Origin of the sequence: Paenibacillus nuruki, from assembly GCF_001721045.1 — a bacterium.
Classification (GTDB): Bacteria; Bacillota; Bacilli; order Paenibacillales; family Paenibacillaceae; genus Saccharibacillus; species Saccharibacillus nuruki.
This window is the reverse complement of record NZ_MDER01000032.1, coordinates 173,014-255,356: the sequence shown is the minus strand read 5'-3', so window position 1 is coordinate 255,356 and position 82,343 is coordinate 173,014. Positions and strand designations below refer to the sequence as shown.

Annotated in this window: 82 protein-coding genes and 1 other RNA gene; 24 read left to right on the top strand and 59 right to left on the bottom strand. The window is 39.6% G+C overall.

Features of this window, described 5'->3' with window-relative positions; all coding sequences use genetic code 11:
* Window positions 1–48 precede the first annotated feature (48 nt).
* The 11 genes from PTI45_RS08325 to PTI45_RS08275 all read right to left on the bottom strand — a co-directional run bounded on the left by PTI45_RS08325 (window position 49) and on the right by PTI45_RS08275 (window position 6,940).
* Window positions 49–1,338: a DNA polymerase IV gene (locus tag PTI45_RS08325; RefSeq protein ID WP_069327094.1), complete on the bottom strand. Its 1,290-nt coding sequence runs from the start codon at window positions 1,336–1,338 to the stop codon at window positions 49–51.
* 202 nt (window positions 1,339–1,540) lie between these two features.
* Window positions 1,541–1,975, bottom strand: a complete 435-nt coding sequence (locus tag PTI45_RS08320) for an immunity 26/phosphotriesterase HocA family protein (RefSeq protein ID WP_069327093.1) — start codon at window positions 1,973–1,975, stop codon at window positions 1,541–1,543.
* 59 nt (window positions 1,976–2,034) lie between these two features.
* A complete protein-coding gene (locus PTI45_RS08315) occupies window positions 2,035–2,481 on the bottom strand; it encodes a DUF6386 family protein (protein ID WP_069327092.1) in 447 nt (148 codons plus the stop codon).
* A gap of 166 nt (window positions 2,482–2,647) precedes the next feature.
* Window positions 2,648–3,025 carry a hypothetical protein gene (locus PTI45_RS08310; protein ID WP_069327091.1) on the bottom strand — a complete coding sequence of 126 codons (378 nt, stop codon included), beginning with the start codon at window positions 3,023–3,025 and terminating at the stop codon, window positions 2,648–2,650.
* A 42-nt stretch (window positions 3,026–3,067) separates the two neighbouring features.
* Window positions 3,068–3,442, bottom strand: a complete 375-nt coding sequence (locus PTI45_RS08305) for a hypothetical protein (protein WP_069327090.1) — start codon at window positions 3,440–3,442, stop codon at window positions 3,068–3,070.
* Between the two features lie 13 nt (window positions 3,443–3,455).
* Complete coding sequence (locus PTI45_RS08300) at window positions 3,456–4,076, bottom strand: SMI1/KNR4 family protein (RefSeq protein WP_069327089.1); 621 nt, start codon at window positions 4,074–4,076, stop codon at window positions 3,456–3,458.
* Window positions 4,069–4,791: a metallophosphoesterase family protein gene (locus tag PTI45_RS08295; RefSeq protein WP_069327088.1), complete on the bottom strand. Its 723-nt coding sequence runs from the start codon at window positions 4,789–4,791 to the stop codon at window positions 4,069–4,071. Before PTI45_RS08295 ends, PTI45_RS08300 begins: the two co-directional genes overlap by 8 nt.
* Before the next feature lie 28 nt (window positions 4,792–4,819).
* Window positions 4,820–5,293 (bottom strand): hypothetical protein, encoded by a 474-nt coding sequence (locus PTI45_RS08290; protein ID WP_069327087.1) that lies wholly within the window; start codon window positions 5,291–5,293, stop codon window positions 4,820–4,822.
* A 12-nt stretch (window positions 5,294–5,305) separates the two neighbouring features.
* Window positions 5,306–5,848, bottom strand: a complete 543-nt coding sequence (locus tag PTI45_RS08285) for a hypothetical protein (protein WP_069327086.1) — start codon at window positions 5,846–5,848, stop codon at window positions 5,306–5,308.
* Window positions 5,845–6,300 (bottom strand): tetratricopeptide repeat protein, encoded by a 456-nt coding sequence (locus PTI45_RS08280; RefSeq protein ID WP_069327085.1) that lies wholly within the window; start codon window positions 6,298–6,300, stop codon window positions 5,845–5,847. The genes PTI45_RS08285 and PTI45_RS08280 overlap by 4 nt, the downstream gene beginning before the upstream one ends.
* 79 nt (window positions 6,301–6,379) lie before the next feature.
* A complete protein-coding gene (locus PTI45_RS08275) occupies window positions 6,380–6,940 on the bottom strand; it encodes an Imm50 family immunity protein (protein ID WP_069327084.1) in 561 nt (186 codons plus the stop codon).
* Window positions 6,941–7,126: 186 nt separating this feature from the next.
* Between PTI45_RS08275 and cimA the strand changes: the two genes are divergently transcribed.
* Together cimA and PTI45_RS08265 are read left to right on the top strand one after the other, a co-directional pair.
* Window positions 7,127–8,746, top strand: coding sequence for a citramalate synthase (gene cimA, locus PTI45_RS08270; protein WP_069327083.1), 1,620 nt, complete (start codon window positions 7,127–7,129; stop codon window positions 8,744–8,746).
* A gap of 248 nt (window positions 8,747–8,994) precedes the next feature.
* Window positions 8,995–9,570 (top strand): M67 family metallopeptidase, encoded by a 576-nt coding sequence (locus PTI45_RS08265; protein ID WP_069327082.1) that lies wholly within the window; start codon window positions 8,995–8,997, stop codon window positions 9,568–9,570.
* A 27-nt stretch (window positions 9,571–9,597) separates the two neighbouring features.
* Here the strand turns inward: PTI45_RS08265 and PTI45_RS08260 are convergent, their stop codons facing one another.
* The 3 genes from PTI45_RS08260 to PTI45_RS08250 are packed head-to-tail and all read right to left on the bottom strand — an operon-like array spanning window position 9,598 to window position 12,837.
* A complete protein-coding gene (locus PTI45_RS08260) occupies window positions 9,598–10,335 on the bottom strand; it encodes an exonuclease domain-containing protein (RefSeq protein WP_069327081.1) in 738 nt (245 codons plus the stop codon).
* Complete coding sequence (locus tag PTI45_RS08255; protein WP_069327080.1) at window positions 10,332–11,414, bottom strand: DUF294 nucleotidyltransferase-like domain-containing protein; 1,083 nt, start codon at window positions 11,412–11,414, stop codon at window positions 10,332–10,334. Before PTI45_RS08255 ends, PTI45_RS08260 begins: the two co-directional genes overlap by 4 nt.
* Window positions 11,415–11,454: 40 nt before the next feature.
* Window positions 11,455–12,837, bottom strand: coding sequence for an ammonium transporter (locus PTI45_RS08250; protein WP_069327079.1), 1,383 nt, complete (start codon window positions 12,835–12,837; stop codon window positions 11,455–11,457).
* Between the two features lie 479 nt (window positions 12,838–13,316).
* Between PTI45_RS08250 and PTI45_RS08245 the strand changes: the two genes are divergently transcribed.
* Entirely contained in the window at window positions 13,317–13,751 is a 435-nt protein-coding gene (locus PTI45_RS08245; protein ID WP_069327107.1) for a MerR family transcriptional regulator, read from the top strand.
* Between the two features lie 27 nt (window positions 13,752–13,778).
* Window positions 13,779–14,462: a zinc metallopeptidase gene (locus PTI45_RS08240; RefSeq protein ID WP_069327078.1), complete on the top strand. Its 684-nt coding sequence runs from the start codon at window positions 13,779–13,781 to the stop codon at window positions 14,460–14,462.
* 152 nt (window positions 14,463–14,614) lie between these two features.
* On the opposite strand, the gene PTI45_RS08235 is transcribed toward PTI45_RS08240, so the two are convergent.
* Window positions 14,615–15,298, bottom strand: coding sequence for a rhomboid family intramembrane serine protease (locus tag PTI45_RS08235; RefSeq protein WP_069327077.1), 684 nt, complete (start codon window positions 15,296–15,298; stop codon window positions 14,615–14,617).
* 121 nt (window positions 15,299–15,419) lie between these two features.
* Between PTI45_RS08235 and tpx the strand changes: the two genes are divergently transcribed.
* Window positions 15,420–15,938 carry a thiol peroxidase gene (gene tpx, locus PTI45_RS08230; RefSeq protein WP_069327076.1) on the top strand — a complete coding sequence of 173 codons (519 nt, stop codon included), beginning with the start codon at window positions 15,420–15,422 and terminating at the stop codon, window positions 15,936–15,938.
* 160 nt (window positions 15,939–16,098) lie between these two features.
* Here tpx and PTI45_RS08225 read toward each other — a convergent pair whose 3' ends face one another.
* From PTI45_RS08225 to cshA, 4 genes are all read right to left on the bottom strand, one after another.
* Window positions 16,099–16,494, bottom strand: a complete 396-nt coding sequence (locus tag PTI45_RS08225) for a DUF1499 domain-containing protein (protein ID WP_069327075.1) — start codon at window positions 16,492–16,494, stop codon at window positions 16,099–16,101.
* Between the two features lie 204 nt (window positions 16,495–16,698).
* Window positions 16,699–16,888: non-coding RNA, 6S RNA (gene ssrS / locus PTI45_RS08220), on the bottom strand.
* 122 nt (window positions 16,889–17,010) lie between these two features.
* A complete protein-coding gene (locus PTI45_RS08215; protein WP_083243412.1) occupies window positions 17,011–17,877 on the bottom strand; it encodes a YesL family protein in 867 nt (288 codons plus the stop codon).
* A 209-nt stretch (window positions 17,878–18,086) separates the two neighbouring features.
* Entirely contained in the window at window positions 18,087–19,673 is a 1,587-nt protein-coding gene (cshA, locus tag PTI45_RS08210) for a degradosome RNA helicase CshA (protein WP_069327074.1), read from the bottom strand.
* Window positions 19,674–20,065: 392 nt separating this feature from the next.
* On the opposite strand from cshA, the gene PTI45_RS08205 reads away from it, so the two are divergent.
* The 4 genes from PTI45_RS08205 (at window position 20,066) to PTI45_RS08190 (ending at window position 24,341) form a co-directional block, all read left to right on the top strand.
* Entirely contained in the window at window positions 20,066–20,887 is an 822-nt protein-coding gene (locus PTI45_RS08205) for a YitT family protein (protein WP_069327073.1), read from the top strand.
* A gap of 258 nt (window positions 20,888–21,145) precedes the next feature.
* Window positions 21,146–21,334 carry a hypothetical protein gene (locus tag PTI45_RS08200; RefSeq protein WP_175425148.1) on the top strand — a complete coding sequence of 63 codons (189 nt, stop codon included), beginning with the start codon at window positions 21,146–21,148 and terminating at the stop codon, window positions 21,332–21,334.
* A gap of 255 nt (window positions 21,335–21,589) precedes the next feature.
* Window positions 21,590–22,762 (top strand): putative glycoside hydrolase, encoded by a 1,173-nt coding sequence (locus PTI45_RS08195; protein WP_069327071.1) that lies wholly within the window; start codon window positions 21,590–21,592, stop codon window positions 22,760–22,762.
* A 211-nt stretch (window positions 22,763–22,973) separates the two neighbouring features.
* Window positions 22,974–24,341: an MATE family efflux transporter gene (locus PTI45_RS08190; protein ID WP_069327070.1), complete on the top strand. Its 1,368-nt coding sequence runs from the start codon at window positions 22,974–22,976 to the stop codon at window positions 24,339–24,341.
* 56 nt (window positions 24,342–24,397) lie between these two features.
* Here PTI45_RS08190 and PTI45_RS08185 read toward each other — a convergent pair whose 3' ends face one another.
* The 4 genes from PTI45_RS08185 to PTI45_RS08170 all read right to left on the bottom strand — a co-directional run bounded on the left by PTI45_RS08185 (window position 24,398) and on the right by PTI45_RS08170 (window position 28,253).
* Window positions 24,398–25,279 carry a DUF72 domain-containing protein gene (locus tag PTI45_RS08185; protein WP_069327069.1) on the bottom strand — a complete coding sequence of 294 codons (882 nt, stop codon included), beginning with the start codon at window positions 25,277–25,279 and terminating at the stop codon, window positions 24,398–24,400.
* Between the two features lie 28 nt (window positions 25,280–25,307).
* Window positions 25,308–25,904, bottom strand: coding sequence for a TetR/AcrR family transcriptional regulator (locus PTI45_RS08180; RefSeq protein WP_069327068.1), 597 nt, complete (start codon window positions 25,902–25,904; stop codon window positions 25,308–25,310).
* Between the two features lie 279 nt (window positions 25,905–26,183).
* Window positions 26,184–27,155: a 6-phosphofructokinase gene (pfkA, locus tag PTI45_RS08175; RefSeq protein WP_069327067.1), complete on the bottom strand. Its 972-nt coding sequence runs from the start codon at window positions 27,153–27,155 to the stop codon at window positions 26,184–26,186.
* Between the two features lie 27 nt (window positions 27,156–27,182).
* Entirely contained in the window at window positions 27,183–28,253 is a 1,071-nt protein-coding gene (locus PTI45_RS08170; protein WP_425415572.1) for a tetraprenyl-beta-curcumene synthase family protein, read from the bottom strand.
* Between the two features lie 405 nt (window positions 28,254–28,658).
* On the opposite strand from PTI45_RS08170, the gene PTI45_RS08165 reads away from it, so the two are divergent.
* Window positions 28,659–29,972 (top strand): multi antimicrobial extrusion protein MatE, encoded by a 1,314-nt coding sequence (locus PTI45_RS08165; RefSeq protein WP_069327065.1) that lies wholly within the window; start codon window positions 28,659–28,661, stop codon window positions 29,970–29,972.
* A gap of 256 nt (window positions 29,973–30,228) precedes the next feature.
* On the opposite strand, the gene PTI45_RS08160 is transcribed toward PTI45_RS08165, so the two are convergent.
* Window positions 30,229–30,426: a cold shock domain-containing protein gene (locus tag PTI45_RS08160; RefSeq protein WP_069327064.1), complete on the bottom strand. Its 198-nt coding sequence runs from the start codon at window positions 30,424–30,426 to the stop codon at window positions 30,229–30,231.
* Between the two features lie 153 nt (window positions 30,427–30,579).
* On the opposite strand from PTI45_RS08160, the gene PTI45_RS08155 reads away from it, so the two are divergent.
* From PTI45_RS08155 to PTI45_RS08135, 5 genes are all read left to right on the top strand, one after another.
* Complete coding sequence (locus PTI45_RS08155) at window positions 30,580–30,810, top strand: hypothetical protein (protein ID WP_069327063.1); 231 nt, start codon at window positions 30,580–30,582, stop codon at window positions 30,808–30,810.
* A 9-nt stretch (window positions 30,811–30,819) separates the two neighbouring features.
* On the top strand, window positions 30,820–31,008 hold the full coding sequence (locus tag PTI45_RS08150; RefSeq protein WP_069327062.1) for a hypothetical protein: 189 nt from the start codon (window positions 30,820–30,822) through the stop codon (window positions 31,006–31,008).
* A 62-nt stretch (window positions 31,009–31,070) separates the two neighbouring features.
* Window positions 31,071–32,861, top strand: a complete 1,791-nt coding sequence (gene pepF / locus PTI45_RS08145) for an oligoendopeptidase F (RefSeq protein ID WP_069327061.1) — start codon at window positions 31,071–31,073, stop codon at window positions 32,859–32,861.
* A 152-nt stretch (window positions 32,862–33,013) separates the two neighbouring features.
* Window positions 33,014–33,364: a LapA family protein gene (locus PTI45_RS08140; protein ID WP_175425146.1), complete on the top strand. Its 351-nt coding sequence runs from the start codon at window positions 33,014–33,016 to the stop codon at window positions 33,362–33,364.
* A gap of 174 nt (window positions 33,365–33,538) precedes the next feature.
* A complete protein-coding gene (locus PTI45_RS08135; RefSeq protein WP_069327060.1) occupies window positions 33,539–34,579 on the top strand; it encodes a M42 family metallopeptidase in 1,041 nt (346 codons plus the stop codon).
* Window positions 34,580–34,706: 127 nt separating this feature from the next.
* Here PTI45_RS08135 and PTI45_RS08130 read toward each other — a convergent pair whose 3' ends face one another.
* The 8 genes from PTI45_RS08130 to hemE form a co-directional block, all read right to left on the bottom strand.
* Complete coding sequence (locus PTI45_RS08130) at window positions 34,707–36,653, bottom strand: ABC-F family ATP-binding cassette domain-containing protein (protein WP_069327059.1); 1,947 nt, start codon at window positions 36,651–36,653, stop codon at window positions 34,707–34,709.
* Window positions 36,650–37,273, bottom strand: coding sequence for a TetR/AcrR family transcriptional regulator (locus PTI45_RS08125; RefSeq protein WP_069327058.1), 624 nt, complete (start codon window positions 37,271–37,273; stop codon window positions 36,650–36,652). The genes PTI45_RS08130 and PTI45_RS08125 overlap by 4 nt, the downstream gene beginning before the upstream one ends.
* A gap of 12 nt (window positions 37,274–37,285) precedes the next feature.
* Window positions 37,286–38,122, bottom strand: a complete 837-nt coding sequence (locus tag PTI45_RS08120; protein WP_069327057.1) for a DUF92 domain-containing protein — start codon at window positions 38,120–38,122, stop codon at window positions 37,286–37,288.
* Entirely contained in the window at window positions 38,122–38,748 is a 627-nt protein-coding gene (locus tag PTI45_RS08115) for a fumarylacetoacetate hydrolase family protein (RefSeq protein ID WP_139129229.1), read from the bottom strand. The genes PTI45_RS08120 and PTI45_RS08115 overlap by 1 nt, the downstream gene beginning before the upstream one ends.
* Window positions 38,749–38,782: 34 nt before the next feature.
* On the bottom strand, window positions 38,783–40,246 hold the full coding sequence (locus PTI45_RS08110) for a CapA family protein (RefSeq protein WP_069327055.1): 1,464 nt from the start codon (window positions 40,244–40,246) through the stop codon (window positions 38,783–38,785).
* Window positions 40,247–40,503: 257 nt separating this feature from the next.
* Entirely contained in the window at window positions 40,504–41,940 is a 1,437-nt protein-coding gene (gene hemG / locus PTI45_RS08105) for a protoporphyrinogen oxidase (protein WP_069327054.1), read from the bottom strand.
* Window positions 41,940–42,887, bottom strand: a complete 948-nt coding sequence (gene hemH / locus PTI45_RS08100) for a ferrochelatase (protein WP_069327053.1) — start codon at window positions 42,885–42,887, stop codon at window positions 41,940–41,942. Before hemH ends, hemG begins: the two co-directional genes overlap by 1 nt.
* A 53-nt stretch (window positions 42,888–42,940) precedes the next feature.
* The gene (gene hemE / locus PTI45_RS08095) at window positions 42,941–43,999 is read right to left on the bottom strand and encodes a uroporphyrinogen decarboxylase (protein WP_069327052.1); all 1,059 of its coding nucleotides are present in this window, start codon (window positions 43,997–43,999) and stop codon (window positions 42,941–42,943) included.
* Between the two features lie 440 nt (window positions 44,000–44,439).
* Here hemE and PTI45_RS08090 point away from each other — a divergent pair, with 440 nt between their 5' ends.
* Complete coding sequence (locus PTI45_RS08090) at window positions 44,440–45,696, top strand: MFS transporter (protein WP_069327105.1); 1,257 nt, start codon at window positions 44,440–44,442, stop codon at window positions 45,694–45,696.
* 119 nt (window positions 45,697–45,815) lie between these two features.
* Here PTI45_RS08090 and PTI45_RS08085 read toward each other — a convergent pair whose 3' ends face one another.
* Entirely contained in the window at window positions 45,816–46,460 is a 645-nt protein-coding gene (locus PTI45_RS08085; RefSeq protein ID WP_069327051.1) for an O-methyltransferase, read from the bottom strand.
* Between the two features lie 315 nt (window positions 46,461–46,775).
* On the opposite strand from PTI45_RS08085, the gene PTI45_RS08080 reads away from it, so the two are divergent.
* Both PTI45_RS08080 and PTI45_RS08075 read left to right on the top strand, forming a co-directional pair.
* Window positions 46,776–47,936 carry a THUMP domain-containing class I SAM-dependent RNA methyltransferase gene (locus tag PTI45_RS08080; protein ID WP_069327050.1) on the top strand — a complete coding sequence of 387 codons (1,161 nt, stop codon included), beginning with the start codon at window positions 46,776–46,778 and terminating at the stop codon, window positions 47,934–47,936.
* Between the two features lie 53 nt (window positions 47,937–47,989).
* The gene (locus PTI45_RS08075) at window positions 47,990–50,005 is read left to right on the top strand and encodes an LTA synthase family protein (protein WP_069327049.1); all 2,016 of its coding nucleotides are present in this window, start codon (window positions 47,990–47,992) and stop codon (window positions 50,003–50,005) included.
* 201 nt (window positions 50,006–50,206) lie between these two features.
* Here PTI45_RS08075 and PTI45_RS08070 read toward each other — a convergent pair whose 3' ends face one another.
* From PTI45_RS08070 to PTI45_RS08045, 6 genes are all read right to left on the bottom strand, one after another.
* Window positions 50,207–50,458: a YuzB family protein gene (locus tag PTI45_RS08070; protein ID WP_069327048.1), complete on the bottom strand. Its 252-nt coding sequence runs from the start codon at window positions 50,456–50,458 to the stop codon at window positions 50,207–50,209.
* A gap of 24 nt (window positions 50,459–50,482) precedes the next feature.
* A complete protein-coding gene (locus PTI45_RS08065; protein WP_069327047.1) occupies window positions 50,483–50,785 on the bottom strand; it encodes a heme biosynthesis protein HemY in 303 nt (100 codons plus the stop codon).
* A gap of 307 nt (window positions 50,786–51,092) precedes the next feature.
* Complete coding sequence (locus tag PTI45_RS08060) at window positions 51,093–51,353, bottom strand: hypothetical protein (RefSeq protein ID WP_069327046.1); 261 nt, start codon at window positions 51,351–51,353, stop codon at window positions 51,093–51,095.
* Between the two features lie 222 nt (window positions 51,354–51,575).
* Window positions 51,576–52,214: a class D sortase gene (locus PTI45_RS08055; RefSeq protein ID WP_069327045.1), complete on the bottom strand. Its 639-nt coding sequence runs from the start codon at window positions 52,212–52,214 to the stop codon at window positions 51,576–51,578.
* Between the two features lie 6 nt (window positions 52,215–52,220).
* On the bottom strand, window positions 52,221–54,212 hold the full coding sequence (locus PTI45_RS08050; protein WP_069327044.1) for a hypothetical protein: 1,992 nt from the start codon (window positions 54,210–54,212) through the stop codon (window positions 52,221–52,223).
* A 30-nt stretch (window positions 54,213–54,242) separates the two neighbouring features.
* Window positions 54,243–55,619 (bottom strand): hypothetical protein, encoded by a 1,377-nt coding sequence (locus PTI45_RS08045; RefSeq protein WP_069327043.1) that lies wholly within the window; start codon window positions 55,617–55,619, stop codon window positions 54,243–54,245.
* 290 nt (window positions 55,620–55,909) lie between these two features.
* Here PTI45_RS08045 and PTI45_RS08040 point away from each other — a divergent pair, with 290 nt between their 5' ends.
* The 4 genes from PTI45_RS08040 (at window position 55,910) to mtnK (ending at window position 60,895) form a co-directional block, all read left to right on the top strand.
* Window positions 55,910–57,001, top strand: coding sequence for a sugar ABC transporter substrate-binding protein (locus PTI45_RS08040; RefSeq protein WP_069327042.1), 1,092 nt, complete (start codon window positions 55,910–55,912; stop codon window positions 56,999–57,001).
* 108 nt (window positions 57,002–57,109) lie between these two features.
* On the top strand, window positions 57,110–58,639 hold the full coding sequence (locus PTI45_RS08035; protein WP_069327041.1) for a sugar ABC transporter ATP-binding protein: 1,530 nt from the start codon (window positions 57,110–57,112) through the stop codon (window positions 58,637–58,639).
* The gene (locus PTI45_RS08030; protein ID WP_069327040.1) at window positions 58,636–59,622 is read left to right on the top strand and encodes an ABC transporter permease; all 987 of its coding nucleotides are present in this window, start codon (window positions 58,636–58,638) and stop codon (window positions 59,620–59,622) included. Before PTI45_RS08035 ends, PTI45_RS08030 begins: the two co-directional genes overlap by 4 nt.
* 64 nt (window positions 59,623–59,686) lie before the next feature.
* Window positions 59,687–60,895: an S-methyl-5-thioribose kinase gene (gene mtnK, locus PTI45_RS08025; protein WP_083243411.1), complete on the top strand. Its 1,209-nt coding sequence runs from the start codon at window positions 59,687–59,689 to the stop codon at window positions 60,893–60,895.
* Between the two features lie 135 nt (window positions 60,896–61,030).
* Here mtnK and racE read toward each other — a convergent pair whose 3' ends face one another.
* The 6 genes from racE to PTI45_RS07995 all read right to left on the bottom strand — a co-directional run bounded on the left by racE (window position 61,031) and on the right by PTI45_RS07995 (window position 64,755).
* Entirely contained in the window at window positions 61,031–61,840 is an 810-nt protein-coding gene (gene racE / locus PTI45_RS08020) for a glutamate racemase (RefSeq protein WP_069327039.1), read from the bottom strand.
* Between the two features lie 81 nt (window positions 61,841–61,921).
* Window positions 61,922–62,236 carry a YtxH domain-containing protein gene (locus tag PTI45_RS08015; protein WP_069327038.1) on the bottom strand — a complete coding sequence of 105 codons (315 nt, stop codon included), beginning with the start codon at window positions 62,234–62,236 and terminating at the stop codon, window positions 61,922–61,924.
* A gap of 126 nt (window positions 62,237–62,362) precedes the next feature.
* Entirely contained in the window at window positions 62,363–63,004 is a 642-nt protein-coding gene (locus tag PTI45_RS08010) for a helix-turn-helix transcriptional regulator (protein ID WP_069327037.1), read from the bottom strand.
* A 168-nt stretch (window positions 63,005–63,172) separates the two neighbouring features.
* Window positions 63,173–63,646 (bottom strand): DUF86 domain-containing protein, encoded by a 474-nt coding sequence (locus PTI45_RS08005; RefSeq protein ID WP_069327036.1) that lies wholly within the window; start codon window positions 63,644–63,646, stop codon window positions 63,173–63,175.
* 15 nt (window positions 63,647–63,661) lie between these two features.
* Window positions 63,662–63,949: a Dabb family protein gene (locus PTI45_RS08000; protein ID WP_069327035.1), complete on the bottom strand. Its 288-nt coding sequence runs from the start codon at window positions 63,947–63,949 to the stop codon at window positions 63,662–63,664.
* Window positions 63,950–64,101: 152 nt separating this feature from the next.
* On the bottom strand, window positions 64,102–64,755 hold the full coding sequence (locus tag PTI45_RS07995; RefSeq protein WP_069327034.1) for a 50S ribosomal protein L25: 654 nt from the start codon (window positions 64,753–64,755) through the stop codon (window positions 64,102–64,104).
* A 670-nt stretch (window positions 64,756–65,425) separates the two neighbouring features.
* On the opposite strand from PTI45_RS07995, the gene PTI45_RS07990 reads away from it, so the two are divergent.
* Entirely contained in the window at window positions 65,426–66,028 is a 603-nt protein-coding gene (locus tag PTI45_RS07990; RefSeq protein WP_069327033.1) for a transcriptional regulator, read from the top strand.
* A 104-nt stretch (window positions 66,029–66,132) separates the two neighbouring features.
* On the opposite strand, the gene PTI45_RS07985 is transcribed toward PTI45_RS07990, so the two are convergent.
* The 10 genes from PTI45_RS07985 to PTI45_RS07940 form a co-directional block, all read right to left on the bottom strand.
* Complete coding sequence (locus PTI45_RS07985) at window positions 66,133–66,738, bottom strand: SMI1/KNR4 family protein (RefSeq protein ID WP_069327032.1); 606 nt, start codon at window positions 66,736–66,738, stop codon at window positions 66,133–66,135.
* A gap of 70 nt (window positions 66,739–66,808) precedes the next feature.
* Window positions 66,809–67,891: a GntR family transcriptional regulator gene (locus tag PTI45_RS07980; protein WP_069327031.1), complete on the bottom strand. Its 1,083-nt coding sequence runs from the start codon at window positions 67,889–67,891 to the stop codon at window positions 66,809–66,811.
* A 60-nt stretch (window positions 67,892–67,951) separates the two neighbouring features.
* Complete coding sequence (locus PTI45_RS07975) at window positions 67,952–69,115, bottom strand: sn-glycerol-1-phosphate dehydrogenase (protein WP_069327030.1); 1,164 nt, start codon at window positions 69,113–69,115, stop codon at window positions 67,952–67,954.
* Between the two features lie 227 nt (window positions 69,116–69,342).
* Entirely contained in the window at window positions 69,343–70,269 is a 927-nt protein-coding gene (locus PTI45_RS07970; protein WP_069327029.1) for a prenyltransferase, read from the bottom strand.
* 213 nt (window positions 70,270–70,482) lie between these two features.
* Window positions 70,483–70,941, bottom strand: coding sequence for a PTS sugar transporter subunit IIA (locus tag PTI45_RS07965; protein ID WP_069327028.1), 459 nt, complete (start codon window positions 70,939–70,941; stop codon window positions 70,483–70,485).
* Window positions 70,942–71,062: 121 nt separating this feature from the next.
* Entirely contained in the window at window positions 71,063–72,445 is a 1,383-nt protein-coding gene (locus PTI45_RS07960; RefSeq protein WP_069327027.1) for a PTS fructose transporter subunit IIC, read from the bottom strand.
* A 166-nt stretch (window positions 72,446–72,611) separates the two neighbouring features.
* Complete coding sequence (locus tag PTI45_RS07955) at window positions 72,612–73,376, bottom strand: DeoR/GlpR family DNA-binding transcription regulator (protein WP_069327026.1); 765 nt, start codon at window positions 73,374–73,376, stop codon at window positions 72,612–72,614.
* A 416-nt stretch (window positions 73,377–73,792) separates the two neighbouring features.
* Window positions 73,793–75,730, bottom strand: coding sequence for a PTS fructose transporter subunit IIABC (locus PTI45_RS07950; protein ID WP_069327025.1), 1,938 nt, complete (start codon window positions 75,728–75,730; stop codon window positions 73,793–73,795).
* 37 nt (window positions 75,731–75,767) lie between these two features.
* Window positions 75,768–76,679, bottom strand: a complete 912-nt coding sequence (gene pfkB / locus PTI45_RS07945; protein ID WP_069327024.1) for a 1-phosphofructokinase — start codon at window positions 76,677–76,679, stop codon at window positions 75,768–75,770.
* Between the two features lie 2 nt (window positions 76,680–76,681).
* Window positions 76,682–77,428 carry a DeoR/GlpR family DNA-binding transcription regulator gene (locus PTI45_RS07940; protein WP_069327023.1) on the bottom strand — a complete coding sequence of 249 codons (747 nt, stop codon included), beginning with the start codon at window positions 77,426–77,428 and terminating at the stop codon, window positions 76,682–76,684.
* A gap of 174 nt (window positions 77,429–77,602) precedes the next feature.
* On the opposite strand from PTI45_RS07940, the gene PTI45_RS07935 reads away from it, so the two are divergent.
* Window positions 77,603–77,821 carry a hypothetical protein gene (locus PTI45_RS07935; protein ID WP_139129227.1) on the top strand — a complete coding sequence of 73 codons (219 nt, stop codon included), beginning with the start codon at window positions 77,603–77,605 and terminating at the stop codon, window positions 77,819–77,821.
* Window positions 77,822–77,934: 113 nt separating this feature from the next.
* Here PTI45_RS07935 and PTI45_RS07930 read toward each other — a convergent pair whose 3' ends face one another.
* The 4 genes from PTI45_RS07930 to PTI45_RS07915 are packed head-to-tail and all read right to left on the bottom strand — an operon-like array spanning window position 77,935 to window position 82,276.
* Window positions 77,935–78,891, bottom strand: coding sequence for a DUF1861 family protein (locus tag PTI45_RS07930; protein WP_175425144.1), 957 nt, complete (start codon window positions 78,889–78,891; stop codon window positions 77,935–77,937).
* 20 nt (window positions 78,892–78,911) lie between these two features.
* Window positions 78,912–79,991 carry a mannose-1-phosphate guanylyltransferase gene (locus PTI45_RS07925; RefSeq protein ID WP_069327021.1) on the bottom strand — a complete coding sequence of 360 codons (1,080 nt, stop codon included), beginning with the start codon at window positions 79,989–79,991 and terminating at the stop codon, window positions 78,912–78,914.
* Window positions 79,984–81,093, bottom strand: a complete 1,110-nt coding sequence (locus PTI45_RS07920) for a prenyltransferase/squalene oxidase repeat-containing protein (protein ID WP_069327020.1) — start codon at window positions 81,091–81,093, stop codon at window positions 79,984–79,986. Before PTI45_RS07920 ends, PTI45_RS07925 begins: the two co-directional genes overlap by 8 nt.
* Window position 81,094: 1 nt before the next feature.
* On the bottom strand, window positions 81,095–82,276 hold the full coding sequence (locus PTI45_RS07915) for a glycosyltransferase family 4 protein (protein ID WP_083243410.1): 1,182 nt from the start codon (window positions 82,274–82,276) through the stop codon (window positions 81,095–81,097).
* Between the last annotated feature and the right edge of the window lie 67 nt (window positions 82,277–82,343).

Genomic DNA, 82,343 nt, shown 5'->3' with positions numbered 1-82,343 from the left:
TCCCTAAAATTTAAACTATATTTTTTTATTTTAATGTCTATTTATCATCTATTCTTCCATACCTGGTAAGATAACTCCATCTTTTTGTAGCGAAGTTCCTCTGATTTTGTGATTGCGAATCAATACCGAAGGATCATTACCTAACATGCCTGCTGTCAAAATTGCACTTTCACCAAATTTGTCACGTAATTTATCCATTACTTCATTTAACTGTTCTTTGACCGGTTGACGACTATAATCGAACAAATCCATTTGTAGAGCAGCTTCTTCTTTCGGTTGCAAATTCTGAAGAGATACACCCAGCAATCGTACAGGCGCACGATCTCCCCAATGGCGATCATACAATGCGCAAGCTTCACGATAGACTTCATCAGCGGTTTCTGTAGGAACAGCCAGCGATTTGGAGCGGGTGATCGTTTTCATATCTGGCGTACGAATCGTAATCTGAATCGTCTGTGCTATTAATTTCTGACGACGTAATCGGCGACACACCTGATCACTTAGATTGAGCATTACTCTTCTGATATCATCACGTGCTTGAATATCTGCGGGTAATGTTGTGGTATGCCCTATCGACTTACTGACTTCACGATCAATCTCAACAGGCGAATGGTCAATACCGTTAGCCGCTTGTTTGAGCCAGCTTCCCATTACACCAAATCTAGCTGTTAAGCGAGCTTCATCTGCCGCCGCCAGTTGTCCAATCGTGCGAATACCCATATCTACCAATTTGGCAGATGTTTTACCACCTACACCAAATAATTGTCCACATGGCTTATCCCATAACAACTTGGGCATATCTCGTATACGCAAAATCGAAATCCCTTTAGGCTTTTTCATATCAGAAGCCATTTTTGCCAGTAATTTATTAGGAGCAATCCCTATCGAACACGGCAAATGCAATTCGTCCCAGATCCGTTGTTGTAGCTGTTCAGCAATCTGTGGAGGTGTACCGAATTGACTTGAACCGGTGATATCTAGATAACATTCATCAATGGAGGTTGCTTGCAACATTGGCGTGTAACTATAGGCAATATTCATAAATGCCATCGAGTATTGTTTATACAGATAAAAATCAGGCGAAATTAAGATCAGATTCGGGCATTTTTGCAAGGCTTCTCTAACTAACATACCTGTTTTGACGCCACGATTTCTAGCTTCATACGATGAAGTTACCACTATTCCTTTACGAAGTTCAACACTACCCGCAACAGCAGTTGGTTTTCCTTGATATTTGTCAGGTTCTTCCGCCGTATGAACAGAACAGTAAAAAGCATTCATATCCACATGCAGAATGACCCTTCCTTTGGCAGGGTAGTAATTGGCATGATGCCTCAAGCTGATCATCCTCCTTGCCTGTGTAGAGTGCACCCTGTTCCCTTTGCTCGATGATCCGAATCATTTACAATAAATATCGTATGGTTTTATTATATCGTAACTGTATCATTTAGCCTATCCTATCCATCTAAAAATAAGTACAAACGTTCGATATTTTATTATGTATGTATTGGAGCTGAATAGAGATGAATCAATTTCAACCTTATGGATACTGAGCTAGATACTTTTGCACTAATTCATATCCAGCTACAGCAAGTGGAGGATAATCTTGTAATTCACTGATTTCAAGTATTCTGATGTAGTCGTCATTGTGATATAGATGGTTAGAAACGGAGAAATATTGCAACGACGCTTGTTCAGCCGATAATGGAGCATAATCGATGATTTGCCATGTTCCTTGTGCGAGTAATTTAGAGGCGGTAACGATCATGGAGAAAGATCCTCGATAACTTGTAAATAAAAGATACTGTTGTTCCCCGTGATAGACTTCATCTTCTTGAATAGAAAGCACACCAAATGAAAATACCTTTTTAAATCGGTCATGCAGAGCACTAATCACCTGACAAATCGCAAATCGATGATCATGCATTGGAATCACAAAAATATCACCTGCTTTATACTTTACCTTTTTAAGCATCTCCTAACTCCTTTTTGCGTTTATCAATACGTCCTCTAATGAGCTCATTTCCTTATTACTTATCCTATACGAATCAAATCTTTGAACTCGTTCGTAGCTTGCTGATGCTCAGTCCGTAACAGAGCAAATTCAATCTGTTGTTCATTTCGTGCTATTTTCAAATGATAGACACCGGGTTCAACCGTTATATACTGTCCACTGTCTCCATCTTCAGGTTCTAGCTCGCCACCTGTTACATTTTCTGCTGCTCCTGCATACAATTGACCCGAAGGAACATTGATCCACAATTGTACCGATGTTTGTTGTATATCTTCTACCTGTTGCATCGTGTATAAGCCATCTGCGCCTACATTGAGAAAAGCAACATTTCCTAAATTCACTTCTAGTAATTCATCTTCAGGAATAGACCACCAATCGGATGTATCTTCTAACCGATGTTTAAGGGCTTGAAGATCGTAAATACACAATGTAGCTGTGTCTGTCATGACTTGTATTGTATTCAACATGGGAAAGCTCCTTCAGTATAGGTTTGATGATCATTTACAATTCAATCCAATGTTCTTCTGTAGAAATGATCTCTTTGATCGCCTCAATCATTCGCTGTACAGGTGCGTCATGACGATGAAATAAACAATAGATATATACATCATTCCCAACCCAAAGCAATTCACCTCATACATTTCCGAAAATAATGATCTCATCTGCCCATTCCAACTGTATCTCTAACCATGTAACCAGTGAGCGAATAAAGGCTTTGAGCTCACGATCTTTGGTCTGATAAGCTTTCATTTCGGCTAATATATTTGCCCAGAGCGCTTTGGCGATCGGATTAAATCCTGTTGTATCAAAGTATCCATATCGATCATTGGTCACCGGATCAACAATCGGATAATGCTTTTTCAGATAAGGCATCAAATAATCAAAATCACCCGCATAAATAAAAACAGAATCGGCTTCAATCTGATTCCACTTTTCACCATAACGCGCAGGCAATAATTCATATCCTAGTAGTCCATCAGCTTTACTATGCTTATAGGTAATAGCTTTCATTGGTACACCCTCATTTCTTATGAAATGACATCTGTTTGCAATTTACTTTTCACCAGAATATGGGAACGGATACATGTACGACTTCATCCATTGTTGCGTTTGCTCGTGAGTGGACGACTTCACATACGGTTGCTCTTGCTCTAGACGCTTCAGCTTTTCCTCAACAAATGTTTCATTCATCAGAGACGATTGATTATAAAACGAAGCCGAACTTTCAGCCATATCACTTGCTTTCATGATTTTATAAAGTAGACTATTCAGCGAATCACTGCCTGCATACAATAGTGAATCTGTTTCTTCACAAGCAAATTTCAGATACAACATTGCTTTTTGAAAAGCAATAATCTCCGCTTGATTGACCTCTATCGTTCGCAACGGTCCATCCCGCTCATCGTCTTGCTCTATAAATGGATTCATTTGCACCCACCTCCTACCTGCTTGGATTCAATAACGATTGATCTAACCAGAGTTCATACCAATCCAAAAAATGTAAGCGATTGGGATTATCAAAATAATGATCTGGATATATTCCTCCATCATTAAATCGATCATCTACCCATATTTCTCCGTAACTGTTCCCTCGTACAATCAAATTAATCGATACACCGCAACCATAATTACTAATTCTCAGCATTCCATCTGCCCATTTGGCATCATACATAGCTTCTTCATCAATCTCATCTTCTGCCTCTTCCTCAGCAAGCAATAGATTCCACGATTCAGCAAACCGAAAATCAGCTGAAATATTCACCAGTCCGAATGCTTCATTTTTATCATCTAAAGATTCATAAATGCCATCTGCTAACCGTTCTAATCCGTAATAAGGCCCTGCTCCACCATCACCGATCTGTAATAAAAACGCTCGATAATCCGCAGGTAATACGATTTGATGTTGTTGTTCAAACGCAGTGATTTCAGCTTCAGTTTGGACAGTATTTAGTCGATACTGATGATGAAAAGCACCAAATACTTGAAATGTACTATCTTCTATCCGCAATTGCTCCAACTTATCATGGATTCGTATGAGTTGAGTCTGAATATGCTCACTCATTATGTATAATCTCCTTTCGATCTGAAATAACAAAAAGATCGTTGTAAAGTAACCGCTGACGATCCGGTAACTGTACATCTTGATGGAAATGACCAAAATACCATTGTTGATAATCCAATCGATTCTGAATATGCTGAAAATAATCATGCATCGGATCAGCAACCACTTCTGTTGCATAATGTTGTTTTATCCACTCTAAGCTTTGATAAGTACACGTATGAGTGATCACAATATCCACTTTCCAATGATGTTTTTCAAGATTAGCCAGACCTAATTGATATTCATCTTTACTAGGCATTTCACGAGCCCACCATGACTTTCCTTCACTCCGAAATGCTTGGTCATGTGAAGCAGCCCCTCCAAATGTAAAAAAGGTTAATCCTTCTATCTCATACACTTGTCCGCGCATCAGATGTAATACACTATTATTGATGCGATGCACCAATCCGCCGTGCCATGATTCTATCGGGTATTGTTCTAGCAGATCAAAGTTTTCGTGATTTCCATCTATAAATAATGTTGTAAATGATTTGGTCTGATCTAGCCATTTCAACCAGTATTGATCTTCTTTGTCTCCGTTCCAGATCAATCCAAAGTCACCTGCTATGATCACTACATCTTGCTTATTCAACTTCTTTTGCTCGGGAAAATTCCATCTGTTAAATCGTGTATTCACACTATGTGTACCATGAATATCGCCTGTGATATAGATCATCGTAGCAAGCTCCTTTCACCGATATAGACTAGCTATGGATCGTACATTGATCCAATTGTACCCATAAGTTCTGCTCATCATAGCCACTAACAATACCGGTTACCGTTAATCCTACTCCGATCGGTTGTCCATTCATCTGTTCAGGCAATGTTGTTGTATCGGCAATTGCATACACATGCTCATTCAATTGAATAAGACAACCTTGCGGATAGAACATACGTAATATGCCTGTTACCGAATCACCGGGCAAGTACTGTTGTTTGTAATAATCCCATTGCTTTCGATAGGATGAGATTGCAGATTCCCATATTATTTCAAATTCAATTAGACCAATCTGTTCATCCGGTTCAAAATCAACTTCTTTCTCAGCGAGCATAAAATCAGGCGCAATCGATACTTTGGATTGACCTTCTGCTATCACAATCTGGCGATAAGCTACCCGTTGATCATCCAATTCAAAATAGTATATTTCATCTTCAAATAACGATTTGATATACTGCACAATCGACCCTCCTTATTCCAAGTACTCCATACAGTCCTGTAGGGTATTTTGCATATCTTGATCTGTCGTATGACGTGAAATATTTTCAAATATAGGTAAAGCTTGCTTCAGAAGTAGATAACTGTAGACATAATAATTGAAAAAGATTTCTGAATCATATCCGCGAGGTTCTTCATTGTCCCATTCTAATTCATCATCTTGATCATCGTTATCCCAAAGATACGTTTCTTCTAATAAAAGAGGCATTGCATCCAGTGTCTGCTCTGTATCTTCCAACTGTTCGTGTTCAGAAAGAGCTTCAATTACTCCTGCATACAAATCAATCTCTGCTGCGCTGACTTCATCTGGTGATTGAAGAGATAATTCTTTTAACAAAAAGAATAGTAACCATGGTGTGACCTGCCATAATGTCGATTGATGTTCTACGATATTGGATAGACCACTGTAATTCCTTTTGGCGATCATTTGAGGAACTTCTGTCGCTCTCCCGTAAGGCGTAGTGATCCGATTCCATGGAATATCTTGAATAGTTAATTGATCTAAAGAAACTGTCATTGGGTCTCCTCCTTTTCCGTTTGTTTTATCTGTGTATAGAATTGCAGATATTTGCGATCGAATCCTTGAAAAGCACGTGTACCACCAAATTGATAGGCTTGTTCAAACCATGTATATGCTTCGGACGTATCCCCTGTCTCATAACAGGTTATACCGACATTTATTCGGGCTGAAGTATGTCTAGGATTATCTTTTACTGCTTCTAGAGCAAGCAGTGCCCATTTATGAGCCTGTTGATAATCCTGACGATCCATATAGACACTTACTTTACATGAAGCAATCCATTCTGTAAGATCCCAGTGCGCTATAGGCTCTGGAAGCAGCTCCCAAGCCTCTGTATATTTATCTAACGCTTGATCCCATTTATGATCTTCGTGAGAACGATTTCCTTGTTCTACAATAGCTACAATGTGATCGGATAACGGTTGATTATAATCTTCCAAATTAGGCATATCTATCCCCCTTTATCCCTTACAGATATATTTCTTCAAAGGTCGTCCTCTTAAGTCTGAGGTAACCTTTCCATAGAGCTTACGATTTCAACTCTGCTTTGATACCTCCACAGAAGAAACTACCTGACATGCCTCTTGCTGCTTCAATATCAACGACCATCAATGTTTCATCATAACGGAAATCCATCTCAGCGATTTCATTCTTCTCCATATCCGGTGCTGAAAATTCAATCTCAGTCGCTTCCAAAAAAGTAAGCTTGATCGTATGATCTGCAAAAGGTTCTGCCAATTGAACATCTAACTCCACTTTGTCTTTACCAATAGTATGATCAGTTATTACCCCATGTTCGAAGTCAGGAAAATGCCCTAATTTGGCAATAATCTCTTTACTCCCTACAATCGATACTGTCGGTGAAAATGCCAGTTGGATCACAACTTGATCGCCCCACTCTAGCGGTTCGTCTGTTGAAATATATAGCTGAATCGCATCTGCTGTTAATTCACGCACACTTGCGACTACATAATCACCCGCAGATACCATGACCACATCGTGTGGATCAAACGGTAAAGGTTGTTCTGACGTATAATAAAGGGTGAATACCTTGTTATTTTGTTCAACTTTTTGAATATGTAATTGCATGATGTACTGCCTCCTAGTAAACTAAATAAAATCAAAATTATCGTATCCCTTACATAAGTGAGGTGATATAATAATAAATTATACTAAAAAACAATGCTTTATTGACACCCCACTTCACAAATGATTAACGAAACACTAAAAAAAGCTATTCATTTTTTTGCACAAATGAAGGAGGAACTCCCCATTATGTCAAAGTCCATATCGATTTTCGACACTACGCTTCGTGACGGTACTCAAGGTGAAGGTATCAGTTTGTCCGCAGATGACAAGCTCAAAATCGCCAAAAAACTTGATGAGCTTGGTGTTCATTATATTGAAGGCGGTATTCCCGGAAGCAATGGCAAAGACATTGAGTTTTTCAAACGAGTACAGACACTTGGATTACATGCCAAAATCACAGCCTTTGGTAGTACACGTCGTAAGGGGAGTATTGCCCATCAGGATGATAATCTCAAACGCATGATCGAATCCGGTGCACAAGCCGCTACATTAGTGGGTAAGTCTTGGGATTTTCATGTGCATACAGCACTTCAGACTACACTTGAAGAAAATCTAGCGATGATTGCAGATTCAATCTCCTATTTGAAGCAACAAGGAATGGAACTCATTTTTGATGCTGAACACTTTTTCGATGGGTACAAAAACAATCCTGAATATGCAGTAGAAGTATTACGTACAGCACGCCAAGCAGGTGCAGATTGGTTAACCATGTGCGATACCAATGGTGGTACACTTCCACATGAAATTTATGAAATCGTATCCAGATTAAATCTTGAACTTGACGGCGCTCCTCTAGGAATTCATACACATAACGATTGCGAACTAGCTGTAGCTAATACATTAAGCGCTGTGCAAGCCGGAGCAAGACAGATTCAAGGTACAATGAATGGATATGGTGAGCGTTGTGGTAATGCTAACCTTTGTTCTATCCTACCCACACTACAATTGAAAATGGATTATACCTGTATCAGTAACGAACAGATGGCTCAATTAACGAATACAGCAAGGTATGTTAGCGAAATTGCGAATGTGCATATGCCTATTAATCAGCCTTATGTTGGAAATGCTGCTTTTGCCCATAAAGGAGGTATTCACGTTTCTGCTATTTTGCGTGATTCTAGAACTTATGAGCATATCGAACCTGAGAAAATCGGTAACAAACAGCGTATTCTTGTCTCTGAATTAGCAGGACAAAGCAATATCCTTTCTAAAGCGAAAGAAATGGATCTGATCCTTGACCCTGAAAATGAAAATACCAAACAGATTATTGGTAAAATCAAAGATTTGGAGCATCAAGGATATCAATTCGAAGGTGCAGATGCTTCGCTTGAATTGTTGCTACGTGAAGCCAATGGTGAAATTAAAGAATTATTCGTTTTTGAATCGTTCAAAATGTTGGTCGAGAAAAATGCAGGTTCTGCTGTTGTATCTGAAGCTTTTGTTAAACTCAAAATCGGTGGAGACAGTATCTACACTGCCGCTGAAGGTAATGGTCCGGTGAATGCACTGGATAATGCACTTCGTAAAGCTTTGGTTGAACATTATCCGAATTTACGTGAAATGCATCTATCGGATTATAAAGTTCGTGTATTAGATGAAGCAGACGCAACCGCTTCTAAAGTCCGTGTATTGATCGAATCACAGAATCTAAGCAATACTTGGAGTACGGTCGGCGTATCTGCTAACGTTATTGAAGCCAGTTGGGAAGCATTGGTAGACAGTATCCGTTATGCTCTTATTGGACAAGCTTTGCCTGATCAGAATCTATCTAACGGCCCTTCTATTCATGGGATCGTGAACCATTAATAAGAGATTGTAAGATGTTTACGATAACTTCGCACTGTAATGCTTCATAGCGTTAGAGAGCGTGATCCACTTCTGTATCTATTAGTTATATGATGAATATCAAAAATAAGGTTCTGGATCGTATATCTTTTGGATATAGGTCGCAGAGCCTTATTTTATGAAACGTTCTATAAATACATATTTATTATAATAAAAAAAGTGACTCTCCTGATTGCATGGAGAGTCCAATAAAGAGAGGGGTAAATACAATGGCAGACCTGCTGCGCACAGATAGGGAGACTGACATCTCCATTCGTCCAACAGCCCTACAGCTACTGACCGACCATATGAGCAGTTCCCTATCCTCAGAAGTCTGCGGGGTATTGCTCGGTAGAAAAGCAGCGGGAGGTATGCGCATCGAATCCTATCGGAAGCTACGCAACGTTGCACCTGACCCGCTGCACCACTTCCTGTTTGACCCTATCGAATGGGTTCAATGTTGTTATCAAGAGACTGACTTGATCGGCATTTTTCATTCCCATCCATTGTCTGCTCCTATACCTTCTTCCACAGATCTTATTCAATTACAGCAATTTGGTGCTTTGACCCCTATTTATCTAATTGGATCATCATCTACTGCTTTATCTGATCAGCCACAATGGATAGATCGTTCATGGCTTATGATCTCAGATCAAGATCATGTACACAAAGACCATTTGTATACCTACAATACGCAATCTTTGGCTATAGCAGGTTATCAAGTGATCACGGATAATTTAGCAGATTCAACTGCCTCAGATACACCTTTGTATACATTGCAATCTTGCGCATTGAGACTGGTTTAAATCATATTAATTTCTTTGAAATCAATCTTAGAAATTACTCAAATAAGCATACAAATCTTCGAGTGTATCCACCTGTTTATGACGCATTAGACGAAGGTACTCTCCCCATAACGAAGCTGTCATTTTGGCATCTTCTAGTGCATGATGGCGAAGTGTAATCGGAATACGTGCTTCTTCCAATAATTCATCTAATCCGTAACTACCAAGTGAAGGTTTAAGCCATTTGCCGATCATCATTGTATCCAGTATCCGATGTGTTAATTGGATTTTGGATGTTTTCCATAAAGCGGCATTGAGAAATGCTTTATCATGCCCTGTACCATGAGCAATCAATACCGATCTACCGACAAAAGCCATAAAGTCATGCAACCCGTCGATTAGCGAAGGTGCACCTTCAATCATTTCCTGGGTAATACCTGTCAGCTCTGTAATATTTTCAGGAACATTGGCTTTGGCATTTACTAACGTATAAAATTGTTCATCTGTCACTTTATCGCCAATCATTTTGACCGCTCCGAAAGATAATATCTCATCTCCATGTTGAGCATGAAATCCCGTCGTCTCCAGATCGAAAACGACGGTCTCTAACTTGCTCAGTGGCATATACAATACTTCAGGGCGACGCTGTTCACGAGAAAGAGATCTTATAAAAGCCATTTGCTGTGCAGAAGGAGCACCGAATACGGAAGCAATAGCAGATGGAACACCACCACTACGCAGACTGCGCCAAAAACCATTGTTCGCTGTTTTCACTGGCTCTTTCATAAGCGTCTCCTTTCTAAAAAGCGTAATTGCCGTTGAAGTACACGATGTGCTTTTTTCACTGTTCCCAGACTATCTCGAAGCTCATGGAAAAGAGGTCTTTGTTTCCAATCTTTTTGCGGCATAAATCCAGTACCGATATACAATCCATCCACTTGCTGTACAGGTGTAGAATTACGCATACGCAGTGCTGTTAAAAAAGCTTCTTGCATCATTTCCAGTAGCGATAACGTGGTTGCTTCTAATTGAATAAGCCGTTCTAATCGCTTTAATGTAGAAGATTCATAGATCCCATGTTGTAATGCCAGATAACGTGATGCATTAACAAGCGGAATATAAATACCATACTTTACATCGAAATCACCTGCATGCTCGCCAAATCGTTCAGCCACGACCTGACCCAATACATTGAGTGTTGCTTTGTGACGAACGGTATTTCGCAAAACTGCCGCTGGTAATTGAGGTGTTTCTTTGATCCCTCCATATAACGTATCTAACCATTCATTTGAAAGTTCAGTATCCCCTGCCATATGCCTCATATCGGAAGCGATAATCCAATTACGAACAGGCTCCCAACTGAGATCACTACGCCATGTATTCAATTGAGTACGCCAATCGGTTAGCGTTTTACGCCACATCGGCTCAGAGCACATCACTTTTCCCTGACATTTCTCATAACCTATCGCTTCTAATATATCTGCAAGTGTACTGCCAAATTGTTTGAAATAATCTTCTTTGCCCTCATGAGGTTCATCACTTATGATCAATCCATTGTCTTGATCGCTCCAAAGTGTAGATTCTAATCTCCCTGCGCTACCGAAAACAATAAAAGAATATGCAACAGGAGGCGGACCGTAGCCCGCCTCACTTAATTGTTTTTCACAAATGGCTACTGCCTGTTGCATTACATGATCGTGCATTTCATTGACCTTCTTTACCCACTGACGCGTGTCGCTATCCGGCAAAGCTTGATACAATTCGGTCTGCATCGATATGCGCTTTTCTTTCAATAATTGCGGAGTATCAGCATCGGCAAGATCACGCAAGGGAAGATCAAAAGAATATTCATTCATCAGCTTCATCCCCTACTGCTCTTTCTTCATGATGTTGGAGAAAAGAGCGTTATTTGCGCGCATCTTCACCTAATGCTCTCATTTGCTCAGGATAACCATAAGAACCATGTTCACTAATATCTAGACCCATCATTTCTTCTTCTTCAGTAACACGAATACCATTGATCGATTTCATGATCCATAAGATAAGAAGAGAGATCACGAGAACAAAGATAAATGTACCGATCATCCCTAGCAACTGAACACCCAATTGATGGAATCCACCGCCATAGAACAATCCTGGAGAACCAACGCCTGTTTTTTCTACTAATTCCGGTGTAGCGAAGAATCCTGTAGAGACTGCTCCCCACATACCTGCAATACCATGAACAGAGAACGCATAGATCGGATCATCGATTCCTGCTTTTTCAAACCATTGTGATGTAAAGAAGGTTACAATACCTGCTACCAGACCGATTACGATAGCCGCCCATACATCGACAAAAGCACAAGAACCGGTAATCGCTACAAGTGCAGCAAGCACACCATTTAACATACTTGGGATATCTGCTTTACCAAAAACAACCCATGAGATCAATAGAGCGGCTACACCACCTGCTGCGGCTGCAAGGTTAGTTGTCAGCGCCACATAAGTGAAGAATCCATCATTTAATGTAGATAGCGCACTACCCGGGTTAAAGCCCATCCAGCCGAACCAGAGAATAAATACACCGACTACAGAATAAATCTGGTTATGACCTGGAATAATATTAGGCTTACCATCTTTATTGTATTTACCAAGACGAGGTTTGAGCATTAATGTAGCGGCTAGACCTGCTGTTGCACCTGTCAAATGGACAACGGTAGAACCTGCATAATCCTGCATCTCCATAGCGCCTAACCATCCGCCACCCCATACCCAGTGAGCAATGATCGGGTAAATAATAACCGTAAACAAAATACCGAAGATAATATACACACTTAACTTCGCACGTTCAGCAAATCCGCCAAAAGCAATAGATAAGGAGACTGCTGCGAAAGCAAGGTGGAAAAGGAACATCATTGAGATTGGAATACCAAGCCCAGATAGTGCATCAAACGACCCCATCATTCCTTCGCCACTTAAGAAAAATCCTTCATACCCGAAAAATCCATTACCATTACCAAATCCAAGACCAAAACCAAAAGCCCAGAAAGCAATGAGTGCAATACCCAGTGTAAGAATTGTTTTACCTGCAACGTGACCCGCATTTTTCATACGTACTGAACCCGCTTCTAACAGTGCAAAACCAGCTTGCATGAATAACACCAGTGCGAACGCCAGGAACACGAAGAACGTGTTAAGTCCTGTTGATACCTCAGCTGTTGTAACCTCAGCTGCTGCAAAAGCACTTAATGGAAAAGCAAGAAGGGTTGATGCCGCTAACCCCATAACGGCCCATTTTTTTCTCATATAACCCACTCTCCTTATGTAATATTACTTCACATGTCGTGAAATCCTTAATGTCATTATAATCAGAATAATGAAAGAATGACAAGAGTTAATTTTCAATTTTTGAAAATATTTTGTTTCTTACATCTACTCTTACTTTAATTCTTTACCGTTTAACATCGTCAAAGTGCAGTGAATTCAAGCTTTTGAGCGATTTTGATCCTAATTTTTATACGTATTTTTATATTTATAATAATGACTACTTTGTATACTATTTATATAGTATTCAGATCATTTTCATCTAAATTTAAGGGATCGTGATTATACTAGATTTAAGTCTTCCTTCATATACTGTGACAGAATATGTAAAAGCAAGCATAACGTTACACTGTATGGTTTGACTGCAACGTTTGTATTCCTGTAATATAAACAAACAGGATGCAAACTCAAGGGATCCTGTTTTGATCATGACTATAAATGGGGGTGGATACCTTGGGGATATGAAACTTTATCGGATCGGCGAATTAGCCAAAACAGCCGGCATTAGTGAACGTACAGTTGATTACTACACTAAGCTCGGATTGATACAACCAGAAAGTCGTTCCTTAAAAAACTATAGGCTCTATAGTTTTGAAACCTTAATACGATTGGAACGTATAACAAAGTTAAAGCAGGACAAATACACTCTTGATGAAATTAGAGATAAACTGCACGCCTGGGATCGGGTTTCAGACGAAGAACAGGTTACGCAACGACTCACCGAGTTGGAACAACACATGCTTCAATTGCAACGCGAAGTACGTGAACTCGAACCTTTACTTTCACAAATGAAGCCTAATCAAGCCAAACGTGCATTTGTTAATCTGATTCCTCAAAGTGCCGCCTGTATCGAGGCGTTAAAATTCCTGCTAGGTCAAAGTTCAGGCATGATGTAATTTGTCTATACTATGGAGGAATGAGAAATGAGTATTAATGCTTTCTTTTGGATCTTAATTATTCTTGCGTTTGGATTAACCATCTGGGCACAATTTAGAGTTAAAGGTACATTTAAGAAATATTCTGAAGTTCCTAATGCACGAGGTCTTACCGGTTATGAAGCAGCACGTCATATGTTAGATAGTAATGGTCTTCAAGATGTTCCTATCGAACCTGTACGTGGAACGCTAAGCGACCATTATGATCCTGTTCATCGGGTAGTACGTCTTTCTGAAGATGTATATTACCAAAACAGTATTTCGGCTGTATCTGTAGCTTGTCACGAAATTGGTCATGCGATTCAACACAAAACGCATTATCCGATGCTTGCACTTCGTCACCGTATCTTCCCGGTTGTTAACTTCACATCCGGTGTAGCTCCTTTTCTAATTCTTGCAGGTGCTATTTTTGGTTCATTTAATCTTTTGGGACTGGGTATTATTTTCTTCTCGGCTGCTGTTGTATTCCAATTGGTAACTTTACCTGTTGAGTTTAACGCAAGTAATCGTGCAAGAGATATTATGGTTGCTGAAGGTTATGTAACGAACGAAGAAGAACGTAGTGTAGGTAAAGTATTGAATGCTGCTGCTCTTACGTATGTAGCGGCTGCGCTATTGTCTGTACTTGAATTGTTACGTCTTGTCTTTATGTTTGCAGGTAACCGTGACTAAGAACGTTATCATCAGATGACTGTCTAATCATTAAATTCAATAGATTCCAAACAAAAACCACTTTCGATGTATAGAAAGTGGTTTTTGTTGGTTTACACTCTATCTTTATTTTATCTAACCGACTAAAGATTGGTGGTATAGATCGAACAAGATCATTCCATTTTGTTTTGATTTTCTTTTTCTGACAGTGCTTTGGCATAAGCTTCTGCCAAACGTCTCCATCGTCCACGTAATCCAGTCAATCGCAACATCAATCCGTAAATAAAGAATCCAGCGATTAAACCGCCTACATGTGCCCAGATGCCAATACCCGGAACAACGAAGGTGAAAATAAGACCCAGCCCTAAAATCGTGTACATCGTCTTACGAGAAGCCTCATCCATAATTTGACGCTGGAACAACGCTATATATAAAAATGCTCCATAGATACCATAGATGGCTCCAGATGCCCCAACTGCAACTACACCAGTAACGGATTGTTGATACAGTTCCCAACTGATTACATTTCCGATAATACCACTCGCCATATACAGAACTACATAACGCCAGCTTCCAATTAAACGTTCAAGCGGTGGAGCAAATACAATAAGTCCAAAGCTATTCGATAACAAATGGCTAAATCCATTATGCAGAAAGATAGCTGTAATTACTCTCCACCATTCGCTATATGCTGGATGATTTGTAACAGCTCCATAATCAGCTAATGTCTGCAAATTGGTCGAACCGCCATTAAAGCTTAAAAAGATAAACACTGCAACATTAATCAATAATATCAAAGAAGTGACTGGATAATACCGTAAAAAACTTTTCCAATTCTCATAACGGACAAATAACATAGGATCTTCCTTTACTGAATATAGTAGTGAACTGCATTTTTGATTTATTACCCTCACTCTATTATAATGAATTTTGGTTAAGATTGCGAAATGATAGCAAGATATAAGGAGGCAATATGATATGGTACAAGAACGTACAGGCGTAGCTACTTTTAAAGGAAACCCTATTACTCTTATTGGCCCTGAACTTAAAGTAGGCGATCAAGCTCCTGCATTTAATCTGAGTAAAAATCTACTTGAACAAGCAACACTTAGTGATTACGCAGGTAAAGTAAAATTGATTAGTGTGGTTCCTTCTCTGGATACAGGTGTATGTGATGCACAGACACGTCGTTTTAATGAAGCCGCTTCTGAACTAGGCGATGACGTAATCGTTCTGACGATCAGTGCAGACCTTCCTTTTGCTCAAGCAAGATGGTGTGGTGCAGCTGGTGTAGATCGTGTCGTTACTCTATCTGATTATCGTGATAACTCGTTTGGCAAGGCTTATGGTGTATTGATTAAAGAATTTGTAATTGATATGCGTTCGATTTTTGTCATTGATCAAAACGATGTTATTCAATATGTTGAATACTTGCCAGAAATGGCTGAACATCCAGACTATGACAAAGCAGTTGCAGCCGTCAAACAATTGCTATAATCTAGCTTCAATAAGTATTGCGCAGTAAGAATCTAATCCTTAGTATTACGGTAGACTATCGTTAACGTTCCAAAAAAAGAAGCTTCCTACTCACGGTATGTGAATAGGAAGCTTCTTTGAAGTCGTATACCAAATACGTATGTATGAAGCATGGGCTTCATTAGGTACTGGTTGTTTTGTATTGTGCTAGCTTTTTATCCAAAGAACCAAAAAGATTCAGGATATTACGATAATTTGCTCCTAGATCACCTAATGATCCACGAGAAGCAGAATAAATATCGATGGCACTACGCACAGGACTTACCGATACAATCGATACGGTAATATCCATTGTCCGTCCAAAACCTGTTTTTTTCTCCAGTATAATTTCGCCTACACTTGGAACTTCATGCAGTACTTTATAACCCGGAATTTTTTTGAGGGTTGAAGAAACTTCTTCCCATGCTCTTTCACGGGACAGATTGTAATATCTTGTTTTCATTTGAGGATCTTTGGCACGATCGCCTGTTCCTTCTTGGCTACGTATAATCCCCACCAATGTTCTCTTTAACGACAAGATTTTTCCTCCTTTACATGTGAAGCCTACCTTATTCTAAGTGTATCATTAGTACCTGAATAATAAAACTAATATTATGTAAGCGCACACGAAAAACGCCCTATTCTATCAATTCTTTTACAGAACTGTAGCTAGAGCGCTCTCGTATTCAATAATTCGGTCATTCACACTACACCAACCTCTTGCTTACTGATGAATCTACTAAAAAGTCCCGCATATGCCGTCTGATTACATTGCCTTCGAACCTGCGTAGCAGGTGGGTGATCGCAAAACTGTTTTTGAAGTCCCCGCATCCAATGGATAGGGCTGGTCAGCTACAGTTCAATTTGAATCTCCCAAGACATTGTTATTGGTTCAAAACAACAGATAATCAAAACGTACATTGCAGGATGTAAATTCATTATAAACCTCGTGTAGCGAATTGTAAACCTTTACACCATTTTTTTCCTGATATCTATTTTTGAACGATAATAAGGAATAAAATATGAGTTTTAACGACTATTTGTTCGGGCTATGTTAACGTTCTTTATTTTTAGTCAAGCTTTTTTTAACATTATCGTTCATTGAAGTCGGTTGCTTTTCAACATTAATTTGTTTGGCTTGCTCAACAGGAGACTGATCCCCAATCACTAATTGTTCATCTGCTTTTAATTCTTTTTCTTCATCTGCTAGTGCTTGTTTCTCAGACTGTTCTTGCATTTTGAGGAACATGCCATAGAAGTTAAAGAATGCAAACCACGCAATACCTGAAGCTAAAAAGAAAACAAATAGCACAGGATATTTGGTACCGATAAACAATAAAGCTACTGTACCGAGCAATGTCGAGAACAGACGAAATGGTCTAACGATTGATAAAAGGATCGCATTTTTAACAATATCTTTTAATTTCATATGATAGTGAGCAATCATAGCGAAGAAATTAAACAAAGATACGAATAATACCAGTAAGAAAATCAACATCACGATTCCAAGTAATTGTAGATTCGGGAATTGAGTCATATAAACGGTATAGTCTACATACATAATAACAAATAATAATGTATAGAAGAATCCACCTAACATACTCTGTTTATAATTTTCTTTGTATCCTCTAAAATAGGTTTTGAATACCGATACATCGCCTTCGCCCATCACCCATTTACGAACCACTGTAAAAAGAGCAGCTGTCGCCGGAAACAATGTGAACGGTGCCATAATTCCCATTCCCCAATTGGCTTGAAGAATATCATTCGCTGTAAACCCGGATTGACCAAAAATAAATCGCATTACTAGGAAAAATAAAAATGGTGAAGAACAAATGACCCATAATAGGTTACTACCTGCTAAGCGCATAATCCACTCGGATAGCCTGTATATTCCACCCATTACCCCTCTAAATTCCAAATCAACTTCCCCCTCACGTCTGCATCAGCATTTCATCATATCGCTGTTTTCTCTGAAACCTACACATATTAAATATACCTAACTCTTCATTATAATACCAGTGTCGATTGATTATGTATGGTATTTCGCTAATTCGCCTTGGTTAAAAATAAAAAAAGAGAGCCAGGTTTTATACCTGACTCTCCTATTTATACAAAGATGTTATTTACTTATGCGTTGAAAGAATCGTCGCGTTTTGGTGCTGGACGACGGTTTTCGCTGCTAGTTGTACGTGGTTTGTTACGATCACGTCCAGCATCTTTGTTACCTTTATATCCGCCACCGCTAGAGCTTCCGCCGCTGCTGTATCCACCGCGTCCACCACTGCTGCTACTGTTACCTTTGTATCCACCAGTGCTACTTCCACCACGGTTGTAGCTACCACTTGGCTTACGTCCACCTGAACGAACATCTGGTTTACGACGTTTTGCACGAATTGGATCTTCTGGAGTCAAATCAACCTGTGCATCTTTTTTCTCGCCAGTTAACAATTTGATTGCTGCTGAAAGCAAGTTCACAGAATCATATTGTTCTAACAATTGAATAGCAATACCTTTATATTCGTTCAAAGGTGTTGTATCGTCTTGTACTAGCTCAAGCAAGCGCTCAGCTGTAATGCGTTGTTTACCTTCAATCGCTTCTGCCAAAGATGGAAGAGGTTTACGTGCGATTTTTTGGTTTGTTACACGCTCGATAAAGTGTAAATGATCCATTTCACGTGGCGTTACGAAAGAGTAAGCTGCGCCTTCTTTACCAGCACGTCCTGTACGACCGATACGGTGAACATAACTTTCTGGATCTTGCGGCAAGTCAAAGTTTACAACATGAGTTACGCCAGATACATCAAGTCCACGTGCTGCTACGTCTGTAGCTACTAGAACGTCGATACTACCGTCACGGAATTTACGCATTACACTATCACGTTGATTCTGAGACAAGTCACCATGCAAACCGTCAGCTGTATAGCCACGTTTTTGCAAAGCTTCTGCCAATTCATCAACACGACGTTTAGTACGTCCGAATACGATTGCTAGTTCAGGAGATTCCATATCTAATAGACGAGACAATGCATCAAATTTTTGACGCTCGTTTACTTCGATATAAGATTGGTCAATCAAAGGTGCGCTAACATGTTTTGGAATTACAGAAACATGTTCAGGGTTTTTCAAGAATTGTTGCGCTAAACGTTTGATGTTAGCAGGCATAGTTGCTGAGAACAACATGGTTTGACGCTCTTCTGGAACTTGTTTCAAAATAGATTGGATATCTTCCATGAAACCCATATCAAGCATTTCATCTGCTTCATCCAATACTACAGTTTGTACATCATCAAGTTTGATTGTTTTACGGTTGATATGGTCAAGCAAGCGACCAGGTGTACCGATGATAATTTGAGGTTTCTTTTTCAAAGCGCGAATTTGGCGAACGATATCTTGTCCACCATAAATTGGCAATGAACGGATACCTTTAAAGCGAGCTAGTTTCTCAATTTCTTCTGCTACTTGGATCGCCAACTCACGTGTTGGTGCCATGATCAAAGCTACAATTTTATCTTCCGAACGTTCGATCTTGTTAATAAGGGGTATGCCGAATGCTGCTGTTTTACCTGTACCTGTTTGAGCTTGTCCGATCATGTCACTGCCGCTCATAGCAATTGGAATAGCTTGTGCTTGGATAGGTGTTGATTCTTCAAAACCTAGCTCCATTACCGCTTGTAGTACTTTTTCATCTAATCCGAAATCTGCAAATTTAGTCAAAATATTCGTGCTCCTTCTATATTGTGGACAATCCACCAACTTGTTTGTATTCTTAAGTAGCAAATGAGTAGTATATACCTGCATCGCAGGAGGCCTTGTGGACCGCCACTTATTCTTTTTTTGTTATGAACTATTGAATAATTCAGTAGTTAGTATAAACTATACCTTTGTTCAATAGTTTCTATGATGAAATAAATCAGTCTTGCGTTTATAGAATAGTCAACATAATTCAGCAAAACATCCCTACTCAAGAATATCTAAATCATTATATCACAAAATACACAATGATTACTAGCTGAATCATAATATAATTACTTTTGTGAAAGATACTTCTTATAAATTAACAGGTATACTTTCCATAACTTACTAACTTACAACCCGAGGTGATTTTTGTGTCAAAAAAAATCGGTGCCCTATTTGTTGTTTTTCTGGGCTCCTTATTCACAGCTGCTGCATTTAACCTGTTCCTGATTCCCCATCAATTATTAAGTGGTGGTGTATCAGGACTTGCTATGTTAACCGGTTATTTTACACCGCTTAATATTAGCCTGCTTTACTTTGTATACAATATACCTCTGTTGATTGCAGGTTGGTTTTTGCTTGGTAAACGATACATTTTGCTCAGTATTGTCTCTGTCGCAGCAACCACATGGATGATGACTATTATTCCCGTTGAAGCAGCAGCACCTGATTTACTCCTTTCTGCTGTATTTGGTGGTGTACTTATAGGAATAGGTGTAGGTATTTCTTTCCGTGTCGGCGGTTCTTCGGGTGGATTCGATATTCTTGGTTCCATTATTACGCGCTATCGTGATTTCCCGGTCGGTAATGTGATTGTTGGATTAAATGGATTGGTTGTACTCGCTATGGGTTACTGGTCGAATAATTGGAATATCGCACTTGCTTCTATGGTCTCTATTTATATTGCAGGTAAGGTACTAGATCTTATTCATGTTAGTCATGTCAAAGTAACTTTATTTATCGTATCTAATCATACTGATCTATTGTTAGAAAAGTTAATGCCTCTTCAGCGTGGGGTAACGATGATCAAAGCAGAAGGTGCATTCTCACATACGCCTAAAGATATGTTAATGACGGTAACTACACGTTATGAACTCGCAGAATTACGTAGAATTATTAAAGAAACCGATCCTGCTGCTTTTGTAAATATGGTCGAAACGGTCGGAGTTATGGGTTCTTTCCGTAAAGGTTAATAGACGACAAAAAATATTGTTTTGATGTTTTATTAAAAAAATGTAAACTATTTTGGTTTTGCTATACACTGAAAGTCGCTTTTTGTCGTAATATATAGTAGACTAAAAACACGCCACCTCTACCTTTTTATTAGTTGCAGTTTGTGTTCAGTCCCTAACATTTGATACACAGCCATGCTTTTCCTAAAGTTCTCATTAGAATGATTTCGTTCATTAAGCGTAATGATTCCAGAATAGGAAAGGGTGATTATTGTGGAAATGGAAACGGTCAAATTGTCACAAATCGTCATGAAATGGTTTCCTGATATGATGCCTTCCCTAAAACAGCAAGAATTGAACGCTGTTATTGTTTTACGTGATGGGTTGCGTATCTTGGAGCCAGAGGATGCTATGGAAATTATTCAACACAGTATTTGCGAAAATCAAAGCCAGCAATTCATGCAATAAGATTAACTTATAACGATATTAGAAATGTCGCTTCTACCTTCTTCTATAGAGGGTTGGAAGTGGCATTTTTATGTTTTATACTAAAAAAGATTAATACTTGTTTAGCTATGCTTTGACATGGTTAAATATGTAAGATGGATATTTTTAGATACTAACGGTAACAATTATGTTCTTTACAGTTTATTGACATCCGTTATACTTAAAAAGTAAATCCACATGACGTCACGATTATACATACAGAGAAGGAGCTAACACATGGAAATCTTATGGGCAATTATGCTGCTCGCATCTACAACGCTTAGTGGTGGTCAAAGTGATCAAGGTACAACAAAGACAACTACTCTTCAATCCGCTTTGAATCAAGCGGCTATTCACAGTCAAATGAGTAAAACAGAGGTGGATGCTGATAATCCTCCTGCCAAAATTGATCCGCAAGTCAATGCACCTAAAGTAAAAGGCGTATACGTTACAGCTTACAGTGCTGGTGGTTCACGTATGACTACCCTGCTTGATCTTTTGGACAAAACAGCATTAAATGCTATGGTTATTGATCTTAAAGACGATGCTGGATACATAACGTATAAGACGAAAAATGCAAAGTTGAAAGAAATGGGTAGCCCGCAAAAATTTATTGCTGATCCAGAAGCGATGATGAAACGTTTGAAAAAGCATGATGTTTATCCGATTGCACGTATCGTTGTGTTCAAAGACTCTATCCTTGCTAAAAAGCATCCTGAACTTTCTTTTGTAAAAAGCAATGGACAAGTATGGAGCAATGCTAAAGGCGATAACTTTGTAAATCCATATAATAAAGACGTATGGGATTACAATATTGAATTGGCTAAAGAAGCAGCAGCGATGGGATTCAAAGAAATCCAGTTTGATTATGTTCGTTTCCCTGAAGGCTTCGAAAATCATGAAGCTGAATTGAAATTTACCAAAACTAAACAATCTCGTGTTGATGTGATTGCTGAATTTGTACAATATGCTCGTAAAGAGCTTGCTCCACTAGGTGTACGCGTTTCTGTTGATATTTTCGGTTATGCAGCTTCTGTTCCTGCGGCTGAAGGTATCGGACAAGATTTCACGAAAATTTCAGAAAATGTAGATGTTATCAGTCCAATGGTCTATCCAAGTCATTACTCTACAGGTTGGTTCGGTGTTAAAGATCCCGATAAAAACCCATATGCAACCATTAAAGGTTCGATGGAAGATACATTGAAAAAGTTAAAACCACTTGGTGATCAAACGCCGATTATTCGTCCGTGGATTCAAGACTTTACAGCAAGCTGGTTAGGTAGCGGCCACTATACATCGTATGGTGCTAAAGAAGTTAACGACCAGATTCGTGCGATGCATGAAAAAGGTATCGATGAATACTTGCTATGGAATGCAGGTAACCGTTATACAGCCAACGCTGATTATTAATCATCATTTTATGTTGGGAATGCTATACCATTTAAAGTGCAGAACCCGGATCATTTTCCGGGTTCTTTTTTTGACTATTCAAAATAATCGTTATCCTGTACAATCAACTTTTGATACTTATAATTTCGATGCCTATGATGCCTATATAGTAACTATTTGATTGTATTGATGAATACATATATTACTTTATTCTATTAAATGAGGTTAGACTATGATCCCTACAGTTACACTTTTGCAAAAGTTCAGTCAGTTTCTAAAAATATTGTTTCCAATTCTGGTCACACAGATTGCTTTATCATTGATGACTTTTTTTGATACTAATATGTCGGGACATGCCAGTGCCGAAGATCTAGCTGGTGTAGCTATTGGTTCTAGCTTATGGGTTCCAATTCAAGCAGGTCTTAGTGGTATTCTAGTGGCTGTTACACCTATTGTGTCTCAGCTGATCGGTTCCAATCAACGCAAGCAGATTAGCTTTAATGTCGTTCAAGCCTTGTTATTATCTGTAGTCGTCTCGATCGTGATTCTCATTGTAGGCGGTCTATTATTGAACCCCATTTTGGATCTAATGAGTCTAGAACCTTATGTACGTGAAGTCGCTCATGGATTTATTGTATGTTTATCTACAGGCATCGTGCCGTTGTTCGCTTATACCGTGTTGCGTAGTTATATTGATGCACTAGGACAGACACGATTTTCGATGATGATTACATTATGTGCGCTACCGATCAATGTAGTGATTAACTATTTACTTATTTTCGGTAAATTCGGATTTCCTAAATTGGGCGGAATTGGTGCAGGTGTAGCCTCTGCGATCACCTACTGGTGTGTGTTTTTAATAGCCGTATTGGTTATTCATCTCGCTGAACCTTTCCGTCAAGATCAGATGTTTAAAAAATGGCACTCCCCTTCTTTGCAAAAATGGGGCGAAATCTTGAAATTAGGTATTCCGATGGGATTTGCTATCTTTTTTGAAGTTGCTATTTTCGCAGGTGTAACATTATTTATGAGCAACTACGATACAATGACGATTGCAGCTCATCAGGCGGCTCAGAACTTTGCAGCAACCCTGTATATGATTCCGCTAAGTATTTGTACAGCTTTGACGATTCTGGTCGGTTATGAAGTCGGTGCAAAGCGCCTCAAGGATGCAAGGCAATATACTAAGCTTGGTCTGGGATTAGCTCTTGCATTATCATTATGTACGGCTGTGATTTTACTTGCTTTTCGCCAATCGGTTTCTGCACTGTACTCGTCTGATCCGGTATTGATCGACCTGATTGCTCACTTTATGATCTATGCTGCTTTTTACCAAATATCAGATGCGATTGCTACTCCTGTACAAGGAGCTTTACGAGGATATAAAGATGTTAACCCGGCTTTCTTTTTAACCTTTATCTCATATTGGATTATTGGATTACCTGTAGGGTATATTGTTGCGAACTATACCGATTTTGGTGCTTTCGGGTATTGGATAGGATTGAGTATCGGGCTTGCAGTAGGGGCAATTACGTTGCTTTCTCGTTTATTGTGGGTACAACGACAAGCGATCCGTGATACGAACTTTGCTTCTAAATAAAATGGTTTATCAACAAAAGCGGCATTCTCCTATCTTAGGAAAATGCCGCTTTTTATTTATTCTTGTCCACTCCAGTCGAAAAGATCAATCTGTTCCATATCGACTTTCTTTTCTTCTGGAATCGTCGGTACCTCTTGTCCTAACATCGCCATCAATTGCCGAGCATTATCTGCTGCATCTCCGCCTGAATTATTATTGAAAATCACACAGACTTCTTCGGATTGCTGTTCCAATCGCTGTAGACGTTGTGCCCATTCTTGTAATTCTGCTTCATTGTAGCGGTACAGATAACGTACTTCTCGCCAGTTCGGTTGTCCTGATGAATTCCAGCCTGATTCATTACGGCCATGCATACGAACCACTGTTAACTGACGATCGGTCACTTCTTCAACAATTGGAACAGAGCCGATTCCAGCTTGCGGTTCATCGCAAATACTATGAATCCAGTTCTCTTTACGCATAAATTGGATCGTTTTATCTCGCATTTCAGGCGTGTACCAACTTTGATGGCGAAATTCGAGTGCACACGGGTAATCTCCCATAAGTTCACGAATATGCCGAAGAGTCTTTACATTTTCTCGATTACAATCGAACCAGGGTGGAAATTGAAATAGAGCAGCCATCAATTTACCTGCTTGATCCATTGTACTGATCGATAAGCGAAAAGCTTCAAACATCTCTGCTTCACTATCAAAAGGAATTTTACCCCGTGAATGCCCTGTCATACCTTGAAAAGCTTTGACAAGAAAACGAAAAGAACCAGGTGTCTCTTCAGTCCACTTTTCCATATTCCGCCGGGATTGGATCGCATAAAAGGAACTATCTACCTCTACGGTGCGGAATAATGAGCTATAAGTGGGTAATTTGTTCTTATTTGCTTCTTTGGTAAGATAGAGAGAATCATGATCTCCCCAACCCGTCAAACCGACAGTAATCATATGAAAATGAACCTCCTAGCGCTATCATCTACACTTTGCTTTGTTTCATACCAATTCCGGATACATATAAATTTACAATATCAAGCGCTAATTGTTCTGGTGCAACTTTGCCAGGAAGAAGTTGTGTAAATACAATCCGTTCGATTGTACCTACCAAACATTCTGAGACCATATTCATCCGAAATTCAGACTTAAATTGTCCAGAACGTTGTTCACCCGATAACATCTGCTCAACCCATTGAACCAATTCTTGCTTCATATTTTGCGATTGTGGTGCCAAATGAAATCCAATTCGTGTCAAATACGGGTTCGCATAAAAATAGTCAAACATTGAGGTCAACGTATGACATAATTGGTGCAGTACCCCATCAGTTGAATGTATTTCAGGAAGACGACTTTCATTGATGACTGTAGTGAGTCTAGCATGGAAAAGCTTAACTAGCTCTTCAAACACAGCATCTTTACTTTCAAAGTACAAATAAAATGCGGGTTGTGAAAGCTTGGCTTCTGCAACAATAGCACTGACTTTCGTTTCATGAAAACCATGTACAGCAAATTGTTTAGCAGCAGCGTGTAGCAAACGTAAACGGCTCTCCTTTCCTTTTGCTCCTTTTTCTCTCGTCAATGTATGGTAGCCCCCTTCTAGTTGGTCTCTCCAGTTCCTACGGAGTTAAGATATAAATGACTTACTCCCTTATAGTACAATAATTTACCCGTTACTTCTAATCTTTAATTCAAAAATTTTACCATTTCTTCTCATATTTTTTACAAAAGTGATATCTAAAAGTAATTTTTGGTAAAATAAAAAGCGTGCAAATATTAGCAATCCGAAGATTACGTAAGATTTAGCCCGCTTTTTAAAGTTGATGATTAAAACATTTATCCGTTTTAGGACTGGCTTAAATTATTGAGATAAGCGAAGTGCTAACTCGTATGTTTCATGGTCAAACTCTTTTTTGCTATTTACAACTTTATCAATATCCGTCAATACGATTTCGCCTTTGATCACGCCACAAGCTTTGTCGGATTCACCTTCAATTAACTTACGTACTGCAAAATCACCCAAACGACTTGCTAGATTACGGTCACGAGGCGTTGGTGTTCCACCGCGCTGAATATGTCCAAGTACAGTTACACGAGGTTCCAAGTTAGGATAGTGGATATGCAGTTGTTCTGCGATATCTTCGCCACGACCTGCACCTTCAGCTACGATAACAATACTATGACGTTTACCACAAGCAAAGTTGTGATGCATACGATCTGCAACTTCTTTAAGATCATACGATACTTCAGGAACAAGAATAGTCTCTGCACCAGAAGCTAGACCAGAATGAAGAGCAATATCGCCGCAATGACGACCCATAACTTCTACAATAGATACACGTTCATGAGAAGACATGGTATCACGCAATTTGTTAACCGCATCTACAACAATACCTACTGCTGTATCAAAACCAATCGTTGTATCTGTATACGAAATATCGTTATCGATTGTACCTGGCAATGCCATCGTTTTAATACCTAATTTACTTAATTTGTTCGCACCTTGGTAAGATCCATCTCCACCGATAACGACTAATCCATCAATACCGTGTTTGCGAAGAATATCAGCACCTTTTTGTTGACCTTCAAGTGTCATGAATTCTTTACAACGTGCTGATTGAAGAACCGTTCCCCCACGTTGGATAATATCGCCTACACTACGTAGATCCATCGGGAAAATATCTTCGTTTAACAAACCTTGATATCCACGTTGAACTCCACATACTTCAAGACCAAAATAAAGAGCACTACGCACAACGGCACGAACCGCTGCGTTCATTCCTTGGGAGTCTCCTCCACTGGTTAGTACTGCAATTTTTTTTACTGCTGACATTTCAAATTGCCCCCTTGTTCATTATGTTTACAGATACTTGCGAATCACTTGACTATTAATGATAAAAAAGGCTCGCATAGGAGGACCTTTTCGCAATAGCCGTTTAGAGATAGCACGCACTTCTCGTTGTGTCTTGACCTTGGGGTCTGTTAAGTATAGTGCGACTAGACCTTCAACAATCATAAGATGGAATGAAGCACCCGGAAGTTGTTGTACATCTGCGCGCGCCCAATCAACGATCTTCTCAATACGATCAATGACCTTAATAGACGGATCATAATAATCGCAAAAATTAAGATCGCCTGAATGCTGATCTTCTTCCTGATCAATCACATAGTCCAGCATAATATGAAGACAACATACATTTGGAAAATAAGCAGCATGCGCTTGCTTAGCTGCCGCATCATTCATACCCGGTAGACCACTTGCTGCCAAAAACATCATAAATATGCCCAAAGTAGAGCCTGTTGCTGCAGCAAATTCATGCCAGTATAACTGAGGTGTACGATGCTTATGCTCAGACCACCATTCCATCAATGTGGGTTGTCGTAGTTCAGGAGCGATATGTTTGTATGTCTGTAAACCGCAATATAATTCAACCAGATCACGCAAATAAGGATATACAATATCATAATCTGGAAGTTCACTAATATATCCCTGGCAAGCTTTTACCAGTGTAGACATATAACCAACTTCACTTTCACTATTAAATTCATAATAGTTTTTGGGTTCTACGCCTGGAACAATCGCATCAAGCAAAGCCTGATGGAGTAAACGGAAATCTTCAACATTTGTACATTGAGGACGATCAGATAGATTATCTGCATAATCACAAATCGTCTGAAACGCTACAATTAAAGGTAGCAAGTTATGAAATTGAGCCATATTCGCTACGGCATATACTGATCCACCATCACAGTGAAATTGCTTGTTACCTAGACTATCAAGTGCTTGATATCGTAGTTCAGCATCAGGTATCAAATTCGCCTGTTCACGCCAGCGAGCAAACTCTTTACGGACTTCCGGTATTCCGTGTTTGTATACGCGTCTCATCAAAGAAACAGCATTACGCGGAAACGGATAACGGACTTTCATCATATCATTCAATGGGCTTCCTCCACATAGTTGTCTGTTGAACCTATCAGTATTATCATACATTATATTCAGAGTGCTCACAACGTACAATTGAATTTATCACACCGCGCCACATATGGGTTTTCTTTCTTTTTTTCTTCATTTTAAGGGCATATATTTCTTATTTTCTCTGTGGTCTTTGAATAGAATACAAAAAGGATATTCAATGTTGGAAATCGGATTAAAAACACCACTTTTTGTTTTGACTTTCCACACCCTGCTCTATACCTATAATCATCAGTAATAAACTTGTACAAATAAATACAATTTTTAAAAAATGTAACTTTTTGTTGGTTAGATCACGCTCTCTTATAGATCATTATGATATACTAACGATAATTTTTATAGAACAAAGGGAGACGATTACATATGTCCACACCAGAACCGCTCTCATGGAGGCGGTTGTTTTCATTTTTTATCCCTCTTGGGATTTCAGCCTCGTTAGTCACTATTTCACATGTCATTATTAATCGTACGCTGGCATTTGCTGTTGATGCTGAAGTGGTGATTGCTAGCTATGCGTTAGCGATGAGTCTAGTGACGATTACAGAAAGACCGTCTACCTTATTGCGGCAGACCTGTTCTGCGCTTGTGCGAGATCGACTTTCGTTCAAAGCTTTGCTCAAAGTAACATGGATTTTTCTAGCCTTTGTACTAGCCATTGGCATACTGATTGTCTATACGCCTATAGGAAAATGGATACTCAGTACTTTATTCGGAATCAAAGATTCGATGGTTCCATTAGTGATTAATGTGTATGCAATCTTAATGTTTGTGAGTATCTTTTCAGTGATTCGCAATATTTATCAAGGCATTATTATTACCAATAATCGTACCAAATGGTTAACGATTGGCATGGTATTCCGTTTAGCAGGTATGTACTCGTTATCTCTTTACTTTATTTATTATCATCAGATTACAAGTGGTATGATCGGAGCCATCTTATTTCTGACAGGTATGATTATCGAAGCAGCTGTCAGCTATAGCGAAGGACGAAATATCGCTAAAAAGATGCCTGAAAAACTTGCCGATCATCCGGTAGAAACACGTGCAGATGTATTCAAATTTTACAAACCACTCCTTTTTTCATCTTTTGTTGCGATGTTGATTGGCCCTGCTATCAATGTTGTTCTTGGTAAAACAGAAGGTATTGCTTTAGCGATTTCTTCCTTTGCAATTGCCAGCAGTCTGTTACAATTAATGCTTAGCTTTTTTACGTATATTCATCAGATTGTATTGAATTTCTATCATATCGATCCCAAAAAAGTACGCCGCTTTGGATTGTTAACTGGATTTATTCCTGTCACTTTGCTAGCTATTATTGCTTATACGCCTATGAGTTATTGGGTGCTAGGACATATTATGAACGTGAACGGTGAATTATTAACACAAAGTCTGTATACTTTACGAGCTTTTGTGTTGTACGCGTTAGTTATGCCATGGTTAGATTATTCGAATGGACTGATTCTTTTGCGTGGACAAACCAAAGCTATGTTTCGTTCACAGATGGCCAATGCTATATGTACATTTATCGTGCTGATAATCCTACTTTTTATCTTCCCTGCATGGAATGGTGTAATCGGGGCACTTGCTCAGTCGATCGGACTTGCTGCTGAGTTAGCTATCATTACACTGGTTATTCGTCGTACAGGACGACGTTCTGGACTTCAAGTGAATAATTAAGATTGCCAGATATTCGTAAATAATAATCAGATATCCTTATTAACATAATTGATGTGTTGTACAAAACCCTGTACTGCTCTAGGAATGCCTAGAATAGGTACAGGGTTTTTATTTAGAGTATAGATTACATATAGACATATAAAAAAAGCGCAAGTCTCTTGAAATGAATCAAGAGAACTTACGCTTTTACTAACATATGGATGAACATTCAAACGAATATTCAATATATAAGTGATCTGCTAAGCAGATATCGGTCTTATAATTTAATTACGTTAGCTGCTTGAGGACCACGGTTACCTTCAGTAATGTCGAATTCTACCGCTTGACCTTCATCTAACGATTTGAAACCATCACTTTGAATAGCTGAGAAATGTACGAATACGTCTTCTCCACCTTCAACCTCAATAAATCCGAAACCTTTTTCTGCATTAAACCATTTAACTGTACCTTTCATTCAAAAAACCTCCTAGAATATCGCCATATATGACGCATAACCATAGTATAACGCACCTGTTCTTAAATAGCAAATAAAACAACGGATATGATTTGCAATTAATGAAGGCAAAGGGTATGATTTTAGCAAACGGACAGGGAGTAGAATACTAAAATGATAAAAAAACACACAATTTATAAAAAAGACAATTGGAATATGATGACTATTGAAGTTCAAGGACGCAAAATTGTTTTGAGAGAGATCTCTGACGAATGGGGCGAAGAAACGCATGATTTCTTGAGCCGTCCTGCTTTGATGCAATGGGCAAGCGATCGTTTTCCTAAAGAACGCTTTGAAACAGAAGCGGAATGGGAAGAAATTATGAATGCTTTTCGGGAGGTATAACCCTTTCCAATGAATTATACAGCGATTGTCATATTTATTATTCTTGCTTTTTTGCAAGGGTTTGTACTGATTGCTTATAAGGAAACCATTCCAGCGCCTTTAAAGCGCTGGCTTGCTATTTTTGCTATTGTCATGTTATTGGTTGCGTTCTTCTTAATGATCTACGGATTTTTGGTTGCCGTTAACCCTAACACATAATATAGCTTGATGTAGATCTATTAACTATCTATCATATCATCGCTCAAGAGGAGGATTTATTTATGCAGCAAGTACTTAAACGGTCAGAAGTGTCACAGGAAAATTGCTGGAATTTATCCGATCTGTTCGCAGATCAACAAGCTTGGGATCAAGCCTATGACAAAGTAAAACAAGAATTACCTGAAGCGATTCAATTACAAGGTAAACTCAACACTCCTGAAGCGGTCAAATCGGCTTTTGAGCTCGAAGATCGTATCGGTCTACAAGTCGAACAATTATATGCGTATGCTCATATGCATCAGGATGAAGACACTACCAATCCTACATATCAGGCATTGTCGCAAAAAGTTAAAAAATTAGGCGTAGAACTTGGTCAAGCCCTTTCCTTTATCACACCTGAAATCTTGGGTCTGTCTGATGAGAAGTTGGATGAATTGCTTGCTTCTCCTGTTCTTGCTCCTTATCACTTTACATTACAAGAAATGAAGCGTGAGAAAGCACATGTGTTGACACAAGCAGAAGAAGCTTTGCTCGCACAAGTGGGTAATCTTTCTCAAGCACCACAGACTATTTTCGGAATGTTGAATAACGCAGATATGAAATTCCCTAACATTATAGATGAGAATGGTAATGAAGTGGAACTTACACATGGTCGTTATATTCAATTTTTGGAAAATCCGAATCGTGAACTACGTGAGCGTGCATTCAAAGCAATCTATAGCGCATATGCTCGTCAAAAAAATACAATTGCTGCTACATTAACAGCTAATATTAATAAAAATATTTTCTATGCTAATGTACGTAAATATCCATCTGTGTTGGAAAAAGCTCTTTATGGAGATAATATTCCTAAAGAAGTATATACCAACTTGATCGATACGATTCATGAGGGTCTTCCTCTACTGCATCGTTATATTGCATTACGTAAGAAATTGCTTGGTGTGGATGAATTGCATATGTATGATCTATTTGCGCCACTCGTTGATGAATTCAAAATGGATATCACGTATGAAGAAGCCAAAGCTACTGTCGCAGAAGGTCTCAAACCACTCGGTGAAGATTATCAACAAGCGCTTCAAGCAGGCTATAATGAAGGCTGGATCGATGTGTATGAGAATGAAGGTAAACGTACAGGGGCTTATAGCTGGGGTGCTTATGGTGTCCATCCTTACGTTCTACTGAATCACAAAGACAATCTGAATAGTATGTTTACACTGGCTCATGAAATGGGTCATGCATTGCATAGTTATTATTCAGACAATGCTCTTCCTTATCGTGATGCACAGTATACTATTTTCCTTGCAGAAGTCGCTTCGACGACTAATGAAGCGTTATTGATGGACTACCTTTTGAAAAAATCGACAGATCCTAAAGAAAAAATGTATCTGTTAACGTATTATGCAGATCAATTCCGCACAACTGTTTTCCGTCAGACGATGTTTGCTGAATTTGAAATGATTACCCATGCTCGCGCAGAAGCTGGTGAGTCCTTAACTCCACAAGAACTATCCAAAATCTACTATGACCTCAATGTGAAATATCATGGTGAAGGTATGCATGTCGATCAGGATATTGAAATGGAATGGGCACGTATCCCGCATTTCTACAATAGCTTCTATGTGTACAAATATGCGACAGGCTTCTCTGCGGCAACAAGCTTCTCCAAACAAATTTTGGAAGAAGGTCAATCTGCTGTAGATCGTTATACCGGTTTCTTACAAAGCGGTGGTAGTGATTATTCTATTAACATCCTTGCCAAAGCGGGTGTTGATATGTCTACTCCTGCTCCTATTCGCGAAGCTATGAGTGTATTTGAAGCATTGATTACAGAAATGGAAGAGTTAGCAAAATAAGAATTTGAAGCTGGTGAACTACAACTAGACTTTGCATTCCCTTCAAAATTCACCTAATACTTGTAAAGACATGTTTACAATAGGGTTGATTGCGTTTTATAGATTAGATAAGGATGTATTCGGCCTTATGCTAAATTGAGGGGGTTATTATTTTGAAAATGCAATGGATGCTTATTTTAGGTTTGATCTTTGCGCTAATTACAGCTGTATTTGCGGTAATCAATGTCAATCCTGTGCAGGTAAATCTTTATTTTAATGTAGTACAAGTACCTTTAATTCTTTTAATTATTGGATGCGCTTTGTTAGGTGGTCTAATTGTAGGATTTTACGGTATCTATCGTCAGTACCGCTTACAGCGTGAGATCAAACTACTGAAAGCTGAGTTAGCTCAAGCTCCAGTTGCTGGAACTCCATTAACTACATCATCTGTAGATAATGATCCACTCAAGCCGATGTATACTGATAATGATACGACTGCAACTTCTTTTTCAAACCGTAAGTAATAAGAGCTGAAAAGCTAAACAGATTACTTACTGATCAAGATGAACTCAACCACTTATCGATTGTTGTCTGATTTCAGTCAACAGGTAAGTGGTTTTTTCATGTGAACTATGCTTAAAATATAAATTTACGAATGATTTTTATACCAATTTTTCTCACTAAGGAGACGTTTTATAATGGCAATCACGATCAATCAAGAATATACTATTTCGCTGCTCAAAGAATTATTATCTACGGCAAGCCCGACTGGATTTACACATGATATTATTACACGTATTGCAGAAGAAGCTGGCAAATTCGGCGTTACGACCGAGTATAATCAAAAAGGCGGTCTGATCTTAACATTAGACGGCCAAGATGCTTCCAAAACGATTGCTCTCAGTGCACATGTAGATACACTTGGTGCAATGGTACGTGCAATTAAATCGCAAGGAACAATCCGTTTTACAATTCTAGGTGGATTCAGTATGAATAGTATTGAAAATGAATACTGCACGATTCATACACGCAGTGGCAAAACGTATACAGGTACTATCCTGTCTGTTCAACCTTCTGTGCATGTATATGATGAAGCACGTGGGCTTAAGCGTGAAGAAGAAAATATGGAAGTTCGAATTGATGAGTTGGTATCGTCCAAAGAAGATGTACAGCAACTAGGCATACAAGTTGGTGATTATATTTCATTTGATGCTCGTCCTGTCGTTACACCAAGTGGGTATATCAAATCTCGTCATTTGGATGATAAAGCAAGTGTAGCCGCATTGTTTGCATTATTAGAGTCACAACACACTCATCAATGGACACCACAGTATCGCACTCAATTCCTAATTTCCAATTATGAAGAAGTGGGTCATGGTACAGCTTATATTCCTGAAGGTATTCATGAAATGATCGCTGTGGATATGGGTTGTATCGGAGACGATCTTAGCTGCAAAGAAACCGATGTATCAATCTGTGCCAAAGATTCTTCTGGTCCTTATGATTATGCAATGACAGGCAAATTGATTGAATTGGCTCAAGCGGAGCAGATCGCTTATGCTGTAGATGTATATCCTCATTATGGTTCAGATGCTTCTGCTGCTCTTCGTGCAGGCAACAATATTCGTGCAGCTCTCATCGGGCCTGGTGTACATGCTTCGCATTCTATGGAACGTACTCATACAGATGCTGTGATTAATACCGCCAAATTATTAGGCGCTTATATTACGACTAAATAAAATAATACACAAAAAAACCTTCTTTCTCGTCAGAAATGATAAGAAAGAAGGTTTTTGTTTTATAGAATGCTTATTGATATCACACTGAGATGCTTATACCCTAACAGTCTTTGGAGATCGAATGGGATTAATTCTGACTTTGCTGTATTTTTTCAGCCAATTCGGTTAGATACGTCCAGCGTTCCATCAGATGTTCTAAATGCTTTTCAGTTGCTGTCTGCTCAGCCATCAATTCTTGTAGTCTTACAGAGTCGCTGAATGCTTTCTCCATATCACTAGCAAGATCGACTAGCTTCTGCTCTGTATCTGCAATATTTTTATCAATTTGCTCATATTCTAATTGCTCTTTATATGAGAATTTGACTTTATTGCGCCAAGCATTTTTGTCTGGAGCAGGTGCTTTTTCTTTTACAGGTGCAGGTTCTACTGCTTTGGGTGCAACAACAGGTGCATTAGCTGCTTTAGCAATTTTGGCAAGATCGGCAATGCGCTCTTCATAATCACTATAATTTCCTGCATGAATACTAACCTGACCTTCACCTTCAAAAGCAAAGATACGATCACACGTACGATCCAAGAAGTAGCGATCATGCGAAACAGCGAATACAACGCCAGGGAATTCATCTAAATATTGTTCCAAAACGGTTAATGTTGTAATATCCAAATCATTGGTAGGCTCATCCAGTAACAATACGTTAGGTGCGCCCATCAGTACACGTAGTAAATACAATCTACGCTTTTCCCCACCGGATAATTTAGAGATCGGTGTCCATTGTGATGCAGGTGTAAATAAGAATCGTTCTAGCATTTGCGAAGCAGAGATTTTACTACCATCTGCTGTTTCTACGACTTCTGCCACATCTTTGATATATTCAATCACACGCATTGATTCATCCATTTCTTGATGCTCCTGCGTGAAATAGCCAAATTTAACGGTCTGTCCTGTAACCACATTACCTTCGCTTGCAACCAGACGACCAGATACCAGATTCAGCAATGTCGATTTACCACGTCCATTGGGACCTACAATTCCGATCCGATCTCCAGGAACAGCATGATACGTCAGATCGTGAATCAGCTCTTTACCACCAAGCGTTAATGACACATGGTCTAACTCTACAATTTGTTTCCCTAGACGAGAAGAAATCGCAGACATGTCCATCGCTTCATCGCGACGACCTGGTCCATCATTTTTCAACTGCTCAAAACGGTTAATACGTGCTTGTTGCTTGGTTGTACGAGCTTTGGCTCCACGTCTGATCCATGCTAATTCACGACGCAATAGATTTTGACGCTTATCTTCAGATGCTGCTTCTCGTTCTTCACGGTCTGCTTTGAGTTCAAGAAAACGTGAATAGTTTGCTTCATAACGATATAGACTACCATGATCCAGTTCGATCATCACATTAGCTACACGATCCAAGAAATAACGATCATGCGTAATCATTAACAATGCACCACGACGCTTTTGCAAAAATTGTTCTAACCAAGTAATCGAATCATGATCAATATGGTTCGTAGGCTCATCCAAAATTAACAAATCAGACGGTTGAATTAGTGCAGACGCAAGAGCTACCCGTTTACGTTGACCACCGGATAGTGTACCCATCAAAGCATCATAATGATGAATGCCTAATTTGGACAAAATATTTTTGGCTTCACTTTCGAGTGACCATGCATCTAAGCGTTCCAATTCTTGATTCAAATGAATCAGTTGTTCTAATACAGCTTCATCTTCAGGATGAGTCTCTAATTGTTCCAGTACATTCATATATGCACCAACAATTTGAAGTTCTTCCCCTCCGCCATCAAATACTTGACGCAATACTGTGGCTTCCGGATCATACGGTGGATTCTGTGCCAAATAACGAATACGTAATCCATTATTGATAGTCACACGTCCACTTTCTGTACTTTCCATTCCTGCAATGACTTTAAGAAACGTTGATTTCCCTGTACCATTGACACCAACGATACCGATTTTGTCTTGATCTTCCATCCCAAATGAAGCATTTTCAAATAGTACTTTTTCGCCGTAACTTTTGGAGATTGACTCCACTGTCATAATATTCATTGTGACTCACCTTCTTGGGACTGATCCCGGTCTATTTGATCCTGAGTATTCAGCGAATGATGACAACCTTCTAGAAATAGACGTGCAACAAAGTCTGTCCGTTCATGAAGTTGTTCCATCGGAAACTCAGGGTTGAATAAAATATCCATACGTATCCGGTCTAACATACCAATATACGATTCTGCACACCATACGGGTTGAGCGACTCCACCTTCTGTGAGTACTTTCTCTACCGCTTGCATATATCGCAACATAAACTGCTTCATATACGCCATAAGTTCAGGGTCGTTATTGGGTGTCCGGAAAAATAACTTGGTGCGATGCTTACGTTCAAAATAATACATCGAATGATGCTTGGCAATCACAAGCAATCGTTCTGCCATCGTACTACAATTTTGCAAATTAGTATCTAAACCGTCAAGAAAATGTTCACAGTCTCGACGAGTAACAGCCATAAATAGTTCTTCTTTGCTTTTAAAATATAAATAAACCGTTCCTTTGGCTATTCCTGCCTGGTGTGCGATATCTGAAATCTTGGTCTCATAAAATCCATTGGAACCAAAAAGATCGTAAGCAGCATCCAAAATTAATTCTAACTTTTCACCTGTGGTGCTGCTCATTAGCGCACTCTCCTATACCCATAAAAATAACAATGCTACAACTCCACCAATAATAGAGCTAAGCCCATTCACGAGATCATTACTCATCCATGGCCATCCACGCAAATAAGACGTTAGGCGATTACAGTGTACTTTGGTTTCCACAGCTTTACCGCAGACTTCACATTGATACATCACCTGTACCGTTGCTCCTAAAAAAGAATCAGCAAAACAACCAGCTAATCCGCCCACCAATCCAACGAGTGGCAATAGACCAATAGTAAGTATACCATCTTTAGCTACATTGTTGCTTGATTCTATAGATACACCTGACCATAATGAAAATGCCCATGCTGCAATACCAATCAATAATGCACCGATCGCCGCAGCTAATGTACCACGAACAGATACTCCTCCAGAAGCACCTGCTTCTAATACACGACCATTCAATACAGAACGCGGAGGCTTGCGACTAAGGCTTCCCCACTCTGTTGCCCATGTATCTGCGGTAACTGTTGCCATCACGCCTACAAAAGCGTATATCCATGCTGGATGAGGTATTAGAGCATGTCCGAGGCACAGAATCATACCCAGCCCACCATTAGCAAATACTTGCCCTGCATCTCGGCGTGATGTTTTGGCATAATCCTGCTCCAATTTGCGCTTGCGTTCGCCTTTCATTTTGGAGAGTAAGCTGCCACTGATAAAAAATAAGATCAACAATCCAAACCAGAGTAGATTGCCTGCTCCATAATAAATGGTACCCATAATAGCCGCTGCATATGCGCCTGAACCGGATAACCACTGCTTTTTATAAGCAAGTCCAGCAATCAATCCAGCACAGACCGCACCTATGATCCAATCTAACATTATTCTGCGATCCGGCACTTACCTACAGAAGCGCCCGCATACATTAATTCGAAAGTATCACCAATCGCTACAGGTCCAACACCTTCAGGTGTACCTGTGAAAATAATATCACCTGCTGCAAGCCCATAATTTTCTCCAATATGAGCAATAATCGTTTCGAGTGAAAATATCATATTACGTGTATAGCCTAGCTGAACTTGCTGATCATTTTTGAGCAAAGCAAAAGGTTGTTCTGCCCATGTTGTAGCATCTGGAAATGGAACAAAAGATGTCAACGGTGCAGAGTTTTTGAACCCTTTAGCTGCTGTCCATGGGTGCCCTTTTTTCTTCAAAACACTTTGTACATCACGTAATGTAAAATCGATCCCAAGTGCTAATCCATCGACCATTTCTTCCACAGAAAGATCAGGTGCATAATCGCGTCCAATTCGAATCACTAACTCTGCTTCATAATGAATCTCACCTTTGTCTGTAGGTAAAACCAATTCTGCATGTTCTAACGGTACAGCCGCATGAGAAGGTTTCATAAAAATCATAGGTTGAGTCGGTACTTCATTTCCTAATTCTTCCGCATGAAGACGATAGTTACGACCTACACAATATACGTTTTGAATAGCAGTCATTATACATTCTCCTCTGTTATAAATAATCTAGGATCTATTAATTGGCTGGATTTGCGATAGCATTTCCTTTGATATCAAATTGAATATGATTAGATAATGTCTGTAATCGTTGGAGTACTGCTTGAGCTTTATCTGATGGCATCGGTACCGGCTGACCTAACTCCGCAGTGTACGGAATAACCTGCATACTGCAATCTCCATTAACTGTACATTTTGCTTCAAACACACCGGTGTCCCATGTTTTTGCAACCAGTGAACGAGTGAAAATAAAATTACCTGTACTATAAGCGATCCATTTACCTTTGTACTGCTCTAATCCTTGCAATACATGAGGATGACCACCAATCACCAGATCGGCACCGGCATCGACAAATGTATGTGCAAGATCACTCTGATGATCAGCTAGTGTATCTGAACGTTCTACACCCCAGTGAGCGACAACGACAACAAGATCGGCTTTACTTTTGGCTTCACGAATTGCCGCCTCAGCAGCGGTTGAATCGTATGTGGTCGCTACTCCTGCCTGATCTTTCCCAGCATTCCAACTTGTTTCTGGAATAACTCGACTGAATCCCAAGAGAGCGATTTTGATTCCTTTACGGTCAAAATACACAGGTTGATAAGCACGAGCACTATTTTTACCAGCCCCTACATAGGCGATTCCGCTTTGATCCAGTTGAGCAATCGTATCGGTAAGCCCTGTGATGCCTTGATCCAAAATATGATTATTCGCTAAATTCACCGCATCGATACCTGCGTCTGCCATATGAGGGAGTGCTTGAGGCGATGATTTAAACGCATACGTTTTATCTGCTGCGGTTGTATTGGAATCTGTTACAGGCGTTTCCAAATTAACAACGGTCAGATCGTCCGAAGTAAATGAATCTTTTACATATTGATAAGGATAATCATATCCTGCTTTGGCTAACTTTTCACCGACTTTTCCTGAGAACATCACATCTCCACCAAAATGAAGCGTTACGGTCTGACCGGATGGTTCTGTACGGGTAGCAGGTTGAAGTTCTTTATTAGATGACTCGGAAGAATCTGAAGAAGACTTGGGAGGTTCTACTTTGTCAGTAGACGACTCTGGTGTTGTCTCTTCTGGTGCTTGATCTGTTGATGTTGAGTCTTTGGATGGTATATCTATTGCTTCTGAATCGGTTGCTGTCTGATCTAGATGTTCTGTATCGGCTTCTGTTGTAGCACGAGACGGATCTGCTGCTTCTTCATCTGGCTGATTAGAATGATCATTGTCATCCACTACAGGGTCATTCCCATACGAATCTGGCGCTGTTGCCTGATCTAATGGATATTCTGTCGGATACGTAGAGGCTTGCTGTACTTCTTGTGGCTTCACATGCAACCAATAATAACCGCCAAGTGCAACAATAGATAGAACCAGCACAGTGTTAAATACGATCCAGTTACGGAGCCGCTTTTGACGCTGCTTTTTTTCTTGCTGACGCTGACGGGATTGTTGAGACCTTGTCGTATACATAAAGAACTCCTTTAATGCTTGCAATATTTTACTATACCTGAGGGCGATATCTTATGACATCATTGCTTAATCCTACTTTTACGCTTTGTCTATTATAACAGGTTCTAGTTGTTCGGCAAAAGTGATGCTAGGATGCAAAAAACCTTCTGCGGTGTAAAGTCTCTTTGGACATCTCCATAACATTGCATCATGTATGCGACTTAGGAGTGTAATCAGAGTACTTTACATTACAGAAGGCTATTCTTATTTATATCGTTTTAAGATGAATGACTATTAGAGAACGAAGTAACACGTTCTGCTTCTCTCATCGCCATTTCTTTGGCTGTTCGAATACAGTCAGGTAGTCCGACTCCATCATATCCTGCTCCAAGTGCTAATACTCCTGGATATTGCGCTGCTAATTGAGCACGTAACATAGAAATATTATCCATATGTCCTACAGGATACTGTGGCATCGAATGATGAAGACGTGTAATCTCTGTAAATAAAGGCTCTGCATCGATACCCATTAATTCACGCATATCATGCAATACTTTAGCTTTGATCTGCTCATCGGATTCATCCACCACTTGTTCATCGCCAGAACGTCCGACATAGAAACGCATTAACACGCGATCATCTGGACTGGTATGAAGCCATTTGGTTGAAGTCCATGTACAAGCTGTAATCGTGCGACCTTCTTTACGAGGCACAAGGAATCCAGAACCATCGTACTCCGTCTGAATATCTTTGCGATCAAAAGCCATAACGACATTCGCTACCGATACATAATTGATTAGATCTAATGCTTTTGTATCTACCAAAGGTTTCAATAGTTTTGAAGCGGCAAATGTCTGTACAGTGACAATTACATGATCTGCAACTACCTGTTGTCCATCATTTAACAATACGATATACATACCATCTGCTTGAGGCTGAATAGACTCTACACCTGTGTTCAAACGCATATCTGCTGTAGACAATGATTCACCCAGACGGTTAATCAGACTTTGCAATCCATTGCGGAACGTTAGAAATGCACTTTTTTTGGTGCCTGTGTGCGTTTCTACAGGTTTGCTTCCTGTATTCATTCCTTTGATCAGACTGCCATATTCACGTTCCACTACACCAAACTGTGGAAATGTCGCTTGCAAGCTCAACTTACGTGTATCGCCTGCATAGATTCCTGCAAGCAATGGCTCGGTTACATTTTCCAATACTTCTTTGCCCAGACGGCGTTCGATAAAATCACCTAACGACTCATCTTTGCCGTCCATTTTGGCAGGTAAAAGAAAATCATCCAATGCACGAATTTTGCCATCCATTGATAACAGATCACTTTCCATAAAGGATCTCAGTTCAGTAGGAATCCCAAGCACCAGACCGGAAGGCATCGGATGCAATTGACCATCATGAAGGATATACGTTTTTTTTGCTTCTGGATTGGTAGTGACTAATTCATCTTCCATCCCCAGCTCGCTTGCCAGATCGACCATCGCTGTTTTGCGAGCGAGAAATGAATCCGGGCCACGTTCAATTACAAATCCATCACGATGTAATGTGTTCACTTTACCACCGATATGATCGTCTTGATCTACAATCGTAATCTGTGCTGTAATCTCTGCTTCTTGTAAAAACTTGCGCATGTAGTAAGCCGCACTGAGTCCAGTCATCCCTGCGCCTATGACAACGACACGGCGAGTAGATTGGCTCATTATGCATGCACCTCTTTATATTTACGAATGACTTCGTCTGCGAGTACTTCCATATACAATGGATCCGTATTTAGTGAATCGATACGCATAAGACGCATATCAATCTCAGTTGCTAATTCTTGTGCTTCAATATCCAGATCATACAATACTTCTAAATGATCGGATACGAATCCAATCGGTGCTACCAATACATATTTCACTTGCTCTTTCGCTAGTTCTTGCATCGTATCTAACACATCAGGACCCAACCAAGGCTCAGCTGTACGTCCAGCACTTTGCCATGTGAACTGCCATGAAGGAACATTGGCACGTTCTGCAATCGCTTTGGATGTCTCCATCAATTGATCACGATATGGATCTCCCATTGTTAAAATACGTTCAGGTAGACTATGAGCACTAAACAATACACGAACTTGCTCACGTGTAGCACCTGTTTCTTCGAATAGCTCTAATTTAGCATTTACACGATTGGATAACGTTTCGATCAATTTAGGATGCAAATGATAGCTTTCGATAAATGAAATCGGTAAGTTGTGCTTTTCTGCTGTTTCTTTCGCACGTTTGATATAACTAGCTACGCTCATTGTAGAATAATGAGGAGCAAGTACGATACCGACAGCTTCTGTAATCCCATCAGCCGCCATTTTTTCCACACCGTCTTCGATAAATGGAAAAGCATGTTTTAACCCTTGGTAACAAACAAATTCCAAATCGCTATCTTTCGTATGCTCATTCAGCATATTTTGCATACCGAGAACTTGATTATCTGTATTTTCACGTAAAGGAAAAACACCGCCAACGATTGCTTCATAACGATCTTTTAATTCTTTTAATTGTTCAGCTCCAGGTGGATTTCCGCGGCGAATATGGGTGTAATACGCTTCTACATCGTCCAAGCTTGCTGGCGTACCATAAGACATAACCAAAACACCAATTTTTTTACTCATTATTTATTCGCTCCTTCAATTCATATCGTTATTCTAAATTACTACTATATCTATTACTTTGAAGTGATGCGTTGACGAAGCACTTCTGCTGAATACTCATGAACATAATCTGTTAATTCTTTGAGCTTATCAATCGAAGCTTCCGGGAATAGACCATGACCCAAGTTGAAAATGTAGCCTGGATCTTGTAACCCTTCGTCTATAATCAATTTGGCTTGTTGATGAATTAATGTAGACGGTCCGGTTAGCAAATAAGGGTCCAGATTACCTTGTACTGCATACTTATGATCTAAGCGTCTGCGTGCTTCAGCAAGCGATACACGCCAATCGACACCAATCACATCAACAGGTAATTGACGAAGTTCTGGTAATAATTCACCTGAACTCACTCCCGGGAAATAAATCTTCGGTACATCCAAATCTTTCAGTTGATCGAAAATATACTGAATCGTTGGCAATACATAGGTTCTAAAATCAAGCGGTGATAATGCACCTACCCAACTATCAAACAATTGGAATGCTTTACCGCCGTATTGAACATGAGCACGCAAATAGGTAGCTACCATATCGCCAAGCTTGCGCATCAAAGCATGCCATAATTGGGGTTCGTTATACATCATGGTTTTGGTACGAATATAATTTTTGGAAGGTCTACCTTCGATTAAATAACTGGCAATTGTAAATGGCGCACCTGCAAATGTAATCAAAGGTACTTCTAATTCGTTATCCAAAATCTGAATTGTTTTTAAAATATGAGACAAATCTTGCTCCACTTGAATCGGACGCAAGCGCTCAATATCAGCCGCATTACGAATCGGATTCGCAATAACAGGTCCAATATCTTTGACAATATCAAAATCTATTCCGATCGATGCCACCGGGTTCATAATATCTGAATACAAAATAGCTGCATCCACACCTAACTTGTGCACAGGCATCATGGTCACTTCTGCTGCAAGCTCAGGCTGTAAACAAATTTCGAGCAAACTATAGTTTTCTTTAATTTTGCGATAATCGGGATCATAACGCCCTGCTTGCCTCATATACCAGACAGGCAAACGATCGACGTCTTGTTTTCGACATGCGCGTATAAAGGAATCATTATATGTCATCTTTTTGCCTCCGCTGTTCAATAAAAATCAGTCATTTTTGTATAATAAACAATATTCCTGTCAATAATCTCACTTCCTAATTATGCCCTTTTTCAAGTACAGGAACAACTCCCCAACCATGAACATCCCATGACAATCCGATGAATAAAGCGCTTGGCACCATAAGCGCTCTATCTTCTACTCCCATAAAAAGTGATTTTTGCACAGCAAAATATCTTACATTCAGCGCTTGGCACCATAAGCGCTCTATCTCCCACTCCAATGAGAAGTGATTTTTGCATAGCAAAATATCTTACATAAAGCGCTTGGTACCATAAACACTCTATCTCCCACTCCAATAAAAAGTGATTTTCACTCAATCAAATCACCTTATCCCCTCAAAAAGTGTGGTCAATTATGGTATACTATATGAATGGACTTTTTTAAGGAAGTGAAACATGATGCAAGCATGGAAAGTAAATTTGATCGTATTATGGTTTGGTCAATTTCTGGTTAATGCAGGAACCACAATGATCATTCCTTTTATAGCGTTGTACTTATCGCAAGATATTGGTGTGCAAGGTGAACACCGGATAGCGATCTGGTCCGGGGTTATTTTTGCTGCCAACTTTGTGACTTCATTTTTGTTTCAACCGCTATGGGGCAAATTGTCTGACCAATACGGACGCAAAGTCATGTTACTTCGCTCTGGATTCGGGATGGCGATTGTATTTACAGCCATGGGATTCGCAACTCAACCGTGGCATTTATTAGTCCTTCGTTTATTAAACGGAACCATATCTGGATTCAATCCGGCTTCGATATCATTGATCTCTAGCAGTACTCCCAAAGAAAAAATGGGATTTGCGATGGGAATCAGTCAGTCGGGAACGGTAGCCGGTAGTATACTTGGTCCGTTAATAGGTGGAATTATGGCAGATACTGTTGGATTCCGATCGATTTTCTATATTACAGGGGCATGTATTTTTATGGCGACATTGTTAGCGCTATTCCTTGTACGTGAGAAATTCGACCGTTTAGCTGCGTCTAAAATGCCTAAAGTATCGGTATTATCAGGATTCCGCGAACTAAGCTTAACCCCACAATTACCTGCATTATTTACAGTTACACTACTTCTGCAATTTGCAATGATTAGTCCGATGACGCTAATGCCTCTATATGTACAGAAATTACATGGTACAGCTGAAAATGTCGCCTTTTGGGCAGGGCTTGTCAGTGCAGTCACCGGATTATCTAATATGCTCATGGCTCCCATTTTGGGAAAAGTCAGTGATAAATATGGGGCGCATCGGGTGCTCACATTCTCGTTAATTGGAGCAGGGCTGATGCTAATTCCGCAAGCTTTTGTGCAGAATGTAGAGCAGTTAATCATTGTTCGATTTATGATGGGGATCTGTATGGGTGGATTATTGCCAAGTGTGAACTCATTAATTCGGTATTACACGCCAGATGGTATGGAAAGTCGAGCCTTTGGATTTAACAGCAGTACAACCGCTCTTGGAAATATGACAGGTGCAGTGATGGGTGGTGTCTTAGCTGGATTTATCGGGATTGAAGGGCTATTTATTATGGCTGGGGTCTTATTGTTACTCAATATGGTATGGGTACGCACCAAGTTATATGTGAAGCCAGGCGCATTGAAACATAATACTTCTTCCCCTTCCCAGTCTAACCCTAGCGATTATCATAAAAAGTGATTGGGATTCCGCAATATATCTCGCTATATGATGCACCAAGAACCCTCTGAATCTCTTCTATAGAATGTCTTGAAGAAATCAGAGGGTTCTTTTCTTATGAACTATAACGTTATACTAATCTATTTCACCATCGCTAATGCTAAACCGTCATAAGCAGGCAATAAAGTACCTGTTAATCTAGAATCAGTCACCATACGACGGTTAAATTCACGCACAGCTTGAACAGCAGGCCCATTTTTATCAGGGTTCAATGTACGACCACGTAGTAAAAGATTATCACCTGCAATAATAGCCCCCGGGCGAGCCAGCGTAATTGCATATTCTAAATAATTCAAATAATTTCCTTTATCTGCGTCGATAAAAAAGAAATCAAACTGTCTTCCTTCTTGCTTCAATTGTTCCAGACTATGAATTGCTTCACCAATCCGATATTCAACCTGCTCTCCCAAACCAGCAAGTGTCATATGTTGCTGAGCCAGAGCAGCATAATCGGCTTGCAATTCTAATGAAGTAATTGCACCTGTAGACGTTAAGCCTCTACCCAGACAGACACCGCTGTATCCACCAAGCGCACCGATCTCAAGTACTTGTTCTGCACGAGATAGTTGTACTAACATCGTCAATAATCGTCCATACCCTGGAGCTACAGATACTTCTGGCATTCCTTTTTCACGAATCGTTTGTTTAATTTGAATTAACAATGGATCTTCTTGAAGCAATTCATCCATATATTGTTCAGCATTGTAAGGCGAGTGTTCTGTCATTATGTTTACTTCTCCTTTGGATATCATGATCAAGATTTAGCATTTTATAGTCTGTTGATCATTTTGTTTGGTTTTACATGGCGTTAACCTGTTACAATAGAAATTAAAATCAATATGTGCGGAGTACCTTATCCTATACAATCACGTATATAAGCGCAATATCGTTTTAAAAATAGCGATATACCTTACAATTATGCTTATTTATTTTATTTATATTGGCATAGAAACGTTTGTAAGTATAGCCTCATTCACCTATACTAGATTGTATGGTTTTCGGAACTATCCTACAAGTTTAAATGGAGTTGACATTGTAAAATGAAAGATTTGAAATTAATAGCGACTTGTCCGATGGGACTTGAAGCTGTAGTCGCAAGAGAATTGAAATTACTCGGTTATGATGATACGAAAACTGAAAATGGACGTGTAACATTCAGCGGTGATTTTGCTGATATTTGCCGTTGCAATTACTGGTTGCGTACAGCTGATCGTGTATTGATCAAAATGGGTGAGTTCAAAGCCACTACTTTTGATGAATTGTTTGAAGGAACCAAAGCATTACCATGGGATCAATTTATCCCTGCTGACGGTGAATTTCCTGTATCCGGTCGTTCACAGAAATCTCAGTTAAGCAGTGTTCCTGCCAGTCAAGGTATCGTTAAAAAAGCGGTTGTTGAAAAGCTTAAATTAACCTATAACACCGAATGGTTCCCTGAAGATGGAGCATTGTACAAGTTAGATGTGTCTTTATACGATGATATCGCTTTGTTGACGTTGGATACAACAGGTCCTTCTCTTCACAAACGCGGTTATCGTAAACATGCAACTGAAGCTCCTCTTAAAGAAACATTAGCAGCTGCACTGGTGTTACTTAGTCGCTGGGGCCCTCATCGTCCGCTCTATGATCCGTTCTGTGGTTCAGGTACATTGCTGATCGAAGCAGCAATGATTGGCTGGAATATCGCTCCTGGTCTACGTCGTTCATTCCCTTCTGAAGGTTGGTCTATTATTCCGGATGAGTTGTGGGAACAAGCTCGTGATGAAGCCTATGATGCTGTCAAAGACGATGTTCCTTTGCAATTAGTAGGTAGTGACGTTGACCCTGAAGCAATCGAAATCGCTCAAGCTTGTGCGAAAAGTGCAGGGCTTGGTGACGAGATCGAATTTAAAGTCATGCCTGTAGCTCGTGTACAACCTCAAGGGAAATTCGGCTGTATTATCACGAATCCTCCTTATGGTGAGCGTCTAAGTGAAGTCAAAGAAGTCGAAAAAATGATTCGTGATCTAGGACGTGCAACCATCTATTTACCAGATTGGTCTGTATTCGTAATCAGTCCGACTCGTCAATTCGAACAATATTTCGGTCGTAAAGCAGACAAACGTCGTAAGTTATACAATGGACGGATTGAATGTCAATTCCTTCAATATCTTGGACCTTTGCCTCCACGTCAACCTAAAGCTGAAGCTTCAACAACGTAAATAACAATTTGTATAGATTGGATTTATTTTTTCAAACGTAAGGGGGTCTGGCTTTGCCATACTTAACTTCTCGTTCAGAGCGTGGCAGTTGGCTTGATCGCCTGAAGTGGCTTGTTTCGTTTACTCGAATAGATTATATAATTTTTCTAATCTTAATGCTGGTTAAATTAATGATTTTGCATAGTCATTTACATTTGCAAAATATTGATATGAATCCACTTGATGTGGTGACAGCGATTGGTTCTATTATGCTTGCCTCTTTTTGGACGATCTTTTTGCCATATCGTGGACGACTGATTGCTTTGATTGTGTTAGATGTATTATTAACTTTTTTGATTTTTTCAGATTTGGTCTACTTCCGTTATTTTCAAGATTTCATAACGATTCCTGTATTACTTCAAGCGGGTCAAGTGGATTCGCTAGGTGATAGCATCTGGGAATTGATTTATATGGAAGATATATGGATGTTTGCAGATTGGATCGTTTTGCTTCTGGTTGGAGTATTTCTAATAGGACGTCGTATCCGTAGACGCTCCAATCGATCTTATTCATCCAGTCGTCGATATTCATCAGCGTATACTCCATCTTTGCCTACACGTTTTTCCAAACGATTGGTACAAGGAATGATTGTTTTTGTACTTGGTCTGGTCTTAACGATAGGTCCGATTAAGTTCGCTACATCTACATGGGCAACTGGATTATTTGTAGGGAACTGGTGGAACATGTCTCTTTACAATGTAACAGGTCTACTGGCTTTTCATGGATATGATGCTTATCGGTATGCAGACGATCATTTTGGTCCTCAAGATCAATTGTCGACAGACAAAACGGATGAAGTTAAACAATGGTTCGATGCCAAACAAGCAACAAGATCCAAAGCAGGCGATGATGACCTATTTGGCGCTTACAAAGGGAAAAATGTGATCGTTGTTCAAGGCGAAGCTTTTATGAACTTTGTGATTGGTCAAAGTTATAACGGACAAGAGATCACACCTAATATTAATCGCTTGATGAAAAAGAGTATGTATTTCAGCCAGTATTATCATCAGACCGGTCAAGGTCGTACATCAGATGCAGATATGGCTTCTAATGCTTCTCTTCATCCGCTACCTACAGGTTCTGTATTTATCCGTTACCCTGATCATGAATTTGATACGTTGCCCAAAATACTTAAAAGCAAAGATTACAGTACCAATGTATTCCATGCTTATGAAAGTAGCTTCTGGAATCGATCGATCATGTATCAAAATATGGGATACGATACCTTTTACAGTAAACCAGACTTTACGATTGATGAACCTCTAGGATGGTCACTTGGTGACAAATCATTTTTCCGACAATCTCTTGATAAAATGGTCGAACTCAAACAACCGTTTTACTCTTTTTTGATTACATTATCCAGTCATCATCCATATAGCTTACCTGCTTCTGTACAAGAATTGGATATGGGCGATCTGACAGGAACGACATTTGGCGATTATATTCAGTCTCTCCACTATGTCGATGCTGCTCTCGGTGAAATGGAACAAGAAATGAAAGATAACGGCTTATGGGATGATACTATTCTTATGTTCTATGGAGATCATGATAATTCGTTAAAAGAAAAAGAACCGATGGAGGAATTCTTAGGTCGCTCCTTAACCGCTCTGGATATGGAACAACTGATGAACCAAGTCCCTATGCTTGTTCATTTACCTGACGATAGTCACGCAGGAACATATAATGAACCTACTGGGCAATTGGATATGACACCTTCGATTCTACATTTACTAGGTATTAACGCTAGCCCTTACTATCTGATGGGTAACGATATGTTCAATCAGAAAGAAGATAAGCTTGTGGTACTACGTACAGGTGCATTTACCGATGGTAATGTATTCTATATTCCGTCAGCAGATGGTATATTTGAACATGGTACTGCCTACGATATGAAAACACGTAAAGTGACTGACGTTGAGCAAGCACGTTCTAGCTATGATGAAGCGCAGAAGCGTCTGAATGTCTCGGACGAACTGATTACGTACGATCTGATTCGTCAATTTCATGAAGCCAGTACTACTGCCAAATAATTCATTTGAAATGGATCGATTGACATCGTTCTTCTAAGATCATATTCATAAATATCAAAAAAAGCCTTTGCGGATCATCACGTTAATGTGAGATCTACAAAGGCTTTTTGGTTATGCTATACAGCTATGCAATAGAAAGCACGTATCGCTCAATAACTTCATACTGATCGGTGCAATCTGTTGTTCCCCGTTGATTGCTGGTTATACCTGTTCTTGCGCTTGTACAGATGGTTTTTTAATAAACTTAGATGCTTTCTCTAGCACTTCATCTTCTGTAGGTGCGCTCACATAACGGCCATTAATATATACAAAAGCGCGCTTGCCACAAGGACCACAGTATGATTTACAGCCTATTTTAATTTCAGCATCAGGAGCCATTTTTTCCAACTTTGGAATCATTGTTTTGAGGCGAACATGATTGCACTTATCACATACGCGAATATCGTTAGCCATTATACTTTCCCTTCTCAAACGATCTTAGTGATCGCCATGATTGCCTTTGGAAGGGTTAGTGATGACGAAACCTTCTTCTGGCAAATATAAATAATCAATTTTAATACCATCTAACCAAGATTCATTAGGATCAACCGCTACATCGATTTCTTTATCTGTGCTTACTAATTCTTCTGCACCTTCAGGTTGTCCCAAGTCCATACCATAATGAACATGATCACCGTGAGAATTAGTAATAAATACGCGCAATTTTAGACCTTCATTTTCGGGTTTATCCAATTCAGCTTGAATCACTTTCGCTGCATTACGGGTAATTTTGACTTTCATAAGATCAGCTCCTCTTCATCGACTAGCCTGCTTATATGCAGGAACTATACTTGGAATATTCGACCATTATATTCTTTTTTGAAAAAGAAATGAACCCAACAATACTTTTTGGGTTTCATTTGTTATGAAATGTATGATCGGTTCAGATACTTATTCTGTAAACTCAACCTATACTATTGTATAGCTCCACTGCATAATACGCAAGACTAAGAGCGCTTAGAACCTCAAGCGCTCTTCATTTGATCCTACCATAAAAGTGTACTTTGCAAAGTGAGCTATGTTGCTATTGGCAACCGAATCACTTCATTTAGCGAACTTTCTTTTGCTCGTAAACAAAAGCTGTTTTGCGTTCCGCTCGACTTACAAACCAATTCATCATCAACAAAGTGACTCCAATATCATCTATAGGCATAAATGGCATCACATCAGGCAATACCCAATACGTTAACACTGGTATAAGAAATAATAATTTTTCTCCTAGAGGTAATTCCCGGGAGGTTAATAAGCTTGGCAATCTTTTAAAAACATGCGCCCATTGTTGTAGCGAAAAAAATCGATTCCATTTCACAATCCATCTCTCCCTTTTCTGTAGCAAACGATAATCACAAACACTTTTGATGTCTTACTCTAGTATTACGGTAAACTCATCTAAAAGTTTCAAAGAGATACAGCACCCGATATTATTTATAGATGATAAAATAAAAAAGCTTTCTTCGCTAAATGACACGAAGAAAGCTTAATCCTATGAAGTCGGATGATAAGTGATTAGCTTATATATTCTATTTATACGTTAAACTGGCTGTTGTATAAGCTTACCTTTGACAATAAGGCGATATTGACTGGAGTGATCAGGGTAGCACGTAATCAGCGTTACAATCGATTGTCCTCGTTCAGGTTGAAGAACTTGTACTTGATCCGGTTCTACAATCTGAATATCGTATACCTGATAAGCATATTTACCTGTAGAAGTCTGCAATTGAAAAGAATCTTGCTTGTTCAATTCATGCAGACGGTTAAAAAACTGACCATATCGACTTGAACGATGACCTGCAATCGAATAATTGCTGTTAAGCTTACCCACTTCTCCACCGCCACTAATATGACCCAAAGCAGATTGTAACTGCTCTGGTTCAGCACCTTCGACAACCGCTGTTTGTAGATCAAGCTTGGGGATACGTAGAATACCTTGTACCTTTAACCCGTCTACCGTTGTGGTTATTGATGTTTTTTGTTTCTTTGCACCCGTTTCACTTGAAACCGATTGAATCTTAGATTCTACTTCTGTACTTTGATCCAACCCGGTAGCAAATGTTTGTTTTAAAGATGCTTGTACTTGATTCGTATGCCAGTTGGAATACAAGGTATAGCCAATCGTCACTATACCTAACACTAACAATAACGTTCCACATCGAGCTACAAATTTGGACATTTCTATTCACCGTCCTTGACGATTAGAACGTAAAGAACGACGACGAACGATCCATCCGAAGATCATCATCAAAGCACCAAGCGTGTAAAGCATTGTCGAATCTAACCATTCTCCTGTTTTTGGCAACACAGATAATGAAGATGTGGTCATATCTGCTGTAACATCTGTGCTGTTAGCCGCTATACTCGCCGCAGTCACTATTCCTTTGGCTGGCTGAACAGAAGATTCTGTAGTCCATGCTACAGATTGTGGTATATCCGCAGATGCTGTAATTACACGATTCGGTTGATGATTGTTAATACTATCAGATGGGAATGCAGTTCCTTGCGTATCTTCTATCGTTACAGGTATAGGATTAGTAATAGAAGCTGTGGTCACTGTAGATAATCCAGTATTGTTAGGAAAAGGATTAGAGGTTGTATTATCACTAGATGATCCGACAGTTGGGCTACCACTATTACCTACCGATGAATTTCCATTATTTGTGCCTGAGGTGTCATTATTAGAACCTGCATTTCCAGTAGCATTATCATTGGTATTACCTGTATCGCCAGTAGTATTAGATCCGTTACCACTAGTTCCACCGGGAGTACCATTGTCGTTATTATTGCCATTGCTTCCATTATTCCCGTTATTTCCTGTGTTCCCTTCTGTTCCACTACCATTATCTGGTTGTTGAGGAATAGTAGGTGTATTGTTATCTGGATTGGTGTCATCTGGATTTTCTGTACTTGGTGTTGGAGTAAATGTTTCATTTTCCAGTACAGTCACATTGATACCAGGCAACACATTATCCAATAACCCTACTGAAATAAGGGAAGAATGATCTGTCTGACCTGCTGCATTTTGCTGACTGCTATTTTCCAAAATAGAAAGATCAATAGCATCTACAATCAGGTCAGTTGTCGCTACTTGCACAACCGCTTGTTGGTTAGTATTTGTAGTGTCAGTAGAAGAATCGCTGTTATCCAATACGCCTACATGCAAGTCGTCACCGATAATAGTATCGGTTCCACTTACTTCCACTACAGCTTCGTGGTTGCTATCTGTAGTGTCGGTAGAGGAATCACTGTTGTCCAATATGCCTACATGCAAGTCGTCTCCGATAATAGTATCGGTTCCGCTTACTTCTACTACAGCTTCATGGTTACTATCTGTAGTGTCGGTAGAAGAATCACTGTTATCCAATACACCTACATGTAAGTCGTCTCCAATAATAGTATCCGTTCCACTCACTTCTACTACAGCTTCATGGTTACTGTCTGTAGTGTCGGTAGTGTCGGTAGAAGAATCACTGTTATCCAATACACCTACATGCAAGTCGTCTCCTATAATAGTATCGGTTCCGCTTACTTCCACTACAGCTTCATGATTACTATCTGTAGTGTCTGTAGAAGAATTACTGTTATCTAATACACCTACGTGCAAATCTTCTCCTACAACAGTATCCGTTCCACTTATTTCCACTACAGCTTCATGATTACTATCTGTAGTATCGGTAGAAGAATCACTGTTGTCTAACACTCCTACATGTAAGTCGTCTCCGATAATAGTATCCGTTCCACTTACTTCTACTACAGCTTCATGGTCGTTGGTATTGCTATCAGTGGATTGATTTTGTTGATCCAATACACCAATATGCAAGTCGTCCGTTACGATTGTATCGGTTCCTGTCACCTCTACAGCAGCTTGATGATCTTGTTGATCTGTTGTCGTATTGTTGTGCTCTGGTAACACATCAACATTGAATTCATCACCGAGTATTGTATCTTCTGTCTCAATACTGATTACTTCATTCGATCCAGAAGAGTCTGTTGATGTTGTATCTTTATTTTCCAAAATACCTACATGAACAGCACTCGATGAAGAATCTTCATTGTGAAGATCAATTTTCAGCAATGCATCATTTGTTGAATCTGCTGATACTGTTCCTTGTGACCATCCCAATACCGCCGCTAGACAACCTGTCGCTACCATTGTTTTCATTGACCATCTCATTGTTAATCGCTCCCTTTAATTTTTATTTTTTCAAATAAAATAGGGAGCTTCTTGCGGTGGTTGTCCTGGTGGTGCATGTGTCCATTGATTACTGCCATGCTCGGATTGAGCACGGTACGTTAAAAGATGAATACGATAATGCTTCCAATTTGCCAAACGATTATTAACAAATACATTTTGCGAATTGGAAGGATTACTGTTACTAGACCATTCTGCTGAACTTGAAGAATGTGCAACGACTAATCCTTGCACGCCTTGAATATCAAGCCAAATCGCTGCGCTTGGAGAAACAGGTTCTGTTCCTTTCACATCTGAAATGAATGGCTTACTGGATGGTTCTGGTTCAACAGATGTCTGAATTGCCAACGCATCTGGATTTGATCCATCAGATACAGATTCATCTACTGGCAATGCTGTTGCATCTGATGATGTCTGAACAGATTGAACTTTTTCTTGAACTGGACTTGGAATCGTAGAAATATTTTTGGAAATAGATTTGGGTAGTGATGGAATTGAAGCTGGTATATCTTTATCGTTAGACTCATTGATCGGTGAAGATTGAACTGCCTCTGTCGATGGGGACTGCGTTGCAATATGAACCGATGGGACAGCAGGTTGAACCGGTGGCATAGCTGGTGTATGACTATCCGGATCACCTTGAGTACTATTTTTCTGAGAATGGTGAGTTGCAGTTGTATCTTTCGATGGATTCGGTGCTACGGAATCATCCGGTACCGGAGTAGGTCGAACGTCTACTGGAAGCTGCGGTACAATCGGCGGAAGATTGATCACCGGCACATCAGGAACAACAGGTACGACTTCGGGTATAACCGTTGTGGTTGTATCTACAACAGAAGTGACCGTATCCTCTACTGTTTTAACGGTAGAATCTAAGACACCTGTAACGGTATTAGTTGTGTTGTCTACAGTATGTTGCACAGTGTCTGTAACATTGTTCACCGTCTGATCTACTGCAGAAGTTACACTACCTAATACATCAGAAGATTGTCCATTAGCTGCTTGATCTACTTCTTGAATGACATTAACAGGTAGATCTACAACGTCTTTGACAATCGTAGTGGCATCTGTAGTGGCTTGATCTACTGTAGTAGATACTTGACTGGTTGTGTCTTTTACAGTGTTGGATACATTGTCTACTGTTTTGTCGACAGTATCTGTTGTACCTTTGACGGTATCTTTGACTACATTACTGATCGAACTGGTTGTGCTACTTAATACATTACCAACTAAGCTTGTTGTGGACTTCGCCGATTCATTTGTCGTCGATGAAGTCTGAGCAGTGGATGAATCAGAATTCGATACTTCTCCATCGGCATGAGCAATATCATGATGTGTAAAATAATACAAAAACAAAGCAATCAACAAAGCTAACACTCGATACTTCATAGGAGCTTTCACCTCCTTTCTATCGAAAGAATGTTGAGACAACGATGTTTAGACAACCAATCAAGCATTTAAAAGTTTAGTTACTTATATATTACCCTTTAGGTTACTGATTGATATCTAATTTTATACTTTTTTTATAGTAAATGTTTATTCTTATCGCGTACTTTTCGACAAAAATCATCAAATTACATAAAACCCATTGACATACTTGGTTTTAGCTTCTATATTAAATTTTAATATAATTAATTACTTGAAAGCTTTAAAGCGATTATGTACAGGGGGAAAAGAAAATGAAAAAGAGTTCAAAGTTAGCTAGCTTGCTTACATTAATGGTAGTTTTGGTAATGGCTTTAAGTGCTTGCGGTAATGGAGCGGCCAGTAATGATGCCACGGCTACAGGTTCTTCTGATCAACCACTTAAAGGTAAAAATATCGCTCTCATTATGCGTTTAAACAACGGAACTTTTTCAGCTCAATATGTAGATGGTGTAAAAAATCAAGTTGCCAAATATGGTGGAACCGTTACAGTCATTACAGCAGATAACGATCTGAGCAAAATGGCTTCTGCTCTCGATGCAGCTGTAAATCAGGGTGAGTTCGATGGAATCTTACTTGATCATGGAGACGCAGGTGCTCTTACAATGGGCGTACAAAAAGCAGTGCAAGCCAATATCCCTATCGTTGCTTTTGACTCTGCATTAGATGGCGTACAAGGCGTAACTAATCTGGCACAAAACGATCAGAAAATGGCGGAGTTAACGTTAGACCAACTGGCGAAAGATGCAAATGGTAAAGGCAATATCGTTAAAATTTGGGTTGCTGGCTTCCCTCCTATGGAATCTCGTCAAATTTCGTATAAAGCATTCCAAGCCAAATATCCAGATATCAAAGAAATTGCCGCTTTCGGTACAGCAGACAATGCTCAATTGGATGCACAGACACAAATGGAAGCTATTTTAAAACAATATCCAAATAAAGGTGATATTACAGCTGTCTGGGCAGCTTGGGATGAATTCGCTAAAGGCGCAACAAATGCAATCAAGCAAGCGGGACGTGATGAGATCAAAGTCTATGGTATTGATCTGAGTGATGAAGATTTGAATTTGATTCAGGATAAAAATAGTCCGTGGATCGCTTCAGCAGCTGTTGACCCGACAACAATCGGACGTGTACAAGTTCGTTATTTGTACCAAAAATTCGCTGGCAACACCAAAGATGAAAAAGTAGAATTGGAACCTGTCTATGTACAGCGTGATGATCTACCCAAAGACAAAAAAGTAACGACAGCAGATCTCAATGAATATGTAAAAGGCTGGGGCGAAAGTGATCAAGGGAATACTGATCAATTAAAAGCACTAGAAAAATCGGTGGCTGGACAATAATCCAAAAACATACATTCCTACTTTAATGTAGACCCACATTCCGGCGGTTTCTTAGGAGACCGATCCGGATTTTGTCTATACAGATATGGATGCGAAAGGAACAATCCCATGAATACTCCTCTACATGTCTCAACAGGTAGTCTAGTGATGAACGGCATCTATAAGTCATTTGCCAATGTACCTGCACTAACCGATGTGGAATTTACAGTAAATAGTGGTGAGATTCATGCACTACTCGGAGCAAATGGCGCAGGCAAAAGTACATTGATGAAAATTTTATCGGGTGCTTATACTTCTGACCAAGGTCATATTGTGATCAACGGTGAGCAAGTCAAGATCGATTCGCCAGCCGCCGCCAAGCAAGCCGGGATTCAGTGTGTCTATCAAGAAGTAGACACTTCGCTTATTCCCCAGTTGTCAGTCGCCGAAAATATTTTACTCAGTCATCTGACTTCTTCTCAAGGCAGTCCAATTCTGCATTGGAAATCTATTTATCAGCAAGCTGAAGCGATTTTGCAAAAGTTAGGATTTGCGATCTCTGCTCGTCAACAGGTGAGTGAATTGTCTTTAGCGGAAAAGCAGTTGGTATTAATCGCACGCATTATGGCAGAACAAGCTAAATTCGTTATTTTCGATGAACCTACAGCTCCACTGAGTATGGAAGAAGCCGAACGATTATTTACCATCATGGAAGGCTTGAAAGCACAAGGAATCGGGGTTATTTTTATTTCCCATCGACTGCCTGAAATTTTTAGAGTCTGCGATAAGATTACAGTGATGCGTGATGGCAAAAAGGTAAGTACTGTGGCTACAGCTGAGACCAATGCTAATGAAGTGGTACACTCGATGCTCGGTCGAGCTTTTGCAGAAAAATATCCCAAAACATTTGTAACGATTGGTGACCCTCTATTAACCGTATCTGATCTAGCAGCAGGTCGATATGTACAAGGGGTCGATCTGGAAGTTCGACGTGGTGAAGTTGTTGCTGTCGTGGGATTGGTTGGTGCCGGCAAAACGGAATTGTCTAAATTATTATTCGGCGCGGATCAACCCGAACGAGGCACAATTCAATTAAGCGGTCGTAACCTACATTCCAAAACGCCTTATCATGCGCTTACTTCCGGGATTGTGCTTGTTCCTGAAGAACGCCGTAAAGAAGGTATTCTGGTCAAAGAATCGGTGCTGCATAATTTAAGCTTACCTATTTTGAAAAAAATTACCCGTATGGGTATCGTCTCGAAAACTGCTGAAAAACAGCATGGTGATCAACTGATTAAGTCGCTAGGCATCAAAACGTCATCGGATCAGCAGTTAACGGGCTATCTTAGTGGAGGAAATCAACAGAAAGTAGCGATTGGGAAATGGATGCAGACAGATGCAGAACTTTTTATACTCGATGAACCGACTAAAGGCGTCGATATTGGAGCCAAACGGGATATTTTCAAAGTGATCGGAGAACTAGCTGGTCAAGGTAAAGGCATTTTATACCTTACGTGTGAATTTGAAGAAGCGATCGGGCTGGCTGATCGTATCCTCGTCATGTGTGATGGTAAAATCATGAAATCTTTTAACTATGGAGAAGCTTCACAAGAAGATTTGTTATATTATGCCAGCGCTGGCCGGGAGGAACTTGTATGAATCACAAAATCGCTCAATTCTCGTATCGTTATGGAGCTTTGATCTTTATCGGGCTTGTGCTACTCTTTTTCTCTATTTATAATCAACACTTTTTCACCTACAACAATATCAGCGATATTTTGCGTTCCATCTCAATTGTCACATTTGTTGCGATTGGGATTACGATTTCACTAACTGTAGATGGATTCGATCTCTCTGCGGGCTCGACCGTATCGCTCACGACTGTTGTAGTGGCAGCGATGATGGTCTGGCATCAGATGCCTTTGATTCTGGTATTGATTGTTCCTTTGATTATTGGCGCACTGGTCGGATTATTAAATTCTTTTTTGATTGTCAAAATTCGTATTCCTGATCTACTGGCTACACTAGCTGTGATGTATATAGTTAGCGGCATTCATAGAACGTATACAAAAGGGTATTCGATCTACAATAATATGCAATTTCAAGATGGAACCAAAGCACCCGGTGTGATGTTGGATTCATTTCTATGGATTGGTCAGGGTAAATTATTAGGTGTTCCTTTCCCTGTTATTCTAATGCTGGTCGCTGTGATTGGGATGCACTTATTCTTCAAATATACACGTGGCGGACGACAAATGATTATGACAGGTAGTAATGAAGAAGCGGCTCGCCTATCCGGTCTACGTGTGAATCGTGTGCGTACCCTTGCTTATGTAGCTTCCGGTGTATTTGCAGCAGTTGGCGGGATTTTATTTGCAGCTCGTGTCGGTTCAGGTCAGATTGATGCAGGATCGTCGATGCAAATGGATGCACTTGCAGCCGTATTTGTAGGCTACTCGGTATTTGGTGCAGGTCGTCCGAATGTTATCGGTACTTTTTTCGGTGCTGTGTTGATGGGAGTACTCGTCAATGGAATGACTATGCTTCATGTCCAGTATTACACTACAGATATTATCAAAGGAGCAGTACTTGTTCTCGCTTTGGCAGTAACTTTTGTGCATCGTAAACGTCAAAAAGTATAACTTAAAACGTTGGATCGGCTATAGGACATACTAAATACTTGATTTTTAAAGGAGGATATTCGATATGACCCTTTCTCAACCATCGTATGAAGCTCTTACAGAACATACAGCAATCACCCTTGCCAAAAAATTAGAGTTATTCGATAGCAATGCCGATCTGGTCTGTCATGAAATTGGTGATGGGAATCTTAATATGGTATTTCGGATCACAGAACCTGCTGCTCAGCGTGGCATTATTATCAAGCAAGCTCTTCCTTATGTACGTGTGATTGGAGAAGGTTGGCCTTTGACTTTGAACCGTGCTGTGATCGAAAGTGAAGCATTGCGACATTTCGCCAAACATGTACCTCAGTTTGTACCGGAAATTTATTATACCGATGCAGCTTATGCCATTACCGTTATGGAAGATCTGTCTCATCTCACTATTGTACGTACAGGGTTAGCCAGTGGTTCTACGTATCCGTTACTCTCCACCCATATTGGTGAATTTCTAGCAAAGACTCTTTTTGCAACATCAGACTTTGCAATGGGTCCGCAGGAAAAGCGTGAACTAGCACTACAATTTCACAATCCTGAATTGTGTAAAATTACAGAAAATTTTGTATTCACGTATCCACTATTTGACCATGAGACTAACGATGTAGAAGATATTTTGCGTCCTACGGCAGAAGCATTATGGAACGATCAAGTTCTTTTATTAGAAGCGGCGAAGTTGAAGCAGACATTTATGACCCATGCCGAAGCTTTGCTACATGGTGATCTGCATACCGGTAGTATTTTTGCCAGTGACGAAGAAACCAAAGTTATCGATCCTGAGTTTGCTTTTTACGGACCGATCGGGTTTGATGTAGGTCTATTTATAGCTAATACTCTATTGTCTGCACTGGCTCGTGAAGAAAGTGACCGAGCTGCACTGTTATTTCATATCACTCAAGTATGGGATGTATTTACAATAACGTTCTCCAATCTATGGCGACAGAACAACGTAGACGATTTTGCACAGGTTGAAGGTTATCTGGAATATCAGTTACAACATATTTGGGCAGATGCTGTTGGTTTCGCAGGAAGTGAGATCATTCGTCGTATTTTCGGTTTGGCTCATGCTCGGGATATTGAAGCGATCACAGAAGATGCTCACCGACTGGCTGTCAAACGCAATGCAGCTGCGCTAGGACGTGATTTTATAGTAAACCGTTCGTTATACGAAAGTCCTTCGCAAATCGTACAGGCGCTACAACAGGTCGTTAAAGGAGCATCTATCGTGCATATCTAACTTTTCAGATCACCATATCGTTTGAATGTAGAATAGATGAACAGCAGCATCAAAAAAGCTACCTCCAACTCTTCAAGAGTAAAGGTAGCTTTTTTATGTACTTTTGAATAGATGCAGAGATCCAAATGCTCTATACTACACCATTCGTGAGACTTGCCATAATACAGGAGTAAGCTTAATCTGCTCTCCTAGCCATTGACGGGCAATGTGTTGAAATATCTCTGCGGTGCCACTACAGAAAAATTCATGGACAGGCAACTCTTCAGTAAGCGCTAGCTTGCCTTTATTGTACAAAATAGTACTGATCTCACGTGCTGTTTCTTCGGCTGAATTGATCAACTTAACATCAGGGCCGACAGCAGCTTGAATCGCTTCATGTAGAAATGGATAATGCGTACAACCTAGAATCAGACAATCAATCGGATAACTACGTACAGGCGCTAACACTTGCTGTGCTACCTCATAAGCTTCATCGTCTAGAAATACACCACGTTCGACTAAAGGAACAAATTCAGGGCAAGCCTGACTGTATACCTGTATAAACGGTGATAATTGCTTCAACGCTGCTGAATATGCACCACTATTAATCGTTCCGACCGTACCAATAACGCCGACAAAGCCTGTTTTAGTTGCACTAATCGCTGCTCTTGAACCTGGATGAATTACACCGATTACCGGTATAGACACTTTTGAACTGATATGTTCTAAGGCTGCTGCCGTTGCGGTGTTACAAGCAATCACTATCATTTTAGGTTGAAAGGTCATTAAATAATTCACAATTTGCTCTGTAAATTCTCTAACTTCTTCGAGAGAACGAGGTCCATAAGGAGCACGCTCAGTATCTCCAAAATAAATGATTTTTTCGCGTGGTAGTTGTCGCATAACTTCTTTTGCAACAGTTAATCCTCCCACACCGGAGTCAAATATAGCTATCGGTTGTTGCACGTACATATCGCTTCCTTTTCGTAAACTGTACCTATTATACCGTATACACACATAGTCGCAAGTGAAAGATGTAACGTTGATTTAGACGCTGTAATTTCCTTTTGTTTCTGGGCCTTGTGTGTCGGCTTGTTCTGCTTTAAGAGCAGCCAGTTCTACTTTTACTTCTGCTGTTGCAATATTGATCTGTTCTTTCCAATCTTTGACCACACCGACAACTTCTCTACTCAACTCGGCGAGTTCACGACCTTTAGCTCCTGCAATACGAGCATTCGTAGAAATATCGGAACGCAGTTCACGACCTTGCTTAGGTGCAAGTAAAAGTGCTGTAGATCCTCCTACCAATAGTCCTGTCAAAATACCACATGTTAAACTTTTTGATTTGTTATGATTTGGCATTGTTATCTCTCCTTCGTTTCACTTATGTTTTCTATATGTGTATTACCCATACACCGCTTAAATATCCCACTTGTCTGCTGAGCATTATGCTACAACCCAAAAAGCAGACCTATAAGCTGTCTGCTTTTACTCAGAACTTGTCGATGATTGGGGTTGAAATTGAATCTGATAGACACAACAACGTCCACCTTTAGCAATACATTCTGTACGCTCTACATCAGCTTGCAACAATTGTTCAAATAACTGCTGTTCACACTGACAAGCAATATCATAACGATTAGCAATCTGGTTAATCGGACAGTTGTATTCGTAAATCGTATAATGATTCTCACTTTGTTGTTCATAACGAGCCATATAACCACCGTTATGCTGAATATCTGTTAACGCCGCTACTCGTTCTTGATGATCTTCAGTGTCGGCAATACTTTGATAACGAGATAATAACTTCTGCTTACGTCCTTCAAACAATCGAGTTACATCTTCTTCATCCAATTCACTCAACAAATCTAGCGCTAGCTGGTGATAATTATGCGGAAAATGTTCTTCTGCTCGTTCACTTAACCGAAAGCGCAAAAATGGTCTACCTGTCGGGATACGCACGGTTTCAGTAATCAGTAACCCTTCTTGATCTAACGTATGAATATGACGTCTTACCGCCATCTCTGTAATATTTAATTCCCGTGCTAGCTCAGATACACTGAAAGGTCCTTGTGTTTTGAGCATAATCATAATACTGCGCCGGGTCGATGGTTCCTGATGGGACTTCATCGTATGACCCCCTTGCTCTAAATTGAAATAAAAATGACCCCATCCGCTTTGTCAGCGAAAAGGGTCACATCATCCCTTTGTGTATTAACGCTATTGTAGCGTATCAACAGGGGGATGTAAATTCCAAAGCTATCTTTTCAAACAAGATATTTACAATCTTATTCCATATTATGTAGACGTAGAATTACCTGATGCTCTGTCTACATTTACTACAGTCAACGAATCTAATTCCTGATCCAGATACGTATACACACGTTGACCAAATTCTTTCAACACATGCACTAAAGGAGTCGTTAGTGGGTGCAGTTCTGTACGATTCCAATCATAATACTCCTGTACCAATGGGCGACGAAGGCGTACTAATGCAGTCAATGTCTCACCCATCGGCTGATCAATCACTTTCTCATCACGCATAATGTCTACGATATCGTCATAACTACTAGCATCCCGCATAATAAAGCCATCAATCAAATAACTGCCGATATCTGTGACACATTCAATCGCTAAATGAAGGGCTCGCTCTTGAACAAAACCAGAAATAAGACTGCTGTCCCAATGCGTAGACACTTGTTGTAATGCTTCACATACATCTTCTAGGGCTACAATTCTTCGTTCAATCTGTTCACGGTTTATATAGTACAAAAGAGTCACACCGCCTTAGTATTCGTAGTCTGCTGCTATTGAACTTTCTCTGACACTATTCATGTATTCAATGATTTTCACATGTTCTGGATGCACTTGATACGCTTGTAGACCTTCTAATGTCTCAAATGTAGCGGTCAAAGCTACATCATAAGAACGTTCTGTACGTAAAATATCTGCGCCAATCTCCAAAGCAATCAGTGATTCCACTTTGCCTTCCAAACTTCTCAATTTGGCTACGGTTTCATTTACAACTTCAGTTGTTGGATTTTTCAACTTAAATAAAACAATGTGTTTGATCATAACAGAATAGCTCCTTTGTATAGACAATAAGTTTCTTTCTTATCGTATCATAAATGAATTACAGATGCGCTGATAAAAAAAGCTGATACTCATAAAGAGTACCAGCTTTTTGGTCATGCTATATTACAGATTCATACCGGGTATGAATACTATTATTCTTTGCCCACTTCTGGAACTTCTTCGCCTGCATCATTTGTAGCAGCATCAGTTGTTTCTGCTTCATCAGCAGTAGTAGGTTCAAGATCTTCTTCAGCTACACGAGGTACGATTACAGAAGCGATAATCTCTTCTTCATTCGATACCAATGTAACGCCAGATGGTAATTTAACATCGCTTGCGATGACTCTGTCGCCGATTTCCAATCCGGAAATATCAACTTCAAGGCTACTTGGCAAGTTTTTAGCCAAACCGCTCACTTCTAGTTCTGTTGCTTGGTGTTGCAATACCCCACCAGATTTAGTACCGATTGCTTCGCCGTGGAAGTCAATTGGCATTGTTACCTGAATTGGTTTAGTATCAGAAACCTGCATAAAGTCAGCATGCAAGATGCGACCATCTACACGTTGTACATCTTTAATCAATACTTGTACTTCTTTTCCGCCTTCAACAGCAAGTGAGAACATTTCTGCTCCACCGCGTTTAACGTGAGCTAGCAATTGTTTGGAATCTACATGTACAGGTACGCTGCCCAAATCTGGACCATATACTACACCTGGAACGCGTCCGTTTAGACGAAGTTCACGCATTTCAGAACGTTTTGAACTTTCTCTTTTTGTTGCTGTAAGTTTTTCGTGATTTGTACTCATAAGTATTGGCCTCCTAATAATATAAAACGATTATGTGGTAGTTTTAGATGTTGCAACCGATTTGGTCAAGCAATCGGCTATCGTCTTATTTAATACCCCATTAAACAACAAATGTATCAGAAATGAATTTATTTTTTTATAAAAGAACCAAAATACTTGCACACAATTGATTAGAAACCCAGACGTACCAAGTCATACGCTCTATTTTTATTTTTTTATAAAATTAATCATTTAGCTCTTAAATAATATGGATATATGAAACTATAAAAGGATAAATATAGATATAAGTGTATTTTATGGTTCTATTTTAAAATCTCTCTGCGGATAACAACGCATACTAATTTGATAAAATATTCGATAGCTTTATCCTGTTTATTTTTCTATTCATTTGTTGATGTAAAGAGAGTATGTTTTATTGATTTTGAGGTGAGAACGTTTGAAGTATATAAAGAAGGATTAAAGAACATATAGATCAACTTTTAGATACTGCTATGATCTATATTACTGATTTGCATATGTTATTATGCTTATAATCATTCTTATTTGATAAATATTCTTAATTGGTTAAAAATAGTGTCCATGTCAGCTTGAAACGAGCGTCTGTGTGTTGTAGGATGTTGAAAGGACACTAAACCTAATATCACGAAAAAATAGATTAATCGGAGGAAATATGCCTAATCAACCAGAACGACACTTTATAGAGGCGTGGTCTCTGATCAACCGTAAGTATCTCGGCAAAGGAGTTCGAGTAAAGCGATTCCGCAGACCGACACGTTGTCAAATTCGCAATCGTGTATTGCTTGCTGTACTCATGGTCAACGATATCAAACTATCTGAACTTGCAGAACGGTTATCGGTTTCATCACGAAGCGTTAGTGCTTGGGTCTATGAAGGCCGCCTCCCTGGCAAAGCTAATCTTGAAAAAGTATGCCGGGAATTAGGATATCCGCATCACATTTTGTTTAACCAACAGGTGATTAATAATAGCCCTGTGATTTGCCAGCAAGAACCTTCTCGCTTTATGAAAAGAACGATTACTCGTTCACCGGTACGCAATCACATTTTGACAGGTTTATGTATGGTTCATGATTTATCTGTAACCGATGTCAGTCATTGGATTGGTGTTCATCCAGGTACATTCCGCAAGTGGTTACATCAAGCAACTTTGCCTTCTCCTGCATTTCAAGAAAAAACAGAGCAATTTTTCCGTATTCCCAAATCTGTCTTATTCGCTGACTGTGTATTGGGCGAAGACGAAAAATCTCAAGCGTAATCTAGCATCTTCACATTGAATGTATAGGTACAACCAAATAAGCAGTACAAAAACTCCGCTTTCCCACTGAATCTAGTGAGAAGCGGAGTTTTTTTATATGCATATCATCCATAAAAGTAATCATAGAAATGCGCGAATAATTCCACTCCCAAAATAGGCTCAAGCGCAACCTTTAACTGAGCATCAAATTCAGGTAAAACCACACTATCATCATCGGTAATTTCAAAAACATCAAATGATCCATAGACCACTTCAATCCATGCCGTCATAGCGGTAAAAAAATCAGCTAGATTTGATGCTATTAAAAAAGGGTTCCCTGCGTCATAGCCTGCATATACAGGTGTGCCTTCTTGATGAGTGTCTACCAGAATAGGCTTACCTTTACCCAGATCATCTGCAATAATTACCCAATGAGATGGCCATGTATCGCTTGCTTCAAATGGCTCAGACATGCCTACCCAGCGATAACCGATCAATGCTTGTTGCAATTGATCAATCGACCAAAAAATGATCGGAGCAAAACCTGTTTCAATCAGGATATCATTCGGTTGATAACGACTCAGATAATAATCCAATTCAGCAGAACTTGGAATGTTGTCTGGCCACTGTTGCTGTAATGTGTCCGGTTGTATCGGAGTAAAGTGACCCTGAAGCTCAAAGGTACGATGAGTTTCTACAAATGTAGATAATGCTTGTTCTAATGTCTTCATAAGTACACTCCTTATTACAAAATAGCTTAAAGAGATAACCGTTCTTCCTTGTTGATCTCTATATAAATGATTATGCTGGAGATGATGTCGATTCTCGAATAATCAGTTCAGGGGTATGTATCTTCTCACCCAGACCACGTTGTTCTCCATCTAACATCTGCAAAATCATTTCTGCTGCTGCTGTGCCTAATGCATGCTTAGGATGACTAAGTGTAGTTAACTTCACTTCTGTTGCAGTCGCTAAAAAAGAATCGTCAAATCCGACTAACGAAAGGTCATTCGGTACAGACAATCCTGCTTCACGTACCACTTGAAGCAAATTCACAGCTAACTCATCATTATATAGAACCCAGCCTGTTGCACGTTCTTGAGCAGATTGTTCGATCAACTGCTTCGCTTGTGCAATCGGTGCAGTACTTTTATCATCTGTATTATACGTGAAGATCAGTGATGGCTGTAGCGGAATACTGTACTTGCGATGAGCAGCTACGAACCCTTTCATTCTGCGCACACCTTGCATATCATCTGTTTTGAAAAAACCGGCTATGCGCCGATGCCCTAACTCAATTAAATGCTGAGCTGCCAAAAACCCTCCACGCTCATCATCCATTCGTAGACAAGCCGAATCCATTTCTTCATAACTCGCATTGATCATTAGATAAGGAATAGACCGATTTTCAATCGTCAGAAAATAATTCAGATTCGCACTACGTTCTCCACTACGAGTAGGCTCTACAATCAAAGCCGCTGGAGACTGATTGAGCATCATTTCTAGACACTCCCGCTCTTTGGTGGGATCGTTCTCTGTACTTGCTAGTAACAGCCGGTAGCCCTCGCTACGCAGTCTTGTTTCGATGCCTTGCACAATTTGTGGGAAAATATAATCAGAGATATAGGTTGTGATGACACCGACAGTTTTGTTATCATCGACCGATTTGACAGCAGGATCAGCAACAAATGTTCCTTTACCTTGCATCCGGTTTAACCAGCCTTCTCGCACCAGCTCTCCTAATGCTTGACGAACAGTCTGTCGGCTTACACTGAATTGATCAGCGATCTCATGTTCTGAAGGCAGTCGGCTACCCGGTAATAATTTGGATGAATGTATCCATGATAATATTTCATCTCGAACTTGTCTGTATTTTGCGGCCATAATTCCTCCGAACGATTGATAAAGATATATGATATGTTATTTTACCATAAACATAGTCTATTAGATCAATTGATGTTCATTCATATATTTCAGTCCTGTATAACGGTTACGTAGCGTATGCGCTGAATGTAAAGCAAGCTCTAACCATTCAGCTGGCATTTCTAATTGCTCATATTCGCTCGGTCCACCTGCGGCAGATAACCATTGTTTCATTTGTGCACTGGTCGGAATATGTTTGTAAGCGGCAAATGCTTTAACTTCAGGATGAGTAACTGATAATTGACGATAATGATCAGCTAAAAGTGCTGAAGCCACACCTACTTTGGCTCCATGTAAAATTTGTCGGTGTCCACCTTTGATCAGTTCCATTTCCCAGCGATGAGAAATATGATGTTCTCCACCTGAAGCAGAGCGAGAATGATCAGCAATCAACATCGCTATTCCTGAAGCAAGTAACGAATGCATCACGGTATAGATGCCTTCTGCACTACCTGAAGCAATCAAGTCTACTTTTTCAATACATTGATTAAGTGCTTCTTCTGTGATGTCATAGACCAATTGGTTATAAGGTTCATTACCGAGATCACGAGATACTTTCCAATCGGCAAGTGAAGTACATTTGCCTAGCATATCCCCAAATCCTGCGGCAGTTAAAGTCTGTGGCGCATTCATTAAGACATTGATATCGGCAAAAATAGCTTGTGGAGCTTTGGCTTGAAACGTTTCTTTGGTTCCATTAACGATTAACGGTGCTCCCGCAGAAGTGAATCCGTCGACCGACGCAGCGGTAGGTACAGAAAGAAACGGTTTATCCATTTTATAACTAACGATCCGCACTACATCATGAATCGTTCCTGAACCGACTGCAATAATAGCATCTATCTCAGGGGTTACAGCTAGCAACAATTGTACGATCGTCGCTTCATCTGCAATCACATCACCCACTTTATTTTCACGTAGTTCTAATTCTGTAATACCTACCTCTATACTTTGTAGCAAATCTATAATCTGTCGTCCTACTGCTTCATACGTATTCGTATCATAGACAACCATTACTTGTTGATATCTTTCGGTCTGCACATATGCAGGAAGTTTGCGAACGGCACCTGCTTCAAGTTCGATATGAATACCGATTGTTTTGAAATGTTGACCTCCTGCATCCAAAGCGGATTGTTGATTCCAAAGCGTAATTTGTTCATTGATAGATGTTGTTGGTTGCTTCATGTTGTCATCTCCTTCTTTATAATAAAGATACCGCTTACAAAAGTAATGAACTTGTACATATAAATAATTAAATTATGCTCCATAATGTCCTACTTGTACATACATTTTAGAAAATTTTTATATTACTGTCTATGTTTGAGTAGCTATTTTCGGTATTTAAACAAAAAAAGACATTGGTTTAGAATGTCTTTTTTTGCGGTTTAACTTTTTCAATGGCTATACGATTATTAGATGATCCATATCCATCGACCGACCAACAATACCAGAATCATCACGGTTCCACATTGAAGCGAAGTTCGTAAAGATAACCATAGTAATTGCTGATGCGTCTGTAAATTACGTTTGTTTTTCATATGCTGGTACATACGGCACAATGGAATAGCTGTCAGTAAAGCAAGAATACCGTAGATCGGCAATCCGCCTACAAGCACACAGATCAAAATGCTGAACAGTGCAAGACACAACAAAACAATCGAAAAACGAAAAGATTTGCGTTCTCCCCATACAACTACCAGTGTACGCTTACCAACTTTTTTATCTGTTTTCCAATGTAAAAAATGGTGATTAAAAAAGGTTAATGTCGTTAGTAATCCCATCGGTAGTGACAAAAAGAATAATCGGATATCAAAATGACCGGTCTGCACATAATAAGCACCCATGACTGGAAAAACGCCAAAACATAATACATGTGCAAGTTCACTACTGCCTTTACCAATATATCCGTATTTGACCGGTGGAACGACATAAAATAAAGCCAATAATCCACCTATGCCACCCAGTAATAAAACGCCCCATCCGCTTAAAAAGTATAATGTTACCGCACAGATAATCGTAATTGCCAGCATACTCCATGTCACCCGGGCAAATGTTTGTTCACTCCATTTCCCAGTAGTCAGATACCCTGAATCGGTTGAAATCGATTCATCCGATTGATAAGCAGCTACATCGACACCACTACGATAATCCCATAGATCATTAATCATCATCGAAAAAATATGTATGGCACTGGAGCCAATCAACGTTAATAGAAAAATGATCACACTAAACTGGTCATTCCAGATCCATGCTGCCAAAGCTCCTTGTACCACACAAATGATCATCAAAGGCACAAAATGCAATCGCGAAGCTTGAGTAAACTCTATCCATTTGCTCATTATGTTCCACCTTTATTTTATAGTTGGTTCTATACGTATCTATTTTTGTAAGATACTGTTCATTAACCGTCTCCATGACTTTCAAACGCCTAGCTATGATGTATCCTTATCACTTCGTCGATCATGAATCATCAAAAAGGACAACAAAAAAAGCGTATCACCTGATCAAAAGGTAATACGCTCTTATTTACATATAACTATATCTAATTTATATTATCCAATCGTACGCGTTAAAATATCAATCACTTCTTGTTTGCTTTGAGCATTGATCAATTCAGCACGAAATTCTTCATGAATTAATTTGCGAGAAAGAGCCACTAAAATCTGCAAATGTTCATTTCCAGCATTCTCTTCAGGTACACCAATCATAAATGCAATTTGAGCAGGTTGATCATCTAAAGATTCCCAATCAATCGGCTCTGCAAATCGTGAAAAGGCTAAAGCTGCTTTGGCTACACCTGCTGATTTACCATGAGGAATCGCTACACCAAAACCAATTCCTGTTGAACTTTGTTGTTCACGTGCCATCACAGCATCTACATAAGCTGCTTCGTTGGTCACTGCACCAGAAGCTTTCATACCGGCTGCCATTTGTTGAATCGCTTCTTCACGTGTAGTTGCTGTAGAAGGTAAAAAAATACTTTCTGTGCTTAATAGTTCGCTGATATTCATGGCTAGTGTCACTCCTTCTCATCATCTTCATCTAATTATTATTTGTGAACCCACTAAGCAGAAATATGGACAGCGACCGGAAAGAGGGTCTTTCCGATCGCTTGTAATGAATTATAATTACTTATAACTTAGCAGGTGCTTTGCGTTTAAGCAACAAGACCATCAATGCTGTAACGACTGTACCGATCACAATAGATAATACATATTGTGGTAAATGATCAATTGCATTCGGGATAAAGAGAACGAATACACCACCATGAGGAGCATGTAGTCCGCCACCAAAGTACATGGACAATGCACCAGCAACTGCTGAACCTACCATAAAGGAAGGAATAACACGAATCGGATCGGCTGCACCAAACGGAATCGCTCCTTCGGTAATAAACGATAATCCGAGAACCGAAGCAACTTTACCTGCTTCACGTTCTTCTTTCGTAAAGCGATTTTTAGCTATAACGGTTGCTAACCAGATACCTAGTGGTGGAGTCATCCCTGCTGCCATAACAGCAGCCATTGGTGTATACAGTGAAGCACCTAGCAGTCCTACTGCAAACGTATACGCTGTTTTGTTGAAAGGGCCACCCATATCAAGTGCCATCATTGCGCCAAGAATAGCACCTAGCATAATTGCATTTCCTGCACCCATATTCGTTAACCAAGCTGTCAAACCAGTCAACAACCATTCAATCGGCTGACCGATAACGTAGACCATCAATAGACCAATAGCAAGAACAGACAAGACTGGAACGATTAAAATCGGTTTAAGACCTTCAAAGTTTTTAGGCATTTTGATCGTTTTGATCAAGTAATGTGCAATATAACCAGCTACAAAACCTGCGATAATACCGCCGATAAATCCAGCGCCCATATCTTTAGCAAGTACACCACCAACTAAACCAGGTGCAAGTCCGGGTTTACCTGCGATAGAGAACGAAATGAATCCAGATAAGACGATAACCATAAGTCCCATTGAAGCGCCACCAATTGTGGACAAAGCAGCTCCGAATGAACCTTCGACTTGATCGACTCCACCTTTAGTGAAAGCGAATAAGAATGAGAATGCGATAATTAGACCACCCGCAATAACAAGCGGCAACATATTGGATACACCATTCATCAAGTGTTTATAGAACATATTAGGCTTGCGACCTTCATTTTCTTCAGGTCTAGATGTTGGTGAAGCCCCAAGACCACTAGAAGCTTCTTTGGCAAGTGCACGATCAATCAATTCCCCTGGCACTTTAATCCCCTGTGCAACCGCAACACGGATAACTGGCTTTCCTGCAAAACGATCTTCATCTACATCGGTATCAGCAGCGATAATAATAGCATGTGCTTCAGCAATTTCTTGAGCGGTTAGACCATTTTCAACTCCGACTGCACCACGCGTTTCGACTTTAATCGGTACACCTTTTTGATCCGCAGCTTTTTGCAATGACTCAGCAGCCATATACGTGTGAGCAATACCGGTTGGACAAGCGGTAACAGCCAATAATTTTTTCATGGTAATATCCCCTTATAATGAGTAATGGTCTAACCTGAACCAAGCTTAAACTGAAGCGTTCACAATAATTCTTTAGTATATTATTGCTGTTTTGCACTGCTGATGATATTGGAATAAAACGCTTACAAATATGCTCTATGATAAAGCTTTGAATAGAAGAATGTAGTTATGCGATCGTTACTCCTATACCAAGCTTTCTCAACTGATGAATAATATAAGGCGGTACTTCTGAATCCATAATACAATGATCAATTTCGGATACGTCTGCAAATTTAGCATAAGCGATATTACCGATTTTGCTATGATCTGCGAGTAAAATGACTTGCTTGGCAATTTCAATCATTTTGCGCTTAATAGCAGCTTCTGTGAGATTAGGGGTAGTAACACCTTCTTTGAGATCAAGACCATTCGTTGCAATAAAAGCTTTGTCTACGCGCACCATATCCAGTGAACGCTCTGCAATCGGGCCAACAAAGGCTAAAGTATCTGGCCTCAGCAATCCGCCAATAATAGATAACTCAATATTCCGACAATCTCGAAGCTCACTGAGAACTATGACAGAGTTCGTAATGACTCGAATCCCCGACATATTCTTAAGCTCTCTAGCTAGTGGAAGAGTGGTTGTTCCTGAATCAAGCAAGATGGTATCTCCTGAATGAATCATCTCTACTGCTCGCTTCGCTATACGCTCTTTCTCTTCTCGAAAAGAATCTTCTTTGTCGACCATGTTTGGTTCAAAATTCACACTTTGAAGTGATACTGCTCCCCCGTGTGTTCTTTTCAAACGCTTTGCATCTTCTAACTCTTTGAGATCCCGACGAACTGTTGAATCGGATACACCAAAAGCTTCCCCTAGTTCTTGAACAGATGCCCTGTGATTCTCTTGTAAATACTGAACCATTTTATGCTTTCGTTCTTCTTCAAAAAGCATGGGTCAACCCACCTGTCTACATATGTTAGCTAATATTGTGTTCATCACACTCTCATGATCGAGAATGATCGTTTACTGATTTTTTTCGACAATTTTCGTGATCGTTTGTGATTACTATTGATTGATTTTGATTATAACAGCGTTTTCATAGACTGTAAATAGATTTTTATAATTCTTTTGAACTAATTCATTTTCTAGGAGTTATAGATTATATATCGTCAGTAACTTGCCTAATATTTACATATATTTGCACGATTTCGCTCATTTTTTTTAATTTATAGTGTGAAATGATCACATAATACAAAATACGACATTATACTGCATCATTTTGACAACAAAAAAAACCTTTATCAAAAGAACAGAGGCTATATGTAATCAGCTTAATCTTTTGATAAAGGTTTTGAAGGGTTAAACTATTATTTAGCTACAAGTACTTTTTTCCATACACCTAGAATTAATCCTGAAATAACAGCACCAATCGCAACAGCTAACAAGAACAATAAAGCATGATTTGCTAATGCCGCTACGAAAATACCACCATGAGGTGCAGGGATATTAATACCCCAAAATTGTGTTAATCCGCCTGCAACCGCAGAACCGATAATACAAGATGTTAAAATACGTAATGGATCAGCTGCTGCAAAAGGAATCGCACCTTCGGTTATAAAGGACAATCCAAGCACGTAGTTAGTCAGACCTGACTTACGCTCTTGCTCTGTAAATTTGTTTTTGAAGAATGTAGTCGCCAAAGCGATAGCTAACGGAGGAACCATACCACCCGCCATAACAGCCGCCATCATTGTACCATTTACATTACCACTCGATGTGAATACACCGATCGCAAACGCATAAGCAGCCTTGTTAAATGGGCCACCCATATCGATCGACATCATTCCACCTAAGATCAGACCCAGAATAACAGCATTTCCAGTTCCTAAATTATTCAATACGTTAACCAACCAAGTGTTAATCCCACCAAAGATTGGATCGAAGATATAATACGAAATCGTACCGGTAATCAGCAAACCAAGTACAGGATATAACAAAATCGGTTTAAGACCATCTAACGTTTTTGGTAATCCAGCCAGTAACTTACGTAGACCGAGAATTACATAACCTGCTAAGAAACCAGCTGCTAGACCGCCAAGGAAACCAGCATTAGAGTTCGCCGCCATCAGACCCCCGACCATACCTGGCATTAATGCCGGACGATCACCGATACTCATTGCGATAAAACCAGCTAGAATTGGAATCAGGAAGAAGAATGCTCCTTCGCCGCCGCCAATCGTTTGTAACAGTTTAAAGATTTGGCTATTCTCGCCTGCTGTCTGCTCGATTAAGAACGAGATCGCAAGTAAAATACCACCACCGACAACGAATGGCAACATGTGAGAAATACCATTCATTAAGTCTTTATATATTTTGCTACCAATTTTAGTTTTTTCATTTGAAGAAGAAGTTTCAGAAGACGATTTGCCCCCTGCACTATGATAAATAGGAGCGTCTCCATTCATCGCTTTACGAATCAACTCTTCCGATTTACGGATACCATCACTAACCGGTCTTTGCAAAACAGGCTTACCATCAAAACGAGCCATTTCTACATTTTTGTCCGCAGCTACGATAACTCCACTTGCACGGCGAATCTCATCATCGGTTAGGACGGTTTGGGCACCTTCAGAACCGTTTGTTTCTACTCTGATCTCTACGCCCATTTCTTGCGCTTTTTTGATCAGTGCATCTTCCGCCATAAACGTATGAGCAATTCCTGTAGGACAAGCAGTAACAGCAACTACAAATGGTTTGTTGTCTTTGCCTTCAAGGGTAGCTTCTGCTTGTTGTTTGGCTTGTTCTCTTGCTGCTTTAGCTTCCGCTTTTGCTTTTTCAGCAGCTTCTTTTTCTGCTTGTTGAGTATCAAATAAAGCCGATACTTCATCAGGATTAGTCGTATTCATCAATTTTTCGATGAAATCGCTATCAATCAGTAGCTTAGAGAGTGCTGCCAGTGTACGCAAATGAGTATTAGCTGCTCCTTCTGGTGCTGCAATCATAAAGAACAAATGAGCAGGTTCTCCATCAAGAGACTCGTAATCTACACCTCTTGTACTTTTTGCAAACACGACAGTAGGCTCGTTCACTGCTGTTGTTTTGGCATGAGGCATTGCAATACCGCCACCAATACCTGTACTCGATTCGCCTTCACGCTTCAAAATCATTTCTTTGAACAGCACTTGGTCATTGATTCTTCCACTGGCTGCAAGGCTTGCGATCAATTCATCAATCGCGCCTTCTTTGGTTGTTGCTCGTAAGTCCATGATCATCGTTTCTTTGATCATTAGATCTGTAATTCTCATTGGGTTACACTCCTTTGTTGGATTCAATCAACAGATTCTATAATTTAACAATAGTAACTTGTGGACGTAACTCTTCAATTTTTTCACGTGTTGCTAGATCATCTGAAAAGGCAGTCGCACTACCTGAAGCAACACCTGTACGGAAAGCTTCTATTGGATCGTGAGTAGATACCAATGTACCGGTAAATCCAGCAATCATTGAATCGCCTGCACCTACAGAATTTTTCACTGTACCTTTAGGCACATTCGCATGATACACTTCCTCCGGTGTGATCAATAAAGCTCCATCGCCTGCCATCGAAATCAGTACATGTTGCGCACCAAGTTCAAGCAATTTACGACCATACGTAATAATATCTTCACGACTCGCAATCACAACACTGAACAGTTCTGCTAATTCATGATGATTAGGCTTCACTAATAGTGGACGATCTGCAAGCGCTTTGAGTAGTGCTGGCCCTGTTGTATCGATCACAAATTCTGCACCTGTCTGCTTACATACTTCAATTAAGCGATCGTAGAAATGAGCTCCTAATGAAGGTGGTACACTTCCGGAAAGAACAACAACATCTTCTTTGCTCAATTGAGACAATTTGGCAACCAGCGCATCTGCTTCTTCTGTACTGATATTCGGCCCTTGCCCATTGATCTCTGTTTCTTCTCCATGTTTCAGCTTTACATTAATTCGTGTATCATCTGCCACATGGACAAAATCAGTCGAAATGTGTTCAGCATGAAGTTTATCTTCTATATATTGACCGGAAAATCCACCGACAAAACCAAGGGCTGTATTCGGCGCATCTAAACGATTCAAAATACGAGATACGTTGATTCCTTTTCCACCGGGAAGTTTCAAATCCCGTGTCATTCGGTTCAAGTCACCTAGCTTCAGTTCGTCCACTTCCACGATATAATCTATGGAAGGATTAAGCGTTATTGTATATATCATGGTTATCCCTCGATTATTTTAGTTTTTTGGGCAATCGAACGTTGCCATTGTTCTGGCATAGCTTCGGTGATTAATACAGCTTCATTTAGATTAAATAATTTGGCAAACGTAATCTCACCGATCTTACTCGAATCTGCTAGTATATACGTCTGACTGGATAATTCATGTGCACGTCTTTTAATTAAAGCTTCTTCAGGATCTGGCGTTGTATATCCCATCTCTGCATCTATGCCGTTTGCTCCGAGAAAACATTTATCAAAGCGGAAGTTGTCCATATTCTGGAGCGCTATACTTCCAATAACGGCTTTGGTATGCATTTTCATCATACCTCCCAACAAATAACTTCGAATCTGTTGCTGAACAAGAGCTTCAACATGAGACAATCCGTTGGTCACCACTGTAATGTCTTTTGCTTCAATATAAGGAATCATGGCAAGCGTCGTTGTTCCTGCATCGAGATAGATACATTCACCATCCAAAAGCTCTTGTGCTGCTAATTTGGCAATAATATCTTTTTGTTGAACGTTTGTGAATGTTTTTTCATCCATACCAGGTTCCTGGCTTTTTTGATGAACTAGGGCTGCTCCCCCATGTATACGCTTTAGCAGTTGGCGACTTTCAAGATCGATCAAATCACGACGAATGGTTGATTCCGAAGCACCTAAAATATCAACTAATTCTTGCAATTTAACAATGCCTCGTTCCTGTAAGCGCTGTAGAATTAAATGGTAGCGTTCTTCTGTCAGCATGATCATTCCTCCAACTCCAACTATCGTATCACAAACCTAACAAAAAACAATCACTTTCATTCAAAATAATCCACAAAAATTCAAATCATGATTGTTTTCGTTCACATTTTGATAAATATTTGGAGGGATTTGGATTCTTTTATAAGATTCACTATTATTTTCATCGGTCAACACATGATTTTTGTAAAGTGCTCTATTAGGCAGTTCATTTTATACTCTATCTCTTATCATGAGCGTTTCTATACAAATCAATTCTGGGCTTTTTATAATATTGAAAAGTTATGTCATTTGGAGCAATTGCCGTTTACCGGCTTTCAGTTTATTGGATTGCCGATCAAAATTGAGAAAGCGAGTGCAGGGTGGATTCGTGCGATAGCGATCGTACCCGATTGAACTATAGCTCAAAGCAAAACAAGGCTATCTCACAATCTATAATCTGATTGTAAGATAGCCTTGTTTATATACATTCTATATTGATTAGCGAATCATAGTCATTCTACTTCACACTAATGTTTGGTCAAAATAATCTGCTCATACTCTACAAACGGATCAGGGATATCAATACAATAAGATTCGACATCGCTTGCCCCTACATACAATATGGCACGATCATTCGCTTCACGTGTTAATCCACCACTAAAAATAACATCGACTAAATCTGGACGCTTGGTAGGGCCTTCTGGAAAATCATTTCGAACAGCAATAATTTTCAGTTCAGACTTCTCCCGTGTCCATGGATTGAGTACAAAAGACATCGCATGATAATGTAGTATCTTATGTTCATCTCGATAAGCAATATGACCGAGTATGCCTAATAGTCCATTATTTAGCAAATGAATTTCGTTTGCTCCGCCCCATTCATTTTTATCGAATTGATCTTTAAATACAGGCGCACTAATAATATTAGATTCAGATAGATTTTGAAAAGATTCAAAAATACCAAATCCTATCAAAGCGATTGCCCCTTCTACACCAAATGGTCGAGAAAATACAGCAATATTGCCATCAGCCATTTCATTTAAGCGAATATCTTTCATATTCCAGGGGCCTGTCACTGCATATTCAAAATCATGGATCGTTTTGCCACGATACAGTAAAGTACGCCAGCCAATAATCTTATGGTCCGGTTCTTGGTTCCGATAAATTTCCACGCCACCAAAGATCAATTCATCGTCTAGCTTCGTAATAAACGGATCTTGTAATTGAAAAGGCGTGAGATCTTCTTTCGGTTCCCATACCTCTCCATTACGTACAAAAAAGATCACTTCAGAGTCTTCGGAATCTCTTGCTTCTACACGTCCAGCAATATACAGTTCTCCATCATTCCAGAAAGGAGCTGTAATATTATAGACATCCAGACCATCTACTCCTGTAAAATGAAGCTTGGTTCCTTTTTGCTCGGCAGGCGTATACTCTGACAGTAATTCCCGGCACGTTTTGATATCCCAATCTAATTTCATCATGAGGTAAGAGTCAACCTTTCTCAGGTATATTCCTGAAGTCCTTTTTCTTTCAACATGATCACCATATCTTTGATATCCTGCGCACGGTCTTTGGCACAGATTAGTAAGGCATCTTCTGTGTCTGCAATAATCAAATGATCCAGACCTATCGTAGTAATTAATCGCTTTTCTCCATAAATAATAGAGTTACGTGTATCAATGCCTACATAATTGGCTTTCACAATATTGCCTTCATCGTCTGGTGGGAAAATAGCACCTAAAGCATCCCAGCTTCCAATATCATTCCATCCAAAATCACCTTCAAGCACAACCACTTCATCACAACGTTCTAAAATACCATAATCAATCGAGATATTTTGCAATAACGGATAAATCTGATTGATCATTTCTTCTTCTTGATCGGTACCTAGATAAGCAATCAAAGGTAGCATTGTTTTGTACAATCGAGGTAGGAAACGCTTGAAGTTATCAATGATTGTAGATGTTTTCCAGATAAACATACCACTATTCCATAAATAATGCCCTGTTTCTAGATAAGATTTGGCTTTGACAAAGGTAGGTTTTTCTACAAATTCAGCAACTTCGTATACAGGACAAGGAGTATTCATCAACGGTTCGCTTTTACACGAAATATAACCATAGCCTGTTGCTGCAAATGTAGGCTTGATGCCTATCGTTACAATTTTGTCTGTTTCGATAGCAATTTGACACGCTTCTTCTAACTTGGTGCGGAATTTCTCTTCTTGTGTAATATGATGATCAGAAGGGAACACAATCATTAAAGATTCGCCATGATTTTTTTCGATATATAGAGCAGCTAGCAGAATACTTGCAGCCGTATTTTTGGAAACAGGTTCTACGAGGATATTGGAAGCTTGTACACTGGTATGCATAATACTTTCAAGTAAAGTCGCTTGAGAGCGATGGGTCACAATAATGGTATTTTCCATAGGTATGACTCCATCAAAGCGTTGAATCGTATCATTTAGCATAATATCGTTACCGCTAATATTTAATAATTGCTTGGGGAGATCTTGCCGGGAAAGAGGCCAGAACCTCGTTCCTCCTCCACCTGCAAGAATAGTCGCAAATCTATTCATTGCCCATCACCGCATGAGCCATGCAGTAAGAGACAATATTCTCTGACCCTTGATTGAGATTTAAGCCTACTGCATGAATACCATCATAACAACCGCCTGTTTGACGATCAATCAACGATTCATTACGTGAATTTCTACCGTGGAACCATTGATAGCATAACAAAGCTTGATCATGATACTTTTGTACACCAAGTATTTTGTAAGCTTCATAACAAGCCATTAACATCTCAGAAGCTTCGATCGGTTGCTCATCATAAGGTGCAGCAGGCTTACCACGCTGTAACCAACCATGACTACCTATCGGCTTGAAATAACCTTCAGAAACAAATGTTAACTCCGCTAAAAAATCTAAGCTTTCCTGGGCTGTTTTTTGAAAAGCAGCTGTATTGGAATGTTGAGACGCTTTGAACAAAGCCCACGGTAACATTGCATTACCATAAGTCACTTTGTCTTCAAACCAGTGCCAATCTGCGCTAGCATGACCTTGATACAGATTGTGCAGACGAATCCCCATATTCTGAATCAAAGATTCGATTCGTGTGCGTGGTAAGAATGAAGCGCCTGATTTCTCACCTGTAGCAAATGGGAATGTATACGTTAACGCACCTGGAGTATCAAGCATAGTTGTTAATCCAATCAAAGCATACCCAATCGCTCTTGGAGCACGAATCTTCTCCAAAAATGGAAGTGCACGGTTAATCATAAATTTACATGTGTTTTGCAAATTATCTGGAATCGAAGGCTCTGCAATAGTGACACCTAATGCCCACAGACATCTACCCTGACAATCTTCAGAACCTGTTTTTTCTATAAATGTACGGTTATAATCCATAAAGTTACGGAAGCTACCATTTTCATTTTGAGCATGGTAGATAAATGCTAGATACGTATGCACAAGATCAAGGGAAGCCTGATCTTGTTTGGTTTTATAAAGTAATACCGCTGCGATGAGCGCTCTTGCATTATCATCAGAAGTGTAGCCTTTCGAACGGTCAGGAATACCAAATTTGGTGTGTTGAAAAATCCCTGTATCATCGGTTAAGCGTCGTAAGTAATCTGCAGATAAGGTAGATGTTGGCGTTGAATCGATGACGTTTTCCATTTTATACTGCACTCCCTTTTAATCCGTAACTGCTAGACATGACTTCACGAAATAGTTTGGCATAGGACTTCACAACTTCGCTCCACATCATGGTTTGTCCAAGAGCCAAGGTTTTGTTTTCCATTTCTGTCTTCAGCTCTGGGTGATCTAATATATTCAACATATGCGTTTCTAACGATGCTGAATCATTGAACTCTGCTAGCATCCCTCTGCCATCTGCTAACATTTCAATAGCATAACGATAAGGCGTCGAAATAATAACACGTCCGTATCCTATTCCATAAGCCAGTGTTCCACTTACAGCCTGATCTTTTCCCAAATAAGGAGTCAAATAAATATCAGACATGACCAACGACTGAACCACTTCTTCTTGCGTCAACAGTCTATCTACAAAAGCGACATTATTCTCAAGTCCAAGTTCAGTGACCAAATCAGTTAGCTTTTGACGATATACTTCACCGACCTGTTGTTTCACGACTGGATGTGTTTTTCCCCATATAATATAAAGCGCTTCTGGATGTGTTTTGACAACACCGCTCATCGCTTGAATCGCATATTCGATCCCTTTACCCGGGCTCAAAAATCCAAATGTAGATAATACTTGACGATCACTATATCCATAACGTTCTTTCAATTCAGTACGACTACCTGTGTCAACAAAAGGAACACCATGATGATACATTTCTATTTTATCAGCAGCAATATCGTACACTTCGATCAAATCTTGTACTTTATTCTGCACCATTGTCACTACTTTATAACTCATATCTGCTAGCTTTTTCATAATCTGACGTTGCTTATCGCTAGGTTCAGATAGAACGGTGTGGAAAATAATAATAAACGGTATGGTTAAATGTTCTGCAAGTTCTACAACATACTCGCCACTTTCGCCGCCGTAAATACCGAATTCATGTTGAATCACCAGTACGTCTGTATTGGATTGATTCAATTCATTCGCTGCTTTCAAATAATCAGCACGTTCAAACTGATTAATTTGCCCCATGACCTGACTACCGTACTCATATGTTTTGTCGTTGTTTACAGCCATAATATGTGGAGGATTAAAATCGCTTATTTTTTGAATTTCATCAAGCATATCTTGCGAAAAGGTAGCCAATCCACATTCTCTTGGTAGACTGGTTCCTAAAAATACAATATTCCGTTTTTTGATCTCTTTGTTCATAGTTATTTTCTCCCTTTTATTATATTATTTTCCAAAATGAGATAACAAAAAAGAAATAAAGATACCT

Bases quoted from the DNA above. Each gene is read 5' to 3' on its own strand.
- PTI45_RS08310 (WP_069327091.1), bottom strand. From the start codon at position 3,025: ATGAAAGCTATTACCTATAAGCATAGTAAAGCTGATGGACTACTAGGA.
- PTI45_RS08050 (WP_069327044.1), bottom strand. From the start codon at position 54,212: ATGAGATGGTCAATGAAAACAATGGTAGCGACAGGTTGTCTAGCGGCG.
- PTI45_RS08045 (WP_069327043.1), bottom strand. From the start codon at position 55,619: ATGAAGTATCGAGTGTTAGCTTTGTTGATTGCTTTGTTTTTGTATTAT.
- PTI45_RS08320 (WP_069327093.1), bottom strand. From the start codon at position 1,975: ATGCTTAAAAAGGTAAAGTATAAAGCAGGTGATATTTTTGTGATTCCA.
- PTI45_RS08125 (WP_069327058.1), bottom strand. From the start codon at position 37,273: ATGAGCAGCACCACAGGTGAAAAGTTAGAATTAATTTTGGATGCTGCT.
- PTI45_RS08035 (WP_069327041.1), top strand. From the start codon at position 57,110: ATGAATACTCCTCTACATGTCTCAACAGGTAGTCTAGTGATGAACGGC.
- hemG (WP_069327054.1), bottom strand. From the start codon at position 41,940: ATGAGCCAATCTACTCGCCGTGTCGTTGTCATAGGCGCAGGGATGACT.
- PTI45_RS07935 (WP_139129227.1), top strand. From the start codon at position 77,603: ATGATTTTTGTAAAGTGCTCTATTAGGCAGTTCATTTTATACTCTATC.
- PTI45_RS08170 (WP_425415572.1), bottom strand. From the start codon at position 28,253: ATGATGAAAGTCCGTTATCCGTTTCCGCGTAATGCTGTTTCTTTGATG.
- PTI45_RS08130 (WP_069327059.1), bottom strand. From the start codon at position 36,653: ATGAATATTATGACAGTGGAGTCAATCTCCAAAAGTTACGGCGAAAAA.
- PTI45_RS07985 (WP_069327032.1), bottom strand. From the start codon at position 66,738: ATGAAGACATTAGAACAAGCATTATCTACATTTGTAGAAACTCATCGT.
- PTI45_RS08265 (WP_069327082.1), top strand. From the start codon at position 8,995: ATGGCAGACCTGCTGCGCACAGATAGGGAGACTGACATCTCCATTCGT.
- PTI45_RS08085 (WP_069327051.1), bottom strand. From the start codon at position 46,460: ATGACAGAACACTCGCCTTACAATGCTGAACAATATATGGATGAATTG.
- PTI45_RS08040 (WP_069327042.1), top strand. From the start codon at position 55,910: ATGAAAAAGAGTTCAAAGTTAGCTAGCTTGCTTACATTAATGGTAGTT.
- PTI45_RS08030 (WP_069327040.1), top strand. From the start codon at position 58,636: ATGAATCACAAAATCGCTCAATTCTCGTATCGTTATGGAGCTTTGATC.
- PTI45_RS07915 (WP_083243410.1), bottom strand. From the start codon at position 82,276: ATGAACAAAGAGATCAAAAAACGGAATATTGTATTTTTAGGAACCAGT.
- PTI45_RS08245 (WP_069327107.1), top strand. From the start codon at position 13,317: ATGAAACTTTATCGGATCGGCGAATTAGCCAAAACAGCCGGCATTAGT.
- PTI45_RS08135 (WP_069327060.1), top strand. From the start codon at position 33,539: ATGGCAATCACGATCAATCAAGAATATACTATTTCGCTGCTCAAAGAA.
- PTI45_RS08165 (WP_069327065.1), top strand. From the start codon at position 28,659: ATGTCCACACCAGAACCGCTCTCATGGAGGCGGTTGTTTTCATTTTTT.
- cimA (WP_069327083.1), top strand. From the start codon at position 7,127: ATGTCAAAGTCCATATCGATTTTCGACACTACGCTTCGTGACGGTACT.
- PTI45_RS08000 (WP_069327035.1), bottom strand. From the start codon at position 63,949: ATGATCAAACACATTGTTTTATTTAAGTTGAAAAATCCAACAACTGAA.
- PTI45_RS08195 (WP_069327071.1), top strand. From the start codon at position 21,590: ATGGAAATCTTATGGGCAATTATGCTGCTCGCATCTACAACGCTTAGT.
- PTI45_RS07960 (WP_069327027.1), bottom strand. From the start codon at position 72,445: ATGAAAAAATTATTGGCTGTTACCGCTTGTCCAACCGGTATTGCTCAC.
- PTI45_RS08015 (WP_069327038.1), bottom strand. From the start codon at position 62,236: ATGCCAAATCATAACAAATCAAAAAGTTTAACATGTGGTATTTTGACA.
- hemH (WP_069327053.1), bottom strand. From the start codon at position 42,887: ATGAGTAAAAAAATTGGTGTTTTGGTTATGTCTTATGGTACGCCAGCA.
- PTI45_RS07930 (WP_175425144.1), bottom strand. From the start codon at position 78,891: ATGATGAAATTAGATTGGGATATCAAAACGTGCCGGGAATTACTGTCA.
- PTI45_RS08080 (WP_069327050.1), top strand. From the start codon at position 46,776: ATGAAAGATTTGAAATTAATAGCGACTTGTCCGATGGGACTTGAAGCT.
- PTI45_RS08285 (WP_069327086.1), bottom strand. From the start codon at position 5,848: ATGACAGTTTCTTTAGATCAATTAACTATTCAAGATATTCCATGGAAT.
- PTI45_RS07925 (WP_069327021.1), bottom strand. From the start codon at position 79,991: ATGAATAGATTTGCGACTATTCTTGCAGGTGGAGGAGGAACGAGGTTC.
- PTI45_RS07955 (WP_069327026.1), bottom strand. From the start codon at position 73,376: ATGCTTTTTGAAGAAGAACGAAAGCATAAAATGGTTCAGTATTTACAA.
- PTI45_RS08190 (WP_069327070.1), top strand. From the start codon at position 22,974: ATGATCCCTACAGTTACACTTTTGCAAAAGTTCAGTCAGTTTCTAAAA.
- PTI45_RS08185 (WP_069327069.1), bottom strand. From the start codon at position 25,279: ATGATTACTGTCGGTTTGACGGGTTGGGGAGATCATGATTCTCTCTAT.
- PTI45_RS07920 (WP_069327020.1), bottom strand. From the start codon at position 81,093: ATGGAAAACGTCATCGATTCAACGCCAACATCTACCTTATCTGCAGAT.
- PTI45_RS07980 (WP_069327031.1), bottom strand. From the start codon at position 67,891: ATGGCCGCAAAATACAGACAAGTTCGAGATGAAATATTATCATGGATA.
- PTI45_RS08155 (WP_069327063.1), top strand. From the start codon at position 30,580: ATGATAAAAAAACACACAATTTATAAAAAAGACAATTGGAATATGATG.
- PTI45_RS08200 (WP_175425148.1), top strand. From the start codon at position 21,146: ATGGAAACGGTCAAATTGTCACAAATCGTCATGAAATGGTTTCCTGAT.
- PTI45_RS08120 (WP_069327057.1), bottom strand. From the start codon at position 38,122: ATGTTAGATTGGATCATAGGTGCGGTCTGTGCTGGATTGATTGCTGGA.
- pfkA (WP_069327067.1), bottom strand. From the start codon at position 27,155: ATGTCAGCAGTAAAAAAAATTGCAGTACTAACCAGTGGAGGAGACTCC.
- PTI45_RS08055 (WP_069327045.1), bottom strand. From the start codon at position 52,214: ATGTCCAAATTTGTAGCTCGATGTGGAACGTTATTGTTAGTGTTAGGT.
- PTI45_RS08065 (WP_069327047.1), bottom strand. From the start codon at position 50,785: ATGAAAGTCAAAATTACCCGTAATGCAGCGAAAGTGATTCAAGCTGAA.
- tpx (WP_069327076.1), top strand. From the start codon at position 15,420: ATGGTACAAGAACGTACAGGCGTAGCTACTTTTAAAGGAAACCCTATT.
- PTI45_RS07975 (WP_069327030.1), bottom strand. From the start codon at position 69,115: ATGAAGCAACCAACAACATCTATCAATGAACAAATTACGCTTTGGAAT.
- PTI45_RS08110 (WP_069327055.1), bottom strand. From the start codon at position 40,246: ATGTATACGACAAGGTCTCAACAATCCCGTCAGCGTCAGCAAGAAAAA.
- PTI45_RS07990 (WP_069327033.1), top strand. From the start codon at position 65,426: ATGCCTAATCAACCAGAACGACACTTTATAGAGGCGTGGTCTCTGATC.
- PTI45_RS08275 (WP_069327084.1), bottom strand. From the start codon at position 6,940: ATGCAATTACATATTCAAAAAGTTGAACAAAATAACAAGGTATTCACC.
- PTI45_RS08010 (WP_069327037.1), bottom strand. From the start codon at position 63,004: ATGAAGTCCCATCAGGAACCATCGACCCGGCGCAGTATTATGATTATG.
- PTI45_RS08300 (WP_069327089.1), bottom strand. From the start codon at position 4,076: ATGAGTGAGCATATTCAGACTCAACTCATACGAATCCATGATAAGTTG.
- PTI45_RS07950 (WP_069327025.1), bottom strand. From the start codon at position 75,730: ATGAGAATTACAGATCTAATGATCAAAGAAACGATGATCATGGACTTA.
- PTI45_RS08240 (WP_069327078.1), top strand. From the start codon at position 13,779: ATGAGTATTAATGCTTTCTTTTGGATCTTAATTATTCTTGCGTTTGGA.
- PTI45_RS07970 (WP_069327029.1), bottom strand. From the start codon at position 70,269: ATGAGCAAATGGATAGAGTTTACTCAAGCTTCGCGATTGCATTTTGTG.
- PTI45_RS08255 (WP_069327080.1), bottom strand. From the start codon at position 11,414: ATGAAGCTGATGAATGAATATTCTTTTGATCTTCCCTTGCGTGATCTT.
- hemE (WP_069327052.1), bottom strand. From the start codon at position 43,999: ATGACATATAATGATTCCTTTATACGCGCATGTCGAAAACAAGACGTC.
- PTI45_RS08090 (WP_069327105.1), top strand. From the start codon at position 44,440: ATGCAAGCATGGAAAGTAAATTTGATCGTATTATGGTTTGGTCAATTT.
- PTI45_RS08150 (WP_069327062.1), top strand. From the start codon at position 30,820: ATGAATTATACAGCGATTGTCATATTTATTATTCTTGCTTTTTTGCAA.
- PTI45_RS08250 (WP_069327079.1), bottom strand. From the start codon at position 12,837: ATGAGAAAAAAATGGGCCGTTATGGGGTTAGCGGCATCAACCCTTCTT.
- PTI45_RS07965 (WP_069327028.1), bottom strand. From the start codon at position 70,941: ATGAATATCAGCGAACTATTAAGCACAGAAAGTATTTTTTTACCTTCT.
- PTI45_RS08295 (WP_069327088.1), bottom strand. From the start codon at position 4,791: ATGATCTATATCACAGGCGATATTCATGGTACACATAGTGTGAATACA.
- PTI45_RS07995 (WP_069327034.1), bottom strand. From the start codon at position 64,755: ATGAGTACAAATCACGAAAAACTTACAGCAACAAAAAGAGAAAGTTCA.
- pfkB (WP_069327024.1), bottom strand. From the start codon at position 76,679: ATGATATATACAATAACGCTTAATCCTTCCATAGATTATATCGTGGAA.
- mtnK (WP_083243411.1), top strand. From the start codon at position 59,687: ATGACCCTTTCTCAACCATCGTATGAAGCTCTTACAGAACATACAGCA.
- PTI45_RS08315 (WP_069327092.1), bottom strand. From the start codon at position 2,481: ATGTTGAATACAATACAAGTCATGACAGACACAGCTACATTGTGTATT.
- PTI45_RS08160 (WP_069327064.1), bottom strand. From the start codon at position 30,426: ATGAAAGGTACAGTTAAATGGTTTAATGCAGAAAAAGGTTTCGGATTT.
- PTI45_RS08305 (WP_069327090.1), bottom strand. From the start codon at position 3,442: ATGAATCCATTTATAGAGCAAGACGATGAGCGGGATGGACCGTTGCGA.
- PTI45_RS08260 (WP_069327081.1), bottom strand. From the start codon at position 10,335: ATGAAAGAGCCAGTGAAAACAGCGAACAATGGTTTTTGGCGCAGTCTG.
- PTI45_RS08280 (WP_069327085.1), bottom strand. From the start codon at position 6,300: ATGCCTAATTTGGAAGATTATAATCAACCGTTATCCGATCACATTGTA.
- PTI45_RS07940 (WP_069327023.1), bottom strand. From the start codon at position 77,428: ATGCTGACAGAAGAACGCTACCATTTAATTCTACAGCGCTTACAGGAA.
- PTI45_RS08070 (WP_069327048.1), bottom strand. From the start codon at position 50,458: ATGGCTAACGATATTCGCGTATGTGATAAGTGCAATCATGTTCGCCTC.
- PTI45_RS08235 (WP_069327077.1), bottom strand. From the start codon at position 15,298: ATGTTATTTGTCCGTTATGAGAATTGGAAAAGTTTTTTACGGTATTAT.
- pepF (WP_069327061.1), top strand. From the start codon at position 31,071: ATGCAGCAAGTACTTAAACGGTCAGAAGTGTCACAGGAAAATTGCTGG.